Source organism: Arsukibacterium sp., assembly GCF_018402695.1.
In the GTDB taxonomy this organism is placed as follows: domain Bacteria; phylum Pseudomonadota; class Gammaproteobacteria; order Enterobacterales; family Alteromonadaceae; genus Alishewanella.
Window position 1 is genome coordinate 1 of sequence record NZ_JAGYIM010000008.1, and the last position, 115,343, is coordinate 115,343.

A 115,343-nucleotide genomic window follows, 5' to 3' on the forward strand; every position below is an offset into this window, starting at 1 on the left:
GGTGGTAACGCTATGGCCGAAGCATTTAAAGCTGCTCAGAAGCAGGATTAATTGCTAGCAAAGCAGGGGGCACTTGCCCCTTGCTTTATCATTTGGGTTTTGCAGGAGGGTCTATGACCAAGTCTGAATTGATTGAAAAATTAGCAACCGATTTCCCGCATATTCAAGTCAAGGATGTCGAAGCATCTGTTAAAGAAATTCTGGAACAGATGGCCCAATCACTGTCATCGAACGAGCGCATCGAGATCCGCGGTTTTGGCAGTTTTTCACTGCACTATCGTGCTCCCCGTATTGGCCGCAATCCTAAAACCGGCGATAAAGTTGAATTAGACGGTAAATACGTCCCACACTTTAAGCCAGGAAAAGAATTACGCGATAGGGTAAAAGATAATACCTGATCTCTAATCAGGTCTATTGCAGTACACGGAGAGTCTTTTGAGCAGATTACTGTATCTGATACTGATTATTGCTTTTCTGGTAGTAGGTTTTGTGTTTGGTGCGATTAACCAACAACTAACTGATATTCATTTTCTTGTCGTAAAACTGCAATTGCGTGTTGTTGATATTGCCATAATTTTCCTGATAACCGGCGTGCTGTTAGGATTGATAATTGCAGCTTGGTTAAGCATGGCTCGTCGCACCAAAAAATGGCTTAAACCTACCGCAGAGAAAACCTGACTTTTATGTTGGAATTGCTATTTTTGTTACTACCTGTAGCTGCCGCTTACGGCTGGTTTATGGGTAGAAATAGCGTTAAACATACTGAACTTAAAGACCGTGCCAGCGTCACCCGCAATCTTTCCTCTGGTCTTAATTTTTTACTGACAGATCCAGGAAGACAAGGCCATCGAGCAGTTGCTGGAATTGCTGGATATCGAAGCCGCCACACTATCGAAACCTATTTAGCCCTGGCGAACTTATTCCGACGCAAAGGCGATTGGGACAAAGCCATCCGTATTCATGAAAAACTGCATCAATTAAAGTTAGCCAAACCACAAGCTCAACAAATTCAGTACGAATTGGCAAAAGATTATTTCTCTGCCGGTTTGTATGATCGGGCTGAGAGCCTGGCGACCCCCTTGGTTAACACCACCCGTTGGCGTGAACCGGCGCTGAAACAATTGTTCAGTATTTTTACCGCCAGCCATGACTGGCACAAAGCGCTGTCACTTGAAACTGAAGTAAGTAATAGCCAGTCACGTTCTTTAAAAATTGCCCTGGCTAATATGGCTGTTGAAGCGATGCAAGAGCAGCCAGACATTAGGCGTTTACAGCAATTAGTCGATAACAATCCGCTGGCTATCCGACCACGCTTTACTCAGGCCAAGTTCTATCTGGCACAAGAGCAGCGCGATCAGGCGAAAGCGCCATTGCTGAGTATTATTAAACAAAAACCGCAATGGAGTGCTGAAGTTTTGCCTCTGTTACAGCAATGTGATTTTGATGGTGAACAGTGGTATCAGTTACTCAGCCAATTGGCTAATAAACAGCATAATGTCACTGCCAGTAGTTTGCTGGCCGACTGGCTGGCTGAGCATGGTTCGCCAAAAGCGGCTGAGCAATTCTTATTAGATAAGCTGCAGCAGCAACCCAGCATCCGTTTATTTCAAAAGTTGTTACAGGTACGCCAGCATCAATCGACTGCTGCGGCAGAAGCGTTATCTTCGGTCGAAGAGCTGGTACAAGCTTACCTCGCTAACAAAGTGTTGTATAGCTGCCGCAATTGCGGTTTTAAAACCCGTCAGCAATACTGGTTATGTCCATCTTGCCAGCAGTGGGAAACTGTAGAACCCATTACCGGTATTGATGGCCGTTAGTAATTTACCTGCGTATAAGGAATACCAATGTCTTGTAACACGCCTGTTGTTGTTGCGCTTGACTATGCCAATCAGACTGAAGCACTTAATTTAGTGGCCCAACTTGACCCGGCTTTATGCCGTTTAAAGGTTGGTAAGGAGATGTTTACTCATTTTGGTCCGGCCTTTGTCACTGAGTTGCGGCAACGAAATTTTGACGTTTTTCTCGACCTGAAATTTCATGATATACCTAATACGGTCGCTAAAGCAGTGCAGGCGGCAGCGGATCTTGGGGTATGGATGGTTAATGTTCATGCCAGTGGTGGCAGTAAAATGATGATGGCTGCACGGGAAGCTATACAGCGTTATGGTATCAATAAACCAAAACTTATCGCGGTAACCGTGCTGACCAGTATGGAACAAAGCGATTTAACTGAACTGGGTATTAGTCTCACCCCGGCACAGCAGGTACAAAAACTTGCCGCTCTGGCCGCAACAAGCGGCTTAGATGGTGTAGTATGCTCCGCACAGGAAGCAGTTGCATTAAAACAGCAATTTGGTAATAATTTTCAATTAGTTACTCCTGGAATTCGCCCTGCTAGCAGCAGCGCTGATGATCAGAAGCGGATTATGACACCGGCGGCAGCAATTAAAGCCGGGGTAGATTATCTGGTGATTGGCCGGCCAATCACCCAGGCCACATCGCCATTGGTAGCATTACAAGCTGTGGTAAACGAAATTATCAACGCCAGAGCTTAGCATTACATAACGACAGGAGGTTTTTTTGGATGCGATAAACCTCTCTATTTTGATTGGCGGTTTATTATTTTTCGTCAGTATTATCGCTACTTTAATATCAGCGCGCCTCGGTGCGCCTATGCTGCTGATATTTCTTATTATAGGTATGATAGCTGGCGAAGATGGTATCGTCGGCATCCAGTTTGATGATCCCCAAACTGCGTTCCTGATTGGCTCTATTGCTTTAGTTATTATCTTATTTGATGGCGGTATGCGAACGCATCCGGAGCGTTTCCGGGTGGCATTAGCGCCTGCGTCAATGTTGGCGACGTTGGGCGTAGTCATTACCTGTGGGGTAGTGGGGGTGTCTGCCGCTTACTTACTAAACCTTTCTTTTGTAGAAGGATTACTATTAGGTGCAATTTTAAGCTCTACTGATGCTGCCGCGGTTTTTTCAATATTCCAGTCCCAACGACTTAGAATTAAACAGCGGGTCGCCTCGACCCTGGAAATTGAATCAGGTAGTAATGACCCGATGGCTGTTATGTTAACGCTGACCCTGGTAGGTGTATTAGCCCAGGACACTAAACTGGACTGGATAGTATTAGTTTCTTTTTTGCAGCAGGCCGTGGTGGGTGGCGCCATGGGTTATGGGGCGGGGCGGGTGTTCGTATTTTTATGCCGAAAATTGCCGTTAAGTTTCGCTTTTTTCCCCTTGCTGGCAGTCGCCAGTAGTATTTTTATTTATGCTGTTACCAACAGCTTTGGTGGTAGCGGTTTTTTAGCCGTGTATTTAATGGGTTATCTGGTAGGCAATGCCAGATTGCCACAAATTATTCATATCCTTCGAATGCATGATGGTTTAGCCTGGATCAGCCAGATCAGTATGTTTTTGATGCTGGGTTTGTTGGTCGTACCGAGTAATTTAAAAGAGCATTTAGTTGATGCGTTAATTCTGGCGGGTATTTTAATTTTCGTTGCCCGGCCATTAGCCGTGCTCATCAGTTTAATTCCGTTTCGGTTTCCCATTAAAGACCAGGTTTTTATCAGCTGGGTGGGATTAAGGGGCGCAGTACCCATCATATTGGCGTTGTTTCCCTGGTTGGCTGGTGTGCCTAATGAGCATCTGTATTTTGACGTGGCTTTTGTTGTAGTTATTGTATCGTTACTCTTGCAAGGCTGGAGTCTGGTACCGGTTGCCCGTTGGTTAAAACTGGAAGTTCCCGGGGAACTGGAGCCGGATCAAGCCATGCCGTTAGATGCGATTCCCAGTAAAGATGTCATGGAGGTTTTAGCCTTTACTGTTAAAGATGAATCACCGGTACGAGGCGTTTGCTGGCAGGATTTGAAGTTCAGTGTGCCCGTGCAGTTTCTGGGTATTATTCGTGACGGCGAGTGGCAATTGCCAGCGAACGAGCCGGTATTTAACAGTCGCGATACCATCATGGTATTGGCAAAACTGAGAGATGTCAGAAAACTCAGTGAGATTCTGGCCAGTGAAGCTGATACATCAGGTCTGAGCAACAGCAATTTCTTTGGTGACTTTGTATTAAATGGCGAAGTCAGCCTTGCCGATTTAGATGCGTTTTATACCATTAATATGGATAACCAAAATAAACTGCAAAGCTTATCATCATATATCAGCGAACGCTTTCACCGACGGGTGGTTATTGGTGATCAAGTACGGCTGGATCAACTTGTCCTGACAGTGCGGGAACTGGACGAACAGGGTATTATCACCCAGGTGGGTATTAAAGCTGTGGATACTTAGTTACTACAGACTACATTCATTACGCACTGATGTCAGATCGATTGCAGCGCAGATAACTCTATTGAATACAATACGATACTATAAGCTCCGCTCCTTTTATCAGCCAACATCACGCTAACATGGCTAATATCAGCCAACCTAAGCTCGGGTAAATTGGTGACTGTCCGGCCACGGAATTGACCATTAAATGCTGTTGGCTGAAAATAATAATCTTTCTGGCCTTCAACTGTCTTAAAATTTGCAACGTAGGCCACGCCTTGCGGAATATAGGGCGTTTTCAGCCTTAATTGATACAAGCGGCCATCAGCAGCAACCGTTAGTTTGACGCTATTAAAACTTTCTGCCGGTAATGGTTTTGCCAAACGAAACTCAGCAGAAGCAAAACCACCATTATTTGCCAGTGATAAATTGCCAGAAAAACGCAGACCAGCAGGTTCAGACAACATCGCTAAGCTACCGTCTGAGCGGCCACCCATAACGGTATCGTGGATAAGCTGCACTGTGCTGAAATGCGCTGAATTATGAAACTGCAGAACTTCGCCACCCAACAATGCTGTAGCTGCCGATTGTTTCAAAGGAGCTGCTCCAGTAGTCATCGCACTGGCACCAAATAACGTGATAATGGCATAAGCTAAATAATCTCGCATCGTTAACTCCGCTGCTTTAAGCCGGCAATGAGTTTCTCCGGTATTTAATTACTGTACGCGCAGAATCTCGCTATAGATCGTAAGCGGCCAAATTGTCTTTATAAGAGGGCCCGACGGGATTCTGAATTTTTTTCACAAAAAGTGATTCAACTATCTGTATTTCTTGAAATATTAAGATGAAAATCCAATGGTTCTATCGGTCTGTTGATGTCAATGTTGTAATCTCCAAACCGGTTAATATAGGACGTCCAATACGGAGCGAGACATCCCAGTAATTCGGGAGTAATTTCATGCCCTTCGGCTGTTAACTGCTTCAATACTTGCGTCATTTTTGCCGTGGTATACAGAATTACCATGTTGGCCACCAGCTGGTTATACTTGACGACTTTTTGCTGCTCATAGCGAATATTTTCGGCAATGATGCGCTCGCCACCAAAGAACAACCATCTTTTATACTGGTGGAACTCTTCTGTTTTATTGGTTTCCGCGTGAATGGTCTGACGCATGACAGGATTATCAATGTAGTTCAGCAGAAATATGGTCCGTACGACTTTCCCCAGCTCCTTAAACGCAAAATACAGCTTATTCTTACGACTGTAAGTGCCTAATCGCTTCAATAGCGTTGAAGGAGTGATCCGCCCAAGTTTAATGGACACCATCACTCTGAGCATATCTGGCAGGTATTTTCGGATCAGCTCAAAGTCGATGTTGCCGGTAAATAAGTCGTCTATATGTTGGTATTTTGCTTGTTTATCTGGCCGGAAAAATTTTAAGTCATGGATATTACGGATCCGGGGCATTAGCTTGATACCGAGTAAGTGTGATAATCCAAACACGGTATAGCTTTGGGCATGGGTATCCCCATGAAGGGTATCAGGCTGGATATCTGACTCATTTTTTTGCAGCGCGTCCAGGATATACACCCCCTCATACGTGCCGCAGGGAATAAAGTGGCTAAACAGCGCAATATAAGTGTCTGACACGTGATAATAACCTATACCGCCATAACCACCATAGCGAATATGGTACTGGGACATCATGTTCTGCTCGTACAATTCCCACTTCGTGCCATCGGCTGAAGCATGGCTACCGTCGCCCCAGAATTTTGGCAAATCAAACTGATTGTATGCATTGATCACTTTTGTTAGTGCTTTATCCAGTTTGCTTTCGCTTACCTGCTTAATGTTTAGCCAGGCGATTTGTCGCGGGCTTAACCCTTTAATAGAACGTGCGGTTTGTGTCGGCCCCAGATTACAACCGTAACAAAATAAGGTGGCGATAAACCGATATTGCGGATTGTCCAGCCGGCTTTTATTGCCAGAGTGCGGATAGACAATTTTGTGAAGATCTAACCAGTGCTCGGTATCTGTCAGGATATCAACGATGCTGGTGGTGTCCATTTTGTTACTGATCAGCTCCTTTAACGCTTCAACCTTATTATCCGGACGTTCCCGCTTGGTTTTTTTCAGGCTTAGCCGGCCCGACTTTATCGTGGCACTGTCATTACCGGGAAAGCGCTCGTCGACCCGCAGTGCGGTTTCAGTAAGCCGGGTTTTGAGTAACTCAATAAATTCATCCGGCTGGTTAACGGGCAGTTCGATTTCCTGGGCATAACGGTCAATCTCCTGCTCGTACTCCTCCACCGTGACGAATTCTTCCCGATGATCGTAGTACTCTTGTCCATGCAATACATGTACATCCCCCGAATCCAACTCCTGCTTCAGTAAGGTCCAGATAGCCAGCTCCAGATATTTGCGGTGGTACTTAACCTCTGAATCATCTTTACCTGGCGGCAGCTTTATCAGCTTGCTCCACTGTGCCGGAAACAACGCCGTTGGATCCGCGTCGCAGAACGACAACACCTGATGCGCCGGCACAAACTCTTTGTGGCTGTTCCGCAAGGAAAGCAACAAACGGAGCAACTGGATAGTACTGTCATCACTGGTTGCGCTCTGAAGTTGCAACACATCCAGACAGCGGTACATCAGCCCCCGTTTGATTCTGTAGGGGGTCAGTAAAAAGGGATAAAAGTTATTGCCGGAGTAAGCAAGATATTCGTCGCACCGGGCCAGTAATACATCGCTACTCGGATTAAGGGCATCACCCACGGCGCTCAGCCTATCCAATTCGGAGCCGTTCTGGTCATACGCGACCACCACGGCACGTAACGTTTGAATAAGCTGATTGACCTTTTTCTGCTGCTGCAGAATGTATTCTTCCAGATTTTTCTGAGCCAGGTTTTCCATCTGACGCAACATCCGGATCAGCATGTTGGTTACATCATCCAGCGCTTTACCTTTCTGGCCGCGGATCAGCAGTACAGCCAGAGCATAGCGCTTGGTGGGCTTTAGCTCACGCATTTCCTGTATATCTAAGGCCTGTGCTTCGGTCAGGAATTGCTTGAGTTTGACCGCGGGGATTTGCACCTCCGGCATGATGTCTGACAAGCTCAGCAGCCATCCGACATGCTGCAGATAAAAGTTGATCTCTTTAGCACCCGGCTTTTTGGGTTCACGTTTAAGCTGTTGCCAAGCACTGTAATTTTGCTCGGTATCTTTCTGCAACAGGGTATCAATGTGCTGCCGTGCCTCAGTACTGAGTCCTTCAACGATGGATTCAAAATAAGCTGTATTAACCTGATTGCGAATAAGCCTGGCGATCCGCTGCAGCTCAGAAAAACCGGGCAGTTCAAAGCAGAAGCGAACGAGCTCCTCAAGCATGACATTGATGATGTCGGCGACATTGTCCTTGGTCTGCGCTGCCTTTCTGGCAACATCCATCAGCCACTGTTGGTGTTCGTCTGTGTAACGCCGTACACCTCTGGCATTGCGGATATCCTCCAACTGTTTAAACCGTGCCGCTGACTTGTTATATGTGGCCCATTCCGGCTGTAACGGTAAGCTGTTTACTCCTGAGAACTTCATCAGATAACGGATTAGCGGTAACGGAAAGTCTTTGGGAACAACAAAATATCCCATGCGCTGGAATAATTTCAGATGAATGAGAAAGCCGAGCCGGTGCAAGGGCTTGCGGTAGGCACTTGCCCAACTAAGCTCCAATTCTGTCGGCCGATAATGCTTTTCAAGCAGCCTGGCGCTGTATTGTGAATCGAGTACCGGGTACGCTGTATCCTGATAGCCGCTCTGCATCCGTTGCAAACTCCCTATTAATCCCAATAACGTCCAGTCGCCGGCTCTGTTAGGGTTATCTCAATCATGCATTGATGATCCTGAGCCATGTGATACAGAGTGGCCAGTAAATCATCAATACGTTCATCCAGATGCGCGTCATCCTGTGTGGCAAGTGTCAATCGGTAACGATGGTTTGTTTCGTCAATACATTCTGCCTGCAAGGGCTTGAGACAGAAACGGTCTATTTTCTGGCGGACTTTGACAGGATCACGGCTATTTTTATGGTACCGCTGCAGACTATAGTGAAGTTCAAGCTCGTGGGCCGCCAGGAGTGCACTGATCGATTGCGGCTCGACAGCTTCAACACTCTGTAAGAACGGGTCCGGACTATCGATATAGCGCATCGCAGAATTCAGATCTTTCCATCCCACGTACTCCATCAACGCTTTTAGGGACCAACCACTTTGGCCTGCCCATGTAGCAAAACCTCGACGTAAAGAATGTGCACTGTAATTGTCCACATCAATGAGCCCGGCCCGGGAGAAGATTTGACGCAACAGCGGAATAATGTTGTTGGCCGTCAACGCGGTTTGACTCAAATGTCCCCAGCGGCTAATGCCACGAAACACCGGGCCCTGGGTTAACCCGGAGATCTCCAGATACCGCTCCAGTGCGCGTACCGGACATAAACGTGCCAACGCAGGCAGACGGTATACTTCCCCTCTGTTCGAACGGTCGGCTTTACTTCGGCGAAGATAGATCTGCATGCCTTCGTTTGTAGCCAGCGAAATGTGTTCTACCTCCATCCGACACAGCTCGTCTCCTCGAAATCCGCGCCAAAATCCGACCAGAACTAATGCTCGGTCCCGACACGTTCGCAACAGCAATGGCTGATCATTAACCCGGATGGCCAAGGCCTCACTTGCGTCTAACGAATGGCTGATTTGAGTGAGCGCATCCAATTGCAGAGGTTTAGCCTGCTTTTCTCTGGCCGGATGTAATTCGCGGATCCCTTTTAGTACTTTTCTGACCATCGGGGATTTCGTCGGATCGGCAAACCCCTGTTGCCGGTGCCAGGCAGATAACCCTGAAAGGCGCTGTTTGAGGGTATTAAACGATAAAGTAACGGCATACTTCGCCAGGTAGCGGCAGATCTGCGTACTGGTGGTCGGCAGAACGCCGCCAAACTGGGTTTCAAAATGCTCCACGGCAGCCTGATAGCTGCGTCGGGTATTGTCCCGTGTCGCAGCCTGTAAATACTGATCCAGGGTATTCACTGCATCTACGCTTAGAATTGATTGTTTTTTATGCGGTGTACTCTACAGCGTTGCTCATGCGTTTCGCAAGTATCCCTGCTCCAGAACGTGCAATTACGTACCCCGGAAAACCTGATTTAACCGAGTTCAGCGCTTAACAAGTAATAATCCATAATTATCACTTGTTATAAATGATGAATTTTTGACTATTTTTATTTTTGATTTAGTATGTATATACATATTACGTATTAGTATGAAATGAGATTGATATGGCCAGAACCGGTATCACCAAAGACGACGTAAAAGACGCCAGACAACGGCTCATAGACGCAGGTCACTCCGTGACGCTCGATTCGCTTCGCGTTGAATTGGGCAATACCGGCTCGCGTTCAACCATTCAACGCTGGCTGCGGGAGCTGGAAGAGGATGACTCGACGCTGTTGCATGACGAACAGCTATTGACGGATACCCTTCGGGCAACCGTCGTCCAATTAGCCCGAAGGTTGCAAGAAGAAGCGATGGCTCAGCTCGAGCAAACCAAAGCTGCTCATCAGGCCGCACAGGCCAATTGGCAGGAAATCTCTGATCGGCTGCGGACACAAGTTCAGGATCTGACTGAGCAGACCAAACGATTGCAGCATCAACTTTCAGAGACTGAACAAAAAAATACGCAACTACTCACTTCTCACCAGCAAGACACGCTGAAAATCACGGCCTTAACCGGCGATAATGCGCATCTTAAAAGCTTACTCAGCACGAAAGAGCAGCACATTGCTTCGTTGGAAGAAAAGCATCAACATGCCAGGAAAGCGTTAGAGCACTATCGTGACTCGGTACAGACGCAACGCGAACAAGAACTCCAGCGGCATGAACATCAGATCCAACAATTACAGGCTGAACTGAGAATAAGTCAACAAACTATCAGTGTGAAACAGCAAGAATGTACCACTCTGAAAGAGCAGACGCTGCAGTTATCCGCAGAGCTTCACCAGGCCCGGCAGTCTGTCAAAACAGTTGAGCAACAGCTGGTTGCTTTGCAGCACAATCACCAGCAGGCCGAGCAGCAACTTTACCGCAAAGACATGGATCTTGCCGGGCTGCACAAGGAGTTCGCCCCCCTCCAAGAGCAATGCGCTGCGGCGTTGGCTCAAGTGGTGAGTTTGCAACAAAAAGAACAAGCCTGGCTGCAGGAAAGAGCCGCGTTATCCGCTTCGCTCAGTACCCAGCAGCAACTCTGGCAGACATTCTCTACCATCAACGCCATGTCGACGCCGACCCAATATATCAAAGGCGAAGACGTGATTGTGGTCGATGCTGATCTTGACTAATCCCCTCATCAATCCGGATCAACCAGAGGCGTTGCCCCCGGTTGCTTCATTGAACTGAACCTGCTCCCATCTCATATTCAGTTCAATGTAGCAACCTGGTTAACACTTGCAGTATGTTGTTTACACTGAATTTACCATAGGTCGTTGCAAACGCTGGGCGACTTTGTCCCAATTTATATTGATAAAAAACGCATCAATATATTTACTTGCCGCAGCGCCAAAATCCATATGGTAGGAGTGTTCATACATATCCATGACCAGCAATGGTATGGTTCCCGCCGGATAATGCGCGTGATCACCCATCCAATAATTTTCCAGCTTGTTGAAATGGGTGTTGTACGCTAAAACAACCCAGCCGGAACCCCCACCCAAACCCTGGGCAATCTTTCTAAATTCGGTTTCCCAGCGATCAAAGGTGCCGAATTGTTTGGCAATTGCAGAGCGTAGTTCGCCATCCGCTTTACCATTTCCACCCAGATTATCAAAATATAACTCGTGCAAAATGACTGAGCCTGTACGGATCAAGTGCTCCCGCTTGAGGTCATTGTAGAGAAACGCCGGCGTGTCGGTGTTTGCCAGTGCCTGGTTCAATTTATCATTCACTGCATTTAGGGTTTTCACCGATCCGCTGTAATTATTCGCCCAATGTGATTCTATCAAATTGGCAGACAAGCCTTTTAATTTGCCCGCATCAAAAGGCAGCGGTTTGGGCTTAATTTCTGGGTTCATCCAATTTTCTCCTACACTCGTGTTAGCTGTTTTAACGATTGCGTCGGCATTTACAGGTGAGCTCAACAGTAAACTCCCGGCCGCGGCAGCACTGGTAATCAGGAAATCACGTCTGTTTTGATCAAGGTCATTCACTGGTTTTTTCTCCATTTAAATGGTTAGTCAACATTAAGTAGATTGACACACGGTTTAAGCAAGCCCCGACAATGTAAGCGCAAGCCCGACGAGTGCACAGGCGCTGATAACTTTCATTACATTCATGTTGTAACGAAATAATGCGATGCCCGCTGCGACAGCAATGACGGCAGATATCCATTCAAACTGCCCATCAAACCCTTCTGGCCACAAAATGTGGTAACCAAAAAATAGAGCCAGATTTAAAATAACGCCTACCACCGCTGCAGTGATCGCCGTCAATGGCGCGGTGAAATTCAGATCATTGTGTGTCGTTTCAATAAAGGGCGCGCCGGCGAAGATAAAAATGAAGGCCGGTAAGAACGTAAACCACGTGACAATAGTCGCGGCAACGGCGCCGGCGACAAAAATCATGTCGGGGCCAAATACGGCATTGGCATATCCTCCGACAAAACCAACGAACGCCACGACCATAATAAGCGGCCCCGGCGTGGTTTCACCCAGAGCGAGTCCATCAATCATTTGTGTCGGGGTGAGCCAGCCATACTGACCGACTGCTCCCTGATAGACGTAGGGCAATACCGCATAGGCTCCGCCAAAAGTGACCAAGGCGGCTTTGGTAAAGAACCATGCCATTTGCGTAAAGGTGTGTTCCCAGCCCCAGACTGCCCAAAGCGCAAGCATAGGCATTACCCACAGGACGATACCGGCAATCAAAATCATACTGAAACGCGACCAGCGGAAAATGGCGTGTTTGGGTGTGGGGGTATTATCGTCGAGTAACGCCGTTCCGAACGATTTCCCTGAGTCGCCATGCCCGCCGTTACTGTTAAAATAGTCAGGTAAATACCGGCCGCCCAGATAACCGGTGAGCGCTGCCGCAATAACGATATAAGGAAAAGGCACGCTAAGTGCGAATATCGCTACAAATGCTGCAGCGGCAATCACCCACATCATGTTATTTTTCAATGCTCGGAGCCGATCCGGTGTGTGGCATGCACAACTATGGCCGTTACAGCCGGTTTGATACCATAAAACAAACCGGCTCCAACTCACATCACCATAGGCAAGATACACCCACGAAAGCGCGATCAGAATGAAGAGAGACGGTAATACAAACAGTACACCCGCCACAATCCCCCCCCAGGTGCGGTGCATTAGCCAACCAATGTACGTGGCGAGTTGTTGCGCTTCAGGGCCCGGCAATACCATGCAGTAATTGAGCGCATGCAGAAATCGTTTTTCACTGATCCAACGTCTGCGCTCTACCAACTCCTGATGCATGATAGCAATTTGGCCTGCCGGGCCACCAAAACTTATAAAGCCGAGTTTTAGCCAGAACAGAAAAGCCTGCCAAAAACTGACAGGGGCAGGCGTTTGAACTTGTTGATGGGACGTTAATTCTGTAATGTTGCTCATGGTGTCTCCTTTTCACTAAAAGCAGCAAATAGCGCGTCGAAAACACTATTGGCACTTGAGATGAGTTGATCATCGTCACTAATGCTGTTTCGCAATCCCCACAAGATCTGCTCCAGTCCACTTGCTTCACTTGGCTGGGCACCACCTACGTCCAGAAAATGTACCAAGGCTCCCAAACGATCCAAGCCAGGATTATTTAAACCAAAACTTTCAAGCAGGACTTCAAAAGTGACTTTTCCGTTGATATGAGTAAAACTGGCCCCATCGAAATCAAATCCCAAGGCATCTGCGGGGCAATCTTCCGGTGCAACCAGCCAAATAAAGCGGGCATCGCTATCGATAAAACGTTGGATCAACCACGCGCTGGCCAGGCGATCTACCCATGGTCTCTGACGGGTTGCCCATAAGCGGCTGCGATACAGATTGATCTCCAACTGTGTGATCTGCCCTGTACGTTCATGAGGTTCGTTGGGTGATAACTGGCGGTTGAGTTGGAGCTCGAGATCTTGTATCGCTTGCTGCGCTTGCGCTTGCGCTTCGCCGGGAAAGAAATCAATTGCTGCGATAGCCGTGAAGTTTTTACGCAGTTTGCGCAGCTGCCGTGTCGCTTCTTGTAACGAGCTGACTGACAATTCTTTTATCGGCTGTAGTTCCAGCAAAGGAGGGCATAGGCTTCGCTACGGTTAAACATGCCACTAAACTGTCCTGCATCTTCCGTGTCAAACAAGAGTACATAAGCAGAGCCTTTACTTATTTCGATTTCTTGTGCCAAACCATCAAATAATTGCTGGTGCTTTTGCCGTTGGGGAAGTAGATAAACACCATCGCGTAATACTGCCGCACCCGCAGATTTAAGGGTTCGCCACACCCGCATCCGCGCTGTCGCGTTTAAGGTAGGTAGTGATAAAATAAGTAGTATCCACTTCATATTATGTAGAGCTGTTTACAGAAATATGATTGAAGTCTATGACAATTACCTGAAGATGTACAGGAAAAGGCCAAAACTGTATGGTAAGTTTAATGGCTGGCTTGATCTTGAGAATGCTGCTGAGTTCCAGGCAATGAGGTGGGGAAAGTGTTGCAGTATTCTCACCGGGGAAACCTGCAGCTTGAATATTGTTAAGTAATGAACACGCGGCAGTTATTCCATCAATACATCACAACACTAAAAACTGCTCAACCAAATTGGTGTTAAAATTTACCCCACACGCTGGTAGCTGAGTCACCGCTATCTTCAGGCGGTCATCACAAAAAAGCGTTTTACATCCTTCCAATGCAGATTTAAAAATGAACTTATCAGCCAGCTTGCGCTCATCAAAAACCAGTTTCTCTAACTCAGCCTCATGAGTAACACACTCAGCCAAAGACTCTGCGCCTAACGCCAAACAATTAAATAGCAACCAATCTTTATCTTTTAAATCAATAGGTAAAAACTCACCATGAGCAGATAACTCTGAGGATAACGACTTATAAGCCAATGGACTCAACAGCAAGAAACTCCCCCAAAGCGAAACATCACTGGGTTCAGTTTTACTCTTGTATTTTTTATTGAAACCACAGCTGGGCTTCACCCATCTGTCCGCAATGCTCACATTGGAGTTTGACAGCCGTCTCACCAACTTGAAGTCTTTATCGCCAAGCATGTCGGCCATGCTCAGCACATCAAAATCGATAATCTCGTGCGTGTTTTTAGGCGCTTCAATTCGGAATATCATGAACTACCTCCGGGCGTCGCACTATCCACTGAAAAAACACCATGCCTTAATTGAACCCGCAGGCCAGATAATCCAGCTTATCTGTGACCATAGACGTGTTGTCTTTTATGTCGCCGGGCTTTGTTGACGGTTATCGCTAGAAAATGCCGGCCAGATCCTCAACAAACGCTACACCAGTAAAGTTGTGCTTTTCATAGGCGGCTTTAAAGCAATCCGTTACGAAAAGGCCATGAGTACCATACATCTCTGATTTAAAAACAGTCTTGCCTGCCAATGATGACGGCTCAAATGCCAATGTCTCAACCCCACACTCAAACCCGTCTTCATAGTGACGTACAGTTTTCGAGATATCTTCTTTTACAAACTGCATCGGCACAAAAATATACATCTGCATATAGCCAACCTGCAGGGCTAAAAACTCTCCGGCATCACCCAGTATGGCTTTAAACGCGTTATAAGCCTCTTCCGATAACAGCAAGTATGAACCCCAGAAGGACACATCCGGTACTGGCAGTCCTTGCTTGTATTCCGAAGCCAGCTCACACCTGCTCGGTGTCCATTTTTCCAGTAAACTTTCGTTGGTTCTGGGTTGGCGCCTTACTAACGATAAATCGTCATCACCAAGGATGTCAGCGAACTGAAACAAATCCAAATCCGGGACTTCATAAGCGTTTTCGATGGGCTTTAGCCGATATACTGTTGTTGTCTTTACCATTAATTCATTTTCCATCAGCCGGCTTTCCTCTGAAGAATATCAGCCGGGTGAGTACCTGAGCGAAGTTCACGTTTTACGGTTTGTAACCGTGACAAGAATACACGCTCAGGCAGATTATCGTTTGAAAACTTTGACGCAATCCAAGTTTCATAATTGTAGGTATGAATTGGCCTGTGTGCCGGTGATTCAGGCGTGGCCCAGTCATCAGCAGTATTCTTCGCAAAATTACGCAGCCAGATACCATTTAACGGGTCATTAATACCGATCCCAAATGCATGCAGATTCAGGCGACTTCTGATAATCAACTCTTTGCGATGTTTACCTGAGCCCGGGATGATATGGTGAGCCTCATGGATTGGTGTTGGTTTCGGCTCACCTACGGCAAGTAAGTTTCTGGCCAACATCTTTGTTGGATGATGGTTTTCGGTTGCCAGTTCACGGATAGTCTTCGACTCGCTAGATTTGCGATAAGCCGTGAGATTTTCCTGGTACATAATGTGCGCAGCAATTTTTCGGCGCTCCAAACGCAAGTGTTGCCAGTCTTTATCACGCTTAGCTATGCGCTCAGCTTTTTGCTTTGCTGTCTCGTTAACTGGAGCCTGGCTGTTTCTGCCGTTATGAAATTCACTGGCTTTAAGCTCGTATTGATAAATAATCATATCAAGCGGGGATGGATTCAGTGGTCTTTCCGGTTTTGGAAAGCTGAAGTATTGGATAGGCGTGTTCGTTTTCATCCTGACGTTCTCTCCCTCATATACCAGCAATTGCCGGTATTCTAATTTTAGACGGCTGCCATATCAATCATTTGTAAATTTATTCTTTACGTATATTTCACTTATTTCGGCAAGTCATGGATAATAGGCACTTTCCAGTGCTGCCGGCTGAGCAGGTTTTTGAATAAACGGACGATTGGTGATGGACGATGTAATAACCGATACACAGTGTTATGTAGTGGCCACCAACGTCAGAAAGTTTGCCATGCTGCAGGAATCAGCGTTAGAGCTGATTATGCAAATTGATGAACCGGTCGGTCTGTATGGCAAGCCCTTGGCAGACAACTGGGCTCCGCCTGAGGTGACGTGGTTTTATAACCCGACTGAACGGATCAGGCCGCTACCCGACATTGCCGCCTTCGGTTCAACCGCTTTCGCTGCGTCAGCTGACACTTGCGAAAAGTTGCGGCCGTATATAAACGAGTACGTAGAGTTCCTGCCTATTCATGTGGATGGTTGGCGCTGGTACATCATTCATGTTTTGGCCAGGGAGGACGTGTATAACGAACTCGCGTCAAGGAGATTTACCCGGCGCGATGGCACGCCGAGCAGAATGTTTGAGAAATTGGTATTGGATGGCCACCGGGCGACAGATGGCGTATTATTCCGCGTTAAAGGCCTTAGCCTGGGGATTTTCTCGACCGATAAACCAGGTTCATTCAAAGATATCATTGAGCAGTTTAAGCTTAGCGGTCTGAAGTTTCAGGAGCTGGAATAGCACTGAGCCATCAGGTGACTTATACCTGGTCACTACTGTGTCAGTGGATTTATTTCGGCATGCCGAAAGTTACTTAATGCCCTTAACCACCGCGCCATAGTGTTTGCGTTCAAATCATAGATAGCGTAATATTTGCTTTGTAGATTAAGTACATTCACTTACCGCGTTGCTACCAACCAGCGCGGCGTAAAGACCGCCATACCACGGCGGTTTTTTCATTTAAATTCCGAATATTAAACCTATATACTGATACCAGTGGCCGGAACGACCTCAAACTAACGCGGGACCACCAATGGTTGATACCGATACAGCAGAATACGTCTTAGACAGAATGTGCGATGCCGTCCTCAGAAGAGATACCGTCGCCTTTATGGATGACGTCCAGCTTTTCTGGCGCAAGCAATGGGACATCTCAGTTGTGGCTGATCCGCAAGAGAACGATACGCTAAGGTATGCACTAAAAGCCTGTTTTTTGGAGCGGATGGCGCAAGTGTGGTCAGCTCCACCTAAATCATATCCCGTATCAGCACCGGCATGGTGTCAACGCGTGCCACCGGTCCTTCAACAGTTATCGGTTATCCCGGAAGAATATCGTGCGTATTATGCGGGGGATTTAGAGTGCCCCATTTTCGGCAAGCGCAATATATTTGCCCCACGTGATTTCATGTTTTTTGTGTAACAAATCCCTTTAGAAAATTATCAAATACAACGTGGTACCGGCCTTAGATTTGGATTTACTCTTGCGAGATGGTCCCGGGTCTACAAGGCCAGTTTAAGCTATGGCACAATAAGAATGCTGTACATTGCTCAGCTTTCAATTATCACAACTTTCGGCATGCCGAAAGTAACAAGACTCTGCTCAGTATAAGAGCTACCACAGGAGATAAAATGCTGGAATTCAGACTCACCCCTAATCATGCCGGCATTGCGCTCTGGGGCGACTTTTACACATTATCCCGACTACATGAATTTGTTCATCATGTGGTGGAGCAAAGCAACTATATTGAGGATAAGGAGGGCTTTGTACTGGGCCTGGCTTATGATATCCGCAAGGCTTACCAAGGCGAGCGTAGTGAAGAGTACCGGGGCGACTTTGAGGATGAGCGATACCGCATTTTCGGTGTTGAAATTCTTTGGCCTGTACTGCTTGCACAGATAGGTATGCTGCGCCAGGCGATGGCATTTATTCCAACCAGTAAGCTTGATCAGGCGGTAATGTTTGAGCTGGAGTATGTTGTTGAGTCAGCAGTCCGCTCTGCGATGCCAGCTGCCGCCGATGAAATCATTTACAGAATTAAGGCAATTGGTAATGCCTCTTACATGCACGTCGACAGTATCCTTGATAGTCGGGTCAACTATTTTATCAGGCTCTCCCCGCAGCAACGCCTGACAACCTTGTCAAAAGTGTTACAAACGTTTGATCCTATGTATGGCATTATGGCGCTCTCGGACGCTAAGTTCAGTCCCGATGTCATACCACCAACAGCCTTTGCCAACAGCGGTGAGGATTGGCCTGATTTTGAGTGGTAAGCATCGATGTCCGTTTTCGCAGCTATGCGGTCAGTAGGTTTACGCAGGAGCTGAGCCTATGAACCGCGTTTGATTTTTCTGGCCAACTCAACCGCCAATTTTTCCATATCAATGCCGGCGCCGGTAAACTGGGCAGGAATGTGTTTTAGTGTAGTGGTACCACGCTGAGCAAACTCACAAAATGCCGTCATTTCTTCAAACAGTAAAGCCGGTACTGCATAGAATTGGATCTGGTCTGCAGATAAAACAGCAATCGCATCACCTTTCGCTTTTGCCAGCTCAGCAACCGGGTTTGATTTGAACCTTTCTATTGATACGGTTGGACTATCATGTGTTTGTTGTGGCATACGTAATTCCAATACTGCGTCAGGGATAGCCGTATAAGTTAGCATTACCGGCTGTTGAGACCAACAATCAGTGCCTCTGCTTGAGACTGTTGAGCCGGGGTCAGTTGATTAAAGCCCAGCAACTGGCCTGCAGCACGCAGTTCTTTCATCTTTTTCGGAGGCGCGAGAGTTACTGTGCCATTCGTCACTATGTAGGTCTGATTAGCAGCATTTAATACGCGAGCCTTTCTACTTTGTAATGGCTCTGATACCTCACGGGTAAAACCCAGTGCAGCCATTGAAAACCCGCTTTTTGTTGCTAAGGCTTCAAGCTCATTTGTCAAGTGTTCTTTTTGCTTCCTACCGCTGATGACCTGTTGCAAAGACTGAACCAGCTGGGAAATTTCAGCATTTGGCCAATTTCTAACTTCTTTTAAAATATCACGATGTTTCATCTAATAATGGCCTCAACCACTGAAATTTAACGATGTCTACGCCTATCTACGACACCCGCATTGATAAGTAATGTTGCTTGCTCATCAGTAATACGAGCTCTGGCAGGGTGACACACTAAGCAGTTGCCTTGTGGGTGGTCTTCAATGGATATTTTATCGGCATTGCTTAAGACAACATCAAGCGTGACTGAATCCAAAACTAAGCCGGTACTTCCAATGGTCAGTTCTTTTACGGTCATGTATTCTCCAGTTGAGAGGTAAACATATCAAGAATAAACGACTATACACAGACCCAAATCGTTTTGACACCATCTTAGGATAAGTGCGACTTGTTTCTTTAAAAGTCTGATTTAAGATTGGATTAGCAGTATAAATGCCTATATTAATCAGCTGGATAATATACTTTTTGTGAAAAAAATTCAGAATCCCGTCGGCCCTCTATAACTCCACGTTTAATATAGCCGCTAATGTATATTATGTTAAATAAGGTTGTTGGTTAAAAATTATATAAAATTTTTGGCAAATCCATTCTAGTTTTAGAATTAACTACAACACTTTTAGAATCGCAAGCCCCACTAAATAAGGCCTACGAGCACGAGTTGGCAAAAGTAGATCTATTTCTTCAAATAAGAAAGCTGCTGAACTTAATAATGGATCATGCCCTGTAGCTTTTTAAAACTCATTTATTAAGGCGTCTTTTAATGGTTTACCAAACAGATAACTGGCAATGGTTTCTTGAGAGATAGCATTCGCTTGCTCTTTAAGCTTGGCAAAGTTTACGATGCTCATTATGTCTTTATCGTAGAGACCTAGCCACACTAGCGTACATAGCTCTTTCTGAGAGTATATGAGCGACTCTAATGTCTCTAGCAGTGAACCGCGCTCTGGTGATAGTTTTATATAGTCTTGAGCAGACTGATTTGCTTTAACTGCTAAATCGAACACTAGGGATTTGGTTAAGTACAATAATTTATTTTATTCCCTCAGCCTAGAGAAAAGATCTGAGCCACCAGCGATTTAATTCGCAAGGTTTAATTGGTAGCGACTTTACCAATCCCTGAGGTTAACATTGATTCATCTGATTTTTCACTACCAATAATTGGCATTTTCATTGTGCTAGAGGCTATTAGTAGTTCTCGCCCTACTCTTGCTTTATTCATTACATAACTAAGTTCAATGACATTAATCCCTGACTTAGCGTAAAGTTCATGAACAAGAGGATCATCATCATATGATATCAACCAAGGATTATTCTGATGCTTGATTGCATTGGAAAATGCAGTATGTTGATAACTATTGAAACAATATTTTTTATATATGTTTTTTCCTTCTTTAACATATGGAGGATCTGCATATATAAAACAGTTTTCTTTATCCAACTTAAACACTAAGGAAGAAGCATCTTCGCTTTTAACGACAATATTTCTTCTGAGCTTTGCTATATTCTCTATTCTCTGAATGAGATCAACCTTATTAAAGCGACAATCTATCAAATAGTTTCCATTTTGAGCTTGGCCTCCAATGGGGCCCGCGTGTAATATTCCAGACCTGTTAGTTCGGTTTAGAAAGAAAACACTTAACGCTTTATCCAAATCAGAAGAATCGACATTCCCCTCAAAAATATCCCTATATTTATGCCACGATTTCAAGTTGACATTCACTTTTCGGATTTCTTTCGTTAGTGATGCAGTATGGTTAATAGCAGATTGCCAAAACTCAGCGATAAAAGGATTAGCGTCATTTAGTATTAACTTACTAATGATTCCTGCCTCAAGTAGCGGCAAAGAACCTCCTGCTCCTCCACAGAATGGTTCTACGAACTTAGTCCCTTTGAGGTCATTTGATGTAAGAAAAAGCGCTAAAAATTTAGACAATTTACCTTTCCCACCGGGATAACGGAATGGGGACAAATTTGACCTTAATTTAGGCAGTTTGAAATATTTTATTACTCGCTGGGACTTCAAACTGTCTACAGCTTCTTTAGTATATCTAGGCTCTTTCACTATTTTTTGTTCTTAACATTTAATCCGTTTCTGGAAACTAACTCTAATACTTTTCCACCGGGCATTAGACTAATTGATGCGTGTCTATGCGCTAAAGCTACGGGAACAACTGCGTTTTCGTATAACTCTAGTTCGAAGAATTTGATTATACCTAAAGTTCTGTCTAGTGTATCTCGGTATTTGGAAAGCTCAGTTTTCGCACACTGAAAATCTTTCCTATTTCCTTTTCTTTCAAATGGATATGGAATGCAAAATGTAAATATCCTTCCACTGTCAGTCTTGAACAAGAAATCTTGTCCATAGTAAGTCTCATACCCTTTACACCCCTCAGGGTCATACTTACCACTTATCCATCTACCCTTGTATTCATCTGTAAGAAGTCTAACCGAATTTCGTTTGTCGATCTTATTTAGGCTCTTGGCGTACTTCTTCAGTTGCCTATTCAGTGAATTGGCATGCTCCGCAACTTGACCTGTTTTAATTAGCCCTAAGATTAATGGTTCTCGATACCCTTTTCCCTTTAAGTCTTCAAAAATCTGAAAATATAATTTCATCAACCTACTGTGAATATCTGCTGGTTCACCAAAAATCGCTAATGGCCCGTCAACAAAGAAAGCCATTTCACTCAATGTTTCTGGTTGATAGTAATGAAGCATTCTAATTAAGTTGGCGATATTTAAATGTTCAACAACATTCATGAAACGAGTTATCGCTGAGGTGTTATCCCCAAATTCAGTTATTGGTTCATGCAATCTTAACGAGTCCGTTAAATACACTTCTTCATGACACTGTTCACATATATGAATAGTAGTAACGTTGCTAAAAATAAAAGGTATTGGAGGTTTGTCCTTACATGAAGGGCACTTAGTGATCGTAATTACATTATCAGGCTCAATCGCCAACAGCGTGCCAGCAACATTAAAGTCGCCACCAACAGCCATTTTAGTTCTATCATCCGACAACTGCTCCCATACCGCTTTCCGAAAACCATCCGCGACAGTTTTAGCTCCTTTATATCTGATGTTACTACCCGGTAAAGTAAAAGAAATAGCGTCTGCATTGCGGTGTAATTCTGCTACCTTAAAAGGATCTACAAATCTACTCTTCGGTGACTTTAGTCCCTCATAGCTGTTTACATCAATTAGGACAATACTGTTTTTAACATAACCAATTTGAGTACTAGGAAACAACCCATTGATTGGCTCAGAATACGGACTAGCATCAGATGCGAATACTTTAGAAGGCAATGCACTAGTAAGTGGGATATCAACAAAGCCACTAACTATTTCTCTTGTTTCTTCTTCTGTTGGCTCCTTTATAAAGTCACATTCGCTCAAAAAAGCAGAAACGTCTGGGTTTCGAACTAAATCTGAATGCCCGCCTTTGGATGCCCGCTCCCTACTATAAGGCATGCTTTTCCCCTAATTTAAACTTCGCTAATTCTGCTTTAAGTTCTTCTGGAGTGAAACGATTAATTTGAGTCGGTATTACAAAAGGTGATGAAAGCGTTTTGATTCTTGCAAAACCAACATCCTGAGCAGTCTTCAATGATGCATGAAAATCAGAAAAATCATAAAATTTCCCTAATGCTCTTAATTCGTCCTCGTTATTAAGATGTGTAACAAACCAGTTCTCAGTGTTAGCAAGTATATTCGGATGAATTGATGACGGTTCTTGAGTAGCATAAACGAAAGCAATTTTTGCTTTCGCTCCTTCTTTCGCAATTCTTGGCCAAGTCGTAGATAAGTCCTCTTTCTTACCAATTAAGTTGTGCGCTTCTTCAACGTACATAACAATATTAGTGTTCTTTTCACCTCGATGAAAAATTGACATAGACTGCTCTAAAATATAGCGAGCAATCCTTTCAGCCATTGATTTTCTTACCTCTTCAGTACCAACGGATAAGTCTAGAATTACAACTTTTCCAGCTAGCAGTAACTTGTAAATTTCAGCTTCTACTTCACCTTGCCTGTTAGGGCTATGATAATTCGCAATTGGTCCTAGTAAGCTTTTTACTCTAATCGGCGTATCTGATTCAGATTTGCCAACTATCAGGTTACACAGTGCTTTTAAATTATCGTCAAGCCAGTCATCTTTCACCTTTGCGCTGCGTAGTGACGGCCATAGACCAGTTGGAATTTTTGTTCCATCTTTTTTATAAGCTTTCACTGCTTCAGCATAATCTTTTCGAATAGCGCGGTCTGCTTCCCTTGCATGACTAAAAAATTCAGCAAGTTCTTTCAATGAAGCACCAGCAGCATAATCAGGGAAAAAGCTAGTTGCTTTTTGTTCAAGTTCTACTTGACTTGGTTTTTTCTCCAATTCATCTTCTAGTTCAGAAACAACTTCTGGAAACACATTCTCTAATATTTGACGCTTAACTGCTTTAGAAACAGCCAGTCTTACTTTCATTCCTATAGGGGGTTGAAATCCTCTAACAAATAATAGTGATTTAAAAGCGGCTAAATATCGTTCATGTCGATTTTTCTCACTTTCAGTGGCGTCATCTGGCAATTCATCTAATGTGAGCGAAGATGACAATATCTTCATGTCATTTGCTAACTGCTCTTCTTTCAACAAGCTTTGAATAATAGTCAAACCAACATGGGGTTTTTCGTAAAAATTGTTCCGCAAATCCCTAAAGTTGGCATCATTTGTTTTTATGCCTCGATAACAAACAACTCCACTGGCAAATACATCCGCTATAGAACTGCCATCGTCTTGATGATTGGCATTGGCGTATTCACCGTTAATATCAAAAATTATCTGACCTACGTTGTTCTTATCCTTGAGTGCCGCAAGAGCTACAGCCGAAACAGTGGTTTTCAACGTATTTGACTTACCAGTCCTAGTCATACCTAATATAGCTGTTCTTCGAGCTAAAAAATCTGTTGGTTGTATCTGGACTGAAACCTTAGGCTCTGAAGGCCCCCGATGCAGACGATCTGACGAAGTATAACGCACTTTACCTATTTCAATTGGAGTTGGCATACCGCTAAAGCCTGACTTTTTAGCTTCTTCAATTGCCTTGGAAACCACTTCTGGATTCATATGATTCACAATCATGTTCAATGCATCTCCACGAGGCTTGAAAACTCTTAATTTTGTGGATGACATATAATTTTCAATGTCACTACCCAACCTTAACTGTCCACCTCCAATGTAAAATGTCCCTAAAATTCTGCACTTTAATGCTCCAAATTGTAATTCTGACTGAGTTAACGCATCGAGTCCGTCATGTACATCTTGAGTAAAGATTTCATCTTCTGTTCTGCGTTGGTTGTGCTCAATTCTTGTTCTTAGCAAATCAACGTCAGTCGGAAGTCCTGACGGTCCTATGACTCTGAGCAATACAACTTCTCTGTCTAACTCGTGAGCTTCGTTTAATCTATCTGGATCAAATCCAGACGCAATCAAAAAACTGTTGTGGGGAATTCCCGATACCTTTTCTTTCCAGCTATCATTGGTTAACACCAATGCCTCGCTAAAGTTCATTGAGTATACGTAACCAACATGATTCTCTTTTGCCGCGCCAACTAGCTTTGCAAGCTTGTTTTCCTTTGCGATTTCATTAAATATTTTCACACAAATCCTTATCTGTATTAGGCGATTAGACTCTCAAAACCCTTATGTTTGATTATTTCATCGTAAATAAATTTGAATTTTTCTGTAAAGTCATTTTTTTCTTTTGGATTTTCTTTGAAATAACGTTTATACAGCTCAGACGCTCCCAGCCCCCATACACCAGTACTTTTTTGATCGTTATACCACTTCTTTGCCTTTATTCTATCAGCGTGAATATCTTCGACAGAAAAATCTCTAAAACAAATTTGCTTGTTGTAAGAGGCGTTCTTCACCCCCCAAAAGGGATCTGCATCACTCAACCCATTTAAGAATGTAGCTAGTACTTTTTCAGGTGAGTCGTTTCCGGGCAAAGCAATGTAATTTTTATACTTTGCTATTTTTTGGGGAGCAACGTCGCCATCAACAACAACTAGGGAGTTTGGGTGGAGAAAAGCTGGTACTTTTTGTTTAGCTAATTGAATCAAATTTTCGCAGCCTAATGTGCAATCGACGTAGTTTAAGCCTTTAAACTTCCTTCCTAAGCATGCCCTTAAAAAGTCGCGGCATTCTTCATCTTCGGAAAAAATATCAACAGTTAGCTTAAGGACCTTTCCTAAAGACACGTCCAAGTGATTCTTCAATTTCTCAGCACTTAAATCTTTTTCTAATGTCACTAGCCCATCAGACTTCTTCAAATAAATAACTTTTGTCGAGCTTTCCCGGCCCCTAGCTTGACTAATCTCCAATGCTTTATCGATCATTGGCATTGAGTGCGTAGTTGCCAATATCTGAATATTGAGTTTCGATGAGAAGTTCATCAATGCTTCAAGTAACTTAATTTGCGCACCTGAATACAATGAAGCATCAATCTCATCAATTGCTAAAATGCCACCTTTGTATTCATCAGGGAAAGAATCTTTCAACCGCTTAAATGAAATTATTGCGAGAAGAATTTTACCAATATTATCTTGTCCCGCTGAATTGGACCTCCAATCATAATGATCAGATGTAACCCCTGCTGTCTCCTTGTTCTTACTTTTTAGATAATCAACTTTTTCTAACTTATCTTCAGATATCAAAATGGTTCGATACCACTTCTTATAAAATTCAATTTCATCTGCACTCAGCGTTACAGATGGGTCTTCATCAAAACCTGACTCTTCGGCATTTGGCAGTAATCGCTTTAGACTAAGGAAAATGACTGGCAACTGAAGATAACCTGAACCAGCGTTACGATTACCTTTTCGCCAAAACCTTAAATGGCTAGTGGCGTTTTTTCTAGGTATGCTTTCAATAGTAAATGTTTCTGATGAGTTTGATAATGTGAGAGTCCATTCGTGCTCTTTTGGTATATCAAACTTAGGTGACAATCTGAATTTATCGCTAAAGCTCGAACGAAAACTTCCCCCTGAAAGTGGTACCTGCCCATGCATTGCATGTTCTTTACCTATAGAAAATGTTTGAGTAAGCATGCCTAAAAGAGTACTTTTTTGTGTTCCATTTTGGCCTGCAATTAGGGTTATTTGCTTACCTAAATCAAATTCTAAGTTTTTAAATCCTCGGAACTTCTCCACATGCAGAGATTTAATTATCATTTTTATTCCTTTCTTTAATTCTCAAAACCGGGCGACTAACACCAAACCAGCTATGTCTTTAAAATCTTCTGCGCTACACCGCCAAAAATAATATTCACACCTTTCAATAATGCACCAACAAGATAGTCCACTCTTTACTGCCTCATTAAGTAGCTTACAAGCGCCTCAGCAAAGCAATTATATTGATAGATTTCTCCATAAGTTTGCAATGGATTGTCCTGAATTGACTTTTAAAATGCCATCCTGAAAAGCTATTGAGCTAAACCTTTGGCAATCCATTCGATACGTCTAAGGTCGGTTAATTATCGCTACAATGCTACTACGGCAAAGCGACTTCACTGCCTTCCGTCAAAAGGGAGCAAGAAGTTAATGCATTTGAAAAGAAGGCTAGTGACTTGATATGTTGCACCAGTCCTCGCTATTAAACCTGACGTATTTACTGTGCTCATAATATATTCTAATATGGAATAATATATATCAATAATGAATATGCTAAGATTCTGAAAATTAAATCGCTCAAGTAATGAATTAAAGAAGAACCAATCACTTGTAGTACCTATAATATCACAAAGACAGTGAAAAGTAAATATAGCATTGATTTGTAACGTCATTTCAGATTATTGGCTTTACCAATAATCTGTCTAATGCGTATTTACTCATGTTTTTTTTAGACTATATTCCGCCTCACTTAGCTTTTGCTTTTGAGGTGAAAAATGGCAACCAAAACGAATATTCACTCACGGACGACAATATCCAAGAAAATGTATCGGTCGAGTTCAATCATGATCTCCGGCAGGTTTACATGTGACAAAAACGACAACCAATTACTCTATCAGTCTTATCTCGAACTTGGAGTGCTCAGGTGCTTCGCTTTAGATCTCAACATAAAACTCATCGATAGCCAACGAGGCACCATGAAATGGATGCCTAAGGACTCTGAAGTCCTACGAACGTACACGCCAGACGTCATAACGGTAGATAGCTATGGGGAAATCACTTTTACTGAAGTAAAGCCTATTGGCCGGTTGACTAAGGATGAGACAGCGCGGTTAGGCGAAATTCGTGATGCGTTTAATCGTGCAGGTTTCGCCTTTCGGATCATTACAGACGAAGACGTGCCATATGAAGCTTTCGTTAATGCTGGGCAGTTATTATGTGCTGATATCAAACATTTCCAGCCGTCGTTTCTTAATACGGTAGTAAACAGTCTGTCTGCAATGCTCCCTGAACGCTTTACGTTTGGTCAGTTGGAGCGAAGTCTTGCCCTATATGGTTTTCCTATCTGCCACTTTGGTCTCATCAAGGCTGGGTACTTTGCATTTAATATAAAAGAGCTACTGACGCCTTCTACACCTGTATGGAGGGCGGCATGAGTATCCCCTACCTGCGAGAATCGACACGCTTTACGCTCAACGGATCGCAATGTGAAGTTCTCAACATTTTTCGTTCTGACAATGAACTGCGCTACCGTGAAATTCATGACGACGAAAATGAGTATTCAAATTCTACAAATCTCATTTCTCTGGCCGATTTCTCGAGAAAGATGGAAGCCGGTGACATCCAATTTGAGGAGTTTAGAAAAGAAATTTTTTCTCGCTATTTAACTTCGCAACAAACAGCACAGATATCGTATCGAGAGCGATATGTTTTGCAAGCAATGAAAGAAAGCCCTTCAGCACCTACGCGACCAGCAGCCGTAGACGAAGCAATAAAAGTGGTAAAAGGGAATACTCATGATGAAACGCCACCGTGCCGGTCAACCGTGCAGGGATGGATAAAACGCTATAAAGATAGTGGCTGCAATAAAATTTCATTATTAGATGGCTTTTTTTCTACAAATACTCGACGTCGTCAACTGCCAGAGGTTGAAGAAGCATTTCAAGACTGTATCGCTGACCACTATCTGCGAAAAGATCCCAAGCCTATTGAGCATATATATCAAATATTTACTGCAATTTGCGATAAAATAAAAGCAGAAAATGCCGGCAACCCCAAATATGACTTTAAGATACCGAGCCTTAATACATTAAGGAATCGGATCAAAGCGCTTACCGATGAGGAAGCGCTCCTAGCGAAGTATGCCAACGAGAAGAATGGTAAGGCGAAAGTTAAGCAAAAGATTCGGGCAAAACTGAAAAAATTTAGAGTGTCGACTATTCTCGAACGTTGCGAAATGGATGGTTTGCATATCCATATCGGTATTGTTGATAAAAACAATACGACAGTTTTTCTGGGGTCAATCGTCTTAATGTATGTGATGGATGTGTATTCAAGAACAATTCTTGGCTATTCATTGCATTTAACCAAGAAAAAAAGCGAATCAGCAGACCTTATTCTTGCTTGCCTCAAACATACTATATCGATTAATAGAGATAAGCGCTGGCCTATCGTCAACAAAATTCCATTTGTAGTGACTGATGCAAGCGCACCCGCCACGAGCGATCTGTGCTCTCCATTTTGTATCGCAAACAATATCACATTGCTCATCACTACCGTTGCCCAACCTCAGGAAAAGCCGTTTGTTGAGTCACTGAATAACACGATTAGACGAATGTTCTTGAGATACTTACCGGGGTACTTTGGTAGAGAAAAATTCAGAGGTAACACAATCAAAATTGCTGAAAATGTGCAGAAGCAAGCCTCAATGACTATTGACGGTTTTATCAAAGAATTTGAGCACTTTATCCATGAGGTTTATCACAAAAATCCACACTCAGGCCTGAACGACCGGGCGCCAATTGATGTATGGAATGAGGAGTTTAACAAGCAGCCTTTAGCGATAAGAGAACAAGTCAAAATACCGCAGGCAACTGAACTTCATGGTTGCATTACTGAACATAAATTTATTAAAGCTGAAGATGGATTCACTGTTGATAAACGCTGGTATCGGGACGCTGGATTGCATAAGTGGCTCATCTCAAACCGCGATGGTCAATCGGGTTTCTCGGAGTCTGATGTATTTGATAAAGTGAAAATTTTATATTCACAACTTGATGTTCGTTCAATTACGGTCATTCACCCGAAAACACAACAACCCAGACAGGTTCCCCTTTCAGACTTGGAAAACCTTAACTTGCATGAGGATAAGCCCCTTCAGCGGGAGGAATATCTTAGCATCACTGAAAGCCGCTATCGGGGCCTGCCCGTCTCAGAAAAACGATTTTATGAGCCTAGTCATGAAACTGTCGCGACTTCGCGAAAAATTGAGAAACAGCGTCAGGACTCGCGTTCTGAAAAGAAAAAACAGGAGAGCGAACGCCGCAAGCAAAATACTCAGCACCACCTAGTGGAAAGCAAAGAATACGCGCAGGAGATTAAAAATCTGACAAGCAAGGCCTCGACAACCCCAGAAAACGTAATCATTCATGAAAATAGCCAATCGTTATTAACGGATGAGTATTCCGGCGAAGAGTGGGAAGACGATATTGATTTAGATGACATAGGTAATTGGGAGGAATAATAACTATGCAAACTCTATTTAATGAAGAAAAATACATCAATTCTCATATTACTAAAGTGATTAGAGAAAAGCTTGAATACTGTCTACTGTCAACAAGACGAAAATCACCAAGTGGCTTGATCATTGAGGGACCGACAGGAGTTGGTAAGACAACGACCTGCGAACGCGAACAGATTTCAATCAATCAACGATATGAGCAAGCTGGTTTGCCTGCACCAATCTATATGATCAAGTCACCCAATAACCCCGGCACAAAAGATTATTACTCAGAAATCCTTGCCGCAATTGGTGATCATAGTCCGTTTACAGGAACTCAGCAAAGTCTGCGGGAGCGCCTTTATAAGCAGCTTGTACTTAAACAGGTCAAGGTCCTCATTTTTGACGAATTTCAACAATTAATTGAAAAACGCAGTGATAAAGTTGTTCGGCACACCTTAGATGACATCAAACTCATTTCAGATAAATTTAACATCGCGTGCATATTCGTCGGCACCAGCGGAGTTAGCAATCTCGCGAAAAAAAACGAGCAGGCAGCCTCTCGCTATCCATTTATAATTCGTATTAATTACATGGGTTTTTCGGATCAAAAAAAGCAAGCAATCACAAGAAAGTTCATGTCAGCCTTCTTTAAGGCGCACTCCTTAAACATTTTAGGCTTCGATGAATATGAGCTTTGTCTTCGGCTTTATGCTGCAACAAATGGCGATTTGCGACTATTTGTAAACTTGCTCGATAATGCTACTGGCTTTCTTACCTCCCCTGAGAATATTAAACCGGTTGCACTCAAAACTCTAGCGCACTCATATAAATCTTTGGTTTCGCAAGTCCGTATAACTAAAGTGAATCCCTTTACCGCAAGTATTGAAGCGCTACAGACAGAATTGAATATTAAGGATTACTCAAAAGTCGCTAAGGATGCAGCATGAACAATCCTTCATCAACTTTCAGGCTTCCCCGTGAGGAGGAATCAGCCTTTCATTACTGCGAGGATATAGCGCTTTCTCATGGTTGGGCCTCATCTGATGAACTTTTAAAAGCTTGTGGGCACCCGCCGGTTAGAAACTGGTTCTCAGAAAAAAATACAGTCACTCAGGCGCTTCAAGTTCATATTGCCCCTTTTGCTAACAAGGCAGACATTGATGTCGAAAGTTTTAAATTTTATGACAACAGTCATCCACAACTGCGTATTTGTCCAGCCTGTGTGAGCGAGCAAAAACCACATCTTGCTCTACACCAACTACCGTGCGTCACGCACTGCACGGTTCATGGCACTGAATTACTGGATCATTGCCCAAAATGTGAGAGTATTATCTCTTCAAGCCTATTAGGTGATTGCACAAATTGTCTGGAACAGCTGTCAATTGAGGTCTGTACATCAAATACCGGCTATTTTGAATTTGCACAAACCTTGAATGAACCAGTTCGATTTCTTCAGCAATTATCCGTCTTAGCAGAGCAAATCATTCGACCTTGGGACTTGGTAACTCAACCTATAGAGTGGAAAAAATTGCGCAACAGTGAAGTTGTGATTGCTATGGATTGTGCCTTCAACTTAGTTACAGACGGCCTCGCGCCATCTCAATATAGGGATTATCTGTATATTAAACACATAGGTATCTGTGACTTATTGGACCCACTTCTGTCAGAAAAAATTGAAAGAGTGAGAGATACAATTTCACAGTGTCTGGAATACTGTGATCCCAATTTACGGCTATCGTACACCGGGCTTGATAAAGCACGGCTCGATGGTATGGTTTTGTTTTCTCAAAAGATCGTTTCTAATAAGCGTCTGTCGGTAGCAATTGGTGATGAAAGTGCTTTAGAGCAACACTGCACGGGAAGGCAGATAATTAAAACGTTTGGGCTTGATAATATTACCTTAAGAAGCCTAATCGATATGGACATCTGTGTGCCGGTTAGTAATACGCGTGTCATGTCCCATGCGATTTTCTGCTTCAAATCAACTGTTAAGCGTATTAATGCCCGCTTACCACCATACCACTACGGATTGAGTGAACATCACGTATGTTTAAACCATATTTCAGAACGAGCTTTAAATGCCTACGCGCTTACAAAGGGCGAAATTCTGTATAGCATTTTGACCGGTGAAATAAAGGCTACTGTAGATATACAGGAGCGCAAGGAAGGCAGTCGTATTTATGTCCAAATTCAATCACTGTTGGATTTTCTCATATCGCGACCAGTTATGAACAATCATCTATCAATATCAGAGCTGGCTGAAATTCTTTTTGTCCCTGATGATGTTCTCGAACAATTTGTAAGTAGTGAAATTGGCTTGTACTACGCCAAATATGTTAATACCGGGCCACGTCTGCTTGATAGAGCTTGTGCAGAAGAGTTTATTCGCTCTTACGCGAGCATCAGTCGACTTGCATGGTTGTACAAGCGAATGCCCAGTGAAGTTGCAAACAGCTTAAAGGCTGCATGCAGTGAGTCTTCTGTAATATCGGTGTTTAGCCCATCAAAGCAAAGGCACTATTCGTTTGCCAAAATAAACCATTGCATTTCAAGAAATTTACATAAAATTTTTGATGGTATGCCTAAAAGATTAATTGAGAAAAGATGGTTTGTACGAAGAAATGAGTCCATTTTCAATGGTATAGAAGAGTGTTATGACTATTTTGAGCTGGAGGAAACATCATGAAGTTAAAACATTTTGTCATGACCTTCCCTTTTCAAGTAGCCGTAAACGCCATTGTTGGAGCGACGATTATCTATCTGGCTTATAACGCAGGCATACATGTTTGGATTAGCGGCGAAATGCCAAAGTTAAGCTTCTGGCAATCTATATGTATTTATCTGATTTTTGGTGTGTTACTCGGTGACTACCGTTTTACTATTGACTCAGAAAAGCACTGAGCTATCGAAACAATATGACTGCGTTTTTCATTTTAGAGTTGACCAAAACTGCATGAAAGACTTTTTAACAAGACAATTTACACTCAGAGGCAATTAGTTATGACTAATAAACTTGATGTACTGGCCTTATCCGAAGAGGTTGAACACGACAGCAATTCGGGAAAGTTATGCCAAGAGCTGCTTTCACAGGGCCAAACCCTTTACGGTAAGAGCGCTAATTACCCGGAGTACATTGAACGCATCACGCCAGATGGAAAAAAAGCTTTGGGGCATTGGATAAATGGAGAATTTGTTGTTGCTATTAACCTGTATTAACGATGAACAATCCCGCGTTTTTCAATCCTATTTACAAAATTACCTGACAGACCGCTTTGATAGTTAATTGCGGTCAGTTTAATTTTGTTCTGAACCTAAAATTGGGGCAAATAATAGGCCTCAACTTGAAAAATGTTTGTATACAGATCTGACTATATTTTCTAGCCTACTATTTAGGGCACTTAGCTCGGGAACCCTTCTTCCTTCATGTACAATTTTACTTCTAGCTGAGTAGGCATTATCAACAAAATCTATATCATCCTTGTCTATATTGCAGTCATTAAGCAACCTTTTGATTGCACTACGAACAGATTCTCTTTTTAAACCATCTAGTTGACCTCTTAATGAATTCTTTAAGCGATCATCTTGAATGGTAGATTTATCAATTACCGCTTTTAAATCCTTTATGGTAGTTCCAAGCTGATCAGTTATATCGTTTTGCGTAGCTAAGGCTTCAAGAGAACTCATGATCATTATCAATTTTGAACGATGATTACCCTCAAAGTGAGATGCAGCAAACAACTCCATAGATAACAGTAAAGAGTATGGAATTTGGTCATAGTGAGAAAATGATTTTTCTAAAGCAATTGCAAAAGCAGAAACGTTAGAGTGATTTATTGAGGTAGCAAAACACTGAGCTGTGATTCTTGCGCCTGCTGTTCTATCAATTACTCTGCAAGGGAGTGGTGAGTCAGGCCACGAAAGTTCAACACCCCACCCCATTTGAATACAGAAGTCTAATAACGAATAAGCAACTCTTGCTCCTACATTTTCAGCTTCGCTAGCGGTATGTGTTGCATTAATTATTAGCCGAAAGCCTTTTGAGCCTGAATCAGTTAGATGAGGGTGGATTGTTCTGGGCTCTAAAGTCAAAATAAGGTCGTGATTCCACAGCATTGAGAAACTAGCATCGTTGACATCAGAGAAACCGCCTTGGCTGCTAATTATAAAGTCAATTTTGACTCCCCAAGAATAGACGTTGGCTTTATTAGATATATCCGCTTTACTGATCATCGGGCTTTCCCTAATTTCATAATGTGTGAGCAGCAAATTGCCCCGCTTGCAACTTTTTACATTTTTATGCGCTTATAGTCTTAGTTGCATGTTTTCTAGCCATCCAACCGAAGATAAGGGTTAAGACAAAGTAGTACAGAAGGCCGATTACTAAAGTTATAGCAATCCATATCAATGGTGGAAGAGTTTTGAACAACTCTGAGATTTCTTCCCAAGCGCCGGAGCCAAATACCACTGGGATGACAATTAGAACCCCTAAAGCTGAGATTATAAAGGACGAAAGCAGACAACCTAAGGAGAGGAGCCTTCTTTCTTTAGCGGACGGCGCTCGACCTAACTCTACTACAAATTTGATAGCTACGGCATAACCTGACCCAATCAGTATGGCTATATTTGCACTGGAACCAAGATCAATATCAAATCCATGGGACAACACATTTATTACACACATGAATGCAGCGTAGTACCCGCTAAAAATAAAAACGTATCTTTTGATATTTACGTCTTCCTGACTCATTATTCGAACTCTCCTGACATGTAACGCATCGCTAATTGGCTGCTGTAGCGTAGCTTATCCAAAAGCCTACACCAATTTATACCCATGAGTTTACCTAAAATCAATAACTTGAAAAGCCAACCATGCACAAAATCTATTTGAAATTTAACACATTGATAAAAAGTCACAACAATACACGTGATTTTTAGTGGAGGTTAGCATGGCCAGAGCACATAAACGGTTGTCTACCGGACTATTGAAGCTGAATCAAACTTGGGTTTGTGTCTTCTGTTGGCACTTGGCAAACGAGTTAGGCGACGCTTAAGCCAACGTAGAGCTAAAATTGACTTCACCGCCTCATGTCGAACAGTGTGCCTAACTACCAGTCGTTAGATATCAGCCGAGATTTCAAACTTTGGGGCTATTAATTTATGTGTACTGGGTTTATCAATTTGCCAAGCAATTAAATTCACCGGTATTCTGAGCTTTAACAATTCATCAAACATCACAGGATTGGTAACACCCTCATCCAGCCAGCTATTAAGGAGTTCAGGTTGTGGCGGCAATATCAATGGCATCGATTTAGAGTGAATGTCTTTCAGTTTAGGGTGAGGCGGTAAGGTGATCACTGAGCAGGATAAAGCGCTCTCACCCGTTTCTGAATTAAACCACTCACGACATAAACCTCCCATAAATAAACCACCCTGCTTGGCGACCATATCGTGGTAATGAATAGGTTTGCGGTTTACATATTCTGTTTCGCCAAATCCTTTAACCGGTATTACGCAGCGGCTATGCCGAAATGCATTATAACCCGCTGAGTTTTTAACATTAAGTTTGTCGTACCGGGTGTTGAACGAGGTGTACTTTGAGGGTTTAAAGCCAGTATCCGATTTATCGAGTAGTAACCACCAGATTGCGGTATCCATCCGGCGCACGCCTTGTTTCTCACGAACGATACTGACAGGTTGAGTGGCGCGAATAAACCGACTGAATATGGGCTGATTGGCAAACAAGCTTATTTGCAGACCCTCGCACAACTCAATCACATCTGGATCGTCGATAACATTCAGTCTGCCGCACATACACCAATTCCTTTATAGCCCGTTATTCTGGATCTTTATTTGAGGTGATGACGTCCGGTCGTGAATTTAGAAAATCCCCATCAGCTCGTTCAGCAGCAGTAAGAGATGACCAGCTTTAGCGGATCGGCGTGATAATCAGACATTGCCCCTCGCGACATATATCAACCTTATTTACACCACTGAACTCAGCTTCAAACTCCTCAGGAATAATTAGAACATAACTGCCATCGCTGTCTTTAACAAGTTCTGTTGTAACCGTAAAGTCGCTCCACTATGCAGCCAGTAACGTATTACATAGATACCAGCAGAATACTAGTAAATCCGCCAAACTATAGGTTCTCGTGGCAGCGCAATTTGAATTCAGAATATGCCTGCTAAGTCCTCATCAAACGTTACACCGGTAAAGTCATGCTCTTCAAATGCAGATTTAAATTTGCCTGTGGCAAAAAGTGCATGACACCCATAAAGCAAAGATTTGAACACCGCTTTATTGGCGACATCGCGCCGCTTAAAAACCAGTTCGGATAGGCCGCATTCAATACCTTCCTCATACCTGTGATGTGTTTTAGCGAGATCTTCTTTTGCAAATTGCAGCGAGACGAACAAATACATGGGCAAATTTGCAACATGCAGAGGTAAAAACTCGCCTTCATTGGCAAGTACAGGACTCAGCGCTTTATAAGCACGCTTCGATAACAGTAGGTATGAACCCCAGAACGATACGTCCGGTACATGTCGGACATTTTTATATTGAGGTGCCAGTGCACATCTGACAGGCGTCCAGCGGTCGCTCAATCTCTCGTTGGTACGAGGTTGTCGCCTGATAATAGAAAAGTCTTCATCACCAATTATATCGGCGAACTCAATCAAGCTTAATTGTGGGACTTCAACGCTGTATTCCAAGGGTTTTAGCCTATACACCTTTGACATGTGTTTAACCCCTCCATGGTCGTTCTGCAATAACATCATTCCGTGTTAATTTTTAATCACTATATTTACATATATTTTTCATAATGTAGACTAAGTCAGACTTATTCTGCAAGGAGCAACATGTGAAAAGTGCTGAACCTGTATACCTATCCGTAAATGAAATGGCCGAGGATTTCACCAACGTCACCGGTAATAAACAGTATGGTCAGGCAGCGGCCATGGCATACGCAATTTATTACCGTGATACCGTTATTGACACGGTGCGTTATCAGCGTGGCATGATTGACCAGCAGGCGTTAGAGCGCAGCCGTCATATCCGTTGGATGCACGCACGCAAACATAATGAAAAACTGTCGAACAACATGCTTTCTGCCGGTCGCCAACGACAAGAGAATATGGCAGCGCATCACATTGTTGCTTGGGATCACCCTCGTGCCGCCAAATCACGAATTCGTCTGGCAGCCTACGCTATTGATATCGATAATGAGTGTAATGGCGTTTTCCTGCCCCGCTTTCAACGGCATTGCCCGCATGAGTACCTTCCGAATGCACAACCACATTCAAAGACTCACACAGAAAAATATTTTCTCAATGTCGAGTTCCTTCTTGAAGCGACGATTGCAGAAGGCATGGGCCGTAATGCTATCATCTCAACACTGCGTGATGTTGCAGAGGAGCTGGAAGATGGCGACTTCCCGCTTCACAAGAGGATAGCAAATGTCTGAAGTTATGGCTGAAACAAAGATTTTTAGTGTGTTTGCGGACGTAGAGCAATACGCCATGCTGCAAGAATCAGCACTTGAGCTTATTATGCAGATAGATGAGCCTGTTGGTCTATATGGTAAACCCCTCGCAGACAAATGGGCACCGATGGACGTCACTTGGTTTTACAACCCTGATGAGCGAGTAAAACCACAACCGGACATTGCTGCATTTGGTGCGACAGCCTTTGCTGCATCCGCAGAAACATGTGAAACACTGAAACCTTTAATTGCCGATTACGTTGAGTTTCTACCGATTAATGTCGATGGAAGACGTTGGTACATCATTCATGTACTGGCACGAGAGGATGTTTTCAATGAAGCTGAGTCAGAACGAAAGATAAAGCGCGACGGCACTCCAAGTCGAATTTTCAAAAAGCTGGTATTAGATGCTGACCGAATTTCCGAGGGTGTATTGTTTCGTGTTGAAGGTTTAAGCCTCGGTATTTACAGTACTAATAGGCCGAACAGCCTGATGTCCGTAGTTCAAAAACTAGGATTAACAGGGATGGAGTTTCAGCAGGAGCTATAGCCACACAGGAGTTAACAACGGCTTTATAAATGGCAAAACGCCTTGCATCAGCGGCGTGGCCGCAGGCCACGTCAGACTAATCTGCTCGTGCATCTTTGGATTAGCAGGATCTAAATTTTCTTTATTGCCCGATACAATCTTTTGACAATGGCTCATTAATGTTCCTCACGGACATCGAACACTTCTGAGACTATGATGAAGCTTTTCAGAGTTTTATGTCCTGTGTCAGGCTTTAAACGAGCAATTTCCTCTGAAGTGTATTGTTTTACTAGTTGAAGAGAGCACATTATTTTGTTGGCACGCCGTTTCGAAATTAGCCCTGCTGTCTTTTTCTAAACGCTGAAAAGTCTAACACTGATGGTCTAGATCGTAGGCATCGATGAAAGCGTTTGTGTCTTATGGAACACCCGAGACCGGCTTTTATCCTAAAACCGGTCATCCATGAGGGTTATTAGGTAAGACTTATAATTTATTTATAATTTCACAGAATCCATCTTTGGCTTGAGAACCTGTGAAAGAGACGCCAGTAGGTAAGTCGAAATCAATAGATAAGTAGCCGTTATCGACCACATAGGTTGATACAACATTACCGGTACTTGCTTTTTGGTGAAGCACCAGCATATTAGGCGTTCTGGACGCAACTTTAATATCATAATCGTTATTGGCTGTTTCGTTTGTAGAGATACGATCTAAAACCACTTCTTTATCTACATTACCTATATACTGTTTCGCTTTGAACCCAGTAGTTATCAAGAATCCTCTCGCCTTGTAGTCCTCAATTTTACAGGAAATGTTCAGTGGCTTATTTGCGGTATAACTTTTTCTATCGGTTTCGTTCCCTTTTTCATGGGTTTTATGTTCAACAGATGCAGGACCATCTGAGTCTACGGTTGTGAATGCGATTAATGATTTTTTGTTATTTTTATCAATGCTCACTATTGCAAAACCAATTAGTTCTGCATTTATAACTGTCTTGAAATTATCTTTTTCCGTGCCATCACGCTGGGAATTAAGCCGGAATACTGCGCGGCGTAAAATATTGTTACTCTGCATGTCATCGATGATTTTAATGCCAGTTTCTTCGTCTGGAATAGTGAGGAATACTGCACAGTTTTCAGGGTTTTTAAATGCTAATTCGATATTGAGAGAATTTTCCCATAACCCTCCTACATCATATCTGTCCGGCGAAAAGCGCAATTCTCCGTCAGATTCACCGCAGTTTTTGCGTAGCATTTCCAATGTATTCATTTTAAGCCCAAGAGGTTCATACGATACTTGGATATCTGCTCGCGCAGTGATCAAGTCGAAAAATAAATACTCTTCTTCAAAAGCAACTTTCAAGCTTGAAGATGCAATCTCTTTTGCTAATGGAGTAAGGGTGTCACGGAGCAACATTTTGGCACGAAGTGGGTTCTTCTCTTTCTTATATTGCGCGAATTTATCTGGATACCGGTGCGACAGCGCATTCACCAGACCATCTTCATCAATCAAACCCGCTTCAAAAAGTTGCGCAGCTCTTTGATCGTGGCGCTTAAAAAAGTACTCTTGGGTGCGATCATCGTATGCAACATCGTTAATTTGAAAAGGTGAAACACCAATTGCGTTAAAGACAAGTGCACTGTTGTCGTTTATTGCCTTTTGAATAGGTTCCGGTTGCGAATAGAATGAGGTTTGCGCCTGAGAAGATAAGGCAACTGAGAGAAATATTACCCCTGAAAAAATACCTGTCTTATACATTGATGGTTCCTATTTATTAAATAATTAATTTTAATTGTTGCTGTAACCGAGCTTCATTTTAAAACGTCAAAGTTTGAGTACCTATCAGACGCGGTATATAAGATTTTCTTAAATAACACTTGATTTTGGCATTCGGGACAATCTAAGTGCTTAAGTTCATCGTCTTATCATATAGATTTACAGCCTTTAAACGCCGATTATATAATTTAAATATCCGTTCTGTAACAGTTTTTATTGACTATAAGCATCTGTCGCAGCACGTCGAACCAAAGTGCGGCCCAGTAGCAAAGTAACATAGCTGCCCCAGCCGAGATATTAAATATTTATATGGTTTGTGTTCAAAACCGTCAGGTCTCTTTCGACCTATACAACACTCTCACCCCACCGTTTTGAGTATGCTCCTCCCGAACATCAAACACCTCCGATGCTACGATGAGGCTTTTCAGAGTTTTATGTCCGTAATTTGGCTTTAAACGAGAAATTTCCTCTGGAACATGCTGTTTTACTAATTGACCAGCAATACTCAATAAGGTCCAGCCGTCATCCCGTTGCACTTGCTCTGAAATTTCACGAAGTAAAACGACTAACCTGCTGCCTTTTATAAACTGCAATTCTAAATGACTCTTACCGTCTTCAGAGTTGAGAAAGGCAAGCAATTGTTTTTTACCTTCATCAAGAGAATTTACGATCTCACTTAAATTTTTAATTTCCTGTCGTACTGTTTCACTTTGCGCGTCGAGTTTCCGGGCTATTTCTTGGCAACTATCAGGCGAGCTGGGTATAAAATGAGGCAACAGATGATGAACCAGTTCATTGCGTTCATTAACCAATCTAGACAACGCTGCTCTCTTAGTTTCAAAGTGGGCTGAATCACTTTTTATTCTAAATTTGAATGAAATGTGCGCTTCGTCATTATCATCGAACTCTTCATCTTCCGTTTCTGGTGATGCATGTATATCGTCAATGTACTGACTTACAAGCTTGCCCAAGGTCTGCGTGCTAACAGTAGCAACTTGCTTTGCTCTCTTGGCGTGGAAATCTCCGACATAACCGGAGATATTTCCGTTCAGTACGATATGCTTGAGCAAGTATTCTAGCTGTTGGAAGAGCAGCATATTTCTGCCTATCTTTTGCAAGACGTCATTGACTGAGATGTCGACCAACTTAACCACTCCGTTCGTAGGATCTTTTTCATGCGGCACAAAGCATGAACTATAAAATAAATGAGGTATTTAAGATATGGGGCAAACTGAGTCACTTATTGAGTTTTGGAGGAACAAAGCGTATTGTAAGAACACAACAGCAAGCCGCAATCTTGATCTACGCACATTCGAACGCGATTACTACAGACGATCTTTGCGGTTCTGTTTAAAAATTCTAACCGTTATTTGAAATTGAGAGTTTTTTCTAACGTTTAATTAAAAAGTGATATTTTCTTATTTGAATTTTTTGTCCCAAAACCCTTATTCCATAAGGGATTCATTTCTAACGCTAGAATGTATTTACCATTTTTTCTCGCACTGAAATAAGTAAAATAGATTACGCTGCTCTCGACTTACCTCGCAAAACCGATATTCCACAGGCTATTACAACAAATGTAAGAGACATATTGAGTGCCATATTGACCGTCTTAATAAGTGCGGGGTTTTGCTCTGGAGTAAATTGTGCGTTACCTAAATAGTAATGCACCATAAGGTTTACCAGACTCATTCCTAAAAGATTACCTATCGTTCGTGCAAGATTCATCGAAGCAGAAGCCACCCCTACCTCTTGAGGCTTAGCGCTTCCCATAATGGCGTTGTTGTTAGGCGTAGAAAATAAGCCAAATCCGATACCAACCAGTAGCAGCGAACTGGCAATATAAGCCACACTGCTTGCTGTGTTCATAAAACTCAATACCAGTAATCCGCAAGCAACAATCACACAACCCAAAGTAGCTACCAGCCTTGGCTGGAATCTGTCGGCTAGCTTGCCAGACAACGGGGCCATTATAGCCATCGAGAAAGCCTGAACCAATAAAACCTGCCCAGCATGAGAAGGACTCAGGCCTTTTACATATTGCAAATATAAACTCATCAGAAAAACCAGTGGAAAATTACTGGCATACATCAACAGTGACGTAGTCAATGACATAGAGAACACTCTACTCTCGCGAAACATTTTTACCCGAATAAGCGGCCGATGACTTCGACTCTGATGCAAGATGAACAGCGCTAAACTGATAGCCGATAGTCCTAGCATCACCCATCCTACATTGTTGGGTAATATGCTCAAACCGTAAACTAAGGTTGCAGAGAACAATGCAAAAATACCAGTTCCCCACCAATCGTATTTAGTTTTCTCGTCATTCTTCCATTCACCGGTGAGGCGCATTTTAATCAACAGTAGAAGTGCAAGAACGATCGGTACCTGAAAGAAAAACACCGAGCGCCAGCCCCATAATTCCGTGAGCCAGCCGCCAACTGCTGGCGCAATGGTCAATCCAACATAAATACATGCTGCAGTGATCCCTAAAGCTGCCCCCCTTTTGTTAGAAGGAGTAACTGATGTAATGATTGCAACACCAGTACCAAATATCATCGACGCTGCGGCTCCTTGTACGAATCGCCAAAACAGGATCCACTCAATGCTGGAGCCAAGTCCACACATAAAAGAAGAGAAGGCGTTTAAGGCCAGGCCGTAAGTATAGATACGCTTTCTTCCATAGTTGTCTGCTAATTTTCCAGCAGGCAGCATGAAGATTACACTGCTTAAGATAAATAGTGTCGGTAGCCACGAGACCATCTTGGCATTTGCCTGTAAATCAGCTGCCAAATCTGGAATCGCGATATTTACAGAAGCCATTCCGAGAGGCCCAATAATGGAGCCCAGACAGACAATAATTAAAGCGAATTTGGCGACCGCAGCGTTATTACTGGGATTTTCTGGCACTGGCAAAAGAGGAAAAATCCTTATGACAAGATTAGTTTTAGATCATACCCACGAAACAGTTTAAGTACATGGATAAATATCGATTGTAGTTAAAATAAAACGTCATTTATCCTAAAATCAAAATACATGATATGGTGATTACTATACTTTGATGGAGCAGAATGTTAAGGCTTAAATCCTAACTGATGACCATAAAATGGCTACTTTTAACCCTGCTCTGCTGGCCGCTATTGATATGGCAAGGTAAGCGGGTACGCAAATTAGCATTGCGCTTGCCTGAAGCTGCCGGGCGGCGCAGTGGTATGCAGGGTCGCGGCGAGCCGCTGCGCTTACTGATATGTGGTGATTCAGCTGCAGCTGGTGTTGGCATTGCGCAGCAGCAACGGGCTTTTGCCGGGCGATTAGTCGAGTTATTGGCAAAGCGATATCAGGTAAACTGGCAGCTTGCTGCGAAAACAGGCATCGATTGTGCTGGCTTAAACAACTTATTGCAACAGCTGTACTCGCATAGCAACGCTGTATACCAGCTGGATCTGGTGGTGGTGTCGATTGGCGTTAACGATGTGACAGCGCATCGTAATAAGGTTGAATTTCAGCGGCAGATAAGAGCCCTGTTAAGCAGACTAGCTACCGATTTTACTGATCCTTACGTATTGTTTAGCGCTGTACCGCCAATGCAGCATTTCACAGCCTTGCCCTCGCCGCTTAATTACTGGTTAGGTTTAAAGGCCGCTATGCTGAATCAGGCTCTGGCCAGTGAACTCAACAACTGGCCTAAAGCTAAGCTGGTGTATAGCAACCTGGCTGTAAGGGCCGATATGCTTGCTGAAGATGGTTTTCATCCCTCTGAGACAGGTTGTAAAATTTGGGCTCAGCTGGTTTTTGATGCTTTTGAGCTTATTGAACAACCCAAATAAGACTGCCAGGCTTTCACATCATTTCACAAAAACGTTATTGGTTTATTTTTAAATGGCTTATACATTAAAATCCGTACAGCATTTTGCTATGGTTTCAGGAACTAATAGTCATAAGTCTGTTAGACTGGCGGCCGACTTTTTTCTGCTAACTAACTCTTCTTTTTATCACATTGGAGCTTTTATGAAACACGTTTTACCAAAGCTGGTATACGCTACTCTACTTTTTACCGGCTTTTCTGCCAATGCGGCCAGCCCGGATATCAGCTGGAACTACGTTAGCGCCGGTTATGCAAAAGCTAATATTAAGATTGCTGATGACTACACAATGAAACCCGATGGTTATCAACTTAATGCTAGTTATCTGTTGTCTGATACGCTGTATATCCGAGGCTCTTATAGCGATCTTTCAAATGATATTATATTAGACGATATTCTTGGTATGACATTAGACACATCAGAGTTAACCTTAAGTTTGGGCTTGCGTCAGGCAGCTACCACTAACATTGATGCCTTTTTTGAGGGGGGGCTAAGTCGTTCAATTGCAGGTGTTGATGGCTTCGAAAAAGAGCGCAATAATGACTTTCAAGCTGGTGCCGGTTTTCGCTATCGAGTTACTTCTCGTCTGGAGTTAGCAGCAGCACTAAAATATATCAATAGCTCTGATTCCAGTACTTATGGTGATCTATCGGCTCGGGCGCGGCTTAACCCAATGTTTGACCTTTATGCCAGCTATCTGTTTGATAGCGATGTATCACTGCTTGGCGCTGGTGTAGTAGTTAACTTCTGAGAATATAATGAACACCACATCTGACTTACCGTTTTCTCAGGCTTGTGAAAACAACAAAACACCTATTTTAACTGTGCTGCAGCAGGCTTTTGCCGGCTGTAACTGGGTACTTGAAGTCGGTAGTGGTACTGGCCAGCATGCGGTGCATTTTGCCGAAAATTTGCCGCACTTATGCTGGCAGGCATCTGATCAGCCAGTCTATTTAGCTGGTTTGACAGAACGGATCCGCCGGGCAGGTTTAGCCAACCTGCCCCTGCCTTTACCGCTCGATATCTGTGCTGATCCAGCACCTTTGACGTCGGCAGATGGCCTATTTACGGCTAACACGTTACATATTATGCCCTGGCCGGTAGTGCAGAAATTCTTTAGTCGCCTGAGCGAACTAACACAAGCCAGCGCTGCGCTCTGTATATATGGGCCTTTTAACTATAATGGTCAGTTCAGCAGTGCAAGCAATGCGGCTTTTGATGCATCGCTGAAAAGTCGCGATCCGTTGATGGGAATTCGCGATATTGAACAGGTGCAGGCATTAGCGCAGCAACAGGGTTTTAGGTTGCAACAGGACTGCACTATGCCGGCCAATAATCGTTTGCTATGGTTTACTAAATAAATATCTCTAAGTAAAAAACCTTTAAGTACCCCACCTCAGGTAACTTTATGTTTTAACTTGTACTCTGCTTTTGTATATTCCTGGCTTCGTACGATATCGGCAAGTATCTCAACCGCGGTCCACATATCAATAAAACGCAGATAAAGAGGGGTAAAACCCAGCCGTAAAATATTGGGTGCCCGAAAATCTGCGATTACCCCCTGTTTTATTAACGCCTGGCATAATGCATAGGCATCCTCGTGCTGATAAGCCAGCTGGCTGCCCCGCTCCGCCTCATTGAGTGGCGTCAGCAGTTGCAGGCTTTGCAGGCAGTCATGTTGCTGCACCAACTGGTGAAAGTAGCTACTGAGCTGCAAAGATTTTTGGCGCAATTGTGTTAGTTCAACATCAGCGAACACATCCAGGGCGGCATCTAGTACGCTCAGTGATAAAATGGCCGGTGTGCCAGTGAGAAACTGTTCAATACCCGGCGCTTTCTGATATTGCTTATCAAAATTAAAGGGTGAATGGTGGCCCATCCAGCCAGTTAACGGTTGGCTCAGGCTATTATGCAAGCGTTTAGCGGCATAAATAAATGCGGGAGCACCAGGCCCGCCATTCAAAAATTTATAACCACAGCCAATGGCAAAATCAACCTGACAGGCGTCAAGTTCAATTGGCAAAGCGCCGGCACTGTGTGCTAAATCCCAGATAACCAAAATACCTTTGGCATGAGCCAGCTCAGTCAGCCGTTGCATATTAAGTAAACGGCCGCTGCGAAAATCAACCTGTGTAAGTAGCAAAACGGCCACATCCGGCGTCATGCCCGCGATGATATCAGCTTCATCGGCAACTAACTTAAGCTGACAGTTTTGCTCTCCCAGCAATGTTGCCAACCCTTGCACCATGTATAAATCGGTTGGAAAATTGCCGGATTGCGACAATACAATCGATCTGCCAGGATTTTGCGCTTGCTGCAGTAACAAAGCACAACTGAGTACTTTAAATAAATTCACCGAAGTGGAATCGCAACTGATAACCTGATCCGGCGCTGCACCAATTAAGCGGCCAATCTTTTCACCAACATGCTTAGGTAAATCAATCCAGTGATGTTTATTCCAACTGGTAATTAAGTCTTTTGACCACTGCTGCTGTACTAACTCGCCGGCACGCTCGGCCGCGGCTTCAGGCATAGCACCCAGCGAGTTCCCGTCCAGATAAATGACCTCTGTCGGCAGCCTGAATGCATCGCGTTTAGTGGCTAATGGGTCTTGCTGATCTAGCCGGACTATATGCTGGTACGTAATAAACTGGTTTTTCATGGGGTCTCACTAACTATTAACTGCTTAAGCGTGGTTAGAAACACCTTATACGCCTCAGTGTGCGGGTGGATCCAATCAAAATGCCCCGCTCCGTTGACAATATGGTAGGGTTGGCCGGTGGCCATTGCCTGAGCCGGTTCTACTATGCTATCAGCACTGCCGTGTAATAACAGGGTACTAGTATGCAGTTGCTGTTTTACCGGGTTTGCCTGCAAATAAGCTTGCGGGTGTTGCAACGCGTTACCTCCCATAAATTGCAGCGTTGCTTGCTGGCAACTGTTACTACCTTCAGCATACGCCGCTATATCGGTAATCGCTGCCAGGCCAATTACCGCATTAATGCTATTGTCCAAAGTTCTGGATTTTTGCTCAGTTTGTATGGCCGCCGCCAGCAAGGCTAAATGACCACCGGCAGAATGACCGACAAGACTGATACGACTGGTATCAACCCCATAGGCAGCTAATGAGCTACTAAAATTAAGCGCTTTACTGACATCCTCGAAACTACCCGGCCATCCGCCGCCGCTATCACCGCTGCGACGGTATTCTACTGACCAGACGGCAAAACCCTCCTGACTTAGCGCCTGACTAAACGCATTACTGTGCTGTAAATCATAAGCATTCAGCCAGCAACCACCATGAATAAATACCACCAGGGGTGCAGGTGTGGTTACTGACGTACCCGCTGGCAGGAATAACCGGCCAAATTGCAAATCCTCTTGTCCATAAGCCAGTTTATAACCTGTATCAACTACCGGTAGTGCCGTTACACTGCGGTAACTGACATTATTCAATAGTTCTGTTGGCGGCAATGAGCTGGCAGGCCGGCGCTGGGCGCAGCCGCTAAGTATAAGACTGGCGCAAACAAAAAAAAGTGTTATTTTAAAGTTAGTTATCATATTAGTTATTGGTGTTTAATAGCCAGAAAAATAGTGTAATACCGGCATGGCCGGTCTCATAGTTAAAATTAGTATGGTTTAGCACAAAAGCCTCTTTAAACACCTGAGCATTGGCCTTGTTATCAGCACACCCCGTGACTATATCTTCAGATAGTACCATTTGAACCAAAATTCAGCAGGAGTGCATTATGAGCGATAACTATACCCCACCAAAAGTCTGGCGGCCTAATACCGAAAGTGGTGGTCAGTTTGCCAGTATTAACCGACCAGTATCGGGTGCCACTCACCAGAAAAAACTGCCGGCGGGCAAACACCCTTTCCAGCTATATTCTCTGGCCACCCCCAATGGTGTTAAAGTTACGGTTATGCTTGAAGAGCTACTGCAAGCCGGTTTCAGTGACGCTGAGTATGATGCCTGGCTTATCAATATAAAAGACGGTGATCAGTTTGGTGATGGTTTTGTTGCACTTAATCCTAATTCGAAAATTCCAGCATTGCTGGATTCGACTAATGGCAACAGAGTATTTGAGTCAGGTTCAATACTGTTGTATCTGGCAGAGAAATTTGGCGCCTTCTTAGCAAAAGATCCGGCAAAACGCACAGAAACCTTAAATTGGTTATTCTGGCAGATGGGCAGCGCACCCTTCTTAGGTGGTGGCTTTGGCCATTTTTACGCCTATGCACCGGAAAAGTATGAATACCCGATAAACCGCTATGCCATGGAAGCCAAACGCCAGCTTGATGTGCTGGATAAACAACTGGCTCAGCATGAATACGTGGCCGGAGATGAATACAGTATTGCCGATATGGCGATCTGGCCCTGGTATGGCGTCCTTGCACTGGGCCGCCTATATGACGCTGCAGAGTTTTTGCAGGTACAGGACTACTCCAACCTGCAACGTTGGGCTAAACAGCTTGATGCACGGCCAGCAGTGCAACGTGGAGTGCTGGTTAATCGCAATTGGGGTGATGGTGCGCAATTGCCGGAGCGGCATAGCCGTGACGACTTTGCCGGCTTTATCCAAAAATGAGGGTTAAGTTTCAGGCAGCACTTACCACCCTGTGACAGTCTGGGCCGATCGGGCCCAGATATAAGTTACCCCTACACCGACTGACCAGCCGCCATTTTTCACCACCAATGGGCTATGTTGGTTTTTAGCATTTGAAACTGTCTCATAGCGCGCGAAACTAAAACCACGCCATTTTGATGAGAACTTTTTGCTGATAGCCCCGGACACTCTTATGGCAACTAAACCGGCTTTAGCATCAAACTCAGGCCGGCTGGTACTGGAAAATTGCTCTGCTACCTGATAAAACCTGTCCGTCAGCTTTTCACTACCAAATAGAGCACTAACCCCAAAGGTATAACTCAGCTCGGCAGTCGTTGTTACATCTGCAAACAGTGACGGTTCAATACTAACACCACTGTAGCGCATACCTTCTTCAACATCGAATACCGCCCGCACTGGCAAATCTAACCGTAGCCGGCTACCCCAGATATTATCACTGATTGTCCAGCGCAGGCGTGGGCCTGCTTCAACCAGCGTCCCCAGCTCAGGCATGCCCTCGCGTTCAGCAATATCACTTTCTGAAGCGCCCAATGCCGCAGCAAAACCAACATCCAGCTCCAGGTTATCACTTTTGTAGGCACGCAAACCGACATTGCCACGATCTGCGCGCAAAAAATCACCGCGGTAAATCAAATAAGGCAAAATAAAATTACGCTGCACCTGCTCACTGGAACCGGGATATGCCAGCTGCTCTATACTCAAGCCCAGTAAACCCGCCTCCCACAACGGTAGCTCGTTCGCTGGCTCGGCTTTTACCACGGCACAAAACCAAGCAATGGCAACAGAAGCCAGCAACAATAATGTTTTTACAGATTTAAACATGACACCCCTGCTGAGTAATAACCTGCTGCAAATAAGGTTCGAGTAGTTGGCAAACATTTACACGGGCTTGCAGTCTTGCCGCCAGTAAATACAAGCCTGCAATTTTTCGGTGTAAAAACAACGCATCAGCAGGCGGACTGTGCCAGTAATTCTGCTTCATACTAAGGGCAGTGCCGGCCTGACGCAAACGTAGGGCTAAGTCGCTGTTGCCAAAATCGAATGCACCATTGTACCTTATAGGTTCACATGCCAGCTCTACCAGGTTAAGTACCGCTATTTTCTGTTCCGCTAAAATAGTCTGACTGAAGAAGCCAATGGACGCTAACGCGTTACCCATCGCCGCTTGGTTATTGGAAATAGCAGCACGAAATAACGCCCGATAACCGTCGCTCAACACGTTGGAATAATCCCGGCAGGCCCCAAAGTCCAGCAGTACTAATTGCTTACTTTGGGTATTGTATAAATAATTAGCAAAGTTAGGATCAGTCTGTACCAGTTTAAATTCAAACAATTCACGGAAAAACAAATTAAACATTAAGCCAAGTACCCGGTCCCGTTCGCTCTGTGGTGCAGTTTGGAGGTTTTCAATAGGCTCGCCGTCAATAAACGACATAGTCAGAATATTTGCACTGCTAAGCGCCGGATAGACATCCGGTAGCAAATAATCGTGGTCAGTCGCCAGGTGTTGGCGATAACGTTGCAGGTAAGCGGCTTCTTTCAGGTAGTCAGCTTCATTCTTTAACTGGTTTTTCGCCTCAGCCAGTAAGCTGGTAAGCTCGACTGTAGAGGGGATCAGGCCAGTCATTTTTAATAGGGTTGCCACGTTATCGACATCACTGTTGATACTGCTCTTTACCCCGGGATACTGAATTTTTACTGCCAGCTTGTCGCCATTGTCATGATAAGCCTGATGAACCTGGCCAATAGAGGCAGCGGCCATAGGTTTAAAAGTAAAGTCCAGAAAATGCTGCTGCCATTGTTCACCTAACTCTTGACGCAGCACAAGTGACAACTGTTTAGCAGGCATAGGGTTGGCACTGGCCCGCAGGCGGGCTAGCAAGTCTGTCAGTTCAGCTGGCAAAACATCGCCACTGTCCATCGATAACAACTGGCCCATCTTCATCGCGGCGCCGCGCATATGGGCCAATTGGTCTGCTACCCGCTTTATGTTCGCCGGCGTCAGCAGCATGTTTTTACCACTTGGCTTATTGCCTTTTGCCAATTGTCTGGCACCTTCAGCTAGCATACCGCCGGCGACACGACCGGCTAACGATGCCAAACCACCCAGGCGACTCAGCCTGTGTATCGGTACCTGAGAAGACTTACCGGACATGACAACCCTGCATCAATAATCAAAACAATGTTCAGGTTACGTAGTACACTCCGGATAAGCTCAGTGAATACCTTAATTAATCATTGGTTAGCCATTTGCTCAGCAGCCAACGCCTGATTTTTAATCTCCTGCTGCAATTCTGCCGGTAGTTTTAGCTGCTTGCCTAACTCATTCAGGTAGCTACGCTCCATAAAGCTCTCTTCATCAATAACCAGGACACTGGCCAGATACATTTCTGCGGCAATTTCCTGTGTCGTAGCAACCGAAGCAATTATTACCGGATCCAATGGTTTTTGTAACTCGGCATCTATCCAGCGCAATAAGCTGGCATCACGGCTAAATTTAGCCACCTCAGCGTCGATAATCTCCCGCTCCCGGTCATCAATGTGACCATCAGACTTGGCCGCCGCTATTACTGCAATCAAAATCGCTTTACTGTGAACTTCCACCTCAGCTTCCGGAACCCGATCTATCGTTGCCGGTGTGTGGCTTTGCTGCTGTTGGTTCTGCTGCCAGTTGCTGTAGGCTTTGTACGCCACCAGCCCCAATGCAGCCATTCCACCATAAGTCAGCACCTTGCCACCCAGCTTGCGACCTTTTTTACTGCCCAGCAGTAAACCCAATGCGCCGCCGCCAAGCGCCGCACCGCCTCTGCCAGAGAGCAAACCAGCAAGCCCACCCGCCGCAGATTGCTTAACATTATTTTGCTGACTGCCACTGCCGCCAAGTAATCCTGAACCTGAATTTAGCAACTGATCCAAAAAGCCTTTAGTGTTCATTTTGACTCCCGCTATATGCCATATACATAATCACATTTAATAAACTCAAAGGTGGATATTAAAATACGAAATTAATTCAATTTTTAGCTGAAAATATGTTTATTCAGTGAGTTGATAGTAGTCAAGTAATGCCTGGCGTTCGCGCAGGCAGTAGTCTGTAATGGCGTTAACTAACGGACTGGGGCTGAAGTTGTAATAGCCATGACGGACCACAGGCAAAAAACCGCGCTTCAGTTTGTGCTCGCCCTGAGCGCCGGCGTCAAACCGCTTTAAACCTTTGGCAATACAATACTCTATGCCAGCATAATAACAACATTCAAAATGCAGTTTATCAAATTCGGCATTACACCCCCAATAGCGACCGTATAAGCAGTTGGCTGATTGAAAACAGAGTGACGCCGCCACCAGTTCCCCCGCCACAAAAGCAGCAAATATCACTATCTCAGCAGCCATATACTCTGCCCAAAGCATGAAAGTCTGTGGGGTTAAATAGCCATCGTGGCCAGATCTCTTCTGATACGTTGCCTGATAAAAATGAACGAACTGATACCAGAAATCAGTCGGTAGGTTATCGCCGCTAAATGTTTTAACCTCGACACCTTGTCTTTTTACCACTAAACGTTCTTTATTAATTTGTTTACGTTTACGCGATGGCAGGGTAGCCAGAAAGTCGGCAAAATTAGTGAAGTTATGGTTGTACCACTGAAATTGCACATCAATTCGTTCCAGCATCCCATTGCTGCGCATTATTTGCTGCAGCGGCGGATCAGCATACAAACACTGGAAGTTGCTGCAGCCTAATATTTGCTGGCGCTGTAAAATTGCCTGATAAAACAGCTTGAATACTTCAATGGGCTCTTCATCAGGTGCAACACCAAGACGCTGTCCTTCTGCCGGAGTAAACGGAATGGCGCAAAGTAACTTGGGGTAATAAGGTAATTGATGTTGTTGATAAGCCTCTGCAATAGCCCAGTCAAACAAATATTCACCATAAGAGTGTAACTTCAAATACATTGGCATAGCGGCGACCAGACGTTCACCGCGATAAAGTAATAAATGCTGTGGTAACCAGCCGGTGTTTTTGCCAACGCTGCCGCCCTGCTCCAACGCGCTCAAAAAGGCATGGCGGCAGAACGGCAGATCTTGGCCAAATAAGCTATCCCACGCAGTTGCGTCTATCTCAGCCAAGTTGTCACAAAGCGTTATGTTAATCATTAATCAAACTGCTTAGCGGCCTCCATTTCCCGTTCCAGTCGGAGGCTTTCATCGGCGCGTGGTTTGGCGAAGCGGGCCAATGCTAAGTACAGTACCGGCGTCAGATACAGCGTAAAAATAACCGCAATACCCAGGCCACCAAACACGACCCAGCCAATGGCATTGCGAGCTTCGGCGCCTGCCCCTGACGACAGGATTAGCGGCAAGCCACCCAACAGGGTTGATAACAACGTCATGGCAATTGGCCGTAAGCGGATTTGTGCGGCTTCTTCAACTGCTTTGCGAACACTGTAACCACGGTCGCGAAGCTGGTCGGCAAACTCAACCAGTAAGATTGCGTTTTTGGCCAGTAAGCCAATCAGCATTACCAAGCCAATTTGCGAGTATATATTAATAGAAGTGCCGGTTAAAAACAGAGCAAATAAAGCAGCCGCTATGCCAAATGGCACAGTAGCCATAACCACTACGGCACTATTGGCACTTTCAAACTGTGCTGCCAGTACTAACAACACTATTACAAAAGCCAACACATAGGTAAGCGTTATTTCCCGCGCGGTTTCTTCAAAGGTCAGAGCCTCACCTAAAAATACCATACCAATATTTGCTGGTAACTCTCGTTGAGCCAGTTCCCGCAGTTGCTCAACCACCTGCTCCATCGACAGATCTGGTGGTAATTCCATTTCCATCTCAATAGCCCGGCGTTGTGCCTGCCTTTCCAGCTCTGCCGCGACACCTTCTTCAGAGATATTAGCCAGGCTGGACAGCGGCACCAGCCCCCCGTTACGGGAGCCGACATATAAATTGGCCAGATCTCCCGGGTTAGATACTGCAGACCTGTCCGCCTGCAGAATAATCGGGATTGACTGATCGCCAACATTTAAATCGGCTAAGTCATCACCGTTAATGGCCACCCGCAATGTACTGGCAATATCTGATAAAGGTACCCCTAACTCTTCAGCACGTCGCCGATCAATATTAACCCGCAACTGAGGTTGGGTAGGCTGATAAGAAATACGAGGCATTCCCAAGTCTGGCAATTGTTGCTGGATTGCCGCTGAAAACTTTTGCGCTGCAGCAAAAATGCCAGCGTAAGACTCGCCTGTTAAAGCTAGCTCCAGGCCGCCACCCTGACCACGTAAGTTCAGACTGTTTGAGCCAAAAGCACGTGCCGGTGCGCCCGGTATCGCGGCCAGTTGTGGACTAATCTCATTGATAATGTCCTGCTGTGAACGATCGCGTTCACTCCAGTGTTTCAATGGCACGGTAATAAAAACCAGATTAGGGTCCCACTGCCCGACTACGGTATAAATGGAATCAATATCACCACCATTAACATAAGGCAGTAAAATTTCTTCCATTTTATCTGCCTGGCGGTCCATAAAATTAAGACCAACTCCATCAGGACCGCGTGCAAATACCCGGATAGACCCGCGATCTTCACTTGGCATTAGTTCATTGTCCAGCGTCAAATACAATACACCGGCGCCGCCGGAAGCCACTAAGCAGGCAAGAAATACTATTAAAGCGTGATCCAATGTCCAGTGCAGACTCCGGCTGTAATAGTTAAGTAACGCGTTTCCAAACCCGCCGAACAGATTCTTAGCGCCCTGTTTAACCGGCAGACGAGCCGTCAATGCCGGAACCAATGACAATGCTACAAATGACGAGATAATAACAGCAGCCGCTAACACTCCGCCAAATTCGCGAAACAACCGGCCGGCGGTCGATGGTAAGAAGGCAATCGGTACAAAGACCGCCACTAACACTGCTGTCGTAGCGACTACCGCAAAGAATACTTCGCGTGTACCCACAACAGCAGCCGCCCGTGCACCCAACCCCATGCTGCGGCGCCGCTGAATATTTTCGGACACCACGATGGCATCGTCGACAATCAGACCGGTAGCTAGTACCAGTGCCAGTAGCGTTAAAATATTGATTGAAAAACCCATCAGCCAGATTGCCGCCAATGCGCCGGTTAACGCAACCGGGATAGATAAGGCGGGTACTATGGTGGCACGCCAGGAACCGATAAACAGCCATAGGGTAAAAATAACCAATAACACCGTCAGTCCAAGCGAGGTAATGACTTCGCGCACCGAACCACGGATAAATTCAGCGTCATCCGAGGTAACCTGTAATTCCAGCTCCGGGAACCGACTTTCAACCTGTTTTACCAATGCCAGCACTTCATCCGAAATTTCAATAGTATTGGAGCGCGCCTGGCGGATAATACCCATACCGATAACCGGCCGGCCGTCCAGTCTTACCATGCTGTTAGCATCAGCCGGACCAAAATATACCGTAGCGACATCGCCCACCCGGGTATCACCGCTAATGATAATATCCTCAACCTGCTCCGCGCTGACTGACGTAGCATCAGCACGAACAATTAGCTGCTGATCGGTTGAACGCATGCTGCCTGCAGGCACGTCAAACGGGGCCTGGCGCAGTGCTGCAGCAACATCGGTTACGGCCAGATTAAAACTGGTTAACCTAAGCGGGTCCAGAATAACCCGCAACACCCGCTCTCTATCTCCGTTTAATCTGACATCAGCCACGCCGGGAATGGTTAAAAATAATGGCGCCAGATCTGTTTCAATTCGTTCAGTCAATGTCTCTAAGTCAAGAGTTGCGCTTGATACGGCAATACTAACTACCGATTGCGCATCGTTATCGGCCTTGATAATAGCCAGACGTTCGACCCCCTCAGGCAATTCCCGCTGTACCCGGCTGACGGCTTCACGTGTTTCGTTAGCAGCGTCATCCAGGTTGATGCCCGGGCGAAATTCTACCCGCACCCTAGCGCTGCCCTCTTCGCTGGAGGCATTAATAGATTTAACGCCGGACACCCGGGCAACAGCGCCTTCAAGTTTACTGGTTACTTCGGTATCGACTGTTTCCGGTGAGCCACCTGGAAAACTGGCAGTAACTGAAACTATCGGCCGGTCAACGTCAGGTAATTCACGCACTTCCAAACCATTTATTGCAGCAAAGCCGGCAATAATAATCAGTAAATTAAGAACAACAATAAGTACCGGCCGGCGAATAGACAGCGAGGGTAAATCATCATGTACTGGCTCCTGCTTCATAATCCGGCCCTTTGTTCATTGACTGCTTCAACCCGCTGCCCAACTCTTAAGGTTTGAACGCCTTCGGTAATAAGCATATCACCCTCACTTATCTCTGCTGACACCAGCAAGCGACCACTCAGGCGTTGTTTAATTTGCACATCGACCCTTTTTGCGGTGCCCTGTTGTTCCAGCCAAACATAAGCACCGGTGGCCCCCCACAGCAGGGCCGCTTCCGGAATTACCGCATAGGCTTCGCCTTTCAGCTCCAGCTTGATCCGAAAGCTCATCCCAGGCCGGTAAACGTCACGACTATTATCCAGTAAGGCTCTTACCCGGATAGTCCGGTTACTACTGTCAATCCGCGAGTCGATCTGGCTTATTTTTGCCGATAAGCGGGTTTCAGCACCCTGCCAGGGCTGTAAGGTCAGCGTGGGTTGCTGCTGTAACATGCTAAGTGCGGTTTCCGGCGCCCGAAAGTCAATTAACAGCTCACTACGGTTATCAAGAGTGGTGATCGCCGTTTGTTGGGTTATACGGTCGCCAATTTCAACATCTGTTAAGCCGACAACACCGCTAAAGGGCGCGCGTACGGTACGATCTTCTAACTCAGTTTCAGCTTCAGCTAACATTACCTGCATTAAATCGCGAACTGTCTGTGCATCATCCAGCTCACTCTGAGCAATAGCTCCCTGGCGCCGGCTTACAACAAGCCGCTCTACTGTGCGCTCTGCATCCGCTAACTGGATCCGGGCACGGTCAACCGCAACTTTCTGCCGACGCGCATCCAACTCCAGTAAAATGTCTCCTTGTTGTACTTTCTGACCAGGCAAAAACCTGATAGCGGTAACTTTATCTGCCACTGCCGGGAAGATCACTACAGATTGAATCGCTTCTGCAGAGCCAACCGCTTCAATCTGGCTACTTTGCTGCTCAAACTCAACAGGCATACTGATGACTTGAGCTGCACGCCCTTCACCCCGACTCTGAGCATGCACACTGAATCCGCTAATGGCGGTAATGGTCATTAAAGTCAGCCAGACTGATTTTTGCCAAACTGTTGTCATTAAAAATCCTTGTTACAGAAAAAATTGTTACTCAGCTTTTCCGCTGTAGTTGCAAAAACTGAGTGTAAGCCCGGAATATACGGGTTTAAAACAACGATGATCACTAAACTCGCTCAATAGGCGATAAGCTGCGGTAATTTGAGTTAAGTGGCGTTTGGCATCGACAGCACCTTAGCTCACTGTTAGCATCATTTTATCAGTATACATTCAGCACAAGGGTTTTAAGATGGCGGAAGTAATGGCTGCAATTAAACAAAACGCTGACGCCAGTAAGTGGCGCTGGTTAATCTTTGCTCTGATAGTGTCCAGTATAGGTTTATCCTGGAGTGGGGTTATTGATCGCTATACCACGGCGTATATTGATGACGCTCTGGTACAGGCCAGCTCAGCTTTTGTTATTGCCCGGGCAATGAATGCACTTATTTCGTTTCTGCAGTCAGTTACTTTTGAATTTAGTGTCGGTATTGGCGGTTCAGTAGGCGCGGGCCAGGTGCTTGATCCACTCAATGACTTGGTAGAGCAGTACTCGTCAGCAATGAAGCTGGCCATCGGCTCACTGGTCATTCAAAAAGTGTTATTGGAAATTGTCAGTGACGCTGTCTTTAAAATACTGCTTACGGTCTCCGGCGTGGCCGTGCTGTTTAATGCGTTATTGAGCAGATCTTTCACTACCGGTTTTTTTGGCATATTTTTATTGCGATTATTTTTAGCGCTGTTATTTTTGCGCTTTGCCCTGGTACTGGTCGTAGCCGCCAATGGCATAATCGACCAGGCGTTCTTGCACCAGCGCACTGAAAATCAGCTGCAGATCCTGGAAAACATTGAAGGCGTTAGTGAGCAGGATAATCAATTCATTAATCCGGATCTACATACTGAGTTAACGGCTAATATTGCCGAGCTGCAACAACAGGCATTAACGCTTCAGCAGCGGTTAAATACTGCGCAACCGCAGCAACCGCAGCAACGACAGCAACTACAGCGGCAGCTAGCCGAGGTCAATAACCAGCTCCAGCTTGCTGAGCTGGCTCGAGAAGGAAAAACCCCCGGCTTTTTCGCGGCCATATCTAATAGTTTTAGCTCACTGGGAGACGGTATTGCCGCCCTTAAAGATGCGGTAAATCCTCGCCAGGTCTATCAGTTAAAACAACGGCTTGATAATGCGGTAACTAACATACTTAATTTAATGGCATTGTTTTTCCTGAAAACTCTGCTTTTACCGTTACTATTTTTATTTTTATTAAACAAAGGCTTCAAACTTATCTGGCGCAGTAATCCAGCCATAGCAATACACTCAGCAACCAAGTAATATCTGCGTTTTTATACTAAAAGGGATTGGAAAAATGCTTTATATGGTAATGCTGGGAGGCACTCATCCTAAAGCCAATGTTGAACTGCATGATGTGGTGTTTGTAGCAGGTGACAATCTTGAGCAAACTTATCCACAATTACGAGCATTGTGGTTTGCATCGCCGCAGGGCTTGCATATTGACTCATGGATGGCGATATCGGGTGTCGATCAGTATGCGGTAACATTGGCAGACTCGCCAGCCAACAACAAACTAAAATTATTTTTTATAAACTTGGGTGGCTATATCGGCAGCGTGTTTGGTGAAGATCACCGATATCTGGTGGTGGTAGCTGAAAGCAACGTGCAGGCAAAGCAAATAGCAAAACAACAACTTGACATGAAATGGGATAAACCTCACACCGACAATGTGTTTGAAATAGAGCAATGTGTGGCGATAGAACAGGTAGCCGGGCGCTATATTCAGCTGCACCCGGCTCCTCATCAGGGTTGTTATTTCGAAAATGACTACATTGTTATTGGCTGAAATTAATCAACTAATATCGGTAATACTAGTAAAAATCAGGCCTGGGCTCTGGTTTTTACCTCGTTAACCCAGTTTTTAACCCGCCGCTCTAAAACACTAAGGGGCAAGGCACCGCCGGTTAGAATAGTGTCATGAAATTCACGAATGTCGAAACGGTCGCCCAACTGTTGCTCAGCAAACTGGCGCAATTCCAGAATTTTGATCATGCCTATTTTGTAAGCCGTTGCCTGCCCCGGGATCACCAGATAACGCCGCACTTCAGACAATACCGCGCCTTCGGCAATCGGGGTTTTTTCCAGGAAATAGTCGATTGCCTGTTGTTCGGTCCAGCCTTTGCTATGTAAACCGGTATCGACCACCAACCGGACGGCCCGCCACATTTCAGTAATTAACCGGCCAAAATCAGAATAGGGGTTTTGGTAAGCGCCCATTTCTTTTGCTAATAATTCTGCATATAACGCCCAGCCTTCCGAATAGACAGTAAACCGGGCCTGAGTGCGGAAAGTGGGAACTGAAGTCAACTCCTGGGCAATTGAAATTTGCATATGATGACCGGGACTGCCTTCATGATAAGCAATGGCTTCCATCTCATTTTTTGGCATAGAGCGCATGTCAGATAAGTGGGCATAATATACTCCGGGCCGGCTGCCGTCTGGCGTTCCCGGAAAGTAATGTTGTGCTGCACCGGGTTGTTCCCTAAATGGCTCTACTCGTTTTACCACCAGGCCTGCTTTGGGTAAGGTACCAAAAAACTCTGGCAAACGACTGTTAATAAAATCCAGATATTGCTGTGAGTCATCAATATAGGCCTGGCGCCCGGCGTCAGTATCCGGGTAATAGAATTGGTCGTCTTTTTTAATAAACTCGAAAAAAGCCTGCAGATCGCCCGGGAAGCCTACCTGATCTTTAATCGCCGTCATTTCAGCGGTCAGCCGTTCAACTTCATCAAGACCAATCTGGTGGATCTGCTCTGCGGTTAAATCAGTGGTGGTAGACACCTTTAACTGATGATTATAATAAGCGACACCATCGGGTTGCTTACCCACCCCCGTGGCAATGTCATCGGTATTAGCAATGTCATCCTGTAACCATTGCTTCAAACCACTATATGCAGGCTGAAAATGCTGTTGTAAGGCAAGTTTAGCCGCGTTAGTAAGCTCTTTCGCTTGTTCATCACTGAGCTTATCTGCTTCAAGCAGACTATTGATTTTTGCTTTGGTGTCAGCCCACAGCGGAATCTCCTGCTCACTGTCTGATAAAGGTGCACCGGTTAACAAGCTGTCTAACTGACTTAATACCCCTTCATAGGCGAAACGTGGCGGCCTTACGCCCTGCTCAGCATTTTGTTGCGCCCGCACCAGCAAATCATTTATCGCTTTGCTGATCCCTTCAATCCGGCTGACATAAGCCTGCATGTCTTCTACATTGTCTACTTTATGAAAATTGATGAGGATTTGTGGTAATAAGGCGTGAATACCCTGCATTTGGGTAAAAACATATTGGTTATTTCTGAAGCGGGCGCCGGCTTCAGCCATTTCATATTGATAAATCCAGACGTCATAGGACGTCTGCGCTTCCAAATCAAGCTCTGCATAGTTGAAATTGGCTTTAAGTTCAGCGACGGTAGCTGCCAGCCATTCCAGTTGTTGTTGTTCTGCTGCCAGTGTTACCTCATCAATCTGATCGTATTTATCTTTACGACCCATAAAAGTCATCTGGATAGGACTTTGTTGCAACTGCTGCTCAAACTTTTCTTCAAACCATTGGTTTAAACGCTCACTGGTGGCTGTGGTTTTGCTGGTGGATTGCTCAGTCGCTACTTGTTCAGCCGCTGGCTGAGGACTGGCATTATTAGTAGTATTTTCCGGTGTCGGATTACAACCGGCCAGAACGCCGGCAATAGCAAGACATAATAGTGATTTGCGCATGATAGATCCTTATTAACGGGCAGAAACTACCGTTAGCGTACCGTTAATAAGGGCGCGAGTCTAAAACTAAATGTAACAAGGTTTATCATTCTAACTTATTGAACCTGCAGGGTTAACCGCTCACCCGTTTATAGTGCCGGTATTGTGGTTTCCAGAAGTTATCTTCAATCCGTTGCTGCAGCGTATTATCATCAATTTCCAGCGCCAGCCCCTGTTGTTGGGCAACTTTAGCCACAGCAAACGCAATTTTCTTGCTCAGTTCGGCCAATGCGGTAAATGGCGGTAATAAACCGCCTTTACCGGTATTAGCCAAGGGTGAGGTTGCTGCCAGGGTCTTACTGGCAGCACGGAGCATTTCATCACTGATTAAACGGGCTTTCACAGCAATGACGCCCAGCCCAATACCCGGAAAGATGTAACTGTTATTACACTGGGCGATCAGATGTAGCTTGCCATTGTATTCTACCGGTGCAAAAGGGCTGCCCGTAGCAACAATAACATCACCATTGGTCCATTCAATTACCTGCTGGGGAGTGGCTTCCACCTGACGTGAAGGGTTACTTAGCGGAAATATTATCGGCGTTCCACAGCCTTTTTTCATGGCACGCACAACTTGCTCAGTAAACAAACCCGCCTGGCCGGACACGCCAATTAATATATCTGGCGAAGCGCAGTGCATGACATCCAGCAAACTCGGGTAATCACCACTATAATTCCAGTCAGCAATAGCAACCGAGCTTTGGGTTAACGCTTGCTGGAAATCTCGCAAATCCGGCATGCTATCGGTTAATAAGCCAAAACGGTCTATCATAAAAATTTGCTGTCGAGCCCGTTGCTCAGTAATGCCTTCGGCAACCATCTGACTTATCACTTGCTCAGCGATACCACAACCAGCGGAGCCCGCTCCAACAAATACCACTTTCTGGCTACTGAGTTTAACCCCTTTACTTAAACATGCCGCCAGCAAGGTGCCAACGGTCACCGCAGCTGTACCCTGAATATCATCATTAAAGCAGCAAATTTGGTCACGATAACGCTGTAATAACGGCATGGCATTTGGCTGGGCAAAATCTTCAAACTGAATGATTGCCTCTGGCCAGCGTCGCTTAACTGCTTTTATAAACAGTTCTATAAACTCGTTGTAGTCATCCTGCCCTATTCGTTTCTGGCGCAACCCCATGTACATAGGGTCGTTCAACAGTTTTTCATTATTGGTGCCGACATCCAGCATAACTGGCAAGGTATAGGCGGGACTAATGCCACCGCAGGCGGTATAAAGCGACAACTTGCCAATTGAAATCCCCATACCACCAATACCCTGATCGCCCAGACCCAGCACCCGTTCGCCATCTGTTACTACTATTACTTTTACCTTTGCTTTGGTGGCATTACGTAGCACATCATCCAGATTGTAGCGATCTTCAAAGCTGATAAATAACCCGCGGGCGCTGCGATAAATATCAGAAAATTGCTCACAGGCATCGCCAACCGTCGGGGTGTATATAATCGGGATCATTTCTTCCAGATGTTGTTGCACCAAGCGATAAAACAGGGTCTCGTTATTATCCTGAATTGCCCGCAGATAAATATGCTTGTTTATGGCTGTATCAAAGCTTTTATACTGCAGATAAGCCCGGCTGACCTGCTCTTCGATGGTTTCAAACCGGGGCGGCAATAAGCCTGTCAGGTTAAATGCGGCCCGCTCTTCCCGACTGAACGCACTCCCTTTATTTAGTAGTGGCGTTTCTAATAACGCTGAGCCGGAATATGCAGTATACAAAGAGGCTTTAACTTTTGGTTCAGACATAACACTTTTCCAAATAATAGCGCCGGCACTGCTATACAGTGCCGGTAACAGACTGGATTAATAAATAGTACTGATACGTGGATTCAGAACAGACAGGATAAACAAACCTTCGGTATTACAAAAATCGATCGCCTTAATTAAATCGGCTTGTTCCAGATGTAATAATTCCAGAACAAAAGGGTCAACCAGCGTTTTAATGCTATAAAGATCCGGGTGCTGATTCGCTAACGCCAGTCGTACAGTAAGATAGCTGATTAATACATCAGGTTCTGAGCCATTAAATTGGGTACTGTGTTGCCGGGCCAGCGGTTCGACAATACTATCGGGTAACTGCCACAGGTTTAACAGTTCGGCCCCACAAGCGGCATAGGTAAACCCCAGAGTGGTTTGTTGCAGCTGCCAGGGCTTAATTTCATCAGTGTAGTTCTGACATTGAGCGGCACTCTCTGGTGCTTGTTGCATAACGACCAGTTCACCGATATTGTGCAATAAACCAGCAACATATAACCGATCCGGCTGGCGCAGACCACAAAAATTAGCCAGGTATTTGCCAATCAGGGCCGCATTGATGCTTTGCTCCCAAAACCGCTCCAAATCGATAGAGGACGAGCTGAACTTACTACAGGCCGAGCTGACAGCAATACTGACAACCAGATTATAAAGCTGGGTTTTACCAAGCACCAACAACGCCTTGCTAACCGATTCAACCTGATACGGCAACCGATAAACAGCACTATTGGCGAGCTTAAGTAATTTAGAGGTGAGAACCGGATCAAGTAAGATGACCTCGGCGATGTCGTCCAGACTGGCAGTGTCCGATTCCATTAATTCTTTGACGCGGACATAGCTATCAGGAAAGGCAAATAATTCGACAGCATTTTGCGCATATTGCAAGGCGTTCATCGGGAACATCTCCGGTTGGGTCTATCAGCACCAAAAGCATCTGACGCTTTTAAGTGTTACTGCTGGCGCTGATTTTACAAGTTTTTGCCGGAAAAACTTAGTACTTTTTGATGACAATAGCGTGAAAAGCACATTTCTGAATAATGCGTATAAAAAAGCAGCGCTATTGCGCTGCTTTAGGGGCCAAAACTCACGTTTCTTCTCAGGCAACCAGACTACGTAACATCCAGGCTGTCTTTTCATGTACAGTCATCCGTTGTGTCAGCAAATCGAGACTGACTTCATCAGACGCTTTATCGGCTACCGGCACGATAGAACGGGCTGTTTTTGCAATAGCTTCCTGCCCTTTAACCAGATCTTTAATCATCTCTTCGGCTGTCGGTATGCCATCCGCTTCTTTAATGCTGGTCAGTTTTGCAAATTCTTTGTATGAGCCGGGGGCAAATTCGCCCAACGCACGGATCCGCTCAGCAATGACATCGACTGCTTCTGCTAACTCGACATACTGCGCTTCAAACAAGGTATGCAGCGTCTGAAACATCGGACCGGTGACATTCCAATGATAGTTATGTGTTTTCAGATAAAGGGTATAAGTGTCGGCGAGTAACACAGCCAGGCCTTCACATATCGCTTTACGTTCATTCTCTTCTATACCGATATTCACTTTCATATTGCCGTCTCCTAATTTTTAATTTAGCTACTAACAAAACTATAGCATGGCATAAATTCATGGTTTGCCTGTTTTGCGTTTGCGCCAGAAACATAGTGTGATAACAGTGACATGGGGGCATTGTAGAAAAAAACAAGCCGGTAACTCAACGAGTTACCGGCTGTATATTAAAATTGCGATATCACATGCGGATATTGCGGTTGTTAGCTGGCCTGGGCAACCAGGTATTCTTCGTAAGTACCGACAAAGTTACGTACGTCCTGGCCGGTTATTTCGATGATCCGACTGGCCAGTGATGAGACAAATTCGCGATCATGACTGACAAAAATCAGTGTACCTTTATAATGCTCCAATGCCATGTTTAATGATTCAATCGATTCCATATCAAGGTGGTTAGTCGGCTCATCCATTACCAGAATATTTGGCCGCTGTAGCATCAGCTTACCAAACAACATTCTGCCCTTTTCCCCGCCCGATAATACCTTAACCGATTTTTTAATTTCATCCTGGGAAAATAATAACCGGCCCAAGATACCCCGGATGGCTTGCTCGTCATCTGACGGTTGTTTCCACTGGCTCATCCAGTCAAATAAGCTCATTGGCTCAGCAAATTCATGGGCATGATCCTGCGCATAGTAGCCAATCTTAGCATTTTCTGACCATTTAACGCTGCCGGACTCCGGGGTTAAGTCGCCTATCAGACATTTTAATAAGGTCGATTTGCCAATACCGTTAGCCCCTAAAATCGCTACTTTCTCGCCTACTTCAATGGTCATATTGAGGTTTTTCAGCAGCTGTAACTCAGCGAAGCTTTTATTCAGACCGTCCACTTCAAGCGCTAAGCGGTAAAGCTGCTTTTGCTGCTCAAAGCGAATAAACGGATTAACCCGGCTGGATGCTTTAACTTCTTCCAGCTGAATTTTATCGATTTGCTTCGCTCGAGACGTCGCTTGCTTTGCTTTAGATGCATTAGCTGAGAAGCGGCTGACAAAGGTCTGCAATTCAGCAATTTGCGCTTTTTTCTTGGCATTGTCAGAAAGCAGTCGTTCACGGGCCTGAGTGGCGGCAAACATATATTCGTCATAATTACCCGGATAAAGGCGCAACTCACCGTAATCCAGATCAGCCATATGGGTACAGACGCTGTTCAGGAAATGGCGGTCATGCGAAATAATCACCATGGTGCTGTTGCGCTCAGCCAGTACATTTTCCAGCCAGCGAATAGTATTAATATCCAGGTTATTGGTCGGTTCGTCCAACAGCATAATTTCCGGATCGGCAAATAATACCTGAGCCAGTAACACTCGTAGTTTAAAGCCTGGGGCAATTGCCGACATCGGCCCGAAATGTTGCTCAACTGGAATACCAACACCAATCAAAAGCTCACCGGCGCGTGACTCAGCGGTGTAACCGTCCATTTCACCAAATGCGACTTCTAAGTCGGCGACTTTCATGCCGTCTTCTTCGCTCATTTCGCTACTGGCATAAATACGATCCCGCTCTTCTTTTACCGCCCACAATTCCGCGTGTCCCATAATCACGGTATCAATGACAGAATATTGCTCGAATGCAAATTGATCCTGATGCAGTTTTGCCACCCTATGGTTAGGTTCAACTGAGACATTACCGGCGGTTGGCTCCAGCTCTTTGCTGAGAATTTTCATAAAAGTCGATTTACCGCAGCCATTGGCTCCGATCAGACCATATCGATTACCGTCACCGAATTTGATGGAAATGTTTTCGAACAACGGCTTGGCACCGAATTGCATTGTAATATTGGCAGTTGAGATCACTAAAAGGTCCGCTACAGGTTGTACTGGATGAAAAAGGTGCGCCACTATACGCGCTTTGTGCTGCAAATTCAAAAAAACCGGCATAGCAGCCGGCTTTGTTTGTTGGTTCTGGTAAGCGGGTTGTCGTTAACCCGCTTGTGCCGCCACAGCAACCGCAGTGCGGGTTAATTCAGTTATTTTTGGCCAGTCTTTGTCGCTGACAGCCTGATCAGGTACTATCCAGGAACCGCCAACACAGCTAACATTTGGCAGGGCCAGATACTCCAGATAATTCTTCTCGTTGATACCACCGGTAGGGCAAAACCGAATATCCGAAAATGGGCCATGAATTGATTTTAAGGTTTTTACTCCGCCTGCGGCTTCTGCAGGGAAAAACTTAAAATGGGTATAGCCGAGGCCGGTACCTTCCATCAACTCGGAAATACTGGCGATGCCCGGAATAAGTGGAATGACCGAGTCTTTCCCGGCCTGTAGCAATTCACGGGTAAGCCCCGGACTAATTGCAAACTTCGCACCAGCAGCGATCACCTGTTCTAGTTGGGACGCCGTAGTCACGGTGCCGGCGCCAACTATGGCTTCCGGTACCTGCTGTGCCAGCAACTTAATAGCGTCAAGTGCAACCGGGGTGCGTAACGTGATTTCAAGCACCCGGATCCCGCCCGCCAGCAAGGCTCTGGCCATTGGCACCGCGTCAGCCAGATCTTTAATTACAATAACCGGAACTACTGCACCCTGTGCAAATAATTCAGCAGGTTGGAGCTGCCAATTTTCAAATGCCATACATTAACTCGCCAAAGATTGTTTTAAGTAAACTGCTGCGCCAAGTAACCCTGGCTGGGGTGCAGTCACGATATAAGTGGCGATCTGGCGATTAAACGCGCTAAACCGACCTTTTGCTTCAAAACGGGTTCTGAAATCACTTGCAGCCATCAGCGGCAATAATTTAGGCGTTATGCCACCAGCGACGTAAACGCCGCCAAAAGTACTGAGCGTAAGGGCTAAATCACCGGCAACACTGCCTAAACTGGCGAAAAACTGGGCAACAGTGGCGCTGGCAAGTTCGGATTTACCAGACAGTGCCAAATTACCAATCTCCCCTGCTGCCAGCGGAGCAACATCTAAACGACGGTACAATGCTAACGCCCGGTATATTGCCTCAAGACCCGGACCTGATAACAACCGCTCTGGTGAAACATGGCCATAGTCTTTACTCAGCACTTGCTGAATAAACCATTCTTGTTCGGTTTGTGCCGCCCAGTCGATGTGACCACCTTCGCCTGGCAATGGAATAAACTTATTGTCGACGTTAATTAAATGTGCCACTCCCAGGCCGGTACCTGCACCCAGCACTGCCATTGGCTGTGAATGCCGTGCGCTACCCTGGCCTATCTGAACTTTGTCATCGGCGGTAAGTGCCGGAAGACACATTGCTACTGCGGTAAAATCGTTCATCACCAGCAACCGTGCTAACCCCAACTGACGTTGCATCGCACTGACTGAAAAATGCCAGTGAAAATTAGTCATGCTGACATCATCACCGGTTACCGGACAGGCAATGGCAATGGCTACATGCTTTAATGCAGTCAGTTGCTGTTCTTGCTGGTAATGTTGTAACGCATCGGCCAGGCTGGCGAACGTTGCACAGGGATATACCGCCACATGATCCAACGCCAGGGTCGTCAAGTTGACCCGACTGAAACGGGCGTTGGTACCACCAATATCTGCTACTATGGCGTAGTCTACCGGGTTAGCCATGCAGGTGCTCCTCAGTAACGAACAAACTGCAGGCTCCTTGCTCGGCCCCACTTAGCTGGGCCCGCATTGCGCCAAACATTTCCCGGCCCATGCCATAAAAGTTGTGGCTTAAATCACTTTGCGCCGCTTCTCTTGCATTAAACTCAGCTTCATCAACCAGCACTTCCAACTTACCGCTGTTGCCGTCAACCAACATCATATCACCGGTTTTAATCCGGCCAATTGCACCGCCATCAACGGCTTCCGGGGTGACATGAATTGCCGCTGGAACCTTGCCTGATGCGCCTGACATCCGGCCATCGGTGACCAGTGCAACTTTAAAACCTTTGTCCTGCAGCACACCCAGCGGTGGCGTCAGTTTATGCAATTCCGGCATACCACAGGCTTTCGGCCCCTGGAACCTGACTACCACAATACAATCTTTATTTAGCTCACCGGCTTTAAATGCCGCATCCAGCTCATGCTGACTATGAAAAACCACAGCCGGCGCCTTGATAACTTCGGTGCCATCACGTAACGCGGAGGTTTTAAGAATAGCCCGCCCAATATTGCCCGACAGCACTTCCAAACCACCATGACTTTTAAATGGCTTGGCGACTGTCGCCAGTACTTCAGGGTCCAGTGAATGCTCGGGTGCATCAACCCAGTGCAGTTTGCCGTCTTTTAACAACGGTTGCTGGGTATAGCGCCGCAGGCCTGGGCCGGCGATAGTTTGCACATCTTCGTGCAGTAAGCCGGCGTCAAGTAACTCACGGATCAGCAGTGCCATACCACCAGCATGCTGAAAATGGTTAATATCAGCCTGGCCATTAGGATAAATCCGGGTTAATAACGGTGTCGCTGCAGACAATTCGGCAAAGTCGTCCCAGTTGACAATAAAACCAGCTGCCCTTGCTACGGCAACCAAATGCATTGTGTGGTTGGTAGAACCACCGGTTGCCAGCAAGCCGACAATACCGTTAACAATGGCTTTTGCATCAACCAGCTTGCCGATTGGTAAATAATTGTCACCCAGCTGAGTTAAACGGGTTACCTGACGAGCGGCAGCTTTAGTGAGTTCGTCCCGTAAGGCACTGCCCGGGTTAACAAATGAGGAGCCTGGCAAATGCAGCCCCATCATTTCTACTACTAACTGATTAGAGTTAGCTGTACCGTAAAACGTACAGGTGCCGGCTGAGTGATAAGATGCCGACTCTGCTTCCAGCAATTCTTCTTTACCGACTTTACCCTCAGCAAATAACTGACGTACCCGGGCTTTTTCTTTGTTGGGAATACCTGAAGGCATAGGGCCGGCCGGCACAAAAACGAATGGCAAATGACCAAAGCTTAATGCGGCCATCAATAAGCCCGGGACTATTTTGTCACAAATACCCAGCATCAGGCCGCCATCAAACATATTATGCGATAAGCCAACTGCAGCTGACATCGCGATAATATCGCGGCTAAGCAAGCTTAACTCCATGCCAGGCTGGCCCTGAGTAACGCCGTCACACATAGCAGGCACACCGCCGGCAAACTGCGCCACACTACCCACCTCGTTTACTGCCTGTTTAATGATTTCCGGATAGGTTTCATAGGGCTGGTGGGCAGATAACATATCGTTATACGAGGAGACAATGCCGATATTGGCTTTGGTCAGACTACGTAAATCTGCTTTATCCTGTTTATTACAGGCGGCAAAACCATGGGCCAGGTTACCGCAACTCAGCACGCCTCGATGCGGTCCGGACTGGCCGGCTTCATCAATACGCGCCAGATAAATAGCCCGGCTTTTAGCACTGCGGGCAATAATGCGGTCGGTTACCCGTTGAATAACAGGATTCATAACACTTCCTCTAATTAGCTGCGTACATTACAGCCACATCAACATCTGGCTGCTGCAGCACAGCCCTGATTGGCATACTGGTGACATCGGTATCAGCCTGCGCTTTATTCAGCACCGCAAGCTTACTCTGACCAACCAGATGAATAAATAATTGCCGGGTATTGAGTAACCTGGGCAAACTAAGCGATATCCGCTGGTGAGGTGCAGTAGTGGGATTAACAGCCAACACGGCTGGTGCATCTGCCGCAAGACCTGCACTAAGTTCAGTGCTACATGGAAAAAACGATGCGGTATGACCGTCTTCACCCATGCCCAGAATGACGGCATCAAACGCCGGTAACTTGGCTATTCGTGGCAAAACGGTGGCAACCGCATCTTCGGCTGTCGCCGCTGGCGCATACAAGCTGATAAACTCCGCCCCTGCTGCCTTGCCTTTTACCAAGTTGGCTTTCACCAGTCGCTCGTTGCTATCGGCAGTATCAACCGGCACAAAACGCTCATCTGCTAGTAAAATGGTTACGTCTTGCCATGCTAAATCAGTTTCAGATAACGCATTAAACAGCGCTGTGGGTGTTCTGCCACCAGATACAACTAAATAAGCCCGGCCACGCTGGGCAATGGCTTCATTTAGCAGCATAACCAATCGATTGGCAAAATCTGTATTTAACGCGTTGCTATCGGAGTATTGATGAAGTTGCATTTTTTATTCGCCTAATCCGTTTATTCGTCCCAGTTGCGCTCGTCACGTGCCAGCATTGAAATAGAAGCAACCGGCCCCCAGGTCCCTGCCTGGTAGGTTTTGGCAGGTTCATTATTGTTCTTCCAGGCATTCAGAATACCATCAACCCACTGCCAGGCTTGCTCTACTTCGTCACGACGGACAAATAAATACTGATTACCCAGCATAGCTTCCAGCAACAGCCGCTCGTAAGCATCCGCTATGCGTTGTGATTTAAAGGTTTCGTCAAAACTTAAGTCTAACTTGCTTTGTTGCAGGCGCATATGCTCGCCAAGACCCGGTATTTTATTCATGACCTGCACCTCTACCCCCTCATCGGGTTGCAAGCGAATAATCAATTTATTTGCGGGCAGCTCATTGTAGGTTTCATGAAAAATATTATGCGGTTGTGGCTTAAAACAAATGACCACTTCACTGTGTTTTTTCGGCATCCGTTTACCAGTGCGCAAGTAAAACGGTACACCAGCCCAGCGCCAGTTATCTATATCAACTTTAATCGCAACAAAGGTTTCAGTCCGACTACCCGAACGGGCACCATCTTCTTCCAGATAACCGGGTACCTGTTTACCACTAACAAAACCGCTGGCATACTGCCCCCTGACGGTCTTTTCCTGAACATTACTACTGTCGATGCGCCGTAATGCTTTAAGTACTTTTAATTTTTCATCCCGAATACTGTCGGCGTCGAGCCTGGCGGGCGGCTCCATCGCAATTAATGACAATACTTGTAATAAGTGGTTTTGCACCATATCACGCATCTGGCCGGCGTCATCGTAGTAACTCCAGCGGCCTTCCACGCCGACTTCTTCAGCGACAGTAATTTGTACATGGTCGATTGCATTATGATCCCAGTTAGACGCAAAAATCGCATTGGCAAACCGCAGTGCTAATAAATTAAGCACGGTTTCTTTACCCAGGTAATGGTCTATCCGGTAAATCTGGCATTCTTTAAAGTGCTCAGCGACCTGATCATTGATAACAATTGAAGACGCTAAATCATGTCCAATCGGCTTTTCAAGCACTACCCTGGACGGTTCAGCCGCTAAACCCGCTGCAGCCAGACCTTTACACAGATCACCAAACAAGGCCGGGGGGGTGGCAAAGTAGCTAACAGGCGTGCGTTTGCTGGCATCTACCAGTTTACCTAATTTTTTATAATCACTGGTTTGGGTCAAATCGAGTTGTACATACAACAGTTTCGCAGCCAGTTGTTGCCAGACTGTCTCATCCAACGTTTCCTTCTTTAAAAAGGTTGTCAGATTAGTTTTCACCATATCAAGGTAGCCACTGTTATCCATCGCATCACGGGCGACCCCGATAATCCGCGAATCTGCCGCCAGCAGGCCAGCTTTCTCTAACTGGTATAACGCCGGTAGTAACTTGCGCCGCGCCAGGTCACCTTTTGTACCGAATAAGATCAAATCACAGGCGTTATTCTGGGCATTCTGTGCTGTTGTTGTCATATCTGACCCTTGCAATAATACGTAATTTTACAACACTTAAGGCATACTACCGCGCTGAAATTGCAGTGTAAACCCAATTTTCTGTAATTTAATTACATAATAACTTATATTTTGACTAATCTTACATATTAAGGCAGCCTTAGCAATGCAATTACAGTTTTGTGGTAAATTTAATACTGTTTTGTCTGTTGCGTTGGTGTATAACCAAAGCAACAACAAGTCTTGCCACCATAACATTTTAAAAGATCAGGAATTAGCGGATGAACGTACTGGAAAAAATCGTAAGTAGTGTTACCAGCTTCAGCAAGTCTGAGCGCAAGGTTGCCGATGTTATTCTGGCTAATCCACAGATTACTATCCACAGTAGTATAGCAGCCCTGGCCAAAATGGCCGATGTCAGCGAGCCTACTGTTAACCGGTTCTGCCGCCGCCTTGATACCAAAGGCTTTCCTGATTTCAAACTGCATTTAGCGCAAAGCCTTGCCAACGGTACCCCTTATGTTAACCGGCATGTAGAAGAGGAGGATGGCCCTGAGGCCTACACCGCTAAGATTTTCGAGTCGACCATGGCTGCGTTAGATACAGCAAGGCAAAGGGTTGATATTAACACTATTAACCGGGCAGTTGATGTGCTGACTCAGGCAAAAAAAATCTCATTTTTTGGTTTGGGGGCCTCCGCTTCAGTAGCGCATGATGCCCAGAATAAGTTTTTCCGTTTTAATGTACCTGTGGTGTGTTTTGACGACATTGTAATGCAACGCATGTCGGCAATTAACAGTTCAGACGGGGATGTCGTGGTATGTATCAGCCATACCGGCCGCACGAAAAACCTCTGTGACATTGCAGCCATTGCCCGGGAAAACGATGCTACAGTAATCGGAATTACCGCGTATGACAGCCCCTTAGCCCGGGAGTGTACCCTGGTATTGTCACTGGATGTGCCGGAAGACACCGATATGTATATGCCAATGGCTTCGCGGGTTGCCCAACTGGTATTGATTGATATTCTGGCCACCGGTTTTACTTTACGACGTGGCAGTAAATTCAGGGAAAACCTGAAAAAAGTGAAAGACAGTCTGCGCGGATCACGCTTTGAAAAGAAAGACTTTGCCAACTAAGTTGCCGTCTAGAACCATAATCAGGTTGGGCAACTGCACCAACCTGTCGCTTTTAATTCTATTGCCGCTGTATTCTGTAATAAAATTACATTACACTTAAAGTCTTGTAAGATCCGCGTTCAACAGCAGGAGCATCTGATGCCAAGAAGAACCAAAATAGTCGCTACCCTCGGCCCCGCTACTAATACCCAGCAATCAATCGAAAAGCTTATCAGTGCCGGTGCATCGGTGTTCAGACTGAATTTCTCTCATGGCAGTGCGGATGATCATCGGGAACGCGCCAGCATGGTTCGCGCTGCAGCGACGAAACTGGGTGCCCATGTTGCCATTCTCGGCGACTTGCAGGGCCCTAAAATTCGGGTATCGACTTTTAAAGAAGGTGCGGTATTGTTAGCCGACGGTCAGCAGTTTGTGCTGGATGCCAGCCTGGCGAAAGGCGAAGGTGATCATCATCAGGTTGGTATCGATTATAAAGCGTTACCCCAGGACGTTAGCGCTGGTGATTTACTGTTGCTGGACGATGGCAGGATCCAGTTGCAGGTTGAGCGGGTAGACGGTGACCGGGTTTATACCAAAGTTACTGTCGGCGGCAAGCTTAGCAATAATAAAGGTATTAACCGCCAGGGGGGTGGCCTGACAGCCCCTGCCCTGACTGAAAAAGATAAAGCCGACATTATTACCGCAGCTGAAATTGATGTAGATTTCCTGGCGGTGTCCTTCCCGCGCAGCGGCGATGATATGCGGATGGCGCGGGATTTAGCCCGGGCCGCGGGTTCAGAAGCGCGTTTAATGGCAAAAATTGAACGGGCAGAAGCCGTCGCCGACAACGAAACGCTGGACGACATCATCCGGGCGTCGGATGCCGTAATGGTTGCCCGGGGCGATCTAGGTGTTGAAATTGGCGATGCTGAGTTGGTCGGTCAGCAAAAACGGATAATTGCCCGCTCTCGTCAACTCAACCGGGTAGTAATTACCGCCACGCAAATGATGGAAAGTATGATTGAAAGCCCAATGCCGACCCGGGCGGAAGTCATGGACGTGGCCAATGCGGTGCTTGATGGCACTGATGCGGTGATGTTGTCTGCTGAAACCGCCGCCGGTAAATACCCGACTGAAACCGTAAAAGCGATGGCCAGGGTATGTGACGGTGCTGAAAAGCATCCCAGTGTGCAAATTTCTAAACACCGGATGGATGTTGCGTTTACTGAAATAAGTGAAACCATCGCTCTGTCCGCGATGTATGCAGCCAATCATTTAGCCGATATTAAAGCGATTATTGCGTTAACTGAGTCTGGCTACACAGCAAAATTGATGTCGCGGATAACCTCACCTCAACCTATTTATGCATTGTCCCGTCATGACAAAACATTAAATAAAATGGCCTTGTACCGTGGTGTTTATCCGGCATTTTTTGATAGCACAGCCCAATCAGCTCAGTCACTGGCGGATGCCGCTATTGATGCTATCCGCAAACAGGCGGGCCTGAAAAGTGGTGATCTGGTCATCATGACCCATGGTGATGCTATGGAAACGATTGGTGCATCTAATACCTGTAAAATTGTTCAGGTAAAATAGCTCTTAATCAGCGTTGCCACTAATAATAAAGGGCCGGTTGGCCCTTTATTATTAGAAAAGTATCTCTAATTGCTAAAACACATCCCTTTGCAGTTTTCTGACCCGTTTCGCTGCCCGGTATTCGACAAACTGCGGCGCCAGCGCCGTTAATGCTGAGCCGGTAACAACCATAAGTGCGCCCAGCCATGACCAGAGATTAAGTTGCTGGGCTTGCAAAAAATCGGGAAAAATCCAACCGGTAATATTAGCGAACAAGATAGTAAACAACGGCGTGACAGCCAGCACAGCACTAACCTTGGACGCTTCCCAGTGGTGCAAAGCTTCAGCAAAAGCACCATAAGCTACCACGGTATTTAAACAACAAAACACCAATAACCCCCAATGCAAATAACTCATTGTTTGCAGGGGGGTGAAATCTGACACAGGAATAAAACAGACAGTACCGGCTACATAGAGCAGGTACATAATTTGTTTTGAGCTATAGTTAACCAGCAGCTGTTTCTGAGCCAGAGCATAGGCGGCCCAGGTAATGCCAGCGGCAATCACCAGCAGCACGCCAAGTGTCTCAGAACTGGCTTGCAATACCAGTTGAACCAGCCGCTCGTTAAAAAACAGCAGCAAACCGCCTAATAACGTTAAAGCGCCTATTTTTTGCCACAATAATAATTTCTCTTTAAAGATCAGAATACCACCCAGCATCATTAAAAATGGTGCCAGCTGGATGACTACCTGTCCTGTTTCGGCAGTTAAATAATTTAATCCGCTTAAATACATAATATAGTTAGATAACAGGCCAACAACTGCGATTACCATTAACCAGGCTACTTTGCGATTATACATTTGCTTCATAGCAGGCAATTTGCCTCTTGCCGCCAGCCAGAGACCCACAATAACTGCAGCAGCCAGAAACCGGATTGCTGTAATGGTATTCGCTGATAGTACGTCCAGCACAATTTTAAGCGCTATGGGTAAAATGCCCCACAAAATGGCAGTCGTCAGCGCCAACAGCAGGCCGATAACACTTTTTCCGGTAATTTGGTGCATAAAAGCAACGTTTCCTTCAACAGGCAAAAGCTGGTGAGTCAGCTGTCGATATTGTCGCTTATTTAGCTTATAACTGTCTTGTAATTTATGTATGTTTGCGACAAATCAAGTGTCTTCGCCGCTCAGAAACTATACTAAGCTAAAATCTACTGGCGTTAGCTCAACACTGCAGCGACTATTTACAGTATAGGATTAACAATGAGTAATATTAAACGACTCGCAGTTCTGACTTCCGGCGGAGATGCGCCAGGTATGAATGCCTGTATTCGGGCTATTCTGCTGACTGCTGCGGCCTGCAATATCGAGGTTATCGGTTTTAAGCATGGTTTCAATGGTTTGCTGGAACAAGAGTATCAGACTCTCCATCCGCAGCATGTCGATAATATTATCCAGCGTGGAGGCACTATTTTAAAAAGTGCCCGCTGCCCTGCTCTGCAGCAGGCAGATGGCCCGGCCAGAGCTGCATTAAGCTTGCAAGAACTCAATATCGATGCGCTTATTGTTATTGGTGGTGATGGCAGTTTTCGCGGAACCATGGCAATCAGTAAACACTATGATGGTCAGCTGATAGGCATTCCCGGCACGATAGACAATGACGTAGATGGCACAGACCATACCATAGGTTTTGCGACTGCAATCGATACAGCACTAGATGCTATCGATAAAATTCGCGATACTGCTGACGCCTTTGAACGCATTTTTCTGGTGGAGCTGATGGGGCGCCACAGCGGATATCTGAGCCTGGCTGCTGGCATTGCCGGCGGCGCGGAGCAAATTATCTGTCCGGAGTTCGGTAAACTCAGCCCTGATAATTTAAGGTCAGTAATTAAACCAATTCAGCATGCTCAATTACTGAAAGGAAAATCCAGCTACTTAATCGTCGTCGCTGAAAATAGCTACCCAGGTGGCACCACCGCATTGGCGGAAGCACTGACTGCAGCAATAGGTATTGAATGTCGCGCCTGTATTCTTGGCCATATTCAACGTGGTGGCAGTCCGATTGGCGCCGACCGCATTCTTGCTACTAAATTGGGTGCCTTCGCGGTAGAGCAATTACTGCAGGGTGTTACGCTGGTAATGGCAGGCGAAGTGAATGGCGAAGTGTGTTTATATCCGCTGGCGAAAACCGGTGACGGCACAAAAACCATAGATCCGTTTTTAGTCCGCTGGCAACAACAAATAGGCAGCTATTAAGCTGCCTTTATCTGAGTAAATGTTGCTTACCCGCTTCAGTGACTAAACACCTGCTTTACCCGGTCTTTGTAACTACGGCTGACTTTAACTGCCTGGCCGTTAGTTAGCATCAACTGATGCTCGCCATTAGAGAGCATTTGTAATTTCGCAATAGTATGAACATTGACAATAGCAGAGCGGTGCACCCGGACGAACAGTCTCGGATCAAGCTCCTGCTCAAGTTCTTTCATCGTTCGGCGTAGTATGTGAGTCTGACCGTCTTTGGTATGGATACACATATAGTCGCCTGCAGCATCAACCCAGTCTATTTCCGCAACAGGTACCCGGGTGATTTCGCCGCTATCCTTAATACTAATCGCTTCTGGAAACCGATCGTTGACCACTGGCTCAGATTTATCCAGTCGCTGTAAAATATTGCCCGTTTCGTCACCGGTAAGCTTAGCAACGGCAGCGGCAAGCTGGCCTTTGTGCTTCTGGCTGTCAGCGGCGGCGTGAAACTTCAATACCTTTTCCACCGCGGCTTTTAAGCGCTCTGGTTCAACCGGTTTCAACACGTAATCAAGTGCATTCACTTCGAAAGCATTGAAAGCATAATGATCATAAGCGGTAACAAATACGATGTATGGCAATTTAAGCTGCTGTTGCTGCAAACACTTCAGCACCGCAAAGCCATCCATACCCGGCATTTCTACATCAAGAAATACCACGTCAGGCTTTAACTCCAGAATACGGCTTACGGCTTCATCACCATTACTACACTGGGCAACTACTTCCAGCTCTGTAAAAGCTGCCAGCCTGACCAGCATGCCTTTACGTGCCAAGGGTTCATCGTCTACTACTATTACCTTCAACATGGTTTGTTTCCAATTGCTCTAACTGTAAAGGGATCCGGATATTGACTTTCAGCCCTTTGGGCTCGTTGTGAGTCAGTACCAGAGCAAAGTCATTATCATAAAGTGCTGCCAGACGCTCTTTAGTGTTCACTAACCCTACCCCGCTGGCACTATTTTTGGGAATACCGTCACTAATTGGCATGCCCGGACCATTATCAGATACTTCTAACAACAAATCGTGCCCGAATTTTTTTGCGGTGATGGCGATAGCACCGCCATTAACCTGGCTCGCTACAGCGTATTTAATTGCATTCTCAATTAATGGCTGCAAAATTAAACTTGGCACCAGCGCCCGCTCGGTGCCTTGTTCGATATCAAACTCTATGGTTAAACGTTCAGAAAACCGTACTTTCTCAATTTCCAGATACAATTTTGCCGCGTACAGCTCTTGCTCCAGCGGTACCCGGTTTATCGGATCTTTATAAAGTGAATACCGTAAAAAATCACTTAATCTGGTTACCATTTTATTGGCAGTGTCGGTTTCGTTTATCAATACTAAGGTCGAAATTGCATTTAACGTATTGAACAGAAAATGTGGGTTTAGCTGGTAACGCAACATTTTCAGCTGTGCTTCATGAGCCTTGTTCGTGGCCGTTAACGACTTTTGTTTTTCCAGTTGCAGGGTCTGGTAATATTTGATACCAAAATATAAACCACTCCAGCTAAGCATGACATAAAACGCTACCGGGGTGTCTCTTATGTAGAGTAACCAATCGTCTGGCCGGTAACCATGTCGGTATATTTCCCAATAATTAAAGTTCCTTACGCTGGTCCACACCGCTGCGATCACTAGTGCTAACACCAGCACCAATAAAATCATGCGCCAGGGCTGCCAGAACCAGATACGCTGATAAATATAGCGCAGCGGAATAGTGATAAGCCAGCCGACATAGGCATCTAAGGCAACGACTATTAAATAGGCATCCCGGGTTTCCTGAACCAGAGAACCAAGATAATTAACAATAGCAAAACCAAGCCAGCCCAGACTATGCAGGATCCAAAACTGGCGGTTACGATCTTCAAACACTTTGTACAAGATAAAATTCCGGATTATTACGCTTGGCAGAGTATAACTAACATCGATAGTAAATCCTTGCCGCTTGAACTGATTTCAGCAGACATTAATCGCAATTACGCTTTACCTTGCAAATCAAAAGTAATAATCAGAAATCTGCCAATACCGGAGTCGGTTTACGATCTGCATCTAAAGCAACAAAGGTGAAGTTACCCGATATTGCTTTATGTTGGTCGTCGTTATACATGTTTTCGACAAATATATCGACGTGAACTTTGATACTGGTGCGCCCTACGTGTTCAATTCTGGCAACGAGCTCAATAATGCTCCCTGCCGGAATAGACTCTTTAAAATCAACTCTATCGGAGCAGACGGTTACGAGCGGTTTGCGACAAAAGCGGGTGGCAGCGATAAAAGCGGCTTCATCCATCCACGCCAACGCCTCACCGCCAAACAAGGTATTATGATGGTTAGTGCGCCCGGGGAATACTGTTTTAGTTACCCGGGTAACAGCATGAGCTGTCCGCTTGGCGATAAGGGTTTCACTGGGTGGGGTGTTTGACATAAGCTACTCACTCTGAAATTAGATTACCAAAATTAGCAATGACGCAGGCGACAACCTGATTAGCCTCATTATAACAGGACTGCTCCATTGAACGGTATTTTCTCAGCCTGAATAGACAGCGCTCTGAGACCATTTTCAACTAGTTGCATTGAGGATTTAATGAACCACGTTAGTTATCAGTTAAAAATACAGGATATCAGCAGTCACCGGATTGAAGTAACGTTAACTTTTATGCCTGAGCTGAATGTGCACAAGTTAAGTATGCCAGCATGGATCCCCGGCAGCTATATGATCCGCGACTTTGCCAAACACCTGCTGACAATTTCAGCTTTTGACACAACCGGCCCATTGTCATTAGAGCAACTGGATAAACAAAGTTGGCAACTGACATGCCGGCAACAGCCGGTAACCGTTATTTACCAGATTTACGCTTATGATTTGTCGGTTCGGGCGGCTTATATCGATGATGAAGTAGCAATACTAAATCCGGCGGCGCTTTGTCTTGGGGTCAGTAACTTAACCTCGCTACCGCAGCATGTCGTTCTGCCTAAACCAGAGCTGCCGGTAGCAGCCAACTGGCGGGTTGCAACGGCCTTAACACCGGTAAATGGCACACTAACACTTGGTTTTGGTACTTATCAGGCCGCAGATTATGCTGAACTTATTGACAGCCCGCTGTTGGCCGGTATTTTTAACCTGCAACAATTCAACGTAAATGGTGTACCACATTATTTGCTGGTAACTGGGAATAATCTCGCTGATTTACCCCGTTTTGCGGCCGATTTACAACAGATATGCCAGCAACAACTTGCTGTTTTCGGCTGCCTGCCAGCAGATTTAAATCAATACTGGTTTTTATTGTGGGTAACTGAACAGGGTTATGGCGGACTGGAACATAAGTTTTCTACCCTGCTGCTATGCAACCGTTATGATTTACCGGCGCCAACCAGTCAGCAGCCCGATGACAATTATCAGCAGCTACTGGCCTTATGTAGTCACGAGTATTTTCATACCTGGTGGGTTAAGCGTTTAATGCCAGCAGAATTCAAGCCTTATCAGTTAGCTACAGAGCAATATAGCCGTCAGTTATGGTTGTATGAGGGCATTACATCCTACTTTGACGACCTGGCGCTGGTACAAAGTGGTTTAGTTAGCCCTGAGCGTTATCTGGCCACGCTGGAAAAACTCATCAGCCGGGTTAACCGCAGCCCGGCTAATAACCTGCAAAGCCTGGCTGACAGCAGTTTTACTGCCTGGACCAAGTTTTACAAACAGGATGAAAACGCGATTAATACGGTAGTCAGTTATTACGCCAAGGGCGCTTTACTGGCCTTTTGTCTGGAAGGCGCCCTGCGGGAGCAAGGAAGCTCACTGCAGCAGCTTTGCCATTACATGTATCAGCATTATCTGGAAACGGGGACCGATGAGCATAGCCTGTTTGAAAGTCTGACTGCGCTCGGTTTTACCAGCCTGGCAGACAGCGCCCTTGACTGGGTAAACCAAAGCATAGCCCTACCAATACAACACGCGGCATTAAGGCTTGGCCTGGAGCTGACTTTCAGGCCAGCATCAGACCACAATGACCTTGGTGGCGCTGGAAAGCAGAAAAATGACATCAACTGCCCCGCTTACCTGGCAGCCGGTGTGAAAGTTCAACAGGGTTTATTAACTATTACCCAGGTAATTGAAGGTGGGGCTGCACATCAGGCCGGTGTAATGGTTGGTGATCAGTTACTGGCCTTGGCCGGTTGGAAACTAACAGAGCAGAGCCTGCCGCAGCTACTGCAGCGCCTGGTATCAGGTTCTGAACAACCGCTGACAATTTACCGCAAAGACCGCTTGCTGGCGCTAACGTTGCCGATCCGGCCTGGCCCGTCAACAATTGCCAGCTTAAGGGTTTGCAATACTGACAAGGCCAGTTGCTGGTTACAGCAGGATACCACTACTCTGGCAGCAGCAATTGCGGATCCAGCCGCTCCTGTAGCCAGTTAATCCGCCAATCCAGATGGGGACCGGTTACCCGGCCGGTCGCCCCTACTTCTGCAATTTTATCTCCCTGTAGGATCTGCTCACCCACTGTAACGTTAATTGCATGCAGGTGCATCAGGGTCGACGTTACCCCCATGCCATGGTCAATAATTAACGTCAGGCCAGAGTAATATAAATCTTCGGCCAGCAGCACCTCGCCATCCCAGGGGGCTAACACCGGGGCGCCAACCGGTGCGGCAATATCAAGTCCGTAGTGTGGGTTGCGGGGCTCGCCATTAAAAACCCGCTGACTACCATACACACCTGATATTCGCCCGACTGCAGGTCTGACCGGTTCAGCGAAAATTGCCGCTTTATCGGTTAGGGTCGTTCGTACCGCACGGACTTTGCGATTATCATTCTGAATCCGCTCGGTAACTTCGGCGGGTGGCGTAACATATTTCTGAGCAACGCCGCTAATGCGCTGAATGTCATAGTCACGACTACTGAAAGCAAGTGGTATGTTTTGCTGCTTGCCATCAGCTTCAATAACCGTCAGCTGGTGAGTTAAACTGGCATCACGGCCAATCCCAAATACAAACCGACCCTCTGTGGAAACACTGATGGGCTTATCATTAAACAGTACTTTGGCTCCTGCCGGCGCCTGACCCCGGATCAAGCTGCCCTGGGTAAGTTTACCGTCCAGCACAATGTCGTCGGCCGCTGCTAAGCTACCTGTTGCAAGCACACTAGCACTGAGCAATAGCGCCTTTAGCCACACCTTCATAAGCTACAACCTTATATGTTTTTGTGATGTCGATTGCTTTCAGTTCACTGGCAATAAAGTCTGCCAGACACTCTACTGTTGTATCACAGGGCACAATATCACAATGGCTTTGTGGAATAACCAACTCAAACCAGCCCTGCGTTGCCTGATAGCGGAAACAATAGGCATCGTCCCGACCGCTCAGGAACTGCAGGGCGGCGGCGTCGCATAAATCAGCTTCCGTACCCAGGTAACTGTCCTGCCAACGTTCACTCCACATTTTATTTAAACGCGGGGAGAGCATACCATCAGCATAAATCTGGATAGTAGAACGATGGCCATGGGCGATTCGCTGACAGTTGCCATCGTGTTTTTTCAACCCATGACTGTAATGATAGTAAAAGCCGGTACTGGCTTCTGGTCGCAATATTAACTTAAGCCTTGCAACATTATCGGGTAATAATGGTGTAATTAATTGTTCAAGAAACCGGCCAACACTGTGTTCGTTAATCTGTGCTGTCGGAATACAGGCAAAAGCTTCAGCCGGTGACGCCAGGCTGATAGTGCCACGTAAACTCTGGTAATGTACCAGGCTGCACTCAGACTCAGTTGTCATCTCAAGTGCCGTGCATTCCATCGGCAAAGCAAGTTTATGATCGACCAGCTGGTCGATGGCCTGTTTAATCACTTTTTTTACTTTGGCAAAATCAAACACCATAGCGGTTTCGTCTAAACTGCCATGCAGTTCAACATCAACAATATAACTCTCGCCGACCATGCCCCGTTGCAGGTCCAGGTAAGAAAAGTCAATCACAGTTAAGGAATTTACAAATAAGATCATCTGAATGTCCAGGCTAAAGCGGTTGCTGTTTAGTATACCTGTTCAGCTCAGCGGCAGTAAGAGCAAAGGCCGTGCTTTTAGCGCTTATGTTCAGTTAACCAACTATTAAGAATACCTATCTGGCCACACTTATGGGCGGCATACATTAAGCGAATGGCATTACTCAACAGGGTACTGTCATTCCACTGGGTTTTTTCCTGAATTTCCTGGTAGCACGCTAACGCTTCCGGTGTTAAATATCCACGCAGTTCTTTTTTACCAGAAGCTTGTTGCCGCTGCCGGTACCGTTGCTGTTTTTCGGCATTACTCAGTGCCCGCTTATTGTCACTGCTCATAGCTATACTCATCACTTATTTATTTGTAAGGTGAAAACCGCACGCCTACTATTATCAGACTGGTTGAAAAATTATAGCGAACCGACAAATCGGACTTGTCTGGCGTACAAGTGTTCGCTAAAGTGGCGCAGCATTTATAATGGGTTAAACATACATGACTAAGAATAGCTTTACAAAAGAAGATTTAATCGCTTGTGCAAATGGCGATTTATTCGGTGAAGGCAACAGCCAGTTGCCTTCAGACAATATGCTGATGATGGATAGAATTATCCATATTTCAGAAGAAGGCGGCTTGTACGGCAAAGGCCAGATCATTGCTGAGCTGGATATTACCCCGGAACTTTGGTTCTTTGCCTGTCATTTTAAAGGTGATCCGGTTATGCCTGGCTGCCTTGGGCTGGACGCAATGTGGCAACTGGTTGGTTTCTTTCTGGGTTGGTGTGGTGGCCCGGGTAAAGGCAGAGCGCTGGGTGTGGGTGAAGTTAAATTTACTGGCCAGATATTACCCACTGCCAAAAAGGTAACTTACACTATAAATATGAAACGAGTGATTAAAAGAAAATTGTTTATGGGTATTGGTGATGGTGTGGTCAGTGTTGATGGCCGTGATATTTATGCCGCAACTGATTTAAAAGTTGGTTTATTTCAGGATACGTCAAGTTTCTGATTTGTAGCAAATAAGACAATACCTTGCAAAACTCAAAATAAACCCCGCAAGCTTGGCGGGGTTTATTTTTCTAATCAGTATAATAGTATCCGTTTAGAGGCCTTTGTTAAACAGACCGACATTCCGGTCTTCCATTGCTTCCCGCCAACCTCCGAGCCATTGTGAGCGGGCATCTAAATTTTGATAGGGACAAATTTCTTTGGAGCGTCCGGTAACACCGGCACGATAACCTTGAGCATGAGCACGTTCCAGACGATCACGTTTTTGTCTTTTCATACGGCAGTCTTCCTCAACATTTTTATTAGTTAACAGTACATTCGTGGTCACGGACAGACAACCTGAGATGCCGGCATACCACAACAACGTACACATTAATTGATAGCTGACAGGGTAAGAAGGTTCAAACGAAATTAACTAATATACTGCTTGACAAAAGCTAACGAACTGAACTTGTTTGCCTTTTAAAGACATTTTTATTTATATTTTATTACGATTAAAAATTTATTTTGATAACTTTTAATCTCATCAGTTTTTGCCATAAAAAAAGCTGCCGAAGCAGCTTTTTTAATTCCGGCGTGACCCGCTCTTTTAATTAGCGTCTACGACGGAACAACAAACCAAAAGCCGTTAGTAGTAACAAGCCGATACCGCCCAATCCACCGGCATTTCGTTCGTAAGTATCTTGCTCGGTATTACAGTTTTCCTGCTCGCCATTGGCTATCGGCAATAACTTCACCGCTTTAGCCTGCTCAGCCAGTACCGGATTACCACTGTCGTCCAGGATTGGCTCTCCTTTGGCATCAAGTTGCGGCATAACCTGCAGCACAGTCGCCAGAATTTCACCATTATTATTGATCGCACTGGCATCAATTACGGTAAAATCGGCGTTGCAACCAACCAGGTTATTTAAATCACTGAACGTATCGCTGGCAATATCATAAACAAAACCGTGCTGACGCCGGTCAGTGGTGCCACCGATAATAATTTCCGCCCGGCCCACAATCTGGCCGTTATCGTTAATTGCGGCCGGTACTGACGATGAGCTGCTAAAAAAGTCTGTAGGAAATACGACTTCATCCGCAGCGACATCGTAATAGAAAAACTTATCGCGTCGGGCACCATTGATAGTTTTTATCGCATATCCGGTAACAATATTACTATTATTGATATCGACAGCAATACTTGCCAGCCATTCAGTCGGGTCAATGATCCCCTTCACATCGCCATCCTGATACAGAGACGCATGAGGAGCGACATAAATCCGATTAAACTCCCGGCCAAAACTATCCCGGAATCGGATTGTTCTGTCACTATTACTGTAAATAGAATAGCCAACGGCAAGTCCATCGTCATTTACCGCCTGTGCAGAACTGGCGTAACGCACTGCCGGTTGATCATTATCAGGTTGATGAACTTCACCGGTTCCTTTCTCACCTAAGAAACCAAAGGTTTGACTAACTGACGCGCTGCCATCAGCTTGCAGCTGCCACAGCATCGCCCTTTCAAAATAACCATTTGGTACTACCACTGTCTGACTGCGGTATATCTGGCTTTTTAACTCAAAAAATGAACTGGTCCGAATTTCATGCTCCCGGTTCAAGCAAAGAACGGCAGGTTCATTGTCACCGTTGCAACCTGTATCCAGCAGCGTGTAAACCTCTTCATCCAGGCCCACTGAACCAGAGCCGGCAATTAAGCCCTGATTATTTACTGAAAAAGCCTGGCTGAAGCCCCCTCCTAACTCAGTATAGGGGGGCAACAAATTAACCGGGCCATTGCCAGAAACCGCCACTCCATACTGAAAGCCTGGCTCAGGTTGCCAAACTGTTATTGGCGCGGGTGTTTCCGCCTCTTCATCTTCCGGATCCGGCGCAGGGGTAAATTCCTGCTTAGCAAAAGGTGCTGTTGCAGTGCCTACAGCAATGCCTTGCTCATTTAAATCAAAAATATACTCATCATTTGAGCGAAGCTGCGCTAAATCACGCAAAGGTAATACGCCAGGCGTGCCATTGTCTGGCTGAGAAATGGCAACAGCCCCCCCTACTGGTTGATTTCTCAAGTCCGGAGTAGCACCAAGTAAAATCGTAAAAAAGTTAAGTACTCTGGCATCAAAAATACCCAGTTTGGCATCTTCAATTTCTTGTGGGGTTAAGGCAGAGGTTATCGTCGAACTCTCGAAGTTAATCGTACTCACATCTAACGGGAAATTAATAAAATTGGCAGCCCTTATTGTTGACTGCGGATTTTCGTCATACTGAATATAACCCTGGCCAGTGACAACAGCATTACCCTGATCATTTAAGGCCGCAGCAAAGTTTGCCTTGGATACCGTGTTCGGTTCAAGTTCTGCTACCTGATATACGGCAGCAGCAGTGGAAAATGCAGTTAGCAGTGGCAATACCGCCAAACTGATTCGAGATAATTTCATTCAAGGCCCCTAATGTACTTCTGAATGTACGTCTATCGTACTAAGTAATGTACTAAGAATTTAATGCTTCTAATTGTTCCCAGCGCACATACGCTTGCGCCAACTTCGACTCGGTTTGCTGCAATAGGTTCAACGTCTGTTGACTGTCGGCGGCATTGCGTTTGAAGAATTCCGGATCGTTAACCTGCAACTGTAAAGCACTGAGCTCAGCGTCAAGTTGTTCAATCTGCTGGGGTAATAATTCAAGCTCGCGTTTTTCTTTGTATGATAACTTTTTCGTATTTTTAACTAAAGGGTTAACTGCTGGCTCAGCAGTTTTTTCAGTGACTGGTGCGTCGTTTGGCACAGCCGACTTTACCGGTGTTGCTTTGGCTGCTTGTCTGTTCTGGTACGCCATAACATCATCATAACCCCCGGCGATTTCGACAATCCGGCCATTGCCGGCAAAGAGCAGAGAACTGGTGACCGTGTTATTAACAAATTCCCGATCATGGCTTACCAGTATCACGGTGCCCTGATATTGCTGCAAAATGTCTTCCAGCAACTCCAGCGTTTCCACATCTAAGTCGTTAGTGGGTTCATCGAGAATAAGTAAATTACTGGGTCTGGCAAATAACTTGGCTAATAACAACCGGTTCTTTTCCCCCCCTGATAGTGCTTTAACCGGAGTACGTGCCCGGGCCGGAGGAAACAAAAAGTCCTGCAGATAACTCAGGACGTGGCGGCTCTGACCATTTTGCTGCACTTCCTGTTTACCATCTGCGACGTTATCCTGGACGGTGGCCTCTAAATCCAACGCTATCCGGTGTTGATCAAAATAGGCCACCTCAAGATTAGTACCCCGTTTTACTTCACCGCTGTCTACCTGATAGTCAGCCAGCAGCACTTTAATTAAGCTGGACTTACCCACACCGTTTGGCCCCACCAGCGCAATACGGTCGCCTCGCATTACCAGTAAATCCAGCTTGTCCATTACCGCTTTACCGTTAAACGCCAGACTCATTCCCTTACCTTCAAACACCAGCTTGCCAGATCGGTTGGCTTGCTCGATATTAAAATCGACCTTGCCTAGCTGTTCCAGCCGGGCGGCCCGTTCCTGCCGTAAGGCTTTTAATGCCCGTACCCGGCCTTCATTGCGGGTTCGCCGGGCTTTTATGCCCTGACGGATCCACACTTCTTCTTCAGCCAGCCGCTTGTCAAATAAGGCGTTGTGTTTCTGCTCATCTTCCAGCATTTTTTGCTTTCTATCCAGGTATTCCTGGTAGTTGCCGGGGTGAGAAGTCAGCTCTCCACGGTCTAAGTCAATAATCCGGGTGGCCAGCGCCCGAATAAAGGCCCGGTCGTGCGATATAAAAATAATGGCGCCGTTAAAATTCAGTAAAAACTGCTCTAACCACTGAATTGCGGCTAAATCGAGGTGGTTAGTCGGCTCGTCCAGCAATAATATATCGGGCTTGGCTATCAAGGCCCGGGCAAGGGCGGCCTTGCGCAACCAACCACCAGATAAGGTGGCCAGACTGGCATCCGGGTCCATGTCAAACTGCTGACAAATATCACTAACCCGCGCTTCCAGTGACCAGCCATCACGGGTGTCCATTTCATTTTGGAGTTGCTCAAACAGACGATACTCAGCCTCGCCTGCCCCATCCAGATTTTCCGACAAGGTATAAAACTGTTGCAGCTTTTCCGCCAGATCGCCGGCGCCTTCTCTGATAAAATCAGCAATTTTGGTCTGCATTTTTGCCGGCGGATCCTGCTCCAATCGACTTAGCACTACACCGGTATTGACTACAACCTGACCATCATCCAGATTTTGCTGACCGGTCAGCAATTTTAAGAATGACGATTTACCTGCGCCATTGCGCCCGACCAGACAAACCCGCTCGCCACTGAACAGGCTAAAATCGACATGATCCAATATCGGGTTGGTGCCAAAAGCCAAACAAGCCTGCTGAAAACGTAATAATTCCACTACTTTAGTATCCTTTAAACCTTAATGCCTTTAACAGACGGTGCCTTCAAGCCAACTTGCAACACCGGCCGCATCAAATGGCCAGTACAGCAGTTTGTCATCCGCTGCTAACACCGGTATATGCAATCGAAACTGCTGCAATAACTGTTCATCATCAATAATGTCAACAACTTCAACAGCCTGCCCCATGCCGGCGAGTAAGGTTTCAGCCTGCTGACACAGATGACAACCCCAGGTGCTGTACAATATTAATTTTGCCATTAGCGTGTCAGCTCGAAACAGACATGTATATGCGGGTTACGCTTAAAATCTTCCGGTAAAGTGGCAGCTGATATGTCGTTAACCTGCCAGCCCGACGCTTGCAACGCGGTCTTATCAATTTTAAACCGGCGTTTATTATTGGAAAAAATCACTTTACCCCCCGGATTTAACCGGCCAATCAGCATATCCAGTAATTTGACATGATCGCGCTGTACATCCCAGTTATCTTCCATCCGCTTTGAATTCGAAAAAGTTGGCGGGTCAACAAAAATCAAATCAAACTGGTTGCGACAGCGGGCAAGCCATTGCAGGCAGTCGGCTTGTTCAAACTGATACTGCTTCGCCTGCGGGCCGCTGACCATTAAACCATTCAAGGTGAAGTTGCGCTTCGCCCAGTCTAAATAGGTATTAGACATATCCACCGTAGTAACAGCTTTGGCGCCGCCAATAGCGGCATGTACTGAGGCGGTGCCGGTATAAGCAAACAGATTCAGCACCGTTTTATCTTTAGCCTGCTGTTGAATTAAGCGCCGGGTTAAACGGTGGTCTAAAAATAAGCCGGTATCCAGATAATCACGCAGGTTAACTAAAAACTTAGCGCCATATTCAGTCACTTCTTTATATTGGCCGGCTTTAGCCATGGCCTGATACTGACTGCTGCCCTTTTGCTTTTCCCGTACTTTCAGAATCATTTTATCAGAGCTGATACCCAGTACCTGCGGTACCTGATTTACCACGTCAAATAAACGTTTTTGCGCAACCTGCTCGTCCACAGTGGCTGGTGCTGCATATTCATGCACCACCACTTCACCGTCGTACCAGTCTACCGCTACGTTATATTCCGGAATATCGGCATCGTATAGACGATAACAGCTAATGCCTTCCCGCCTGGCCCACTTTTGCAATTGTTTCAGGTTTTTTGCCAGCCGGTTACCAAAGGAGCTACTCTCATTGAAAAACAATGACGGCGCATCTGAGCTGACGGCAACCTGCTTTTCGGTCAACTCAAACAAGGTAAATTCACAGTCCAGCGGCCCATTGGTAAACTTGTAGGTTTTGCTTTTTGATAAGCGTAATGAGCGCAGTAAATCGGCATTAGAGGTAATAATAGCCAGACGCCAGCCCTGATAATGCTGCTTTAACGCCAGGGAGAATTTACTGTATAGCGGAATTAAGCTGGGTAAATCACCCAACCGCTCGCCATAAGGCGGGTTCGTCACAATAACACCAGGGGTGGCTGCCACACAGCTTTGCAGTTCAGTGGCATCGGCGTAATCAACTTTAACATAGTCTGCCACGCCTGCCCGGGCGATATTCTGACGGGCTTTTGCCAGGGCCCGCTCATCTGTATCACTGCCATAGCATAAAACTTGGGCCGGCAAGCTACGCTCTTCGGCTTTGGCAGCATCTTTTAACTGCTGCCAGACGCTGGCACGGTGACCTGGCCAGCCTTCAAAAGCAAAGCGCTCCCGGTTTAATCCCGGTGCTTTATTCAGCGCTATTAATGCCGCTTCGATAATAATAGTGCCGCTTCCACAAAACGGGTCAAAGAGGGGCTGCTCCTGCGACCAGCCTGAACGTTTTAGCAGCGCCGCGGCTAAGTGTTCTTTTAACGGTGCTTCGCCCTGGCCTGAACGGTAACCACGTTGATGTAACGACGGTCCGGAAAAGTCCTGCAGGAAATGAAAATAGTTCTTCTCCAGCCGCACCTGAAAGCGCATATCCGGGTTAAGCCGGTCGACGTCAGGCCGCTGGCCGGTTTCTTCGCGGAACTGATCGACAATGGCATCTTTTAAACGCATGCCACCAAACTGGCTGTTGTCTATTGTGGCATGTTTGCCAACACAATCGACTGCCAGCGTCTGGCGGATAGTCATCAGCTGAGGCCAGTCAATTTTGCGGGCTATCTGGTATAAATCTGAGTCTGCTGTTACCGGCTCTGACTGAATAAGGCGCATAATGCGGGTCGCCAGGCGCGACCATAAACAAAGCTGATAGGCATTGCTCAACTCGGCTTTAAACCGCACCACACCCATCGATACTTTAATTACTTCACCCTGATATTGTCTTATTTCATCAGCTAACAGCTCTTCGACGCCTTTTGACGTTAAAGCCCAGAATTCCAGCATAACAACCAACCTTCAAATAAAATGGCCGACAGTATAACAGAATGTGCTTTAAACACGTTTGAAGATTTGTAATAGCAATGATTAATGCTGCTTAAACAGGCAGGCTGATGCTTTAATCGGCAAATGATTCAGATTACTGAAAATATCCGCATTAACATCTTGCATAGCCTGCTCAAAAACACTAAGATGCGCCCCGCAATGACGGACGCGGGATGGAGCAGCCTGGTAGCTCGTCGGGCTCATAACCCGAAGGTCGTCGGTTCAAATCCGGCTCCCGCAACCAATTAACATAGAATCAAGTTATACTGACCAGCCCTCGGGCTCCTCTTTATAACTGCGGGGCGAAGGTGTTCAAATCCGGCTCCCGCAACCAACATTTAAGCCAGCCAATTGCTGGTTTTTTTGTCTCTGCAATTCAGTTACAGTGGTGAGCTATTGTCGTCGTTAAGAGTCAGCCATGCCCCAAACGCCATCTTGCTTTACTGTTGAGCATACTTATAAACAGTTACCTGCTGCGCTCTATGCCCTATGTCAGCCAACAGCAGTTGCTGCCCCCGAGTGGCTGGCGTTTAATCAGCCACTGGCCGAGGAACTTAGCTTACCTGAACGTTACCATGCAACTGACCAGGGCTTGCAACTTTTTGCCGGCAACATTGTAGCTGATTGGTGTCAACCATTGGCACAGGCCTATGCCGGTCATCAGTTTGCTAACTATGTACCACGGCTGGGTGATGGCCGGGCGTTGTTGCTGGCTGAAGTGATCAGCCGTTCGGGCCAGCGTTATGATTTGCAGTTAAAAGGCGCCGGCCCTACCCCCTTTTCGCGTGGAGGTGATGGCCGCTCACCGTTGGGTCCGGTTATTCGTGAATATCTGGTTAGTGAAGCCATGCATGCCTTGGGCGTGCCGACTACCCGGGCACTTGCTGCAGTCAGTAGCGGTGAGATGGTATACCGGGACGAACCACAACCAGGTGCTATTCTTACCCGGGTGGCGAAAAGTCATATCCGGATAGGTACTTTTCAGTATGTTGCCTCATGCAACGACCGTCAGTTGCTTAACGATTTTACTGATTACGTTATCGCCCGCCACTACCCGCAGTGTGCAGCACAACCACAGCCTTACCTGGCACTACTGACAGCCATTATTGCCGCTCAGGCAGCCACAGTGGCACATTGGATGAGTCTTGGCTTCATTCACGGTGTTATGAACACAGATAATATGACAATCAGCGGTGAGACAATTGATTATGGCCCTTGTGCATTTATGGAAGCGTATGATGAGAAAACGGTATTCAGTGCTATTGACCGGCGGGGCCGCTATGCCTATGGCAACCAACCCGCTGTGGCCCAATGGAATTTAACCCGGCTGGCTGAAACATTACTGCCGTTACTGAACGCTGATCAGCCTGCAGCTATCCGGTTGGCTACAGCGGCGCTGGAAAACTTTAGCCAGCAGTATCAGCAAAATTACCAGCAAAGAATGGCCACTAAGTTGGGCATTACCCACCCAGCACAAGATGACGAGCGACTTATCAACGATTTGCTGCAGTTATTACAGCAGGATCAAATCGATTTCAGCCAGTTTTTCAACCAGCTTAGTCAACTTGATCCGGCAAAAGCCGGAGAATTGTTTAGTGATAAAATTAGCTGGCAAAACTGGATGCAACGCTGGCAGGCGCGCGTAGGCGAGCAGAGTTTAACGACTGGGCAACGAGTAAGTATTATGCAACAGGTTAACCCGGTGCTTATTCCCCGTAATCATCTGGTACAGCAAGCCATTGAGCAAGTTACCCGGCACGGCGATCTCACTTTATTTAATCAGTTAAAACAGGCCTGGCTAAAACCCTTTGCTACTAATCCGGCTTATCTGGCGTTTAGCCAGCCTGCCACTGAAGACGAACGGGTCCAACGGACATTTTGCGGTACTTAACAAGGGTATTGGCAGGTTAACATCAGCTGTTGTAAGGCCGCTTTGACGCGACCAGTCATAAATGTTTAATCTTATTTTCATGGGGATGTCATCTTTAAAGCCTGTAATGGCAGCAGGTTTCGCCAGAGATATGACTGATGAATACACTGCAAAAACTGACTTTACTCGATACCAGGCTGTTTTTTCAGGTTAATCTTATCGGCCAGTTACCCTCGGTTAAACGGCTTAGTCTGGGCTTATCCCGTTGTGGTGATGGGCCTTTGTATCTTATTATTGCCTTATTATTGTGGCAGTTTGATTTAACCAGGGGCAATCAGTTTATTCAACATGCGTTACTGGCATTTGCAATAGAGCTGCCTTTATATTTGCTACTGAAAAATGCTATCCAACGTGAGCGGCCTAAAGGCCCGTTACATCATGGCTGGGCCCCCGGGATCAGACCGTCTGATCGCTTCAGTTTCCCGTCAGGCCATACTGCCGCGGCCTTTATGTTTGCCTGGCTCCTGGCCGCGTATTACCCTGAATATACCGCTTATTATTTGTTAATGGCGGCGGGCATCGGCCTGTCAAGAGTGCTACTGGGTGTGCACTACCCCACAGATATTCTGGCGGGTGTCAGTCTTGGCAGTGCGGTTGCGTTAGTCGTACTGAACAGTGGTGTTAGCACACTATGACGACAGTAATTTATAAATGAAAATACTTTACGGCGTGCAGGCCACCGGCAATGGCCATATTACCCGGGCCAGAGCCTTATTACCTGCTTTACAACAAAACGGAATTGAAGTTGATTTTCTGTTCAGTGGCCGGCGCCAAAGCGAGTTGTTTGATATGGACATGTTTGGTGATTATCGCTTCGCCAGCGGCTTTACGTTCGCTTCAGCCGATGGCAAAGTGCGTAAACTTGCCACAGTGCGGCAGTTGCAACCTGTGCAGTTTTGCCGTGACGTCAGACAGTTAGATTTATCAGCTTATGATCTGGTATTGACTGATTTTGAACCGGTAACTGCCTGGGCGGCAAAACGTCAGAATAAGCTCGCTGTCGGACTGGCACGGCAGTATTCATTAAGGTATCCGCTGGCGGGGCGTCAGTCGGCAAATTGGTTAAAATCGGCGGTCTGTGCATTTGCGCCAGCCAACCTGATGCTTGGGGTGCACTGGCAACCAGAATTCCCTGACTTGTTACCACCCCTGCTTACTCCTGCTAAAGTACTGTCAGGCAATACCAACAAGGATATGCACTCTCCATTTATACTGGTTTACTTACCATTTGAACAAAACGCAAAGATTATTAACTGGTTAAAACAATGCCCAAGCTGGCATTTTAAACTCTACACCAACGTTAAAGAGTTATACACCGAGGACAATGTGACTATTCTGCCGCTAAGCCGCAGTGGCTTCCCCACAGATTTACAGCGGTGCAGCGGGGTCATTTGTAACAGCGGTTTTGGCTTATGCAGTGAAGCGCTGATTGCTGGCAAAAAATTACTGGTAAAGCCGCTGCAAGGCCAGATTGAGCAGGCATATAATACCTATACCCTGTTAAAAATGGGCAAGGCTGAACAATTTCATCATTTTACCCCTGAACCCCTGCTAAACTGGCTCTATAAGCCCGCAGTTGAACCTTATCCTTTACCCGACCCTGCAATAGCTATTGCCGGCTGGTTAAAAAAAGGCTGTTCGACATCAGTAACGACGTTAGCAGCGTCAATCTGGCAGCAACAGCACTGAATTAATCACCGCCCGTAGTGCTGATATCCAATTCAAGCCGGGCTCGCTCTACCAGTTCCTGATCTAACTCTGTTTTCACGGCAACACCCAAATCTTTGAATTCTGCAGCCTGCTTGATCAGGTTGCCTTTTCCGGTAACCAGCTGCCCCAGAGCTTTATCATAACTCTCCCGCGCCTTATCAAGCTGCCTGCCAACACCCTGCATACTATCGAGGAAGGTTTTCAGCTTCTGGTAGAACTTTTCAGCCCGGTTAGCCAGTTCTGCGGTATGTTTGTTTTGGTCTTCAAAGCGCCACAGTTGCCGGACAATATTCAGGCTGGTTAATAGGGTTGTTGGTGTGGTCACCAGAATATTCCGATCAAGTGCCTGCTGAAACAACTGACTGTCATGTTGCAGTGCCGCTACGTAGGCTGATTCTATCGGAATAAACATAAACACCACTTCCGGAGAATTCAGCCCTGCTATCTGGTAGTAGCTTTTGTCAGCTAACTCTGTTATCCGATCTTTTACCGCACTGATATGCGCTTTTAAAGCAATAAGTCTTGTACTATCATCTTCAGCATTAACGTACCGGGTATAGGCAGATAGCGACGTTTTCGCATCAATAATTAAGTGCTTCCCCTGAGGCAGGAAAATAACAACATCTGGCCGCTGCCGGCCACTGTCTGTACTGAAACTGGCCTCCCGCTGGTAATCTTTACCAGCCCGCAGGCCGCTGTTATCCAGCACATTTTCCAGCATTAACTCGCCCCAGTTACCCTGCACTTTGCGCTCGCCCTGTAAGGCTTTGCTAAGTTGGCTGGCTTCAGCAGTTATTTGCTGATTAAGAGCCTGCAATTGTTTTAATTCTGATTTCAGTTCAGAGCGCTGTTTGGTTTCTTCAGTGTGCAACAGCTCGACCTTTTGTCTGAAGCCCTGCATATCCTGATGTAACGGCGTGAGCAGCTGGCGCATGCTTTCCTGATTCTGGCTTTTAAACACTTCACCTTTGCGCTCTAGAATATCATTGGCCAGTAATTCAAACTCTTGCTTTAACGCAGCTTTGTTTTGCTGTAAAAGCAGTAACTGCTCGTCAAAATGCCGTTGTTTTTCCTGTAAGGTACTGCCTAATCTGGCGTGTTCTACTGCTAATTGCTGGTGCTGTTGTTGCAGCTGGGAGTGCTGTAACTGCAATTGCTGATATTGTTGCTGCCATAACTGGCTTTGGTTATCACTTTTAGCAAGACTTAACTGCTGCTCCCGCTGACGCCTTTGCAGGTTCGCTATAACAATTAATAGTGCCAATAGAATCAACGCCAGAGCCATTAGGGCTAAGTTGAAAGGCGTAAGTTGAAAATCCATAATTAAACAGCCTGTAATAATATTTGGTTACGCGTATCAGATTGCAGGTCTGAAGTATTACATTTCTACCCGGTTCCGCCCCTTTCCTTTCGCCCGGTATAAGGCGTCGTCAGCCCGTTTCAGAATTGTATTGGCATCATCATCGCGGATAAAACTTGCTACACCCAAACTTACGGTTAATTGTTTGCCATGGGCAAACTCAAACTCGGCAACTGCTGCTCTGATCCGCTCAGCTAATAACTTTGCACCGCTAATATCAGTATGAGGACAAATAATCAAAAACTCCTCACCACCCCAGCGCCCTGCTACGTCGAGTTCACGGCAATGTTGCAACATAATACCCGCAAATGACATTAACACCTGATCCCCGGCCATATGACCAAAGTTATCATTTATTGATTTGAAAAAATCCAGATCCGCCAGAATGACACTAAACGGGCTCTGGTGTCGGATAGAGCGGGCTATTTCCTGACTTAAGATATCATCCAACTTACTTCGGTTATACAAACCGGTCAGTGTATCAGTAATTGATAAACGCTGAAGTTGCCGGTGTTGTGTTGCCAGCGCCCTTAGCACCTCATTACGGCTTACCTCATAGTAGTGTACTAATAAAACCAGGCAAAGTGAGGCCAGGCTAACATTTAACAGAGATTCAACAGTGAAACTAGCTGCTGGCCATGTCGAGGAACGCCACGCCAGCAACAGAGTGAGCAAACCTAAAAATAAGGCGGTAGCCACTAATCCGCGTTGACGTCCTAACAGGAAAAACGCTAGAGGTGGAAAGATACAAAGCCAGTAAAGGGAATAAAAGTTGGGAGCCGCGAAGCATAGATAGCCTAATAAAAACCCGCCAAGCAGCATCACCGTATGGTTAGCGCCTTGTCGCACATCGCTGGATAATTGAAAACGTCTTAATAGCGTTGCAGCCAGCGCAGCCCCTAAAAAATCCAGTAGAGCAACACTATATAATTCAAAAAAAGCCAAGTTTATAAAGAAAAAGAAAGTAAAGATAACAACCATGCCAAGTAGCATGCCGTTAATCAGATAAACCTGCCGATACTCAGGATCAGTGGGTTTAAACTGGCGATTATTGGTTATAAAGTGTTTTAGCACCTAAGCCTCTGCCAAGTGATTACCAATGCATGATAATCGATACACTAACATCTAACAACGCACCATTTTAACGGAGCAAACTCTGATCGTTGAACCTTGTCAGTTAATTATCGCTAAATATAAACTGCGGCCACTTAATAATAATGTCAGTAGCCATACTACTGCCGCAACACTATTCTGACGAACTGTGTTGCGGTATTCTCCCATTATCGACGAATTCACAGCTAACAATAAAGTTAAGCTGATTACCGGTAATAAAATGCCATTGGCAACCTGAGCAAACCAAATTATTGCCAGTGGTTTAATACCCGCTGAGGATAACAGAACTCCAATCAGGATTATTAGTAACCAACAGGCCCTGAAGCGGCCTGGTGTCAACGGGAATAAACCATTCAGAGCATAAGCTGCAGCCAGTGGTGCGGTTATGGCTGAACTTAAACCTGCCGCTAACAACCCCGCGCCCATTAACCAAACTGCAGCTTCCCCTGCCAGGGGTTGCAAGGACTGTGCTAAGTCTGCAGCACTGTTAATACTTTGCTCACGCCCAAAAAACGCCGCAGCAGCGGTAGACAAGATAGCAATGGAAATAAGTCCACCCAGCGGAATGGCGGTACGAATATCGGCATTAGAAAGAGCAAGTTGCCGGTGTTTATCTGATTCTGATCCCTGCCACTTTCGGGCACTGGCTGCAGCATGCAGGAAAAGCGAGTAAGGCACTACGGTAGTCCCTACCAGTGCAATTACAGATAAGATGGCACCATCAGGCAACGACGGCTTTAGTAAGCCACTAAATAACGCCGGATAATCAGGTTTGGTTAAAAACAACGTTATTAAAAAAGCCAGGCTCATTAACAATACCAGGCCAACAAGGCAACGTTCTAACAATGCGTAATTGCGTTGCCATAATATGCCAGTGGCAACCAGACCGATTAACAACGCCCATGGATTTGCCAACCCTGCTGCCCGCAGTGCAGTAACCGGCCAGCTATCTTGCCATAAAGCGTCAGCCCCCATACTGGCACCGCTGATGTTTCCACCCTGATAGGCACTATTGCCCACAACAATTGCAGACACAATCAGCAGCATTAATGGATACTTCAGCCATGGATTTTTGAAAATGTGCCGGATATTTTCACCAAGCCCCTGGCCAGTAACAATGCCAAGCCGGGCGGCCATTTCCTGCAGGACCATAGTGGCAAACACCGAAAATAGCAGCGCCCAGAGCAACGCGTAACCAAAATTAGCTCCTGCCAGCGAGGCACTGATAACGGTGCCAGGGCCTATAAAAGCAGCAGTGACCAGGGTCGCAGGTCCGAAGGTGAAAATTGGTGGTTTTGTTGTCATATACAACGTTTCACTTGCTTAAAATTATTATTCTGAGAGTAAAATGCAGTTGCAGTGTAGCGGCAGTAACTCATCGATGTCTATCGTACTTTACAGCACGCTAATCTCAGCTGGCTGCACTTTATAATCATAACCGCTATACTGCAGGTGAAATACCGTTGTACGGCATATTTGCAGAGGTTGTTATTTTGTTCAGAAACAGGCAAAACAAGCTAGCAGTTTGGCTGCTTTGTGCTGTGCTTAGTAGCATAATGACTGCAGCGTCTTTTATTGCGAAGGCAGAAAACCCAGCCGTTTACAGTAAGCCGCAGGTAACTTTGCGCTTTTGTTATGAAGATAAGCAGCTATTACCCTACTACGCCGGAAACAGCTCGGCGGTGCCTGCTAACCCGGGCGCTACTATTGAGCATTTACAACAAACAATGGCAGAAATTGGTATTTCGCTGACGTTGGTCAGGATGCCATGGTTACGCTGTTTACAGCAATTGGCAGACAATCAGGTTGACGCTCTGGTTGCTGCTTACACCCCTGAACGCGAGCACTACACAGTCTACCCCCGGGACGATGACGGTAACGCAGATCCCAGCAAAGCGATTAACACCAATGCATTATGCCTGGCCCACCGTTTCGATACTGAACTGTCAGCCAAGATAGCGGACAGTGCGGCAGTATTGACCATCGCCCGACCACACGGCTACAGGCCACTGCCGTTACCGGAACATGCTGTATTGGTGGGGGCTCATTCACCTGAACAAGCACTTGAGCTTGTGGTATCAGGTCGGGTCGATGCAACCACTGTAACCTGTCAGCTAAACGGCCTGGCAGCAAACCGGCAGGAAATTGACACCCTGCCCCTTGAAATACTACAACCACCGGTCTATTTCTCGGTTGGTTATTTAATGTTTAGTAAGCAATTTTATCAGCAATATCCGGCGATTGCAGAAAGCGTCTGGCAAGTATTACCCAAAACCCTGAACCGTGACCGTTACCTTGAGTATCTGGCATACCCTCAGGGATTCTGATGCATTTTTTAGCGGCAGTTCAGCAACGGGGAATATCCGTTAACCGCAATTTTTACCTATCCAATCTAGTTTTAATATATTTAACATTATATTAGGTTAGCATTGGCAATATAAGTAACCGCATAGTGACGAGCATATTACGATGAGTACCGTTTTAAAGAATTTAAACTGGATGTTGATAACGGTGTTTTTACTGACGACTTCTGCGTGCAGTTTAAACGGTGCTGAACATCGGCAACAGCAAGTTGAACCCGTTATTATTCTTATTTCTCTGGACGGCTTCAGCCAGGAATATCTGGGAAAATACCCAGCCCCTCATATCGAACAATTAATCGCAGAGGGCACCGTTGCCGAGGCAATGCAACCTGCATTTCCAACGAAAACCTTCCCTAATCACTACAGTATCGTTACCGGCTTATATCCAGGCAATCATGGAATTATTGAAAATAATATTTATGATGCAGATTTTGACGCAATATTCAGAATGAGTAAGCCAGAAGAGGTCACCCATCGTCGTTGGTGGCTGGGTGAACCTGTCTGGGTAACAGCTGAATTGCAGGGCATTAAAACCGGCACCTATTTTTATCCTGGCTCCGAAGCGGATATTAAAGGTGTCCGCCCCAGTTACTGGCGTGCTTATGACGGTACTATCAGTAATAGCGAGCGAGTGAGCTCGGTGCTGCAATGGTTATCCTTGCCGGTTACACAGCGCCCCGGCTTTCTAACGTTGTACTTCAGCACAATTGACGACGCAGGACATCGTTACGGGCCGAACTCAGAGCAGGTTAAATCTGCGGTGGCCGAGGTAGATCAAGCTATTGGTGAGTTAGTTGCCGGATTAAAACAACAGAATTTGTACGGCAAGGTCAATTTAATGCTGGTATCTGATCATGGTATGGCCGAAGTGCCGCCAGAACAGGTGATTATTGTCGACAGTTTATTTGATACCAGCCAGGCTGCATTAACACTATGGACGCCGGAAATTGTCTCTATCTTCCCAAAAGCCGGTCAGTTAGAAAGTATTTATCAGCAACTGAGCAGCGGTTTACCTGCCAGCGCTAAGGTGTATCGCAAGCAAGATTTACCAGAGCGCTGGCACTATCAGCAAAGCAAGCGGGTGGCGCCTTTACTTATCATTCCGGAACCAGGCTGGCGCCTGATGCAGCAAAGTCAGTATCAGCGCTGGCAAGCACGCGCTAACCGGCAAGCTGTAACCGGCAGCCATGGTTATGACAATATTGCGCCGCAAATGCAGGCGATATTTGTCGGTCATGGCCCTGCTTTTGCTAAGGGGAAAACGATATCGCCCTTTGCCAATATTGAGTTATACAATTTGATGTGCGCAATTTTAAATATTACGCCAGCTGAGAATGATGGCGATCCGGCGTGGGCCAGACAATTGTTACAGCTTAACCAGACACAATAAGCTGATAGGGCCAATACAATACTAAAGCGTTATTGATAACGAATGCGTTGCGTGCCAAGTTAATGCTGATAAGGCCAACAGATCGGAAAACTAATATGAAAAATGCCTTATGGCAACAAGCCATTGCCATCAGTTTACTTGCTGGTATGCCAGCTGTCGCAACCGGGTCAGAATTACAATTGGCCGGAGATATCAGCGTATCCGGACTATCGTCGGGTGGCTATATGGCTGTGCAATTCCATCTGGCATTTTCTGACAGAGTCAATGGTGCAGCGGTGATTGCCGGTGGCCCGCTTTATTGCGCTCAGAACAGCCTGGCGACCGCCTTTACGAATTGCATGGGCAAAGCTGAAGCTAAACCTGATCTAGCAGTTATTGAGCAGTACCTGGATAATTTAGAGCAGCAGCAACAGCTACCAAGCCGCCAGAATTTGCAGGATGACAAAGTCTGGATCCTGCATGGTAGCCGGGATGCCACTGTCCATCCAAACGTAGGTAAAGCCTTATATAATCAGTATCTTCAGTGGTTACCTGCCGACAATATTGAATTTGTGACAGACAAACCATTCGCTCATCACTTTCCCACTGACAGAGCTACCGGAACCGCTTGTGATGTGTCCGAGGCGCCTTTTCTCGCCAGCTGTAACTATGACGCCGCCGGTGAATTACTCAGGCATTTGCTGGGCAAGCTTAATCCAAAAGCGTCCGCTACAACTGGCAGCATCTGGCAACTTCGCCAATCACAGGCAGGTAGTCAGCTGGCTGACACTGGCTATGCCTACGTCCCAGAGCAATGTGAGGCAGGCGAGCCATGCCGGCTTCATATAAGTTTTCATGGCTGTAAACAGCACGCAGCCGTTGTAGACGATGCCTATATCACGCAAACTGGCCTGAACTATTACGCTGATAGTAATGACCTGGTTATCCTGTATCCCCAGGTGGCAGTCAGCGCTGTTAATCCACATGGCTGCTGGGATTGGTGGGGCTATACCGGTGGGCAATATATCAGTAACCAGGCCCCTCAGTTACAAGCAGTAATGTTAATGGCTGAGCAACTGAGTGCCAAAAACTAACGGCCTTCGCCACTAACTAAGCAGCAGTTGCTCCAGGCACTGCTGCTTAATACCATAAAACTGTTTAATCGCTGCAATTTGTTGTAACGCTTCACTGTTGTCTAACGGTTTTTTCCGTTTGGTTGCCAGAATCATTTTATTTTTACTGGTATGTTCAAGCGAAATAAATTCAAATACTTTGGTCTGATAGCCATGGGCCTCCAGCAACAAAGCTCTTAAACTATCAGTTACCATTTCGGCTTCCTGACCAAGATGAATGCCGTGCACCAGCATCGGAGCCATAACATCAGGCAGCCGGATTTGTGGGCGGATTTCTTTATGGCAACAGGGTGAACACATAATTATCTCCGCTCCGGTGCGGATCCCCATATTAATCGCATAGTCGGTGGCAATATCACACGCATGCAAAGCTACCATGACATTGATACCGCGAGCCTTAAAATGTTTTACATCACCTTGTTCAAAGTGTAATCCAGCCAGGTTAAGACCTGCCGCTGTTTCGTTACATAAATCAACTAAATTCTGCCGTAATTCGACGCCGGTTATTTGTGCCTTTAAACCCAGGGTATGACAGAAATAATCATGCATGGCAAAAGTAAGATACGCCTTACCAGAGCCAAAATCTGCCACATGTAACTGGGTTGCCTGCAGCAAACCACTGTCTCTGACCGCGCTTTGCAGAACTTCAATAAACTTGTTAATTTGCTTCCATTTATTTGCCATAGCAGGAATGACCTGTCCCTGCTGGTCTGTCACACCTAGTGCAGTCAGAAACGGCCTGCTTTGCTCAACAAAACGCTGCTTCTGCCGATTATGACGGGTATCGGCCTGTTGTTGGTTGGTCGTTTTTTTAATATTTAACAACACTTTACCTTTTTTACTGATGGTCAGTTGCACTTCACTGGCAGTTGTCGATAGTTGGCCGGCTTTAAACTGAGCGGGTAGTAACTCTGAGAGCAAGTTAACGGCGTCAGGCAGCGGATAATTATGGGTTTGGTGATTAGTTTGGTATTGCCAGACAAAACGCCAGTGCAACGCTGATTTAATTTTAACCGGGCTAACCACCAGCCGCTGTAAATCAGTCTCTGGGCCCTGATATTTACTTAACAGCAGGCGCTGTAAACTATTGTCCGACATGGCTTGCACTAACAACGTAAAAAAACGCTGCAGTTCAGCGTTGTTAGCGGTGATGGATGAGTCAGATGATGTTGGATAAGTTGCAGTCAAGCCCTGCTCCTGAAATAACCGAAAGCGACAGCCGGCTATATTAACATTGTCAGAGGCTTTCAGGCACTACGTGCCAACATTGTTGGCTGATTTAAAGGACTAACCCGGTTACGCAACAACCGCACCACGGTGGTCCGTTTAATGGTTTTGCCAGCCAGGGTCTGAACATCATCAAGCATTAAGCAGCTGACACAATCTGCATCTTCGGCAACAACTAATGCCGCTACCCTGCCATCAGCACCGACAATACTGACTAGGTCACCATGCTGCACTTGCGATGTGACCTGCTCAGGAAAATACCAACTTTTATGCGCTTGTAACTGAATATACTGACAGCTCAACGCATGCAGACATAACTCCAGAGTTTGCGCATAACTAAACGCTAGCGGCTGCAAACTGTCCATGTACAGCCAGTATAATTCAGCTTCAACTATCGCAAATCGCTGTTGCGTTGGAAAAACAGCTAACTGGCGGGCGCTTAAATTAGAGCAGAACTGGGCCTGGTCACTGATATCCAGTAATAAACGGTCGCGTTGTGGACAGTATGTCCAGGTCCAGCGCTCCGATGGCGTTAACATGGTCAGATCCTTTGCAAACAAGTTATTGAATTAGCTTATGGTTTTAAGCACTATAGCATGCTGATCAACATGTTAAAGACTATTTACTTATAAAAAAAGCGGATCACAGATTGATCTTTATAAGCCGTTTATGATCGTTTTAACCAGTGCCGGTCCGTGATAAATAAAACCGGTATAAACTTGCAATAAATTAGCTCCTGCGCTTAGTTTGTCCTGTGCTGAAACACTGTCATTAATGCCCCCTACTCCGATAATTGGCAGATCCGGGCCAACCGCGTGACGTAGCTGGCTGATAATATCGGTACTCTTCTGCTGTACTGGCAAGCCACTGAGACCACCTGCCTCATCGGCATGTACCATACCCTGTACCCGACTTCTGTCTAAGGTAGTATTGGTGGCGATAGCGCCATCCATTTTGCTCTTTAACAAAGTCTCTGCAACCTGACACACCGCGGTTTCATCCATATCCGGAGCAATTTTAATGAAAACCGGTACGTATTTATCATACTGAGCCTGCAGGTCCAGCTGCTCATTTTTAACTGTCTGCAGCAGATCCAATAAGGCGTCACCAAATTGTAAATCACGCAAGCCAGGTGTATTCGGTGATGAAATGTTTATAGTGATGTAGCTGGCATGGGGATAGACCTTACGCATGCAACTAACATAGTCATCCTTCCCCCGCTCGTTACTGGTATCTTTGTTCTTACCAATGTTTATACCAAGTACACCTTTATAACTGGCATTCTTGACATTATGAACCAGATAATCAACCCCTTTATTGTTAAAGCCCATCCGATTAATAATAGCTTCGGCCTCAGGCAGCCTGAATATCCGCGGTTTATCATTACCGTCCTGGGGCCGGGGTGTTACCGTCCCTACTTCAATAAAACCGAAGCCCATCTGACCAAAGGCGTCTATACAATCCGCATTTTTATCCAGACCTGCAGCAAGCCCCAACGGATTCTCGAAACGAATGCCCGCGACGGTAACCGGTTTTGCGGCGACATGCTGACGCCATAGCAGCGAAGCAGGTGTATGAGCCAGACGTTTCAAGCTCGCCAGTGCCAGGTTATGCGCCCGCTCTGCGTCACAGCTAAACATCAGTTTTTTTGCAATAGAGTAAAACATAAGTGCCTTAGATAATAAAAAACCCCGGAAATCACCGGGGTATTGTAACCATTGTTCAGGCTTATTTCAGCACTAAACTGACTGGCTCAACAACATCAGCTCGCGCATAGCTACCGAGAACTTAGCGAATTCATGGCTCTTAGTCGTCTTGAACTCAGCCAGCATCAAGCGCCAGCGTTCTACCAGGATCTGATGCTGAGCAAGCCAGCTTTCAATCACTTCATCAGCAGCACAGGCTTTACCACAACTGCGCACGACCACTGCAGTCAGTGAGCGTTGTTGCCAGTCCAGCTCCTCGCGGTATGACGCACGGGCCAGTGCCTGCCAGTGATTCGCCACCGGCTGCTGGGTGATCTGCTCCAGGAACCAGTGTAAATCAAGCCGGTCACCCAGTTTAAAGTAAATTTCAGCAACCATCGCCAGAGACGTTCCCTGATTGTCACTCACCTGTGCGATATCCATTACCGAGAACACTGTACTTAACTGAGTCAAGTAGCGGGCAATTTCTGCCGGAATACCTTTATCAATTAAGTCCTGCTCATTATCCCGCAACTGAGCCAGTTCTGCTTCAGCCAGATAACTGGCTAAATCACGGGATATCGCCTGATACGCGGGTTTGAAGAAATCAACGGTTTGTTGAATATCCATCGTTTTATTGCGATGACGGATAAACCAGCGGGTTGCCCGACGCATTGTCCGTCTAAGCTGGAACAATAAACGATTTTGCAACGACGCTGAAATAATATTGTCTAGTTGTTCCAGTTGCTTCCAGACAGCGGACAGGTCAAATAAATCACGGGCGATCGCATAACACATCGCAACTTCGCCAATATTGGCACCCGTTTCTTCCAGCATGCGCTGTGCAAAATTAGGTCCCATTTCATTAACCAGCATATTGGCTAACTTCGTGGCAATAATTTCAGCTTTTAACGGGTGCGTCTCCATCTCTTTTGCGTATTGTGTTTGTAACAGCTCAGGGAAGGCGGTAAACAGCTGGCGTTTAAAATAGGCATTGTCGTAGATCTCTGGCAATACCAGGCGCTCTTTTAATACCATTTTGCCGTAAGCCGTTAAAATAGCCAGCTCAGGCCGGGTCAGGCCAATACCTTTAACCATCCGCTCAGCCAGCTCATCATCAGTCGGCAGGAATTCAAGTTCGCGATTAAGTTTGCCATCTTTTTCCAGGGCATGGATAAAACGGGTATACTCTTTAATCTGCTCTGCACCCAGTAGTGACGACAGGGTAATACTCTGGGTTTGCCGGTAACATTCTTTCAATACCAGTGCTGCCACATCGTCGGTCATGTCGTTCAGTAATTTATTCCGTTGTTTCAGCGTTAAATCACCGCTTTGCACCAGGGCATTAAGTAATATCTTGATATTAACTTCGTTATCTGAACAGGTAACACCGCCGACATTATCGACAAAGTCAGTATTGATCCGGCCACCATTGGCGGCAAATTCAATCCGGCCGCGCTGAGTTGCGCCAAGGTTACCGCCTTCACCGAATATTTTGGCTTTTAAATCTTTGCCATTGATCCGCAGCGGCTCTGAACCACGATCGCCAACTTCTGCATGGCTTTCTGACGTCGCTTTAACATAGGTACCGATACCGCCGTTCCATATCAGGTCAACGGGCATCATCAGACATTCACGGATCAGTTCATTCGGGGTCATGCTGGCTTTGGTGGTACCCAGCATGTCTTTCATCTGTGGTGACAACTTAATTGCTTTAGCACTGCGGGCGAAAATGCCACCGCCTTCAGAAATTAACGCTTTGTCATAATCTTCCCAGGTAGACGTTGGCAGGTTAAATAAGCGTTCACGCTCTACGTAGCTGCTGGCTGCATCCGGGTTTGGATCGACGAAAATGTGCATGTGGTTAAACGCCACCTGCAAGCGGATATGCTTAGACAACAGCATGCCATTACCAAATACATCACCTGCCATATCGCCAATACCAACACAGGTAAAATCAGTGGTCTGGCAGTCGATACCCGTTTCCCGGAAATGACGTTTTACCGCTTCCCAGCCCCCCCGGGCAGTAATTCCCATTTTCTTATGGTCATAGCCATTCGAGCCGCCTGAAGCAAAGGCATCGCCTAACCAGAAGCTATACTCATCAGAAATACCGTTGGAGATATCTGAGAAGGTAGCAGTGCCTTTGTCTGCTGCGACAACCAGGTAAGGATCGTCTTCATCTAACCGCGTGACATTTTCAGGCGGCACGATGCTGCCCTGAACGATGTTATCGGTGATATCCAGTAAACCACGGATAAAGGTGCGGTAACATTCCTTGCCTTCAGCAATAAAGGCATCCCGGCCGCCGGTTTCCGGCAGCTTTTTACAGACAAAGCCCCCTTTAGCACCTGAAGGTACGATAACAGTATTTTTAACCTGTTGAGCTTTTACCAGCCCTAATACTTCGGTACGGAAATCTTCACGTCGATCAGACCAACGCAAACCACCGCGTGCAACTTTACCAAAGCGTAAGTGCACCCCTTCTACCCGCGGCGAGTAAACAAAAATCTCAAACATCGGTAAGGGCAGCGGCATATCCGGAATTAAATCAGGTTTAATTTTAAATGAAATATAGGGTTTGTCGCTGCCGTCTTCAGCTGGCTGATAATAGTTGGTGCGCAGCGTCGCATTAATCATATTAACAAAACGGCGGATAATCCGGTCATCATCCAGATTGGCAACATTTTCAAGTTGCGCAGTAATTTGCTCTTCCAGTTTTTCAACAGCTTTAGCGGTCGCTTTAGACGATGGCGCAAATTTTTTATCAAACAGCTGAACCAGTAACCCTGCTAAATCCGGGTAACGGGTAAAGGTACTCTCTACATAACTCTGGCTGAAAGTACCACCAATTTGGCGTTTATATTTAGCATAAGCGCGAATAATCGATGCCTGACGCCCACTTAAGCCAGCACCTAAAATTAAACGGTTAAAACCATCATCTTCAAGCTGACCAGCCCATACTTTGGCAAAAGACAACTGGAAGCTTTGCTGAGCTTCTGCAAAGTCCAACGGCACTTCACCGTTCAACTCCATCGAGAAATTTAAGATCCAGCTGACAGAACCTTCCGGAGATTTGACCGCGTAAGGTGTTTCACCGATAACCCGCAAGCCGAAGTTTTCCAGCATAGGCAGTACATCCGACAGATGAATGGGATGATCTTTGTGAAACAGGTTTAATCGTACCGCTTTACTGTCTTTACTTTCTTCCTGCGGCCGGTAAAACAACATCTCTAACTTGTTGTCATCGTTTAATGATTCCAACTTACCAATGTCTACCAGGGCGTCGCTTGGTAACATTTCTTCTTTATAGGCCCGCGGAAAACTATTTACATATTTGCGGCCTAATTCTCTGCCGCGGGCTTCGCCGTATACACCGGTTAAGGCCGTTTCTAATTTGTCTTCCCAGGTACGGGCTGCTTCAACCAGATTGCGTTCAATATCTTTCACTTTATACTCGACATGGCTATCAGTGATCCGAACCAGATAATGGGTGCGGGCCAACACAGATTCTGAAAAATAAGTAGTAAATTCTACCGGCTCGTCGGTGCCCAGTGCCCGTTGCAATATGGCCTGAGTCTCTTTGCGCAGTTGCGTGTTGTAACGTTCGCGGGGTACATACACCATCGCCGTCACAAAACGACCAAAGGCGTCTTTACGCATAAATAAACGGGTCATATCCCGTTCCTGCATTTGCAGCACGCCCATGGCGACATGCAGTAACTCATCCGCACTGGCTTGAATAAGCTCATCTCGTGGATATGTTTCCAGGATGTTTAGCAGTGCTTTATAGGCATGAGTACCGGTAGCAAACTCCGACATCGCCATAACCCGGGCCAGTTTACTTTTAAGCAACGGAATATCTGCAGCACTGTTGTTATAAAGCGAAGAGGAGTAAAGGCCGATAAAACGATGTTCACCCACTACTTTGCCATCTTTATCGAATTGTTTAACGCCAACATAATCGATATAAGCGGGACGGTGAACCCGTGACTTATTATTCGTTTTAGTTAACACCAGCACTGTAGGGCTTAAAGCCTGCTTACGGCCGGTATCAGGCAGTTCTGACAACATTAAATCCCGCGACTCCGAGCGGCGCATTAACCCCAGGGAGCTGGCATCAACGCCGGCAATTTTATAATCGCCTTTAACCGGGGTAATTTTATATTCGCGGTAACCAAGCAAGGTAAAATTGTCTTTCGCAAGCCAATTCAGGAAATCTGTGGTTTCTTTAATTTCATCAGCCGCGGCTCTACCGCTATGCTTGGCAAAACTCTTGATAACATCCAATAGTTTCTGGCGGGTTGGCTGCCAATCCTGCACAGCAAGAGATACATCCTCCATCACCGAATGCAATTCTGTTTTTAAGGCCTGAATTGTCGCTTCATCAGTTATCCGATCAATTTCAATATGAAAAACCGTTTGCTGAGTGCTTGAGCTGGTTTTACTACCCAGTTTAAAGAAGTCGGTAATATTGCCCGCCTTATCACGTTGGGTTTGTAATGGATAATGTAATAGTAGATGAGCAGCGATACTATGACGGCTTAATGCCATCCGTACTGAATCGACCAGAAACGGCATATCCTGCACCACTATTTCAACGATAGTGTGTTTTGACTCCCAGCCATGCCGGGAAATTTCAGGATTATAAACCCGGATCCGCGCTTGCGGCTCAGCATGCTGGTTAAACGTTTGCCATAAACTTAACGCTGCGCCATAGAGATCACTATCATTGCGCCCAACTAAATCTTCATTCGACATGTTGCCATATAAGGTATAAGCGAACTTCTCCACCAGCTTTGGCTGATCTTTTACTTTTTGAGTTATCAATTTGCTTACGTTTTGTAGTAGTACAGAGGGATGACCGTCTATCAGTGCCATTATTGTATCCTTTTTCAGAGCACAGCTTGAACAGCTGGATCTACCTAACATACAAGGTCTTGTCTGCTGCGCAGTGTAGTGACTATTGTAGCGCTTTTGAAGCACTATTTCTGGCTTTTATGCTGGTTAAACCAGTGGTTTTTAAGGCTTTTGACAACTTATTCAGTTCGCTTAAATAGAAAATGGCCTTTCGGCCATTTTCGTGTTTAAACATGCAAAAATAAATTTTTGCCGTTAACGATTATTCCTCCAGAAAATTGCTGCTAATGCCGGAAGCACCACAATGGCACCCAACATATTTACAATAAACATAAAGGTTAGCAGAATTCCCATATCAACCTGGAACTTTAATGCTGAAAACACCCAGGTACTGACGCCAATTGCCAGGGTTATGCCGGTAAATAACACAGCACTGCCCCGCTCTTTCAACGCTTCAAAATAGGCCTGGCGCAGTGGCATACCATCCCGTAACAGCTGGCTCATACTTGACAGGATATAAATACCGTAATCAACCCCAATACCGACGCCGAGGGCAATCACCGGCAAGGTTGAAACTGTCAGTCCGATCTGCAGCTTGGTCATTAGCGCCATTGCCAGTACCGATACCACATACAATGGCACCACAACTGCTATAGTTGCCCGGAGCGAGCGGAAGCTAAGTAAACACAAAATAATGACAGCACCATATACGTACCACATCATTGGTTGCTGAGCAGCAGACACCGCTTCATTGGTTGCTGCCATAACGCCAGCCGGGCCTGATGCCAGCATAAAGCGGGTTTGTTCATCACCAAGCTCGCTTCCGTATTTTTTAGCTGCAGCAATCACCCGCTCAATCGTTTCGGCTTTATGATCTTCTAAGAACACCATTACCGGCATAACTGAGCAATCTGCGTTCAGCAAGCCAGTACTGGTCTCAACCCTGGATGAAGCCTGAACTAAAGATTGTGTATTGCGTGGCAGTACCCGCCATTTCTGATTGCCTTCGTTATAAGCGGCATTAATCGTTTTCGATACCGACGACAGCGATACCGCTGACTGGACTCCGGGTACGTTCTCCATTAACCACTGGAACTGATCAATCCGATCCATAATGTCATGTTCGGTGCAGGCACTGGGCACCGTCTCAACCATGATATTGATGTAATCAACCGAAATAGCAAAACTGTCAGTAATTAACTTAGTATCAAGATTGTACCGCGAGTCCTCGTGTAACGATGGCGCACCTTCATGTAAATCACCTATTCTAAGTTGCTGACTTTGCCAATAACCGGCGGCAAATAAGACAGCAGTGATGACCAGAATGCCATAAGCAAAACGTTTGGTAGCAAAAGCTGACATCGCATACCAGAACTTATCTGCTTTAACAGCAGGCGCTGAGACTCTGGCTTTGTATGCGGCACTGAACTTAACATAAGACATCAGTACAGGCAGTAACACCAGATTGGTTAAAATTATTACAGCCACACCTAAGCTGGCCGTGATAGCTAATTCACGGATAACGCCAATTTCAATAATCAGTAAGGTTAAAAAACCAACCGTATCTGACAACAAGGCAACGCCACCCGGCACCAGTAATTTGCGAAAACTTGACTCAGCAGCTGTCTTTGCATCCATGCCGGCAGCAACCCGCTTACCAGTGGAGTTAATCATCTGCACACCATGACTGACCCCGATAGCGAACACTAAAAAGGGTACCAGAATCGACATAGGGTCAATCCCAAAACCCAGTATCGTCAGTAAGCCCATTTGCCAAATTACAGCTATCAGCGAACATGCTATTGGCAGCACCGTCAGCATTACTGACTTGGAGAAGAAATAGACCATTAAGGCGGTAACGCCGATGGCAACCAGGAAAAATAATACGACACCTTTGGCGCCATCTGCGACATCACCCACCATTTTGGCGAAGCCAATAATATGGACACTGATTTGCTCGCTCTGATGCTTGGCGCGGATATCCTGCTCCAGCGATGCAGCAAACTCGAGGGTATCGACCGCTTCACCTGTCTCAGAATCAATTTCAAGCAGCTGAGCAGTAATCATGGCACAACTGTAGTCGTCAGCGACCATCCGGCCGACTATGCCGGCTTTTTCGATATTAGACTTAACTCTGTCAAGTCCCCGTTTATCCGCAACAAAATCGGCAGGAATAACGGGGCCACCGGCGAAACCATCTTCTACAACTTCGATAAAACGAGTACTGGGGCTGAACACCGATTTGACGAGGACCCGATTAACACCCGGGGTATAAACCACATCATCATGCACCTGACGAAAGGTTTCAAAAAAGGTTGGATTAAAAATATCACCACCGGCATCACATACGGCAATCAGAATATTGTTGGCGCCGCCGAAATCTTCAGCATGCTCCAGATAAGTTTGCATATATTCATGTTTTAAAGGTATATTTTTTGTAAAAGCAGCATCAAGCTTAATGTCAGTAGCTTTTATCAATAAACCGATAGTAACCAGAAGAAAAATAACAAGCACCGCCAGCCGGTGCCGGAATAATGCATACTCAATTTTATTTACCAGCGAATTTACACTCATATTATTCAGACTTATCCAGGTTTAAAACTTTAATGCCAACTTCGGTCACCAGTAACATTCTGTTATCCAGAACCACGCCATTTAAAATCGCTTTACCGTCAGCCTGAGAACGTTCAGTAAAACTAAGGCCATCATCGTTACTTTGTAATAAAGTACCCGCATTACCTGACAGGTAGACGTTGCCCGTTGCATCACTGAATACGCTATTTAATGTCGCCGATTCGCTGATTTCTACCTGCTGCCAGCTCTGGCCATTATCTTCACTCCGGAATACATGACCACGTAACCCCACTGCAAGTAAGCCCATTTCAGGGGTACGATGTAAATCAAACAATGAGCCGTTATAGAATTCCTCCATCCGCACCCAGCTGTCGCCAAAGTCACTGCTTTTGGCAATAAAGCCGGCTTCACCAACCATATACAGGGTATTGCCATCGACGAACAACCGGTTAAAGTGCGGTAAAATAGACCCTAATTCAGACCGGTATATCTCTGGATCGGTTTGTTGTAAGTCCAGTAGGTACTCTTTGTCTTCTTCAGCTGCAAGCTCGATAAAAAACGCCTGCTCCCAGCTGTCACCACCATCAGTCGTTTTATAAAACAAACCATAAGCCCCGACTGCGATACCTTGCAGGGGATCCCGAAAATGTACATCAAGCAGTGGTTTATCATCTTCCGGTAGGAATTGCTGCACCTGCCAGCTTTGACCACCATCAGAAGTAGCAAGGATCAGAGAGTCATGGCCAACGGCCCAACCATGTATCTCATCAACAAAATGCACAGCAGTCAGCATGCTTTGCGCCGGCACAGCTGCCTGTTGCCAATCATTTCCATTGTGGCTAAGTAAAATATGACCGCGTTCTCCTACTGCCACAAAAAAATTATTACTCACTTTTTGCAAATCGGTGAGCAAAGATTTCTCAGCGAGCGGCATAATGTAAGCTGCCTTCACCTCTTCAATTGAATTGACATCAGCCGGCACTTCAAATGCTATGCTACTTAGCAACACATAAGTACTGGCCAGAAAAAGTTTATTAAACATAGGCAGCATTACTACTCTTTTAAGTCATCGAATAAACAAATTGCTGTCCGGATTAACTTCTGGACAGCAATCACCACTAAAAAAAACGGCCGGCTAATGCCAGCCGTCTGACCAACAATGTATTTTAACGAGTACCGGCCCGACGTAATGCCGCTGGCGTAAAGTCGTTATCAGAAAGTTCAACCGAGAAGTCATACATTCTGTCTTCATTATCCAGCCCGATAGCAATGTAACGGCGTGAATTCAGATCATGATAAACTTCCAGCGTACTCCAGTGGGTTGGTACTTCATAATAGTTCAAGCCATGAGCCACCGCTACCCTATACATGTCACCCCGGTTATCGTACAAGTCAGCAACATGGATCTGCCAGCTGTCCTCATCAATGTAGAATACCCGCTTACCATAAACATGCCGGGTACCGTCTTTCAGCGACGCCTCAACCACCCAGACCCGGTGCTTTTCCCAGCGAACATAGTCCGGATTAATATGACCGGCCATTAAAATGTCGGCATACTTGGCATCTTTGCTATGTAGTTTGTAATCGTTATAAGCGATATACATTTCCTGTTTGCCTTTCAGCTCCCAGTTGTAGCGATCCGGTGAGCCATTGAACATGTCAAAATCATCAGTGGTACGCAAACCATCAGACGCAGTACCCGGCGCATCATACGCAACGTTAGGTGCACGACGAACCCGACGTTGACCGGTATTATATGTCCAGGCCTGACGCGGTGTTGCCACCTGATCCATCGTTTCATGAACTAACAGCGCGGTACCCGCCAAGCGAGCCGGCGAGGTAACGCTTTGTTTAAACCGGAACAAAATATTCTCAGCCTCTAACGCGTCTGCGGTGGCATCCGGGTGAGAGTATTTAAACATGATTTGCTCATCAAAGCCGATAACGGTATAAGCACCGTTTGATGTCGGCGCTGCCTGGCCACCATTTCGGGTAGCAGCAACGCCACGGTAACGGACAATATGATTCCATATCGCTTCCAGTCCGTTCTCGGGGATCGGGAACGGAATACCAATAGCGGCATTAATTAAACCATTGCCACCCTGCACCAATTCAGCTTCAGTGGCTATTTTTTTGGTTGCATCATAAAAATATTGTGGATAAGACGCACTGCGTCGGGTTGGGTAAACATTCATCTTGAATGTATCTGGATAAATATCAAACAGTTGTAACATCCCCGGGCTTAGAAATTGCCGGTGGTCGGCTACGTTCGACTTATCAATCGTTAATACAATTTCATCAGACGCAAACGGGTTAACATGATGATCACCGGCACTATAGCCCGCCGGCGCACTGGTAATACCACCAGTCCACTCAGGAATTGAACCATCTGCGTTACCTGCTTTTTCAGCACCTACCGGTGTTAAGTCGCTTCCTAACCTGGCAGCTTGCTCGGCGGTAATTTTTGCCAGTGCACTACAGCTAAACACCAGGGCAATCGCAGAAGATAATAGGGTGAGTTTTTTCATAATCGGCTCTCGTCCCTTAAATAGAATATTTAATATTAAAAGATACAAAATCACGGTCGGCTACGTTATTCGTCGTGCCTGCACCGCCCCAGAACCAATTGTATGATAGTTCAGCTGACCACTTGCTTAAGTAATCGAAACTAACAGCGTAAGCCGCTGATTTTCTATCTTCAACAAACATAAATAATGGGTCTGGCGTAATACCATTTACGTCATGCGAGAACACAATACGTTGTGACATATTTACCCCGGCAAAAACGTTGTTATAGTCTGCTTTTGCCAGAATACGGTAGCCCCACGCTGACGCCGTTGGGAACGGGTTCGTTTCCGGGCCATCAGATAAACCGGTATGTAAACCTTGTGATGGACCATTGTCGCCAATTAACGGACCACCACTGCGATCTGTATTGGGACCATTTAAACGTAAAACGTCATAAGCTGGCATATCGTTAATTTTGATCCCGCCAACTTCAGCCAACATTGTTAAATTATCAGCACCTGCCATTGGCCCGAATAAGTGAGTAAACGTCATCTGCGCTTGCACAGTATCACTTAAAATATAGCCCTGAGCAAAATCCCCCGGACCAACTTTCTCGCCAATCACCCGGCCAATTTGAGAAATTCCGGCTAAGTCGGTTCGCAAACCGGCATTAGCTAACTGCTCTGGCATACCAGCATACAGTATTTCAACATCATCAATTTGCAGAGGCTCGTCCTGACGGTACGAAATCTCACCCGCGACAGAGGTACCACCTAAGGTCGTATTGAAGCTAAAACCATAGAGTTTGATGTCTTCAGGGTATTCCAGTAACGCTTGTGAAAACATTGACATATTCGCAATGTCATCGCTGCTGATTTGCCCCTGATGTTCAGCCAGATAGCTTAGTGACTGTAAAACGCCTAATAACTCACCTGATTCTGGATCTGCGCCAACGGTGAAATCTGATGCAATACCTGAAATTACCGGCACCCTGCTATGGTAATTCATGTAGTACAGTGCAAATTCAGTATCGTTCAGCTCCGGTGAGTAGTATTCAAATTTAATACCGTACTGACCGCCATCTTCAGGTTTTACTTCACCTGCACTGCCGTCAGGACGTAAGGTAACTTTAGTTGGATAAGCAATGGCAAGGTTGACCGCATCAGCACGTTGCTGTGCAGTACTTGCTGGATTTGTTATTACCTGCAGTAACTGCGGGGCAAACATCGATAGGGTATTCATCTCATCAACCAGAAAACTCATATCGATATCCGGGTTACCGGCAAAACCTAACTGTACATTTTGAGAATAACCACCACGACCTGCGAAATCGTTGGTAGAGAAGTAACTTCCGGGAACGGGCAGATAGCTTTGCTCCCAATCGTACTGATAAAACAATTCTGCAGACAGGTTATCCGTTAAACCAACCGACAACGTCACCATCCCAACCGGAATAAAGGCTTCTTTTAAATCCGCGCCTGGTGCCCGCAATATTCCTACGTCGACCGGTGTAATGTTAATACCATGCGGAATAAAGGTGCTTTCACCCCAACTTAATACCTGGTTGCCTACCCGGATGGTGACCGGATTCATACCATCATTAAAACTGAAGTTGCCGTACACATAAGCATCA

The 115,343-nt window shown here is 45.8% G+C and carries 99 protein-coding genes and 1 tRNA gene (1 of these 100 running past the window's edge); 35 read left to right on the forward strand and 65 right to left on the reverse strand.

Annotation, left to right across the window (positions count from 1 at the left end; translation table 11 throughout):
• The first annotated feature begins 92 nt into the window (after window positions 1-92).
• Genes ihfB through KG631_RS00975 form a run of 5 tightly spaced genes read left to right on the forward strand, consistent with a single transcriptional unit; the run spans window position 93 to window position 4,305 of the window.
• Window positions 93-398, forward strand: a complete 306-nt coding sequence (gene ihfB / locus KG631_RS00955) for an integration host factor subunit beta (RefSeq protein ID WP_268753150.1) — start codon at window positions 93-95, stop codon at window positions 396-398.
• Window positions 399-435: 37 nt separating this feature from the next.
• A complete protein-coding gene (locus KG631_RS00960; RefSeq protein ID WP_213994813.1) occupies window positions 436-678 on the forward strand; it encodes a lipopolysaccharide assembly protein LapA domain-containing protein in 243 nt (80 codons plus the stop codon).
• Between the two features lie 59 nt (window positions 679-737).
• A complete protein-coding gene (locus KG631_RS00965) occupies window positions 738-1,817 on the forward strand; it encodes an N-acetylglucosaminyl transferase (protein ID WP_301003518.1) in 1,080 nt (359 codons plus the stop codon).
• 27 nt (window positions 1,818-1,844) lie between these two features.
• Window positions 1,845-2,555 (forward strand): orotidine-5'-phosphate decarboxylase, encoded by a 711-nt coding sequence (pyrF, locus tag KG631_RS00970; RefSeq protein WP_213994814.1) that lies wholly within the window; start codon window positions 1,845-1,847, stop codon window positions 2,553-2,555.
• A 25-nt stretch (window positions 2,556-2,580) separates the two neighbouring features.
• Window positions 2,581-4,305, forward strand: a complete 1,725-nt coding sequence (locus KG631_RS00975; RefSeq protein WP_213994815.1) for a potassium/proton antiporter — start codon at window positions 2,581-2,583, stop codon at window positions 4,303-4,305.
• Window positions 4,306-4,337: 32 nt separating this feature from the next.
• Here KG631_RS00975 and KG631_RS00980 read toward each other — a convergent pair whose 3' ends face one another.
• The 3 genes from KG631_RS00980 to KG631_RS00990 all read right to left on the reverse strand — a co-directional run bounded on the left by KG631_RS00980 (window position 4,338) and on the right by KG631_RS00990 (window position 9,360).
• Window positions 4,338-4,952, reverse strand: a complete 615-nt coding sequence (locus KG631_RS00980) for a CIA30 family protein (RefSeq protein WP_213994816.1) — start codon at window positions 4,950-4,952, stop codon at window positions 4,338-4,340.
• Window positions 4,953-5,098: 146 nt separating this feature from the next.
• Window positions 5,099-8,101, reverse strand: a complete 3,003-nt coding sequence (locus KG631_RS00985) for a Tn3 family transposase (RefSeq protein ID WP_213994817.1) — start codon at window positions 8,099-8,101, stop codon at window positions 5,099-5,101.
• 17 nt (window positions 8,102-8,118) lie between these two features.
• Complete coding sequence (locus KG631_RS00990) at window positions 8,119-9,360, reverse strand: tyrosine-type recombinase/integrase (RefSeq protein WP_213994818.1); 1,242 nt, start codon at window positions 9,358-9,360, stop codon at window positions 8,119-8,121.
• Between the two features lie 248 nt (window positions 9,361-9,608).
• Here KG631_RS00990 and KG631_RS00995 point away from each other — a divergent pair, with 248 nt between their 5' ends.
• Window positions 9,609-10,667: a DNA-binding protein gene (locus tag KG631_RS00995; RefSeq protein ID WP_213994819.1), complete on the forward strand. Its 1,059-nt coding sequence runs from the start codon at window positions 9,609-9,611 to the stop codon at window positions 10,665-10,667.
• Between the two features lie 120 nt (window positions 10,668-10,787).
• On the opposite strand, the gene KG631_RS01000 is transcribed toward KG631_RS00995, so the two are convergent.
• The 7 genes from KG631_RS01000 to KG631_RS01025 all read right to left on the reverse strand — a co-directional run bounded on the left by KG631_RS01000 (window position 10,788) and on the right by KG631_RS01025 (window position 16,114).
• Window positions 10,788-11,531 carry a Fe-Mn family superoxide dismutase gene (locus tag KG631_RS01000; protein WP_213994820.1) on the reverse strand — a complete coding sequence of 248 codons (744 nt, stop codon included), beginning with the start codon at window positions 11,529-11,531 and terminating at the stop codon, window positions 10,788-10,790.
• Window positions 11,532-11,585: 54 nt separating this feature from the next.
• Window positions 11,586-12,950 carry a chromate efflux transporter gene (gene chrA, locus KG631_RS01005; RefSeq protein ID WP_301003520.1) on the reverse strand — a complete coding sequence of 455 codons (1,365 nt, stop codon included), beginning with the start codon at window positions 12,948-12,950 and terminating at the stop codon, window positions 11,586-11,588.
• Entirely contained in the window at window positions 12,947-13,609 is a 663-nt protein-coding gene (locus tag KG631_RS01010) for a chromate resistance protein ChrB domain-containing protein (protein WP_301003521.1), read from the reverse strand. The genes chrA and KG631_RS01010 overlap by 4 nt, the downstream gene beginning before the upstream one ends.
• On the reverse strand, window positions 13,588-13,878 hold the full coding sequence (locus tag KG631_RS18675; protein ID WP_301003522.1) for a Chromate resistance protein ChrB: 291 nt from the start codon (window positions 13,876-13,878) through the stop codon (window positions 13,588-13,590). The genes KG631_RS01010 and KG631_RS18675 overlap by 22 nt, the downstream gene beginning before the upstream one ends.
• Before the next feature lie 229 nt (window positions 13,879-14,107).
• On the reverse strand, window positions 14,108-14,665 hold the full coding sequence (locus KG631_RS01015) for a hypothetical protein (RefSeq protein WP_008221562.1): 558 nt from the start codon (window positions 14,663-14,665) through the stop codon (window positions 14,108-14,110).
• 136 nt (window positions 14,666-14,801) lie between these two features.
• Window positions 14,802-15,395 (reverse strand): hypothetical protein, encoded by a 594-nt coding sequence (locus KG631_RS01020; RefSeq protein ID WP_008221565.1) that lies wholly within the window; start codon window positions 15,393-15,395, stop codon window positions 14,802-14,804.
• Window positions 15,395-16,114 (reverse strand): AHH domain-containing protein, encoded by a 720-nt coding sequence (locus KG631_RS01025; protein WP_008221566.1) that lies wholly within the window; start codon window positions 16,112-16,114, stop codon window positions 15,395-15,397. The genes KG631_RS01020 and KG631_RS01025 overlap by 1 nt, the downstream gene beginning before the upstream one ends.
• Before the next feature lie 181 nt (window positions 16,115-16,295).
• On the opposite strand from KG631_RS01025, the gene KG631_RS01030 reads away from it, so the two are divergent.
• The 3 genes from KG631_RS01030 to KG631_RS01040 all read left to right on the forward strand — a co-directional run bounded on the left by KG631_RS01030 (window position 16,296) and on the right by KG631_RS01040 (window position 18,401).
• Entirely contained in the window at window positions 16,296-16,871 is a 576-nt protein-coding gene (locus KG631_RS01030) for a hypothetical protein (protein ID WP_213994821.1), read from the forward strand.
• 292 nt (window positions 16,872-17,163) lie between these two features.
• The gene (locus KG631_RS01035; RefSeq protein ID WP_213994822.1) at window positions 17,164-17,550 is read left to right on the forward strand and encodes a hypothetical protein; all 387 of its coding nucleotides are present in this window, start codon (window positions 17,164-17,166) and stop codon (window positions 17,548-17,550) included.
• A gap of 209 nt (window positions 17,551-17,759) precedes the next feature.
• Window positions 17,760-18,401 (forward strand): hypothetical protein, encoded by a 642-nt coding sequence (locus KG631_RS01040; RefSeq protein WP_213994823.1) that lies wholly within the window; start codon window positions 17,760-17,762, stop codon window positions 18,399-18,401.
• 56 nt (window positions 18,402-18,457) lie between these two features.
• On the opposite strand, the gene KG631_RS01045 is transcribed toward KG631_RS01040, so the two are convergent.
• The 7 genes from KG631_RS01045 to KG631_RS01080 form a co-directional block, all read right to left on the reverse strand.
• The gene (locus KG631_RS01045; protein WP_213994824.1) at window positions 18,458-18,748 is read right to left on the reverse strand and encodes a hypothetical protein; all 291 of its coding nucleotides are present in this window, start codon (window positions 18,746-18,748) and stop codon (window positions 18,458-18,460) included.
• Between the two features lie 44 nt (window positions 18,749-18,792).
• The gene (locus KG631_RS01050; RefSeq protein ID WP_213994825.1) at window positions 18,793-19,182 is read right to left on the reverse strand and encodes a hypothetical protein; all 390 of its coding nucleotides are present in this window, start codon (window positions 19,180-19,182) and stop codon (window positions 18,793-18,795) included.
• A gap of 26 nt (window positions 19,183-19,208) precedes the next feature.
• Window positions 19,209-19,421, reverse strand: coding sequence for a hypothetical protein (locus tag KG631_RS01055; RefSeq protein WP_213994826.1), 213 nt, complete (start codon window positions 19,419-19,421; stop codon window positions 19,209-19,211).
• Between the two features lie 792 nt (window positions 19,422-20,213).
• Complete coding sequence (locus KG631_RS01065) at window positions 20,214-21,185, reverse strand: DNA adenine methylase (protein WP_365867993.1); 972 nt, start codon at window positions 21,183-21,185, stop codon at window positions 20,214-20,216.
• Complete coding sequence (locus tag KG631_RS01070) at window positions 21,185-22,597, reverse strand: DNA double-strand break repair nuclease NurA (RefSeq protein ID WP_213994829.1); 1,413 nt, start codon at window positions 22,595-22,597, stop codon at window positions 21,185-21,187. Before KG631_RS01070 ends, KG631_RS01065 begins: the two co-directional genes overlap by 1 nt.
• Window positions 22,587-24,770, reverse strand: coding sequence for a DUF87 domain-containing protein (locus KG631_RS01075; protein WP_213994830.1), 2,184 nt, complete (start codon window positions 24,768-24,770; stop codon window positions 22,587-22,589). The genes KG631_RS01070 and KG631_RS01075 overlap by 11 nt, the downstream gene beginning before the upstream one ends.
• Window positions 24,771-24,787: 17 nt before the next feature.
• Complete coding sequence (locus KG631_RS01080; protein WP_213994831.1) at window positions 24,788-26,344, reverse strand: AAA family ATPase; 1,557 nt, start codon at window positions 26,342-26,344, stop codon at window positions 24,788-24,790.
• Window positions 26,345-27,057: 713 nt separating this feature from the next.
• On the opposite strand from KG631_RS01080, the gene KG631_RS01085 reads away from it, so the two are divergent.
• The 6 genes from KG631_RS01085 to KG631_RS01110 all read left to right on the forward strand — a co-directional run bounded on the left by KG631_RS01085 (window position 27,058) and on the right by KG631_RS01110 (window position 32,999).
• Window positions 27,058-27,717, forward strand: coding sequence for a hypothetical protein (locus KG631_RS01085; RefSeq protein WP_213994832.1), 660 nt, complete (start codon window positions 27,058-27,060; stop codon window positions 27,715-27,717).
• A complete protein-coding gene (locus tag KG631_RS01090) occupies window positions 27,714-29,804 on the forward strand; it encodes a DDE-type integrase/transposase/recombinase (protein ID WP_213994833.1) in 2,091 nt (696 codons plus the stop codon). Before KG631_RS01085 ends, KG631_RS01090 begins: the two co-directional genes overlap by 4 nt.
• Window positions 29,805-29,809: 5 nt before the next feature.
• Window positions 29,810-30,730, forward strand: a complete 921-nt coding sequence (locus KG631_RS01095) for a TniB family NTP-binding protein (protein ID WP_213994834.1) — start codon at window positions 29,810-29,812, stop codon at window positions 30,728-30,730.
• On the forward strand, window positions 30,727-32,469 hold the full coding sequence (locus tag KG631_RS01100; RefSeq protein ID WP_213994835.1) for a hypothetical protein: 1,743 nt from the start codon (window positions 30,727-30,729) through the stop codon (window positions 32,467-32,469). Before KG631_RS01095 ends, KG631_RS01100 begins: the two co-directional genes overlap by 4 nt.
• The gene (locus KG631_RS01105) at window positions 32,466-32,684 is read left to right on the forward strand and encodes a hypothetical protein (RefSeq protein WP_213994836.1); all 219 of its coding nucleotides are present in this window, start codon (window positions 32,466-32,468) and stop codon (window positions 32,682-32,684) included. Before KG631_RS01100 ends, KG631_RS01105 begins: the two co-directional genes overlap by 4 nt.
• Window positions 32,685-32,783: 99 nt before the next feature.
• Window positions 32,784-32,999: a hypothetical protein gene (locus KG631_RS01110; protein ID WP_213994837.1), complete on the forward strand. Its 216-nt coding sequence runs from the start codon at window positions 32,784-32,786 to the stop codon at window positions 32,997-32,999.
• Between the two features lie 120 nt (window positions 33,000-33,119).
• On the opposite strand, the gene KG631_RS01115 is transcribed toward KG631_RS01110, so the two are convergent.
• From KG631_RS01115 to KG631_RS01130, 4 genes are all read right to left on the reverse strand, one after another.
• On the reverse strand, window positions 33,120-34,013 hold the full coding sequence (locus KG631_RS01115) for a HEPN domain-containing protein (protein ID WP_213994838.1): 894 nt from the start codon (window positions 34,011-34,013) through the stop codon (window positions 33,120-33,122).
• A gap of 64 nt (window positions 34,014-34,077) precedes the next feature.
• Window positions 34,078-34,530 (reverse strand): ABZJ_00895 family protein, encoded by a 453-nt coding sequence (locus KG631_RS01120; protein WP_213994839.1) that lies wholly within the window; start codon window positions 34,528-34,530, stop codon window positions 34,078-34,080.
• Window positions 34,531-34,898: 368 nt separating this feature from the next.
• Entirely contained in the window at window positions 34,899-35,594 is a 696-nt protein-coding gene (locus tag KG631_RS01125) for an SOS response-associated peptidase family protein (RefSeq protein ID WP_213994840.1), read from the reverse strand.
• Window positions 35,595-35,954: 360 nt separating this feature from the next.
• A complete protein-coding gene (locus KG631_RS01130; RefSeq protein WP_213994841.1) occupies window positions 35,955-36,524 on the reverse strand; it encodes a hypothetical protein in 570 nt (189 codons plus the stop codon).
• 122 nt (window positions 36,525-36,646) lie between these two features.
• Between KG631_RS01130 and KG631_RS19135 the strand changes: the two genes are divergently transcribed.
• Window positions 36,647-37,249 (forward strand): AHH domain-containing protein, encoded by a 603-nt coding sequence (locus tag KG631_RS19135; RefSeq protein WP_213994842.1) that lies wholly within the window; start codon window positions 36,647-36,649, stop codon window positions 37,247-37,249.
• Window positions 37,242-37,817 (forward strand): hypothetical protein, encoded by a 576-nt coding sequence (locus KG631_RS01140; protein ID WP_213994843.1) that lies wholly within the window; start codon window positions 37,242-37,244, stop codon window positions 37,815-37,817. The genes KG631_RS19135 and KG631_RS01140 overlap by 8 nt, the downstream gene beginning before the upstream one ends.
• Window positions 37,818-38,279: 462 nt before the next feature.
• Here the strand turns inward: KG631_RS01140 and KG631_RS01145 are convergent, their stop codons facing one another.
• The 3 genes from KG631_RS01145 to KG631_RS01155 all read right to left on the reverse strand — a co-directional run bounded on the left by KG631_RS01145 (window position 38,280) and on the right by KG631_RS01155 (window position 42,485).
• On the reverse strand, window positions 38,280-39,554 hold the full coding sequence (locus KG631_RS01145; protein ID WP_213994844.1) for a hypothetical protein: 1,275 nt from the start codon (window positions 39,552-39,554) through the stop codon (window positions 38,280-38,282).
• Between the two features lie 347 nt (window positions 39,555-39,901).
• A complete protein-coding gene (locus tag KG631_RS01150) occupies window positions 39,902-40,717 on the reverse strand; it encodes an OST-HTH/LOTUS domain-containing protein (RefSeq protein WP_213994845.1) in 816 nt (271 codons plus the stop codon).
• Window positions 40,718-41,093: 376 nt separating this feature from the next.
• Entirely contained in the window at window positions 41,094-42,485 is a 1,392-nt protein-coding gene (locus KG631_RS01155) for an MFS transporter (protein WP_365868044.1), read from the reverse strand.
• 185 nt (window positions 42,486-42,670) lie between these two features.
• Between KG631_RS01155 and KG631_RS01160 the strand changes: the two genes are divergently transcribed.
• The 3 genes from KG631_RS01160 to KG631_RS01170 are packed head-to-tail and all read left to right on the forward strand — an operon-like array spanning window position 42,671 to window position 44,799.
• Window positions 42,671-43,402: an SGNH/GDSL hydrolase family protein gene (locus KG631_RS01160; protein WP_213994847.1), complete on the forward strand. Its 732-nt coding sequence runs from the start codon at window positions 42,671-42,673 to the stop codon at window positions 43,400-43,402.
• Between the two features lie 52 nt (window positions 43,403-43,454).
• On the forward strand, window positions 43,455-44,189 hold the full coding sequence (locus KG631_RS01165; protein ID WP_213994848.1) for an outer membrane beta-barrel protein: 735 nt from the start codon (window positions 43,455-43,457) through the stop codon (window positions 44,187-44,189).
• A 7-nt stretch (window positions 44,190-44,196) separates the two neighbouring features.
• Window positions 44,197-44,799, forward strand: a complete 603-nt coding sequence (locus tag KG631_RS01170) for a DUF938 domain-containing protein (RefSeq protein WP_213994849.1) — start codon at window positions 44,197-44,199, stop codon at window positions 44,797-44,799.
• A 35-nt stretch (window positions 44,800-44,834) separates the two neighbouring features.
• On the opposite strand, the gene kynU is transcribed toward KG631_RS01170, so the two are convergent.
• Both kynU and KG631_RS01180 read right to left on the reverse strand, forming a co-directional pair.
• A complete protein-coding gene (gene kynU / locus KG631_RS01175) occupies window positions 44,835-46,100 on the reverse strand; it encodes a kynureninase (RefSeq protein WP_213994850.1) in 1,266 nt (421 codons plus the stop codon).
• A complete protein-coding gene (locus KG631_RS01180) occupies window positions 46,097-46,894 on the reverse strand; it encodes an alpha/beta fold hydrolase (RefSeq protein WP_301003524.1) in 798 nt (265 codons plus the stop codon). Before KG631_RS01180 ends, kynU begins: the two co-directional genes overlap by 4 nt.
• Before the next feature lie 293 nt (window positions 46,895-47,187).
• Between KG631_RS01180 and yghU the strand changes: the two genes are divergently transcribed.
• Window positions 47,188-48,030: a glutathione-dependent disulfide-bond oxidoreductase gene (yghU, locus tag KG631_RS01185; RefSeq protein WP_213994852.1), complete on the forward strand. Its 843-nt coding sequence runs from the start codon at window positions 47,188-47,190 to the stop codon at window positions 48,028-48,030.
• A gap of 21 nt (window positions 48,031-48,051) precedes the next feature.
• Here yghU and KG631_RS01190 read toward each other — a convergent pair whose 3' ends face one another.
• The 6 genes from KG631_RS01190 to KG631_RS01215 all read right to left on the reverse strand — a co-directional run bounded on the left by KG631_RS01190 (window position 48,052) and on the right by KG631_RS01215 (window position 56,353).
• A complete protein-coding gene (locus KG631_RS01190) occupies window positions 48,052-48,891 on the reverse strand; it encodes a MipA/OmpV family protein (protein ID WP_213994853.1) in 840 nt (279 codons plus the stop codon).
• Window positions 48,884-50,224, reverse strand: a complete 1,341-nt coding sequence (locus KG631_RS01195; protein WP_213994854.1) for an AarF/ABC1/UbiB kinase family protein — start codon at window positions 50,222-50,224, stop codon at window positions 48,884-48,886. Before KG631_RS01195 ends, KG631_RS01190 begins: the two co-directional genes overlap by 8 nt.
• Before the next feature lie 80 nt (window positions 50,225-50,304).
• On the reverse strand, window positions 50,305-51,003 hold the full coding sequence (locus KG631_RS01200; RefSeq protein ID WP_213994855.1) for a tellurite resistance TerB family protein: 699 nt from the start codon (window positions 51,001-51,003) through the stop codon (window positions 50,305-50,307).
• A gap of 99 nt (window positions 51,004-51,102) precedes the next feature.
• Window positions 51,103-52,218 (reverse strand): GNAT family N-acetyltransferase, encoded by a 1,116-nt coding sequence (locus KG631_RS01205; RefSeq protein ID WP_213994856.1) that lies wholly within the window; start codon window positions 52,216-52,218, stop codon window positions 51,103-51,105.
• Window positions 52,218-55,307 (reverse strand): efflux RND transporter permease subunit, encoded by a 3,090-nt coding sequence (locus KG631_RS01210; protein ID WP_213994857.1) that lies wholly within the window; start codon window positions 55,305-55,307, stop codon window positions 52,218-52,220. Before KG631_RS01210 ends, KG631_RS01205 begins: the two co-directional genes overlap by 1 nt.
• A complete protein-coding gene (locus tag KG631_RS01215; RefSeq protein ID WP_213994858.1) occupies window positions 55,304-56,353 on the reverse strand; it encodes an efflux RND transporter periplasmic adaptor subunit in 1,050 nt (349 codons plus the stop codon). The genes KG631_RS01210 and KG631_RS01215 overlap by 4 nt, the downstream gene beginning before the upstream one ends.
• Window positions 56,354-56,579: 226 nt before the next feature.
• Between KG631_RS01215 and KG631_RS01220 the strand changes: the two genes are divergently transcribed.
• Both KG631_RS01220 and KG631_RS01225 read left to right on the forward strand, forming a co-directional pair.
• On the forward strand, window positions 56,580-57,659 hold the full coding sequence (locus tag KG631_RS01220) for a hypothetical protein (protein ID WP_213994859.1): 1,080 nt from the start codon (window positions 56,580-56,582) through the stop codon (window positions 57,657-57,659).
• A gap of 34 nt (window positions 57,660-57,693) precedes the next feature.
• Window positions 57,694-58,185 (forward strand): DUF1543 domain-containing protein, encoded by a 492-nt coding sequence (locus KG631_RS01225; RefSeq protein WP_213994860.1) that lies wholly within the window; start codon window positions 57,694-57,696, stop codon window positions 58,183-58,185.
• A 35-nt stretch (window positions 58,186-58,220) separates the two neighbouring features.
• On the opposite strand, the gene KG631_RS01230 is transcribed toward KG631_RS01225, so the two are convergent.
• From KG631_RS01230 to zwf, 10 genes are all read right to left on the reverse strand, one after another.
• Window positions 58,221-60,113 carry a DUF885 domain-containing protein gene (locus KG631_RS01230; protein WP_213994861.1) on the reverse strand — a complete coding sequence of 631 codons (1,893 nt, stop codon included), beginning with the start codon at window positions 60,111-60,113 and terminating at the stop codon, window positions 58,221-58,223.
• Window positions 60,114-60,225: 112 nt separating this feature from the next.
• Complete coding sequence (locus KG631_RS01235) at window positions 60,226-61,920, reverse strand: NAD-dependent malic enzyme (protein WP_213994862.1); 1,695 nt, start codon at window positions 61,918-61,920, stop codon at window positions 60,226-60,228.
• 57 nt (window positions 61,921-61,977) lie between these two features.
• Window positions 61,978-62,823, reverse strand: coding sequence for an HDOD domain-containing protein (locus KG631_RS01240; RefSeq protein ID WP_213994863.1), 846 nt, complete (start codon window positions 62,821-62,823; stop codon window positions 61,978-61,980).
• A 202-nt stretch (window positions 62,824-63,025) separates the two neighbouring features.
• Window positions 63,026-63,493, reverse strand: a complete 468-nt coding sequence (locus KG631_RS01245; protein ID WP_213994864.1) for a Dps family protein — start codon at window positions 63,491-63,493, stop codon at window positions 63,026-63,028.
• A gap of 203 nt (window positions 63,494-63,696) precedes the next feature.
• Entirely contained in the window at window positions 63,697-65,286 is a 1,590-nt protein-coding gene (locus KG631_RS01250; protein WP_213994865.1) for an ABC-F family ATPase, read from the reverse strand.
• Between the two features lie 126 nt (window positions 65,287-65,412).
• Complete coding sequence (locus tag KG631_RS01255; RefSeq protein WP_213994866.1) at window positions 65,413-66,066, reverse strand: bifunctional 4-hydroxy-2-oxoglutarate aldolase/2-dehydro-3-deoxy-phosphogluconate aldolase; 654 nt, start codon at window positions 66,064-66,066, stop codon at window positions 65,413-65,415.
• Between the two features lie 3 nt (window positions 66,067-66,069).
• A complete protein-coding gene (locus KG631_RS01260) occupies window positions 66,070-67,041 on the reverse strand; it encodes a glucokinase (protein ID WP_213994867.1) in 972 nt (323 codons plus the stop codon).
• Complete coding sequence (gene edd / locus KG631_RS01265; protein WP_213994868.1) at window positions 67,034-68,866, reverse strand: phosphogluconate dehydratase; 1,833 nt, start codon at window positions 68,864-68,866, stop codon at window positions 67,034-67,036. The genes KG631_RS01260 and edd overlap by 8 nt, the downstream gene beginning before the upstream one ends.
• A 10-nt stretch (window positions 68,867-68,876) precedes the next feature.
• Complete coding sequence (pgl, locus tag KG631_RS01270; protein ID WP_213994869.1) at window positions 68,877-69,566, reverse strand: 6-phosphogluconolactonase; 690 nt, start codon at window positions 69,564-69,566, stop codon at window positions 68,877-68,879.
• A 20-nt stretch (window positions 69,567-69,586) separates the two neighbouring features.
• Window positions 69,587-71,068: a glucose-6-phosphate dehydrogenase gene (gene zwf, locus KG631_RS01275; protein ID WP_213994870.1), complete on the reverse strand. Its 1,482-nt coding sequence runs from the start codon at window positions 71,066-71,068 to the stop codon at window positions 69,587-69,589.
• A gap of 260 nt (window positions 71,069-71,328) precedes the next feature.
• On the opposite strand from zwf, the gene KG631_RS01280 reads away from it, so the two are divergent.
• The gene (locus tag KG631_RS01280) at window positions 71,329-72,186 is read left to right on the forward strand and encodes a MurR/RpiR family transcriptional regulator (RefSeq protein WP_019674299.1); all 858 of its coding nucleotides are present in this window, start codon (window positions 71,329-71,331) and stop codon (window positions 72,184-72,186) included.
• A gap of 138 nt (window positions 72,187-72,324) precedes the next feature.
• Window positions 72,325-73,761, forward strand: coding sequence for a pyruvate kinase (gene pyk, locus KG631_RS01285; protein ID WP_213994871.1), 1,437 nt, complete (start codon window positions 72,325-72,327; stop codon window positions 73,759-73,761).
• A gap of 72 nt (window positions 73,762-73,833) precedes the next feature.
• Here pyk and KG631_RS01290 read toward each other — a convergent pair whose 3' ends face one another.
• Complete coding sequence (locus tag KG631_RS01290) at window positions 73,834-74,805, reverse strand: DMT family transporter (protein WP_213994872.1); 972 nt, start codon at window positions 74,803-74,805, stop codon at window positions 73,834-73,836.
• Between the two features lie 198 nt (window positions 74,806-75,003).
• On the opposite strand from KG631_RS01290, the gene KG631_RS01295 reads away from it, so the two are divergent.
• Window positions 75,004-75,999, forward strand: a complete 996-nt coding sequence (locus tag KG631_RS01295) for an ATP-dependent 6-phosphofructokinase (protein WP_213994873.1) — start codon at window positions 75,004-75,006, stop codon at window positions 75,997-75,999.
• Between the two features lie 35 nt (window positions 76,000-76,034).
• Here the strand turns inward: KG631_RS01295 and KG631_RS01300 are convergent, their stop codons facing one another.
• From KG631_RS01300 to KG631_RS01310, 3 genes are all read right to left on the reverse strand, one after another.
• Entirely contained in the window at window positions 76,035-76,853 is an 819-nt protein-coding gene (locus KG631_RS01300; RefSeq protein ID WP_213994874.1) for a LytTR family DNA-binding domain-containing protein, read from the reverse strand.
• Window positions 76,825-77,919, reverse strand: coding sequence for a histidine kinase (locus KG631_RS01305; protein WP_365868046.1), 1,095 nt, complete (start codon window positions 77,917-77,919; stop codon window positions 76,825-76,827). Before KG631_RS01305 ends, KG631_RS01300 begins: the two co-directional genes overlap by 29 nt.
• A 136-nt stretch (window positions 77,920-78,055) precedes the next feature.
• The gene (locus KG631_RS01310) at window positions 78,056-78,472 is read right to left on the reverse strand and encodes an acyl-CoA thioesterase (RefSeq protein ID WP_213994876.1); all 417 of its coding nucleotides are present in this window, start codon (window positions 78,470-78,472) and stop codon (window positions 78,056-78,058) included.
• Window positions 78,473-78,631: 159 nt separating this feature from the next.
• On the opposite strand from KG631_RS01310, the gene KG631_RS01315 reads away from it, so the two are divergent.
• Window positions 78,632-80,464, forward strand: coding sequence for a PDZ domain-containing protein (locus KG631_RS01315; RefSeq protein WP_213994877.1), 1,833 nt, complete (start codon window positions 78,632-78,634; stop codon window positions 80,462-80,464).
• On the opposite strand, the gene KG631_RS01320 is transcribed toward KG631_RS01315, so the two are convergent.
• The 3 genes from KG631_RS01320 to KG631_RS01330 all read right to left on the reverse strand — a co-directional run bounded on the left by KG631_RS01320 (window position 80,415) and on the right by KG631_RS01330 (window position 82,382).
• On the reverse strand, window positions 80,415-81,227 hold the full coding sequence (locus tag KG631_RS01320) for a M23 family metallopeptidase (protein ID WP_213994878.1): 813 nt from the start codon (window positions 81,225-81,227) through the stop codon (window positions 80,415-80,417). The genes KG631_RS01315 and KG631_RS01320 overlap by 50 nt on opposite strands.
• Window positions 81,190-82,047, reverse strand: a complete 858-nt coding sequence (locus KG631_RS01325) for a 6-carboxytetrahydropterin synthase (protein WP_213994879.1) — start codon at window positions 82,045-82,047, stop codon at window positions 81,190-81,192. The genes KG631_RS01320 and KG631_RS01325 overlap by 38 nt, the downstream gene beginning before the upstream one ends.
• 77 nt (window positions 82,048-82,124) lie before the next feature.
• Entirely contained in the window at window positions 82,125-82,382 is a 258-nt protein-coding gene (locus KG631_RS01330; RefSeq protein ID WP_301003525.1) for a hypothetical protein, read from the reverse strand.
• A 154-nt stretch (window positions 82,383-82,536) separates the two neighbouring features.
• On the opposite strand from KG631_RS01330, the gene fabA reads away from it, so the two are divergent.
• The gene (gene fabA / locus KG631_RS01335) at window positions 82,537-83,049 is read left to right on the forward strand and encodes a bifunctional 3-hydroxydecanoyl-ACP dehydratase/trans-2-decenoyl-ACP isomerase (RefSeq protein WP_213994881.1); all 513 of its coding nucleotides are present in this window, start codon (window positions 82,537-82,539) and stop codon (window positions 83,047-83,049) included.
• Between the two features lie 93 nt (window positions 83,050-83,142).
• On the opposite strand, the gene rmf is transcribed toward fabA, so the two are convergent.
• The 5 genes from rmf to rlmKL all read right to left on the reverse strand — a co-directional run bounded on the left by rmf (window position 83,143) and on the right by rlmKL (window position 89,839).
• Window positions 83,143-83,325, reverse strand: coding sequence for a ribosome modulation factor (rmf, locus tag KG631_RS01340; RefSeq protein ID WP_019674311.1), 183 nt, complete (start codon window positions 83,323-83,325; stop codon window positions 83,143-83,145).
• Window positions 83,326-83,641: 316 nt separating this feature from the next.
• On the reverse strand, window positions 83,642-85,477 hold the full coding sequence (locus KG631_RS01345) for a DUF3466 family protein (RefSeq protein WP_213994882.1): 1,836 nt from the start codon (window positions 85,475-85,477) through the stop codon (window positions 83,642-83,644).
• A 52-nt stretch (window positions 85,478-85,529) separates the two neighbouring features.
• On the reverse strand, window positions 85,530-87,449 hold the full coding sequence (locus KG631_RS01350; RefSeq protein WP_213994883.1) for an ATP-binding cassette domain-containing protein: 1,920 nt from the start codon (window positions 87,447-87,449) through the stop codon (window positions 85,530-85,532).
• 30 nt (window positions 87,450-87,479) lie between these two features.
• Window positions 87,480-87,710: a glutaredoxin family protein gene (locus KG631_RS01355; RefSeq protein WP_213994884.1), complete on the reverse strand. Its 231-nt coding sequence runs from the start codon at window positions 87,708-87,710 to the stop codon at window positions 87,480-87,482.
• Window positions 87,710-89,839, reverse strand: a complete 2,130-nt coding sequence (rlmKL, locus tag KG631_RS01360; RefSeq protein WP_213994885.1) for a bifunctional 23S rRNA (guanine(2069)-N(7))-methyltransferase RlmK/23S rRNA (guanine(2445)-N(2))-methyltransferase RlmL — start codon at window positions 89,837-89,839, stop codon at window positions 87,710-87,712. Before rlmKL ends, KG631_RS01355 begins: the two co-directional genes overlap by 1 nt.
• 206 nt (window positions 89,840-90,045) lie before the next feature.
• Here rlmKL and KG631_RS01365 point away from each other — a divergent pair.
• The 4 genes from KG631_RS01365 (at window position 90,046) to KG631_RS01380 (ending at window position 93,497) form a co-directional block, all read left to right on the forward strand.
• A tRNA-Met gene (locus KG631_RS01365) sits at window positions 90,046-90,122 on the forward strand.
• A 174-nt stretch (window positions 90,123-90,296) separates the two neighbouring features.
• Window positions 90,297-91,769 carry a protein adenylyltransferase SelO gene (locus KG631_RS01370; RefSeq protein WP_213994886.1) on the forward strand — a complete coding sequence of 491 codons (1,473 nt, stop codon included), beginning with the start codon at window positions 90,297-90,299 and terminating at the stop codon, window positions 91,767-91,769.
• A gap of 137 nt (window positions 91,770-91,906) precedes the next feature.
• Window positions 91,907-92,443, forward strand: coding sequence for a phosphatase PAP2 family protein (locus KG631_RS01375; protein WP_213994887.1), 537 nt, complete (start codon window positions 91,907-91,909; stop codon window positions 92,441-92,443).
• Window positions 92,444-92,459: 16 nt separating this feature from the next.
• Window positions 92,460-93,497 (forward strand): glycosyltransferase family protein, encoded by a 1,038-nt coding sequence (locus tag KG631_RS01380; RefSeq protein WP_213994888.1) that lies wholly within the window; start codon window positions 92,460-92,462, stop codon window positions 93,495-93,497.
• A gap of 1 nt (window position 93,498) precedes the next feature.
• Here KG631_RS01380 and KG631_RS01385 read toward each other — a convergent pair whose 3' ends face one another.
• The 3 genes from KG631_RS01385 to KG631_RS01395 form a co-directional block, all read right to left on the reverse strand.
• Window positions 93,499-94,839, reverse strand: coding sequence for a DNA recombination protein RmuC (locus KG631_RS01385; protein ID WP_213994889.1), 1,341 nt, complete (start codon window positions 94,837-94,839; stop codon window positions 93,499-93,501).
• Window positions 94,840-94,896: 57 nt separating this feature from the next.
• Entirely contained in the window at window positions 94,897-95,952 is a 1,056-nt protein-coding gene (locus KG631_RS01390; RefSeq protein ID WP_213994890.1) for a diguanylate cyclase, read from the reverse strand.
• Between the two features lie 99 nt (window positions 95,953-96,051).
• Window positions 96,052-97,296 carry an Nramp family divalent metal transporter gene (locus KG631_RS01395; RefSeq protein ID WP_213994891.1) on the reverse strand — a complete coding sequence of 415 codons (1,245 nt, stop codon included), beginning with the start codon at window positions 97,294-97,296 and terminating at the stop codon, window positions 96,052-96,054.
• Window positions 97,297-97,547: 251 nt separating this feature from the next.
• On the opposite strand from KG631_RS01395, the gene KG631_RS01400 reads away from it, so the two are divergent.
• The 3 genes from KG631_RS01400 to KG631_RS01410 all read left to right on the forward strand — a co-directional run bounded on the left by KG631_RS01400 (window position 97,548) and on the right by KG631_RS01410 (window position 100,817).
• Window positions 97,548-98,318 (forward strand): amino acid ABC transporter, encoded by a 771-nt coding sequence (locus KG631_RS01400; RefSeq protein WP_301003527.1) that lies wholly within the window; start codon window positions 97,548-97,550, stop codon window positions 98,316-98,318.
• Between the two features lie 142 nt (window positions 98,319-98,460).
• On the forward strand, window positions 98,461-99,744 hold the full coding sequence (locus KG631_RS01405; RefSeq protein WP_301003528.1) for a nucleotide pyrophosphatase/phosphodiesterase family protein: 1,284 nt from the start codon (window positions 98,461-98,463) through the stop codon (window positions 99,742-99,744).
• Between the two features lie 95 nt (window positions 99,745-99,839).
• Window positions 99,840-100,817 (forward strand): PHB depolymerase family esterase, encoded by a 978-nt coding sequence (locus KG631_RS01410; RefSeq protein ID WP_213994893.1) that lies wholly within the window; start codon window positions 99,840-99,842, stop codon window positions 100,815-100,817.
• Window positions 100,818-100,829: 12 nt separating this feature from the next.
• Here the strand turns inward: KG631_RS01410 and KG631_RS01415 are convergent, their stop codons facing one another.
• The 8 genes from KG631_RS01415 to KG631_RS01450 form a co-directional block, all read right to left on the reverse strand.
• Window positions 100,830-102,044, reverse strand: a complete 1,215-nt coding sequence (locus tag KG631_RS01415; RefSeq protein ID WP_301003529.1) for an SAM-dependent methyltransferase — start codon at window positions 102,042-102,044, stop codon at window positions 100,830-100,832.
• Window positions 102,045-102,103: 59 nt separating this feature from the next.
• On the reverse strand, window positions 102,104-102,622 hold the full coding sequence (locus KG631_RS01420; protein ID WP_213994894.1) for a cell division protein ZapC domain-containing protein: 519 nt from the start codon (window positions 102,620-102,622) through the stop codon (window positions 102,104-102,106).
• 117 nt (window positions 102,623-102,739) lie between these two features.
• Complete coding sequence (gene pyrD / locus KG631_RS01425; RefSeq protein WP_213994895.1) at window positions 102,740-103,750, reverse strand: quinone-dependent dihydroorotate dehydrogenase; 1,011 nt, start codon at window positions 103,748-103,750, stop codon at window positions 102,740-102,742.
• A 72-nt stretch (window positions 103,751-103,822) separates the two neighbouring features.
• Window positions 103,823-108,649, reverse strand: coding sequence for an NAD-glutamate dehydrogenase (locus tag KG631_RS01430; protein ID WP_213994896.1), 4,827 nt, complete (start codon window positions 108,647-108,649; stop codon window positions 103,823-103,825).
• A 234-nt stretch (window positions 108,650-108,883) separates the two neighbouring features.
• A complete protein-coding gene (locus KG631_RS01435; RefSeq protein ID WP_213994897.1) occupies window positions 108,884-111,202 on the reverse strand; it encodes an MMPL family transporter in 2,319 nt (772 codons plus the stop codon).
• Between the two features lies 1 nt (window position 111,203).
• Window positions 111,204-112,244, reverse strand: coding sequence for a YCF48-related protein (locus tag KG631_RS01440; RefSeq protein WP_213994898.1), 1,041 nt, complete (start codon window positions 112,242-112,244; stop codon window positions 111,204-111,206).
• 124 nt (window positions 112,245-112,368) lie between these two features.
• Window positions 112,369-113,730, reverse strand: coding sequence for a DUF1329 domain-containing protein (locus tag KG631_RS01445; RefSeq protein WP_213994899.1), 1,362 nt, complete (start codon window positions 113,728-113,730; stop codon window positions 112,369-112,371).
• Between the two features lie 16 nt (window positions 113,731-113,746).
• A protein-coding gene (locus KG631_RS01450) for a DUF1302 domain-containing protein (RefSeq protein WP_213994900.1) crosses the window boundary here: on the reverse strand, window positions 113,747-115,343 show its 3' portion. 560 nt of this gene lie beyond the right edge of the window; only the last 1,597 of its 2,157 coding nucleotides appear in the window; its start codon lies beyond the right edge, outside the window — the gene reads right to left on this strand; its stop codon occupies window positions 113,747-113,749.

Coding starts and splice junctions, on each gene's coding strand:
- KG631_RS00965 (WP_301003518.1), top strand. CDS start 738: ATGGGTAGAAATAGCGTTAAACATACTGAACTTAAAGACCGTGCCAGC.
- pyrF (WP_213994814.1), top strand. CDS start 1,845: ATGTCTTGTAACACGCCTGTTGTTGTTGCGCTTGACTATGCCAATCAG.
- KG631_RS00980 (WP_213994816.1), bottom strand. CDS start 4,952: ATGCGAGATTATTTAGCTTATGCCATTATCACGTTATTTGGTGCCAGT.
- KG631_RS00985 (WP_213994817.1), bottom strand. CDS start 8,101: ATGCAGAGCGGCTATCAGGATACAGCGTACCCGGTACTCGATTCACAA.
- KG631_RS00995 (WP_213994819.1), top strand. CDS start 9,609: ATGGCCAGAACCGGTATCACCAAAGACGACGTAAAAGACGCCAGACAA.
- chrA (WP_301003520.1), bottom strand. CDS start 12,950: ATGAGCAACATTACAGAATTAACGTCCCATCAACAAGTTCAAACGCCT.
- KG631_RS18675 (WP_301003522.1), bottom strand. CDS start 13,878: ATGAAGTGGATACTACTTATTTTATCACTACCTACCTTAAACGCGACA.
- KG631_RS01015 (WP_008221562.1), bottom strand. CDS start 14,665: ATGATATTCCGAATTGAAGCGCCTAAAAACACGCACGAGATTATCGAT.
- KG631_RS01020 (WP_008221565.1), bottom strand. CDS start 15,395: ATGGAAAATGAATTAATGGTAAAGACAACAACAGTATATCGGCTAAAG.
- KG631_RS01025 (WP_008221566.1), bottom strand. CDS start 16,114: ATGAAAACGAACACGCCTATCCAATACTTCAGCTTTCCAAAACCGGAA.
- KG631_RS01030 (WP_213994821.1), top strand. CDS start 16,296: ATGGACGATGTAATAACCGATACACAGTGTTATGTAGTGGCCACCAAC.
- KG631_RS01035 (WP_213994822.1), top strand. CDS start 17,164: ATGGTTGATACCGATACAGCAGAATACGTCTTAGACAGAATGTGCGAT.
- KG631_RS01040 (WP_213994823.1), top strand. CDS start 17,760: ATGCTGGAATTCAGACTCACCCCTAATCATGCCGGCATTGCGCTCTGG.
- KG631_RS01045 (WP_213994824.1), bottom strand. CDS start 18,748: ATGCCACAACAAACACATGATAGTCCAACCGTATCAATAGAAAGGTTC.
- KG631_RS01050 (WP_213994825.1), bottom strand. CDS start 19,182: ATGAAACATCGTGATATTTTAAAAGAAGTTAGAAATTGGCCAAATGCT.
- KG631_RS01055 (WP_213994826.1), bottom strand. CDS start 19,421: ATGACCGTAAAAGAACTGACCATTGGAAGTACCGGCTTAGTTTTGGAT.
- KG631_RS01070 (WP_213994829.1), bottom strand. CDS start 22,597: ATGCCTTATAGTAGGGAGCGGGCATCCAAAGGCGGGCATTCAGATTTA.
- KG631_RS01080 (WP_213994831.1), bottom strand. CDS start 26,344: ATGATAATTAAATCTCTGCATGTGGAGAAGTTCCGAGGATTTAAAAAC.
- KG631_RS01085 (WP_213994832.1), top strand. CDS start 27,058: ATGGCAACCAAAACGAATATTCACTCACGGACGACAATATCCAAGAAA.
- KG631_RS01090 (WP_213994833.1), top strand. CDS start 27,714: ATGAGTATCCCCTACCTGCGAGAATCGACACGCTTTACGCTCAACGGA.
- KG631_RS01095 (WP_213994834.1), top strand. CDS start 29,810: ATGCAAACTCTATTTAATGAAGAAAAATACATCAATTCTCATATTACT.
- KG631_RS01100 (WP_213994835.1), top strand. CDS start 30,727: ATGAACAATCCTTCATCAACTTTCAGGCTTCCCCGTGAGGAGGAATCA.
- KG631_RS01105 (WP_213994836.1), top strand. CDS start 32,466: ATGAAGTTAAAACATTTTGTCATGACCTTCCCTTTTCAAGTAGCCGTA.
- KG631_RS01110 (WP_213994837.1), top strand. CDS start 32,784: ATGACTAATAAACTTGATGTACTGGCCTTATCCGAAGAGGTTGAACAC.
- KG631_RS01115 (WP_213994838.1), bottom strand. CDS start 34,013: ATGATCAGTAAAGCGGATATATCTAATAAAGCCAACGTCTATTCTTGG.
- KG631_RS01120 (WP_213994839.1), bottom strand. CDS start 34,530: ATGAGTCAGGAAGACGTAAATATCAAAAGATACGTTTTTATTTTTAGC.
- KG631_RS01125 (WP_213994840.1), bottom strand. CDS start 35,594: ATGTGCGGCAGACTGAATGTTATCGACGATCCAGATGTGATTGAGTTG.
- KG631_RS01130 (WP_213994841.1), bottom strand. CDS start 36,524: ATGTCAAAGGTGTATAGGCTAAAACCCTTGGAATACAGCGTTGAAGTC.
- KG631_RS01140 (WP_213994843.1), top strand. CDS start 37,242: ATGTCTGAAGTTATGGCTGAAACAAAGATTTTTAGTGTGTTTGCGGAC.
- KG631_RS01145 (WP_213994844.1), bottom strand. CDS start 39,554: ATGTATAAGACAGGTATTTTTTCAGGGGTAATATTTCTCTCAGTTGCC.
- KG631_RS01160 (WP_213994847.1), top strand. CDS start 42,671: ATGACCATAAAATGGCTACTTTTAACCCTGCTCTGCTGGCCGCTATTG.
- KG631_RS01165 (WP_213994848.1), top strand. CDS start 43,455: ATGGCTTATACATTAAAATCCGTACAGCATTTTGCTATGGTTTCAGGA.
- KG631_RS01170 (WP_213994849.1), top strand. CDS start 44,197: ATGAACACCACATCTGACTTACCGTTTTCTCAGGCTTGTGAAAACAAC.
- kynU (WP_213994850.1), bottom strand. CDS start 46,100: ATGAAAAACCAGTTTATTACGTACCAGCATATAGTCCGGCTAGATCAG.
- yghU (WP_213994852.1), top strand. CDS start 47,188: ATGAGCGATAACTATACCCCACCAAAAGTCTGGCGGCCTAATACCGAA.
- KG631_RS01190 (WP_213994853.1), bottom strand. CDS start 48,891: ATGTTTAAATCTGTAAAAACATTATTGTTGCTGGCTTCTGTTGCCATT.
- KG631_RS01195 (WP_213994854.1), bottom strand. CDS start 50,224: ATGTCCGGTAAGTCTTCTCAGGTACCGATACACAGGCTGAGTCGCCTG.
- KG631_RS01200 (WP_213994855.1), bottom strand. CDS start 51,003: ATGAACACTAAAGGCTTTTTGGATCAGTTGCTAAATTCAGGTTCAGGA.
- KG631_RS01205 (WP_213994856.1), bottom strand. CDS start 52,218: ATGATTAACATAACGCTTTGTGACAACTTGGCTGAGATAGACGCAACT.
- KG631_RS01210 (WP_213994857.1), bottom strand. CDS start 55,307: ATGAAGCAGGAGCCAGTACATGATGATTTACCCTCGCTGTCTATTCGC.
- KG631_RS01215 (WP_213994858.1), bottom strand. CDS start 56,353: ATGACAACAGTTTGGCAAAAATCAGTCTGGCTGACTTTAATGACCATT.
- KG631_RS01220 (WP_213994859.1), top strand. CDS start 56,580: ATGGCGGAAGTAATGGCTGCAATTAAACAAAACGCTGACGCCAGTAAG.
- KG631_RS01225 (WP_213994860.1), top strand. CDS start 57,694: ATGCTTTATATGGTAATGCTGGGAGGCACTCATCCTAAAGCCAATGTT.
- KG631_RS01230 (WP_213994861.1), bottom strand. CDS start 60,113: ATGCGCAAATCACTATTATGTCTTGCTATTGCCGGCGTTCTGGCCGGT.
- KG631_RS01235 (WP_213994862.1), bottom strand. CDS start 61,920: ATGTCTGAACCAAAAGTTAAAGCCTCTTTGTATACTGCATATTCCGGC.
- KG631_RS01240 (WP_213994863.1), bottom strand. CDS start 62,823: ATGAACGCCTTGCAATATGCGCAAAATGCTGTCGAATTATTTGCCTTT.
- KG631_RS01245 (WP_213994864.1), bottom strand. CDS start 63,493: ATGAAAGTGAATATCGGTATAGAAGAGAATGAACGTAAAGCGATATGT.
- KG631_RS01255 (WP_213994866.1), bottom strand. CDS start 66,066: ATGGCATTTGAAAATTGGCAGCTCCAACCTGCTGAATTATTTGCACAG.
- KG631_RS01260 (WP_213994867.1), bottom strand. CDS start 67,041: ATGGCTAACCCGGTAGACTACGCCATAGTAGCAGATATTGGTGGTACC.
- edd (WP_213994868.1), bottom strand. CDS start 68,866: ATGAATCCTGTTATTCAACGGGTAACCGACCGCATTATTGCCCGCAGT.
- pgl (WP_213994869.1), bottom strand. CDS start 69,566: ATGCAACTTCATCAATACTCCGATAGCAACGCGTTAAATACAGATTTT.
- zwf (WP_213994870.1), bottom strand. CDS start 71,068: ATGACAACAACAGCACAGAATGCCCAGAATAACGCCTGTGATTTGATC.
- KG631_RS01280 (WP_019674299.1), top strand. CDS start 71,329: ATGAACGTACTGGAAAAAATCGTAAGTAGTGTTACCAGCTTCAGCAAG.
- pyk (WP_213994871.1), top strand. CDS start 72,325: ATGCCAAGAAGAACCAAAATAGTCGCTACCCTCGGCCCCGCTACTAAT.
- KG631_RS01290 (WP_213994872.1), bottom strand. CDS start 74,805: ATGCACCAAATTACCGGAAAAAGTGTTATCGGCCTGCTGTTGGCGCTG.
- KG631_RS01295 (WP_213994873.1), top strand. CDS start 75,004: ATGAGTAATATTAAACGACTCGCAGTTCTGACTTCCGGCGGAGATGCG.
- KG631_RS01300 (WP_213994874.1), bottom strand. CDS start 76,853: ATGTTGAAGGTAATAGTAGTAGACGATGAACCCTTGGCACGTAAAGGC.
- KG631_RS01310 (WP_213994876.1), bottom strand. CDS start 78,472: ATGTCAAACACCCCACCCAGTGAAACCCTTATCGCCAAGCGGACAGCT.
- KG631_RS01315 (WP_213994877.1), top strand. CDS start 78,632: ATGAACCACGTTAGTTATCAGTTAAAAATACAGGATATCAGCAGTCAC.
- KG631_RS01320 (WP_213994878.1), bottom strand. CDS start 81,227: ATGAAGGTGTGGCTAAAGGCGCTATTGCTCAGTGCTAGTGTGCTTGCA.
- KG631_RS01325 (WP_213994879.1), bottom strand. CDS start 82,047: ATGATCTTATTTGTAAATTCCTTAACTGTGATTGACTTTTCTTACCTG.
- KG631_RS01330 (WP_301003525.1), bottom strand. CDS start 82,382: ATGAGCAGTGACAATAAGCGGGCACTGAGTAATGCCGAAAAACAGCAA.
- fabA (WP_213994881.1), top strand. CDS start 82,537: ATGACTAAGAATAGCTTTACAAAAGAAGATTTAATCGCTTGTGCAAAT.
- rmf (WP_019674311.1), bottom strand. CDS start 83,325: ATGAAAAGACAAAAACGTGATCGTCTGGAACGTGCTCATGCTCAAGGT.
- KG631_RS01345 (WP_213994882.1), bottom strand. CDS start 85,477: ATGAAATTATCTCGAATCAGTTTGGCGGTATTGCCACTGCTAACTGCA.
- KG631_RS01355 (WP_213994884.1), bottom strand. CDS start 87,710: ATGGCAAAATTAATATTGTACAGCACCTGGGGTTGTCATCTGTGTCAG.
- rlmKL (WP_213994885.1), bottom strand. CDS start 89,839: ATGCTGGAATTCTGGGCTTTAACGTCAAAAGGCGTCGAAGAGCTGTTA.
- KG631_RS01370 (WP_213994886.1), top strand. CDS start 90,297: ATGCCCCAAACGCCATCTTGCTTTACTGTTGAGCATACTTATAAACAG.
- KG631_RS01375 (WP_213994887.1), top strand. CDS start 91,907: ATGAATACACTGCAAAAACTGACTTTACTCGATACCAGGCTGTTTTTT.
- KG631_RS01380 (WP_213994888.1), top strand. CDS start 92,460: ATGAAAATACTTTACGGCGTGCAGGCCACCGGCAATGGCCATATTACC.
- KG631_RS01385 (WP_213994889.1), bottom strand. CDS start 94,839: ATGGATTTTCAACTTACGCCTTTCAACTTAGCCCTAATGGCTCTGGCG.
- KG631_RS01395 (WP_213994891.1), bottom strand. CDS start 97,296: ATGACAACAAAACCACCAATTTTCACCTTCGGACCTGCGACCCTGGTC.
- KG631_RS01400 (WP_301003527.1), top strand. CDS start 97,548: ATGACTGCAGCGTCTTTTATTGCGAAGGCAGAAAACCCAGCCGTTTAC.
- KG631_RS01405 (WP_301003528.1), top strand. CDS start 98,461: ATGAGTACCGTTTTAAAGAATTTAAACTGGATGTTGATAACGGTGTTT.
- KG631_RS01410 (WP_213994893.1), top strand. CDS start 99,840: ATGAAAAATGCCTTATGGCAACAAGCCATTGCCATCAGTTTACTTGCT.
- KG631_RS01420 (WP_213994894.1), bottom strand. CDS start 102,622: ATGTTAACGCCATCGGAGCGCTGGACCTGGACATACTGTCCACAACGC.
- pyrD (WP_213994895.1), bottom strand. CDS start 103,750: ATGTTTTACTCTATTGCAAAAAAACTGATGTTTAGCTGTGACGCAGAG.
- KG631_RS01430 (WP_213994896.1), bottom strand. CDS start 108,649: ATGGCACTGATAGACGGTCATCCCTCTGTACTACTACAAAACGTAAGC.
- KG631_RS01435 (WP_213994897.1), bottom strand. CDS start 111,202: ATGAGTGTAAATTCGCTGGTAAATAAAATTGAGTATGCATTATTCCGG.
- KG631_RS01440 (WP_213994898.1), bottom strand. CDS start 112,244: ATGTTTAATAAACTTTTTCTGGCCAGTACTTATGTGTTGCTAAGTAGC.
- KG631_RS01445 (WP_213994899.1), bottom strand. CDS start 113,730: ATGAAAAAACTCACCCTATTATCTTCTGCGATTGCCCTGGTGTTTAGC.